Origin of the sequence: Corticicoccus populi (assembly GCF_042686195.1) — a bacterium.
Taxonomy (GTDB): domain Bacteria; phylum Bacillota; class Bacilli; order Staphylococcales; family Salinicoccaceae; genus Corticicoccus; species Corticicoccus populi.
On the sequence record NZ_JBHUOQ010000001.1, the window covers coordinates 1382402 to 1497744 of the forward strand.

The window sequence follows — 115343 nt, forward strand, 5'->3', positions numbered from 1 at the left end:
GTCATACACCTGATTCATGATTCATCTCTTGTATTTGCTATCGGTGTTGTCGATATTATGGGACTTGCCAATATTATCGGCGCGGAATCCTACGGCCTGTACCAGCTCGAAGTATTTTTAGCAGTTGCATTGATATACTGGGTGATTTCAATGATTTCCGAGCAAATTATAAAATACCTTGAAAACAGACGAAGCAAATCGATTTCTTATCATCAGAATACAGTTAATGAGGAGGCAAATTAATGGAGCTTTCTTTAATATTCGAAAGTCTTATACAAACTCTCAATGCTGTACCCGGAACATTATTAATGGCTGTGATTATTTTATTCTCTTCATTAATTCTCGGTGCTGTCATTGTATATATCCAGAGCCTGCACATCCCGGTCATTCACCAGATTCTGATTACACTGAAATCATTCATCCGAGGAACGCCGAATGTTGTTTTACTGTTTATTATGTACTATTCATTTCCTTTTGCCGCGGCATGGGTCCTATCTTTTATCAATATTGATATTAACCCGTATCAGATGAGCCCTGTCATCATCGTGATTATTACGTTTACAGTCTGTTATTCAGTATTTCAGTCTGAAATACTCCGCGGGGCGCTGAAGTCCCTTGATTATCATCAGGTGGAGGCGGCGCATTCACTTGGGTACGATACGTTTCAGACATTAAGAAAGGTCATTATTCCCCAGGTACTCAGAGAAGCACTGCCTGATATCGTCAACACACTCCTGTTAATCGTTAAGGCACTGTCCCTTGCCTTCCTGGTTACCGTAGTAGACATTTTTGCACAGGCAAGACTGACCGGCGCAGAGAATTTCAGCTATCTGGAATCCTTTTTCGCTGCCGTTCTAATTTACTGGATTCTCGGCGGTTTAATTACCACATTTTCAAACAGGATCGAAAAAAAGCTGAACCGCGGTCAGTATTAAAATGAGAATATAATACTTTAAAGGCTGATGGCATTTAACCATCAGCCTTTTTGAGCCATTCCCGCTTCAACAATCCCATAAAATAGGCATTTTTATATTCACCATTAGTATAGAAATGTTCACGCAGCTCTCCTTCAATGACAAACCCTGCTTTTTCATAAATGTGTACCGCTTTTTTATTATCAGCATCTACATAAAGAAATACTTTGTGCAGATTTAAAGTTTCAAAGGCATACGTCACACCTTTTTTAAATGCCTCTTTTGCATATCCTCTGCCGCCGAATTCCGGTGCGATAATAATTTGTATCTCGCACTGCCTGTGAATATAATTAATTTCAACCAGCTCAACAATTCCCACAACCGTGCCCGCATCTTCAACAACAAAACGCCGTTCGGAATCGCTCAATATATGCTTTTCATACAACCGTTTCAACTCACCGAATGATTCATATGGTTCTTCAAACCAATACGACATAATTGAATAATCATTATTTAACTTATGGATAAATACAAGATCCTGTTCTTCGAGTGCCCTGATTTTCATAACTGCCTCCGTTTAACTGTTTCTATTTGAAATCAAAGTATTTCATTTTAATATTCAAATTCATTATATCAAATAAAATTCTTATTTCAGATGTTTTCACTTTCCCATAATAATGATTGCTTAGACACTCCTGATAAGGATAAACGCCCTTAGAGCATAATACACTCTAAGGGCGTTTGCTTAATTTATTTCAGTACCGGCCAGTAGGCTTTGTTCGCTTCGATTAAATCGTCCAGAATGTCTTTGGCAACTTTTGCACTCGGTACTGTTTTTGATAATGTCAGTGCCTGCCATAATTTCTGATATGATTTTTCTTCAAATGCTTCAACAACAAGTTTTTCCACACCGACCTGCTGTTCCATCAGACTCTTCTGGAACCTCGGTATTTCACCGACAACCAGTTTTTCAGGTCCTTTACTGCCGACAAGACATGGTACTTCAACCATTGCCGTCGGATCAAAGTTAACGATGGCACCGTTATTTTCAACAATCATCAGCATACGTTCTTTAGTGTTGAAGGCGATGGCTTTCGCGAGATCAACAATATATGATGCATGATCATCTGTTTCAAGTTTTGTATCTTCAGCAGTTCCTTTTTCAACAATAGACTGACACTCACCAAAGACAAACTTCTCACGGCCGTCCATTACTTCATTTGCACGTGTATATTCTTTATTGGCATGAGCCACTTCGTAGTCCGGGTACAGATAATATTTTAAATACGTGTTCGGAACCGTCTCAGGGTCAAGATGCTGGACATCTTTAGCTTTTTTAAATGTACTGTTCCAGCTTGCCTCTTCACCCGGAAGGTCATCACCGCCCATTGTATAGCCGTACCGGCTGACATGCTGAGTGACTTTATCGAGAATGCTGTTCCCGTTCTTATCACGGATATCTGTCCACCAGCCGAAATGATTCAAGCCGTAATAGTCCACTTCAAAATCTTTACGTGATTCAAGGCCCTGAGTCTTCGCAATAATTTCTTCAATCCCGATCGGCATATCGCAGATATTCAAAATGTTTGCATCCGGACGCAGCTTACGTGTTGCCTCAGCGACAATCGCTGCCGGATTTGAATAGTTTAACATCCAGGCATCCGGTGAATACTTCTCCATATAGTCGACCAGCTCAAGAACACCCGGGATTGAGCGCATTCCATATGCAATACCACCCGGTCCGCATGTCTCCTGACCAACCACACCGTGCTTCAATGGAATTTTCTCATCCTGCTCACGCATAGCATATTTACCGACACGAATATGCGCCATCACAAAATCAACATCAGTAAATGCCTCTTTTGGATCAGTGGTTGCAATGAGCTTAATTTCCGGTGCACGTTCTTTTAATAAAATTTCACATGCATCTGCAATCGTCTTCTGTCTTTCCCCGTCATTATCATAAAATTTAATTGTATCAATCGGGAATTCCTTCTGATAATCCAGCAGCATTAAAATAATTCCTGGTGTAAATGTGCTTCCGCCTCCGGAAATATTGATGTTAAACTTTTTCATAATAAAATCCTCCAGTTATATTTTATAATTTACTTTCAAAATATTCTCTGACCTGCGGTACGCTTAATCCGACAATCACCTGCATACTCTTACCGCTCTTTGCGATTCCGTGTGCCATTTGATTGTGTGTAAAATATGATGCATCCTCTACAAGTTCCGGATCATTAACTGTCACGCGCAGCCTTGTTGCACAGTTTGTGACGTCCTTAATATTTTCCTTACCGCCGAGACCTCTCAAATAGTACACAGCTTTTTCCTCAAATTCTGACTCAAAAGACTCTTCTTCAGTCGTATCTTCAGATGTATTTCCTGCTTTCGCAGCCTTGTAATCCGCCTTTGTATACAATTTATCCGAAGTACCGCTCTTTCTGCCTGGAAGCGGAATATCAAATTTGATAATGAGCCACCTGAACAGCACAAAGTAAATTGCCGAGAATATTAAACCGATAATAATTTCAGCGACATAGACCCCGCTGTGATTTCCAAATAAAGGAATCCAGTTTAAGGAGGCTGTTTCTATCAATCCTCCGCCCATCATTCCGACAACACCGAACATATTCATCACTGTGACCATTGTTGCCCCGAGTAATGCGTGCAGTGCAAACAAATATGGCGCGATAAACAGGAATGTAAATTCAAGCGGTTCAGTAATTCCTGCAAAAATAGCTGTTAATGTTACAGGCAGTACAAGTGCGAGTACTTTCTTTCTATTTTCTTTAGGCGTTGCATAGTACATCGCAAGTGCAATCCCAAGACTGCCGAACATCTTAATGTTTCCATGCAGAAGGAAACCGTAAGGATAAAGTTCATTGAGCGGCTCCGTTGAACCTGAGAACTCTGTTAAGTTCGAAATCCAGTGTACCCTGAGTCCTTCACTTACTGCTGCAGGACCGAACTCAAATGGAATATTCACAAAGTGATGCAGCCCTGTCGGTATTAATATACGTTCAAGGAAATGATACAGCCAGACACCAAAGTAGCCTGCACTTGTCATAATTCCTTGAAGAGATCCTATCGCCTGCTGAACATACGGCCATATAAATGCCACTAAAAACGCAATCGGAATCATTAAGAAAAATCCAATGATGACAACAAACGAAAGTCCCTGGAATATTCCGAGCATCTCAGGCAGTTTCGTACTATAGAATCGGTTGTGTATCCAGACAACAATACTTGAAATCACAATTGCCCCGATGACATTGGTATCAAGCGTCGCAATTCCTGCGATTTCCTTCACACCTGTTAAATTTTCCACACCTTGCGATAAATCAACACCGAATGCATCCGGCCACAAGGTTAAAATCGCATTGATATAGTTATTAAAAACCAGATAAATGACCATTGCCGCAAGCGTTGCATGTGCAGCTGCTTTTTTCGCCAGTGAAATCGGCAGACCAACAACGAACAACAGCTCCATATGGTCAAAAATTGTCCAGCCACCGCTTTCAATCAGCGTCCATATACTGCTCCACATCGTCCCCTCAGCAGCAATACTTCCCATGATTACTTCATTATTAAACAATGTTGCGAGTCCAAGTATGATTCCGAAAAATGCAAACAGCAGCACTGGAACAATCATTGCACTCCCAAATCTTTTAATAGCATCCATCAGCAATCCCCCTTTAAATGTTTGTATATCCAACATACAGTAAGCGCTTGCATGATGTAAGGTGTTTGACGGATTTAGAAATGAGATAGTAAACTTGGGTTATATTTTCATAAGACGGAAATATTTTCATAAGGAGAGAATGTTCATGATATTAGATAAGCTCGTCAACCAATACTACAAGGAATTAAGTGAAAATGACCTTCATATTATAAAAATGATACATACACATATCAGTGACATGAAGAAAATGAAAATACAGGAGCTCGCTTCCCTGTCACACACTTCTGTTTCTTCTATCCATAGATTATGCAGAAAATTAGGATTTGACGGCTACAGCGAATTAAAAGCCTATATCAAGATTAATAAGGAGAACAATGACAATGTTCAGGATTTAATGGAGATCTTAAACCGTGATATCCAGCAGACATTCAACCATTTAAAACATCTCGATTTTGACAATCTCAATCAATTAATTGACCAGGCACCCTATATTTACATATACGGGACCGGCGCCGCCCAGGTTGAAGTCGCAAGTGATGTACAGCGCTTATTTCTCGCAATTTATAAAAAATCAATGCTTTTAAAAAATGAACTCGAGCTCGAGCGTGCCATCGAACAGATACATGATAATGAGCTGCTTATCATTATTTCTTTATCAGGTGAAACCAGAAATTTTGAAGAGATGATTCGTTTAATTAAAACGCGAAATGTAAAATATATCAGTGTGACCACATTACGTGACAATGTTCTCGCACAGCATGCCATGTTTAATTTATATGTCAACACGACGCCCTTCACATTATATAACGGCGTCGAAAATTCAAGTTTTCTTCCCTATCATATGGTTTTCGACGTCATCATCCGAAAATACAGCTTATGGAAAGAAGAGATTAAAGCATTAGAATGATTTTTTGAATAAAACCCCATTGAATGATAATTCTTCACTTCACTAACCTTAAGGCGTATAATCCCTGATATAACATCTGTGAAAGGAACATACTGATGGAATATTTCTTACAACTTGAGCCCTGGCAGCAGGCACTGGCCGCAACTATTATTACGTGGACGACAACAGGCCTTGGTGCTGCTTTTGTATTTTTAACAAAAGAAGTGAATGAACGATTTTTAAATACAATGCTCGGCTTTGCAGGCGGTGTAATGATTGCAGCGAGTTTCTGGTCGCTGTTGTCCCCTGCCATTGAAGCAAGTGCCGATCATCCTGTCGGTGAATGGTTCCCGCCGGCAGTGGGTTTTCTACTCGGTGCACTTTTTATTTATGGATTTGATAAATTAATTCCGCATGCCCACAGAAACTCAAAGAGAAGTGAAGGATGGAATCCGGACCGCCATAGACGCAGCACTCTGTTGGTCTTTTCATTAACCCTTCATAACATTCCGGAAGGACTCGCAGTCGGTATTGCCTTCGGTGCTGCCGTTCACGGAGATGCAGTAATTGCTGCCAGTGCAGCAACACTGGCGCTTGGTATTGCCATTCAAAATATCCCGGAAGGTACAGCCGTCTCCATGCCGCTACGCGGTGATGGAATGTCCCGGACCAAAAGCTTCTTCTGGGGATGGATGTCCGGAATTGTGGAACCTATCGCTGCAGTGGTGGGTGTCTTGACTGTTGCATATATGGAACCCGTTCTGCCTTATGCCCTCAGCCTTGCAGCAGGTGCGATGATATTTGTTGTCGTTGAAGAAGTCATCCCAAGCACTCAGAAAAACGGCCATTCGGATATCGCTGTTTTCAGCTTGATGTTTGGTTTTGTATTAATGATGATTCTGGACGTCGCACTCGGTTAACATATAAAGCCTCCTTTTTTAATGAAGGAGGCTTATTTTATAAAAAGGTGTGATAAATATGAGAACAGATTTCGATTACTGGCAGACGTATCCGCTTGAAACAATCATATCTTTATTTGACACTCTTGATATTCAATGGGGTATCGGCGGCGGTGTCGCACTTGATTTATACTATGGCTTCAAGACAAGGAATCATGAAGATATTGATATCATTATTTTCGTAAAAGATGCAGCTGAAGTGATACATCTTTTACAGGATTTCAGCTTATTTAAAGCAGAAAACGGTATCCTCACTCCGTACACATACGAGGATAAAATGGATGATTCATTCAGCATCTGGGTCAGCGAGGAAGAAGATTCTCCTTTTGTCTTTGAAATACTGCTCATTAGTACCCGGGAGGACTTTTGGATTTACAAAAGGAATTCTGACATTAGAGGATCGACTGATGAATTGTTTTTATTGAATGAATCAAATATTCCTTATATTAAGCCTGAAATTCAATTGCTTTATAAAATGGACGGTTCCCATATACGGGATAAGGATATTATTGATTTTGAAAAATTTGTCCCGCTTCTTGGCGCGGACGAAAAAATATGGCTCAAAAAACAGCTGACGGTGCAGGGAAATACGTATATGGAGCATAAATTACTGAAATGAGGTAAACGATGAGATGGACACCTTACCCAAACAATTTATAGAAAATCATATTGGAACTGTCATGGATATTGTGCTTTTAGAACAACAGGGCTGCACTTCAACAGTATATAAAATATCCGCTTTACACGGCACTTACATTTTAAAAAGTGCTGAGCCTGAAATTTTTCGTGAGTTGCTGGAAAATGAAGCGGAGGTCTTGAAGAAATTAAATGAACAGACGGATATTCCCGTTCCACGGTTTCACGGCTTTACGCGGACCGATAGTAAAAGCCATCTGCTGATGTCTTATGAAGAAGGTGTGACTCTGACCGAGGCATTGGCAGAGGCAGATTCACAAGGTGTCAAAAACGACTTAATCGAAAGCTTCAGCACACTGCTTCACCGGCTTCATACCGCTGATACCAGTATTCTTAAAATATCTTCCCGGGGAAAATGGCTTGATATCCAATTGAAAAAAGCCGCAGAGTATCTGCAGGCTGGTAACACTGACGGGAATCAGGATTTATTAGATGACCTGAGGAATAAAAAACCGCATGACATTAAAAGTACAGTAATCCACGGTGACTGCACTACTGATAATGTGCTTGTTAAAAATAATCAGGTCTATTTGTTTATCGACGCCGGCGGTATGACATACGGTGATCCAAGATATGATATCGCGCTTGCTGTCAGTGAATTTTTGAATCATCAAGACGAACTGTCGTCATTTTACAGAGGCTATCAGCGTTATAAAATTGATGCGTCTGAATTTAAATACTTTGACAGCCTGTATGAGTTTTTCTGAATAAATACAGAATCACACTCTTACAGGCTTAACGTCATAATATACTGCTGCTTTTTAAATCCATGCTTTTCATAGTAATCCACTGTCGGGCTACCGTACACCACTTTTACATCCACACGCTTCACACCGTATTCTTTAAATATCGTCATCGCTGCCCCGGTCAGCTCATCTCCAATCCCTTCGCCTCTGTACTGATCATCAACAAACAGATAGCTGATTGCTCCGGATGTTTTATTAATATCCGCTTTAATGAAACCCTGAGTCACACCGCCCTCTTCAGCAGTAAAAATCACTGCTCTGCCGTTTTCGACATCCTCTTCAAACATCTCTATTGTCTGAGCCGGACTATCCATCGGGTACATGCCGTTGAAATGTTCTGAGACACTGTTATGATATTCTGCGAGCGCTTCAATATATTGCCAGAGTTCCTTGATTTCATTTTTAGTCATTTTCTTTATTACCATTTTCTCACCCCCGATACCTTTGTCGTGTATAAAAAGGCCTTTAACCGATTAAGTTAAAGACCTGCTGAACAGCTGACAATTTAATCTCATTGTTACTATACCCTGAAATAAGAAAAAGTGATCAACTATTTTCATTTCATACGTATTTTATTCTGCTTCCACAGAAGTAACGAATCACATTTTATATCCTGCCGCGCTTAAATATATATTTCTTAAACCATAATGATGACTTATCGTAAATATACATCGCTGTCAGAACGTAGAATAATGCGAAAAATGCACCGCCTAATACATCTGTTAAATAATGCGCACCAAAATATAATCTGGAATATAAAACAGCCATCCATATGAGAACAGTGATTGTATACGCCGCGTATTTCAAAAACTGATGTTTAATATGCGGAATCAGTACCAGTATGATGATTAAAAATAATAAAGCACTGGCAATAGAGTGACCGCTTGGGTATGAAAATCCATCGTCGACAGCAAGGTGTCCGGAGGGACGGCTTCTCTCAATCGTATTTTTCAATAGTACACCAATCAGACCGCCGGTTGAGACAACAGCAAGCACCCAGAAGGACAATAATGTATACCTTTTAATCATCAGGACCGCTGCAAGTATAATCGTGATGACAACAATCGACATCGACTCACCCAGCAGTGTAAAAAATGACATCATATCATTAAAAAAACCACCGTCAAAATCAAGTCCCGGCGTCCCGTAAACACTGCGGAACTGATCATTAATATCCCCTTCCATGTTTTCAAGGGGAACACTGAACGACTGAACTGTAAAAGTAATCAGCCCGAATACAACCAGTGATATAAACAACACCACAATATGACTTTTCTTAATATTAATCACACTATTTTCTCTCATAAATCTGCCACCTAAATTGCTAAAAATTAATTCAGTATCACGTAGATTTTAAACTCTAATACAGTAAAAATCCACCCTGAAAAAGAACCTTCAACCATCATAACTTAAAATAATAAAAATTAAATTACTGAAGCCTTAAAATTTGATGAGGAATTTTTATGAGGGTTAAATATTTATAAAATAATAGGGTAGAAATACTTAATGATGGAGAAAAGTAGATTAAATACAGGATGTATTTTGCAAATAGTATAAAACACTTTATGATGGATTTAATATAATTTTCAGAGGAGGACAATATGAAAAAAATAAATATATCAAAATCTAGAGAAGAAAATAACGAGTTCTCCAATTTTTTAAAAACTCAAATCAGATCTTTTAATGATTATCACTCTATCCATCACAAACAATCAAGAGATAAAAAATCTATTGCGTATTTAAGTTATATAGTTAAAGATTCACAAGAACATTGGTTAGGTGGATTAGCTGGTGCAGTTTACTGGAACTGGTTTGAAATTGAAGATTTCTGGTTGAATGAAAATATTAGAGGACAGGGATTGGGTAAGAGAATATTACAAAATGCTGAGAAAGATGCAAAAGAAATAGGCGCAACTAAAGTATTACTTACTACCTTTGATTTTCAAGGAAAATTATTTTATGAAGCACATCATTATAAAATTGTTGGTGAAGTAAGTGATTATCCACCTGGTAAATCATATTACACAATGGTTAAACATCTATAATCTACATTAAAACATAAATATACCACCCGCGATATTCGGGTGGTATAAGTTTATAGTTAAATTAATTCAACATTTATATACACAATTTTAAAACCTTTTGGATGATAAAAGAATACGTTTAATTTTTAAAAATCTAGACAACCAGCTGCATGGACTCCCTATACTGAAAAGCCACTGGCACTTTAACAAACTCTACCGTATCATTATGATTCTTTGTCACTACTTCTTCTATCTCTTCAATAGAGACCTTAAAAAACTCCTTACGATGATTCATCTTATTCACTTCTCTACTTCTAAAATGTTGATGGAGCGTACTCTCTAATTTCGGAGCATCATCACTGAAAATCATTGCATGTACATCAAATTCAAATGGCACAGATGCATCCCCCAATTCTTTCACTCTATCCATAGGCTCCAATCTGCGTGTCACTCCAATTTTATAAATGTCTTCTCCAAATGAACCGATATTGGAAATAATATATACATAACCCGCTCTTGTATTTGCAGCCCTATTCTCAACATCTTTCTTATCTTCTTCTAAATGTTTTAATTTTCCTTCAAGCTCTTTTATTTTTTCTAAGTACAGTTCTTTTTCAATATCTACATTAGATTTATTTAAATACTTCATAAGCTTAGTTATTTCTCTATTAAAGTGTTTTTCTTCTTTTTCAATAATTTTCATCTCTTTATCTATTTCTCTTTGGACCTTTTGCTCTTCCAGTAATTGTTCTCTTGCTGCTTTCTGTAATTCTTTTTCTTCTTGTACTTTCACTGCATATTTATATACAAGATTTAATCTTTTTAATTTTAACTTAAGAAGACTCATGGATAACTGTACACTATCCACTTTATAAATTCTATTAAGTGTCTCGAAAGCTCTAACTACTCTATTTTTGTATGTATCAAGATTATTCGCAGTTACATTAGAAAGATAATAATCACATTCTGTATTAAATGAACGAATGATTTGTTTCTTTTGGTCATTGATTTCTTTTTTACTCATTTCATGATTGCGTTCAATAATAACAGCACCGTCATTTAAAAGTTCCTTTTCTTGTAAAGTTAATAATGAAAGCTCATCTTTAATTTTAACAGAAGTTATATGATCAGTATTTTCTACCATCACATCTTTAAATTCTAATTTCAAATTAGCATCTAATAGATTATTATTAATTTCTTGAAGTTCTTTTTCTTTATTCTTTATCGAGTCTTTAATCTTCTCTACATATTGTTCATATTCATCCTTCGTTTTAGATAATTCTCTCATTTTTTCTTCTTCATAATTATTTAGTCTAGCTGTTAATCTATCATTTTCAGTTATTAATAATTGTTTTTTATCAACTAATCTATTGATTGATTCTTTGACATCATGTAATCTCTCGAAATTAGCTAAATATTTTTTATCAATAGTCCTTGTCTGTATTAAGATATAGATGACTAAGCATAATGAGATAAACACAAATAAGGGATGAAAAGCATTCAATAACAGTAATCCTGCTAAAGACCAAATCAGCGATTGTTTAGTAAGATTACTCTTTTTCTTACTGGTAGTAATTATTTTTATACTTTCTTTATCTAATATACTTTCGAATTTTTGACATTCTTTTGAATTGCTTATTGATACAGAGTCTAAATCATCAATAAGATATTTAGTGGTTGATAACGATTTAAATTTTTTAACCTCTATAACATTCATTAAACTGAATTCATTTACAATCCGATAACTATAACTCTCTTCTTTCTTTTTCTTGATAACATTATAGATTATTACATTTAACTTCGAATCAATTATTAAAAAATCTGATTTAGATAATTGAATTAGAGTGTTCCCTTCATGCAACAGTTTATTAATAACAAAAACTTTCTCATCGACCATCGTAATCCCCCTTTGTTTATTAATTAAATTATACAACTACTTTACAAATTTTGTTATAAATATTTTAATTTCCTAACTTTAAAGTAACATACCAATAGACAAAACAAATTTATACCATTCATAGTTATAAATCACATCCCCTTAATATAAATAATGTAAATTAGAATAATTTGTATATAATGAAACTTAAAACTAATATTCCGTAATTGTTAACTATTACCATTACTGATATATTTAATAAGCATTTATTACCTTTGGGAGGAATTACATATGAGATTAAAGAAATATATTTTAACAGCTGGCTTCTCATCTCTTCTTCTACTGTCTGCCTGCAGCGGTAATGAAGAAAATTCTGCTGATTCATCTGAAGAAGCGGATAATCGTATAAATGAATTACAAGATGACCTGGCAGCAGCAGAAAGTGAAAATGAACAGCTGCAGGAAGAGATTTCTCAGCTCGAAGAACAACTTGAAGCTCAGGAAATCAACCAAACTGAAAATGATGATTCGGAGTCAACGAACGAGACGTCTGATATTCAAGCAGGGAGCAGAAGTGAACCTCTTGCTTTAGGTGAAACTGGTACAATCGAAATCAGAACATATGCAGATGATGAAGACATGACTGAAATCACCGGTCTTGCAGAAATTACTGTTGATAACGTGATTCGTGGAGATGAAGCCGTGTCAATATTAACAGGAGAATATTCAGAACCTGAAGAACCAGCAGAGGGGATGGAATGGGTTGTATTCGATGCACAGTTCATTTTGACTGAGCTGTCTGATGATGATGAAGTCATTAGCTTCTCAGATGATTTTGAAATTGTGACTGAAGATGGTTCAACAGTTGAAAAAGTATATACTTCATTCGATGATGACTTCTTCATTCAAGATGTATACTCTGGAGGATCTGCTGAAGGTAAAATAGCAGTACAGGCACCTGCAGGTGAATCATTTATTATCAAGTATGATGATTATATGGGTGCAAAGGCATTTTATCAGGTAGATTAAAATACCTTTACCCGTTATTTTGATGAACTCTTTTACAGCTTTACATAGGAAGTTCATTAGAAAAATTACTCAATGATTAAAAAGAAATCCCGGAACCTCGATAATATCAAGGTTCTGGGATTTTTATATGAAGACGGCGGGAGTTATACTCTCCTGTTATTAATGATTTACGAATGTTATCAGAATCTTACAATCCAAGGATTTAAGCAACCCTATTACTCTATGCATGTAGATGTGACAGAAGAACCAGTTGAAATTGAGGGTGTAGAAGTCACAATTGATAATGCATACTTCACGGATGAAAGTGCTGAATTTGCTGAAGTAGATGCGGTGAAAAAGTAATATTCAATGTTACACCACAGTAATGAAAAAATCATACTATATAACTGTCATGAGCTTTAAGAATATGGTAGAGTATCGTATTCCTTTACATCGTCCAAATACATTTTAATCCTTTTAGTTAAATCTTCTTGAGACGAAGCTGTTATGTCTTTATCGATCCACTGATTATTTTCAAATATACTAATTTTAAATTCAGTTTTATGAAAATTAATTCCCACAAACATATCATTAATATCATGTTGCAGCATAACATTAAGGTACTCACCTTCTACAATTCTTTCATAAGAAATCTGCATATTATTTTCCTTTGCGAACTTCTCCATGCTGTTAATATTCATATATATTTCCATATTTATCTCCTCATTCGTCTATACTCAAACTTGTTTATAATATAAGATAATCCGTATCTCTTAAATTGTAAAGTATTTATACACAATTTAATAAAATATATCATCTTTTGGGACAAGTAATGACGTAAGGTTATATATAATAACTATCCGATTCGTTGGATAAATAAAATCATATCCAACGCAACTCTTACCAGCCTCCCATACATTAAAAATACTATGTTAAAAAAAGAAACCCCGGAAACCTCAATACATCAAGGTTTCCGGGGTTTTTATATGGAGACGGCGGGAGTTGAACCCGCGTCCAGAGACTTTGATACGTCCCTTTCTACGTGCGTAGTCCGAGTTTTCAGTTTCGCATGACTGATGGTACTGAACTAACCTCATATCATGCTAGTCTTATTTAGCTCTTCTGTTAATTCTTAAGACTGCAGATTTAACAGTGTATCCTGCTTAGGGTTGGATCATCGTCATGGGCCACAGGAGAGCTCATGGGATGATGCAGGCGCCTATTAGGCAGCTACTGCGAAATTGTTTTGTTTGCCAGTTATTATAAACTGAGTATCGTTGATGACGAAGTCGAAACCTCCGGCACGCTTAAAACGCTCAAACAGCCCCTGTCGAATCCGGAACGTCCCCGGATTTAAAAGGCCGGCATATTTGCCGATTAGTCATTATAATAACAAATTAAAACAGTATTTTCAAGTATGAAGCAGACGGGTTCAACTCCCGCCGTTTCCATACTAGTACTGCTGATTCTTCATCGCACGATCCGCTTCACGTTTCATCTGCTTGCGTTTCAACGTTTCACGTTTATCATACTTTTTCTTACCTTTCGCCATACCGAGAAGAACTTTACACATCCCGTTTTTAATATACAGCTTTAATGGTATCAATGCGTTGCCGGTCTCCTGTATATAGCCGGTCAACTTATCAATTTCTTTCCTGTGCAATAAAAGCTTCCGCGTTCTGAGGGGATCATGGTTGAAACGGTTCCCCTCTTCATACGGTGCAATATGCATATTATAAACATACATTTCTCCACGGTAGACACGGGCATAGGAATCTTTCAGATTCGCTGATCCTCGTCTGATGGACTTTATTTCTGTTCCGCTTAAGACGATGCCCGCTTCAATAGTATCTTCGATTGTATAATCATGGCTTGCTTTACGATTCTGTGCAAGCGGCTTATTATGATTTTTCTTCATATCGTCCTACTTCTTTCCTTTGCGTTTTTTTGCCACTGATTTATAAAAAGGCTTCTTGTTCTTCTTTCCTTTACTGTCCTGTTTCTTATGCTTCTTATCTATATCCTTATCTTTTTTCTTTGTCTTCTGCCCTGCCTTGATTTCAACAGGTCTTGAGCGCCGTTCGCGTCTCACACGTTCAGGCATACCGACAACTTGAAAATCGATTAGTCTTTCCTCGATATTTACATCTGTAACAGTCACTTCTACAGGGTCGCCGATTCTAAACACTTTCCCTGTACGTTCACCGATTAATGCCATGTGTCTTTCATGATACTGATAATGGTCATCTGTCATATTCGACACATGCACAAGTCCTTCAATCGTATTCGGAAGTTCTACAAACATACCGAAGTTCATCACACCTGAAATGACACCTTCAAATGTCTCACCAACATATTTCTGCATGTACTGTGCTTTTTTCAAGTCATCAGTATCACGCTCTGCATCCTGTGCACGACGTTCTCTGCCGGAAGTATGTTCAGCCATCTCAGGCAGTACCTTCTCAATTTTATCGAGAGTCTTCTGATCCGTTTTACCTTCAATTAAGTACTTACGGATTAAACGGTGGACAATTAAATCCGGATAACGTCTGATCGGCGATGTGAAATGCGTATAAAATTCCGTTGATAATCCGAAATGTCCGAGACTTTCATCGGCATAACGCGCCTGCTGCATTGAACGGAGCATCAGTGTGGAAATCACCATCTCTTCCGGACGACCTTCCACTTCCTCAATAATATCCTGCAGCGCACGGGGATGAATATCATTACCCTTGCCTTTTACGACAATACCAAAGTTAGTGATAAAGTCAAAGAATTTTCTCAGCTTTTCTTCTTTCGGATCTTCGTGTACACGGTATAAAAACGGTACATCCATCCAGTGGAAATTTTCTGCGACTGTTTCATTTGCCGCGAGCATGAATTCTTCAATTAACTTCTCACCTGTGCCTCTTGTACGAAGAACCACTTCTTCCGGTGAACCGTCGGGACCGACGAGTACTTTTGCTTCATTAAAGTCAAAATCAATCGCTCCGCGTCTTTCACGCTTTGTCCGTAAGATTTCAGCAAGTTTCACAGCATCCTGAATCATCGGATAAACATCTGAATATTCTTCTATCAGTGCCTGCTCCTCATCTTCAACCATTTTGTTGACCGCATCATATGTCATTCTCCGGTCTGAGTGAATCACACTCTGGAAAATATTATGGCTCACAACAGAACCATTTTGATCAATTTCCATCTGACAGCTCATCGTCAGACGGTCCACGTGCGGATTCAACGAACAGATACCGTTTGATAATCTGTGCGGAATCATTGGTATGACACGGTCTACAAGATACACACTTGTAGCACGTTCATAAGCTTCCTGATCCATTGCGGAATTTTCTTCAATGTAATAGCTGACATCTGCGATACTGACTGTCAGCATATAATTACCGTTTTTAAGACGCTTCACCGCAACCGCATCATCCAGATCCTTCGCATCAGCACCGTCAATTGTGATTGTAAGTTCATCACGAAGGTCTTTCCGTTCCTTTATTTCAGCCGGTTCTATTTCATCAGGCACTTTTTCAGCCTGGTCAAGCACTTCCTGCGGAAAATCGATATTGATGCCGTGCTGATGAATAATCGACAGAATATCCACACCCGGATCATTTTTATGTCCGAGGATTTGAATGACATGTCCTTCAGGACTTTCTCCGCCGGCACCGTCCGGGAATTTTGTGATTTCAACCAGGACTTTATGACCGCTGACTGCACCTAAATTCTGCTTTTTCGGAATAAAAATATCACTTGTCATTTTTTTAGAATCCGGTAATACAAAACCGTATCCGCCGTTGTCTATATACTCTCCGACAATACGCGTGACACCGCGTGTCAGAATGCTCGTAATTGAGCCCTCCTGATTGTCGCCTTTAGTTTCATTCAGTACTTCTGCAAGTACTGTATCTCCCTCATACGCGCCGTTAATTTCTGTAGGCGGTATAAAAATGTCTTCAAGCTCGGAATTTTCAGGACGCAGGAAACCGAATCCACGCTTATGCATAGATAATGTCCCTTTAACCAGATTGGATTCCGATACTTTCATATACTTGTCTTTTTTTGTCCGGTAAACAATACCTGAATCTTCAAGAGACACCATCACTTTCACCATTTCCTTAAAATCGTCGGAATTATGGGAATCTGTGGCTTCTTTAAACTCATTTATTGTCATCGGTTTATAATCATCTTCATTGATAATCTCTAATATACGTTCCCTCAAACTACTCATGGGAATTCCTCCTGTAAAACGTCTTAATCGTCTTTATGTTCCATAATAAAACGATAAAGATCGTCAAATAATTCTTTTTTATCATTATCAATCGTTAATACATGCCCGGAATTTTCGTACCATTTAATGCTTTTTTCATCATCTTCAGTACTGATATTTTCATAAATCACATTTGCCGATTCTGTATTAATCACTTCATCTTTTAATCCCTGGGCGGTAAATGAAGGTACAAAAACATTTTCAAGGATGTCTCTGCTTTTTGAAATAGCAACATTTAAATCTTCCAAAAAGTCATCACTGTCAGATACAGAGCGTTCTATCTCCCTTGAAATTGTTTCTTCATCCTTATCTTCAAATCTTTCTTTAAATGTACGGGCATATACCACATAGTTTTCCATTAATGTATCTTTTTCTTTGATGAACATCGGGCTGCATATAGTAGAAAGGCCGAACAATTCCCGGTCTACGGAAAGTCTCAATGCAAATGTCCCGCCGAGCGACACACCTGCTGCGAATATTTTATCGTAACCTTTCCTTTTCAAAGTATCATACGCATCCAAAACCTGTGAATACCAGATATGGGGTGAGGACTTCAGAATATTCTCCGGCTGCTCGGCGTGTCCTTCATAATTAAATGAATATGAAGTCACACCCTTTTTCTGAAGATATCTTCCCAGCTGGCGTACATCAGATGTATTTCCGGTAAAGCCGTGCAGAAGCAGTACGGCAAATTCGGATTCTTCTTCAAAATAAAATGATTCAGGCAGCTTCACCTTCATAAATTATACCCTTCTTTCACAGTTCTTATACTAATTGTACGTTAATTTCTACACAAAAAAAAGAAAACCCTGTTCGTGTGAGGGTTTTCTCATTAGTATCTGAATATCTACGATATTTTATCCTAAATATGTCAAAAGCAACATGATTAAAAAGAACAATAGAGCCAATACAACAGTTGCTCTATGTAAAATTAAATCCATGCCACGCGCCTTTTGTTTGCCAAATAATTGCTCTGCACCGCCACTAATCGCACCTGATAGGCCGGCGCTTTTACCTGACTGTAGCAATACCACTGCAATTAAAGAAATACAAACGATAATTAAGAGTACTATGAGAACTGTTTGCATGTGGTAAATCCCTCCGATTAATAATAACAATAAAAATTCTAACACTTATATCGGGTGAATGCAAGAAAGTTCGGCAAGTGTAATGATACTGTAATGGTGAAATAACGACAGCGTTTCTATGTACTGTTTTTTTAATTCAGCATAATATGTGTGCTGTTTTCTCCTTGGAAAGTTTCTCCTGTTCCATTTTATGATTTCATCACACCATTTTTGAATTTCTTCATTTTGACATTTGACAGCAGAATAGATATTTTAATTTAAAACAGGTGACCCTATTTGAGAATAAAATCATTAAAACTACAACAGCTTGAAATATTAAATGTCCGGACTAAGCTCGGAGATGAGGAGAACCGGGAGTTAAAATACTTATCCGCAGGATTCCAAGGGGAGATTGACTTTGATAATATCCTGGAGTCTTTTATTCATGATAAAAACTGTATTCACATTAAAGATTATAGATTTAATACACGACTGAACCTGCACAGCTTTAGAGAAGGTGGCTCAGAAGTCCAGATTGACAGCCTGCTTATTTCAGGGAACCGTATTTATACTTTTGAAATAAAAAACTACAGCCGGGATTTAATATTCGGGGCGGACGACTGGCACTATCTCAATCATGATGTATTCAAATCCCCGATGACTCAAGTATCGAGGCAGAACCATGAACTGAAATTACTGCTGCAGAAAGCACCCCGGAATGCAGAAATTTTCAGCAGCATTGTTTTTATTAACCCAAACCAGACTATTTACAACCTTCCGCATGATAAAAATATTCTGGTTAGAAGTAATCTAAAGAAGTTTCTTACACATCATGTACAATCGAATACGTTTGATCTTCAGCCATTAATGCATCATCTGGAACGTCATCAGACAGCTGCTTCTATATACGACAGCAAAGTTCGGATTGATTTTGACTCATTGAAACCCGGCGTCTACTGCCAGGACTGCTCTCAGCCACTGATCAGGAGCAGTCAATATCATTATTCCTGTGTTACATGCCGGAATTCTGTAGATACACTTTCTGCAGCCCGGCGTCTGACAGAGGAAATGAAAATATTAAATCCGGATTGGCCTGTTACTGCCCATTTGATTTCACATTTGAGCGGCGGTCAGATATCCGCTTCATATCTCCGCAAAATGAGACGTTCCGGACAGCTCCAATTTTAATTGCCGGTGTGTGGATACGGGTTGTCGGTACAGATTTCATAATTCAAAGGAGTCTGTGCCGTCTCAGCGACACAGGTCGTAAAATTTAAGGAATCTGTGCCGTCACGGGAGTGAGAACGCGACAGATTGTCGGATTCCCGGCAGGCTGTAGCGTTCTCCCTTTAAATATGACACAGCTTTACGTAATTCAGGTAATCTGTAGCGTCCAGCGACATAGATCGCAAAATTTAAGGAATCTGTGCCGTCTCAGGAGTGAAAATGCGACAGATTGTTAGATTCTCGGCAGGCTGTGGCGTTCTCACCTTAAATATGACACAGCTTTACGTAATTCAGGTAATCTGTAGCACCCAGCGACACAGATTGCAAAATTTAAGACATCTGTGCCGTCTCAGGGGTGAAAATGCGACAGATTGTTAGATTCTCGGCAGTCTGTAGCACCCAACCACACATCCCCCCATCAGACTTCACAACATAATAAGGACAAAAAACTCCACCGGCATCTGCCGGTGGAGTCATTAACCAAAATATCAAATTAACCCAGGTTGTAGAATGAATCTAAACCTTCGTATTTTGCTGTTTCATATAATTCATCTTCGATGCGAAGCAGCTGGTTGTATTTAGCTACACGGTCAGTACGTGAAGGTGCACCAGTTTTGATTTGACCGGCATTCACAGCAACTGCAATGTCAGCGATTGTTGTATCTTCAGTTTCACCGGAACGGTGTGAGATTACTGCAGTGTATCCTGCACGTTTCGCCATTTCAATTGCTTCGAAAGTCTCAGTCAAAGTACCGATTTGGTTTACTTTGATCAAGATAGAGTTTCCGACGCCTTCTTCAATACCACGTGATAATTTCTCAGTATTTGTAACGAATAAGTCATCTCCAACGAGCTGTACGCGGCTGCCGATTTTTTCAGTCAGCAGTTTGTGACCTTCCCAGTCGTTTTCATCCAGACCGTCTTCGATTGAAATAATCGGGTATTTCTCAGTCATTTCTGCATACCATTCAACCATTTCAGCTGATGAGTAAGTTTTACCTTCACCTTTAAGTTCATAGTTGCCTGTTTCAGCATTATAGAACTCACTTGAAGCAGCGTCCATTGCAAGACGGATTTCTTCACCAGGCTTGTAACCTGCTTTTTCAATCGCTTCAATAATTGTTGATAATGCTTCTTCATTGGATCCGAGGTTAGGTGCAAATCCACCTTCATCACCGACACCAGTGTTGTAACCTTTAGAATTTAATACTTTTTTCAGGTTATGGAAGATTTCTGCGCCCATGCGGAGTGCTTCTTTAAATGATTCAGCACCTACAGGCATAATCATGAATTCCTGAATATCTACGTTGTTGTCCGCATGCTCTCCGCCGTTGATGATGTTCATCATCGGTACAGGCAGCTGAACAGCATTGAATCCGCCTAAATATTTATAAAGCGGCTGACCAAGGAAGTCTGAAGCTGCTTTCGCAACAGCCATTGATACACCAAGGATTGCGTTAGCACCGAGTTTACCTTTGTTGTCAGTACCGTCTAAAGCAATCATCATTTTATCGATGGACACCTGCTCCAGCACACTGAAATCACCGTCAACTAATTCAGGAGCAATGATTTCATTTACATTTTTAACCGCTTTTTCGACACCTTTACCAAGGTAACGAGTTTCATCGCCGTCACGTAATTCTACTGCTTCATATTCTCCAGTAGATGCACCGGATGGTACCAAAGCACGTCCAAACGCACCACTTTCTGTTAATACCTCTACTTCGATTGTCGGATTCCCGCGGGAATCAAGTACTTCACGTGCGTATACATCTGTAATTAATGGCATAGCATAGTCTCCTTTAATATCATTTCTTTTATTATCTGTAATAATGGATTACATTTCAACTGTTATTATTAATCAGTCACTTTCAATATCAAGTCAAACGGAATAAAGTGCTCTGCCGCTTTCGCATTACTCCTCTATTAAACTTTGACCTGTCATTTCCTCAGGCTGATCAACATCCATTAAATCAAGCAGTGTTGGTGATAAATCTGCGAGTCTGCCGCCGCTTCTGACGGAAACACCTTCTTTTGTGATAATCACAGGTACCGGATTCGTCGTATGCGCAGTCATCGGTTCACCTTCAACTGTCGTTACTTCATCCGAGTTACCGTGGTCAGCGGTAATAATAGCATAGCCGCCCTGATTGATGATTTCATCAACAATCGGACCCAGACATGCATCCACCGCTTCAATTGCTTTCACTGTCGGCTCTAATTTACCGCTGTGACCAACCATATCCGGATTCGCAAAGTTTAAAAGAACCAAATCCAAATCACCTTTTGATAATTCTTCAAGGCAGCGGTCACGAACTTCATATGCACTCATCTCAGGCTGAAGGTCATATGTTGCCACCTTAGGAGAATCTACAAGCACACGACGCTCTCCGTCGAATTCTTCATGGCGCCCGCCGCTCATGAAATAAGTGACATGCGGATATTTTTCAGTCTCGGCAATACGCAGCTGTTTTTTCCCTGCATCGGATACCACTTCACCAATTGTATTCACGATATCATTTTTTTCAAACACAACATCTGAGACAACGTCATCACTGTATTTAGTAAATGTAACGAATTTCAGATTATCGTATTTACGGTCCATTTCAAAGCCCATGAATTCCTGGTTGGTATACACTTCTGACAGCTGTGCTGCACGGTCGGGACGGAAATTATAGAAAATCACTGCATCGTCACTGTGAACACCGCTGTCCTGTTTTACTTCATAACCTTTCACAACAAACGGCACAACAAATTCGTCATAAACGCCTTCGCCGTAACTCTCTTTCACACCTTCATATGCACTGTTAAAAACAGGGCCGCGCGCATTTGAAATTGCCTGATAAGCAAGTTCCTCACGCTCCCAGCGCTTGTCGCGGTCCATTGCATAATAACGGCCGGATACTGTCGCAAAATGACCAATTCCGATTTCTTCAAACTGGCGTTCAGTTTCTTCAATGAACTTCAATGCGGAATCCTGTGCCACATCACGACCGTCAAGAAATGCATGGACATAAACATCATTTAATCCTTTTTCTTTCGCCATCTTTAAAATTGCGAATAAGTGATTATAGTGCGAATGAACACCGCCGTCACTTAAAAGTCCCATCACATGCAGGTTGCTTCCTTCATTCAGCACATGATCCATCGTATCAAGCAGCACCTGGTTATCAAAGAAGTCGCCGTCTTCGATGGACTTATTGATACGCGTCAGACTCTGATAAACGATTCTGCCGGCACCGATATTCAAGTGGCCGACCTCGGAGTTACCCATCTGACCTTCAGGAAGACCGACATCCAGGCCGCATGCTGAAAGTTCATTATGCGGATACTTTTCAAAGAAGCGGTCAAAGTTCGGCTTATTTGCTTGTTTGACTGCGTTACCTTTCACTTCATCACGGTTCGCAAAACCGTCAAGAATAAACAGACCTACTGGTTTAGTCATTATTTTGCACCTTCCAACAATTCAAGGAATGAATCAGCTTCAAGTGAAGCACCACCGACTAATGCACCGTCAATGTGTGCCTCAGACATATACTCCTTAATGTTCGCCGGTTTTACTGAACCGCCGTACTGAATACGAATCGCCTCAGCCGTTTCTTCATCATATAAAGCTTCAACCTTTTTACGTACAACACCGCACATTTCATTAGCATCTTCTTTTGTAGCTGATTTACCTGTACCGATTGCCCAGATTGGCTCATAAGCAATAACAGATTTCTTCACATCATCACTTGATAAACCTTCAAGTGCCTTTTCTACCTGACTTTCAACACGGGAAGCAGCAATACCTGATTCACGTTCTTCATCAGATTCACCGACGCAGATAATCGGTACAATACCTGTATTTAAAATAGCGTGCGCTTTTTTATTCACAGTTTCATCAGTCTCATTGAATAATTCACGGCGTTCAGAGTGTCCGATGATGATGTAGTCAACACCTAAATCATCCAGCATATCTACAGAAACTTCACCTGTAAATGCGCCGCTTGCTTCGTAGTGTGCATTCTCTGCTCCAATACCGACTTCAAGATCTTTCGCTTTAGCCACAAGTGAAGGGAGATGAATGAACGGTGCACACACCGCACTTTCAACCTCACTTTTCGCCGGTAAATTTTTAAGTGCATCAATAAATGCTTCGCCTTCAGAAATCGTCTTGTTCATTTTCCAGTTTCCTGCAATAAATGGTGTTCTCACGATGATTCCTCCTAAATTTGATATCATACTTTTATATTATTTATCGTTAATTGCCTGAAGTCCAGGAAGTACTTTACCTTCCAGATATTCAAGGCTTGCGCCGCCGCCAGTTGAAATATGTGAGAAGTCATCCGCATAACCGAGGTCCATCGCAGCAGCAGCTGAGTCACCGCCGCCGATAATTGTCACTGCGTCCTCAAGTGATGCGATTGCTTTACATACTCCAATTGTACCTTTTGCAAAGTTTTCAAATTCAAATACACCCATCGGTCCGTTCCATACGACTGTTTTCGCACCTTCAAGCTGTTCTTTAAAACGCTCCACTGTTTTCGGTCCCGCATCAAGACTCATCTTATCCGCAGGAATTTCATCAATGGATACTACTTCATAATCAGCGTTTTTATCGAATTCACTGACTACTACACCGTCAACCGGAAGAACAATTTTATCTCCCGCTTTTTCAAGCAGTGATTTCGCTAAATCGATTTTATCTTCTTCAAGAAGTGATGTACCGATTTCTTTTCCCTGTGCTTTAAGGAATGTGTATGCCATACCGCCGCCGATTAACACTTTGTCTGCTTTTTCAAGAAGGTTTTCAATCACACCGATTTTATCCGATACTTTAGCACCGCCGAGAATCGCCACAAACGGTCTCTTCGGCTCATCTACAGCACCACCGATAAAATCAATTTCCTTCTTCATTAAAAAGCCTGAAACTGTTTCGATATTTGAAGCAATACCAACATTTGACGCATGTTCACGGTGTGCAGTACCAAATGCATCGTTTACAAATACATCACCGAGCGATGCCCAGTATTTACCGAGGTCTGCATCATTTTTAGATTCTTTCTTACCGTCCAGATCTTCAAAACGTGTATTTTCAAATAAAAGAATTTCACCATCTTCAAGGTTCTGAACAGCAGATTCCAATCCCTCGCCGCGTGTTTCCGGAACGAAGAGCACGGGTTTCTTCAGGTATTCGGATAATTTTACTGCGACAGGCTCAAGGCTCTTGTCTTTTTTATCCTCTTCTGTTTTCACTTTCCCGAGGTGGGAGAATAAAATCACTCTGCCGCCCTCATTCAGCACATATTCTATCGTCGGAAGTGCCTGCACAATACGGTTGTCATTCGTAATTTCACCATCTGCCATCGGAACGTTTAAGTCCGCTCTTAAAAGTACTTTTTTACCTTTTAAATCAATATCCTGAACAGTCTTCTTCATGACCTGCCTCCTAAAATCATTGATGGTTTCATTATACCCTTAATCTAAAAAACTTAAAAATAAAAACGGGCGGCAGCACCACCCGTTTTCACTTATATATTACTTAGTTGCAAGGTGGTTAAGTGTTCTAACGAGCTGTGCAGTATAAGACATTTCGTTATCGTACCATGCAACGGCTCTTACTAATTGTTTACCGTCTACGTCAAGAACGCGTGTTTGAGTTGCATCAAATAATGAACCTTCTTTAATACCGATAACATCAGAAGATACGATTTCATCTTCAGTATAACCGAATGAAGGGTTTGTTGCTTTTTTCATTGCTGCGTTCACTTCGTCAACTGTTACATCTTTAGAAAGTGAAACAGTCACTTCAGTTAATGAACCAGTTGGAACCGGTACACGCTGAGCGCCGCCGTCAAGTTTACCGTCAAGTTCAGGAAGAACAAGTCCGATTGCTTTCGCTGCGCCAGTTGAGTTAGGAATAATGTTCTGAGCTGCAGCACGCGCACGGCGGTAGTCACCTTTTGAATGCGGTGCATCCAGTGTATTCTGGTCACCAGTGTATGCGTGAATTGTAGTCATTAAACCTTTTTCAAGACCGAATTCTTTGTTTAATACGTTAACTACAGGTGCAAGACAGTTTGTTGTACATGAAGCACCTGATACGATTTTTTCTGATCCATCAAGAACATCTTCGTTTACACCGTAAACAACAGTTTTAAGATCACCTTTTGCCGGTGCAGAGATTAATACTTTTTTCGCGCCTGCATCGATATGTTTCTGAGCGCCTTCTTCACTTACGAAGAATCCAGTACATTCTAAAACAACATCAATGTCGAGGTCTCCCCAAGGAAGTTCTTCAGGCTTAGGATTGTTGAATGATTTTACTTCTTTGCCGTTGATTTTAAAGCCGCCGTCGATTTGTTCGATGTCGCCTTCAAAACGACCTTGAGTTGTATCATATTTGAATAAGTGTGCAAGGAAAGCATCGTCAGTTAAATCGTTTACTGCAACAACTTCGATACCGTCATAATTTTGAATTTCTCTCGCTGCTAATCTACCAATACGTCCAAAACCATTAATTGCTACTTTTACTACCATAATATATGGCCTCCTCAAAATTTTATATACTTTCAAGTAAATATTTTGCTATTGCCTCATCGATGAAAAGTACTGTGTTCTTGGGTGCTAAATTCATGTATGCTTTGACTGCTTCCTGCTTCGTTGAACCGCCTGCAACTGCGAAAATACGCTTCTTAGATGCCAAATCCTCCAGCTGGATGCCGATGGTTTTCATTTTGTGAACAATATTTCCCTGTGCATCAAAATAATATCCAAATGCTTCACCCACTGCATGATTCTTCTCTAATTTTTGAACTACTGCCGAATCTACATGGCGTCTGTGTGCCATAGTAAATGCGTCCCCGATACCATGAATAACGAAGGCGGATGCCTGGTTCAGTTCCGTTACTTCTTTTACCGAGGGCTCGGACTTTAATGACTCGAGTGCCACATCACCTACACTATCCGGTGCGTATAACATACGATGCTCTCCACCCGTAGCGTGAGCGAGTCTGCTGACAATAGAATTGGATTGATATGATACTTCTTCACCGAGTCCGCCGCGTGCCGGGACAAACATCAATCCCTTATGCACCGGTTTCAAAAACTCACTGACCGAAGCCATTGTCGATCCGCCGGCAACAGAAACTACTGCTCCATCAAACAATTCATCCATGAATCGTTCCGCCATCAGCCGGGACAAGCCCTGCTGTATCTCGGAGGATTCATCAGCATCACCACGAATCACATAAAAATCATGCAGATCATAGTGTGCCTTCAATTCATTCGCCAAGTCTATACGGCGATCGAGTACCGGCATAAACGGTTCGAGTTCTGAAATTACATTCTGTCCCTCACCTGTTAATGAAATACCCTTTTGATCAACGTGTATCAACTTAAGACTTTGAAGATTGTCGACTTCCTTTCGCAATATTCTCTCTGTCATATTCAATTGTTTCGCAATTGTACGCCTACCAATAGGTTGATGTTTTTCAATCTGTTTCAGAATGTCAAACCGCTTCAGCAGCTCCGTAATAATTTCAGGAGCAATACGCTTTTGCACATTGACGAGATTCTGCCACATTCAATCATCACACCTTTCAATATGGTGAGACCTTTTTCGTCCCACAAGGGACAAAAATTATTACACTCTTAATATAACATAAATAAATAATAATGCAATTATTTACGTTACTCATTTTGTTAATTACCCGTCTCACTGCGAATGTAATCATAAACCTGCACAAAATCTATGACACCTTCCTGAACCACTTCACCCTCGTGCATCAGGACAGGAATACGCAGCATATATTTTTCCTGAAGCACATCATCTTCATCAATATTAAACTGTCTTAAATTTAAATTGACGTTCCTCAGCTCCTGCAGTGCGAGATTAATCTGCAGCAGCCCCTCACTGCATAAGGCACAGTTGTCACGTGTATAATAATCCATCGTTATTTCCATTAATTGTTTACAACCTTTTTCTTTTGAGAATTTTATTTTTCGCTGTTTGAAGTACACTGTGTGACATTTCAGCGAAGATAATACCAAACGCGATTGCCATAGCAATCAATGCCGCTTCAAAACCAAATTCAAATGCACGCATATAGTCCGACAGCACAATATGACGCATAGATTCATATGCACGTCCCCCCGGCACTAAAGGAATAATTCCACAGGTAATAAAGGTTAAAATCGGCACCCTCAGTATGCGTGCATTATAAATAGAAACAACCGTTAAACCGACCGCACCGAAAAACGTCGCCAATACTGAATCTACTTCGAACTGTGACAGAGTAAAGTAAATCACCCAGCCGACCGCACCCGCAAGACCGCAGTGAAGGAGCACACGTCTCGGTGCATTAAATAGAATACCGAAACTGAACGATGCAAAAAAGCTCAATATAAATTGAAATATGTACGTCATTTTATGTCCTCCTTCATATTAAATCACCATGAATACTAAGCCGACCCCGGCACCGATTGCTGCCGACGTAAGCGCCGCTTCCGCACCTTTCATAGTTCCGGCAAGAAGATGACCCCGAATCATTTCCCGTACTGCATTCGTAATCAATACCCCCGGCACGAGCGGCATCACACTCGAAATAATAATTGTATCGAGATTCACACCGAAGCCGAGACTGACATATATATATGAAACAATTGAAATCACAAGCGCCGCAAAAAACTCAGTAAAAAACTTAACACGGGTATACCTGAGGAGACCTTCCATCACAAATACCCCCGCTGCACCGCCGATCACTGCAGCCGGCAGATCACTCAAGTGACCGTTAAATAATAATAAAAACAATAATCCTACTAAACCGCCGGCGGCAACCATCAGCCAAAACGGAAATACTAACGTGTCATGAATTGTTTCGACTTCATCGAGCGCTTTTTTTAAAGGCATACCACCCGCAATCTTTCTCGACAGCGTGTTGATATTCTCCACTTTCTCCAAATGATTTCCACGGTAATCAATACGTACAGTCTGTGTCAGAGAGTACTCATTCATTGAAAAAATAATTACTGTCGGCGTAACAAACACCTGAGGATCCGTAATACCGTACTTCTTTGAAATCCGCATCATCGTATCCTCAATACGATACGTCTCCGCCCCGCTTTCAAGCATCATTTTCCCGCAGTTTACCGCGAGATAAAATACATCACGCACGTAACCTTCCTTCAGACTCTCATCCGGGGTCTCCAGCACTTCCAGTTCACTTGTTGTCATTTACTTCACCACCCATTCAATTGATATTAGACCAAATTACTATGTATCCTTTTAAAGAGTATCATATCATTCCCAAGGACTCATTATTAATATTTCATACTCGTCATCTTTTTAAGGACTTTATTATATTATTATGTACAAAAAAATCTCCATGCTGCCTGAATGACAGCTGGAGATTCTTTGAGCGCCCACAAATGGAATTTAAACACTGGTATAAAAGGACTCATACTATATATATGTGTCAGGTAGTTTAATAAAAGGGAATTCACTTTATTTTGATAAGTTATTCGTAATACTTATCATATAAACTATTGAACTGTACTTTCATTAAAGTAATGGTATGGGAATCCTCATGAACAATGTCCACTATGTCTGAACTAATTTTAATAATCATACTATCATTATAAAAATATAATAGATTACTATATCCCCCTTTAGATATATGGAGAATATAATTGATTATATCATTCTCTTTACAGTTCTTTATTTGATGAAAGTTCAATATTTCGTTGTTTTCTTCTTCGTCTTGTATTGATATAATTTCAAATTCTTTAGTTTGAAAAAAATCATTAACGGTACTCGTATCCAGCCTGTATTTCTCTCCAAATTCCTCTACATTATCCAAGTAAATTAAATTTAAATCACCGCTTGAGATATTCAATAAACTAAAAATATTATTTAGAATATTATGTTCTACATAATTAATATCAAATCTTATCCTCTTATCCTTTGATACCAGGAAATATGGGGTTCCTCTACTTGTAGTTATACTCAAATTCAAGTTAGTAAATAATTGAGTCATTTAGTCTCCTATTCTCTTCATATTAATATCATATATTCAACTGTCTTTATTCATTAGACAACAACAGATCAATTTTGTTCAACTGAATAATGGCTGTCGTCTTGCTGTATCTTTGTGTTTATTTTTCATGACATCGATGGGCAAGAATAAAATGAATCATCAAAAATCCAAAAATTTTTCACTATAAAATAAGTACGTTTACTTTATTTTGATAAGTTATTCGTAATACTTATCATATAGACCATTGAACTGTACTTTCATTAAAGTAATAGTATTGGAATCCTCATGAACAATATCCATTATGTCTGGACCAACTTTAATAATCATGTTATCACTATAAAAATATAATAGGTTACTATACCCTCCCTTAGATATATGGAGAATATAATTGATTATATCATTTTCTTTACAGTTCTTTATTTGATGAAAGTTCAATATTTTGTTGTTTTCTTCTTCGTCTTTTATTGATATAATTTCAAATTCATTAGTTTGAAAAAAATCATTAACAGTACTTGTATCTTCCCTATATTTCTTACCAAATCTCTCCACATCATCCAAGTAAATTAAATTTAAATCACCGCTTGAGATATTCAATAAACTAAAAATATTATTTAGAATATTATGATTTACATAATTAATATCAAATCTTATCCTATTATCCTTTGATACCAGGAAATATGGGGTTCCTCTACTTGCAGTTATACTCAAGTTCAAGTTAGTAAATAATTTAGTCATTTAGTCTCCTATCCTTTTCATATTAATATCATATGTTCTACTTCTTGTTTTTTGGCTTTATTTGTTGCAAGTGTACCATCTATTTTAAGAAAAAAATAAAAAACCCTTTCATACAAAAAGGTTTTCTAATATCTTCTTTAAAATTCATTTTAAAGGACTCCCACAAAGGGAATGCTAATATACTATTTAAGCACTGTCATAAAGGCGTTTGTAAACGAATATGTGCCAGTGGCGTGCCACACATTCAATTTTAGATAAATATTTATTTTAATGAATTCAAAAGAATAAATAATTTAAGAAACTAAAAAGACATCTCATTGAGCATCTTTAATTTCCATCTCTATTTGATTGATCATCCTTTTGAACATATTAAAATTTTCTTCTACCGAAATATCGTTTAATTTGAGTTTAGCTAAATCAAATGGGTTACTATCAATGTTCATTAAATCTTTACGTAAACTTACATTTATCAAAACGATATACGCTAACAATTTTGTATTGTATTCCTTTAATTCGATTTCAGTCAAACTTTCTTCTTTATTATAATTATGTTGTTGGAAATCAGCTAATAAGCTTGTTGTTTTACCTTTACCATAAATCCAAGTTTTCATGATTAATTTACCCAGTCCATATACATCAGGTGATACTTTCATAATACTAGTACCGTCTTCTAAATCAACTGTATTTTTGCTATCTCCGGGTTTCAAAATCAAATATTTAGGCATCTCTTTTTTAGCATCATCTGCTATCACCTTCATTTTTAATTCTGTTTGTTGAAATAAGTCTGTCCAATCTTGTATTAAACCGACAAGCTCATCCTTACTAACCTCTTGATAATAATCATCAATTTTTAACTCTTTAGTATTCGCATGCTTGTACTTTTCAATGCCCTTCTGGGCACCCTTATAAGTTATCCACAATAAGATTAAAGGTATTATAAAATACTGTACTAAGGGTAGTAATAAATATTGACTAAATGGCATTTCTACAAACAGATTCACTTTAGCCCAAAATCCTGTTCCTTTCTCCATTAAGTTATCCTCCATTTTGCAGATAATAAAATAATTATAACAAAAAAGACCAGCCGTGATAGGCTGGTTTTACAAAAGTGTGTTACCTAAAAAGATAGCTAAGTAGCTATCGACTCATTTATAATCTCTGTAGTAATCTCTGTATTTCTACCTATTTTATAGGCTTTGTCCCAAGCTGTGCCTTCTTTATGAGTTATGTCTACCATATCCCAAGCATTTAATTGTGCATACTCTGTAACCACACTATCAACTATATCCATTACATTTAAACCTTCATCAGATAACATAATCTTAGCTACAGTCGGTGAAATTGCTTTATTTTGAATTTGAATAAGAGAATCATCGTCATCTTCATTTTTAAGTACTTTTTTGTTTTTATAATACTTTTTAAAAACTTCCAATGTAACTGGACCATAATCAAAAGCTACTATTTTATTTGAATATAGGGTTTTATTTGTCTTAATAAAAAATCTTTCAAACGCTATATATAAAATTTTTTGTAACTTTAAGTGTGTCATCGGCTTTAAAGACAAAATATAATTAGCTATATCAAACGCTTCTAATTGCTTTCCACTAATTTTAGTCAATTCAATAAACTTTTCAGTATCATCTATAAAAATAATATCACTAAAAAAACTATCTTTAGTTTTTATAGAATCCATATCTTCACCATCATTCGAAACTAGGTGGTTAGAGAACTTATGTTCTATGTTCAAATCTGATAATTGTCTTTTCACTGCTTGTATTTCTTCTAAATCAGAGGGGCTTGTAACTAATTTTCTCCATCCTATTCTTTCAAGGTTAGAGGATGGTTGTGAGACTAACATAAATAATTTATACATATACATTCACCTCTCTACTATTTCAATAATATCATCTGTTGCGAAGTTTTTCCATTCTAAATAACCTAACTTATGTTCTTTATGTGAGTCCAAATTGGTTTGAATATGATTTTCACCCCATATTTGCAATTCCCACGGAAAATATGAATTATTAATTCCATCAAAATAAATATGTACAGCATTATATTCATTTTTACAAGCATTATAATATTTTAATCTATTATTATTGCTATCTTTAGTTCCTATAATTCTCATTAAATCATCTTTTAAAATTTCATAATCAGTGATTTCATCAATGTAAATTCTAAACCCTAATAAATCGTTCAAACATTTATTAGTTGCTAACCTACCAACCTCATCTTTACCAAATCTATAATGAAATATTTTAGAAACTATTGAATCTTTGTTCTTTTCCCTAATATGTTCAATAGAAATATTTTGTTCTAATAACTTCATTAATAATTCAAACGTATAGTATTCACTTATTTCATCTATATATTCTAATATGTAACTTAAAAAATCTATTTTTATTTCTACATTATTATCTTCCATACTACCATGTAAAAAATGCCTTATTTGTTTATTCTTTAGACTAGGTGTATTATTTTGTGATTGAAAGAATTTTTTAGTAAATAAAATGTGCTCACTTGAAATAAATTCCACCAACTTTATAATTTTAGAATAATCTTTATTCACTAATCTTTTATGAGACATTGTTTCATACCCTATCTTATGTAATCTAAATCTAATATTACAAGGAAATTTAAGGAAATTCAATACTAATTTACTTCTCACAAAAAAACCATCCACATAGGACGGCTTTAATTTATTGCCATAAAAATCATTAGAAGTTTATATTACAATGATATAGTAAATATATCTTAGTCTAATAAAAAGTCTAGTAATTCATCTGACAACGTATATATAAGTGGTTTTGCTTTTACTTTAACAAGCTTGTTATCTATAGGGGATAGAGCATTCAATACCTTTCTTCTTTCACAGTTAAGTACCTCTGCTAAATTATTAACAGTGATTCTCGATTCCTGAGGTTGAAATATAGCACTTTGAGATAAAATAAATAACGCTTGATTTCCAAAATCTTTAAGATTCAAACGATCTATATTTTGTGATATCCTGTCTATCTTTTGTATATTTTCCTCTAGAATAGTGATAACTTGCTCTTGCCCTTCTTGAATCATTTCGAGCATATCCTTAACAAAAAAAGTTAACTCTCCTTTATTTAAGGGATTAGAAGCTTGAGTAAAAGCTTTATAATATTTATTTTTGTGTCTATTTACAATATAAGAAAATGTTACTGCTGAAAATTTATCCAATTTCTTAGATAATGATTTGCATACGATGTACCTTCCCATCCTACCATTTCCATCATAAAATGGGTGTATATATTCAAACAAATAATGTGCAAACATTAATTTATATAAATATGGCATCTTCTCATTGTTAACAAAGGTTATCATTTGACCTAACATAGAAATAATTCTCGCTTCTGACATAACTCCTTTATGGATTTCTATACCACTGCTATCAACACTTACTGAATCTTTTCTAAAAATATCTCCATCAAGTTTATCTTCTTCTTTGATTTCAGGATCAACTAGTTCATCATATATAGCTCTTATATCTTCAACTTTATTTATTTCACCTTCTTGTTCTAAGAAATAATAAAGTTTCGTCAAACCTATAAATCTTTTTCCGGCTATAGTATTTTGATCAAATTTCTGATGTTTAATGTCTTCCAAAACATCAGAAATTTCTTTTTTAGTACTTCTAACATTTTCTACTTCATTAGTGCTTTGTATCTCATTGATAAGTAATTTAGAATAGAAATCATCTTGTGAAACCGTTGGTAATTGGTTCTTCAATAGAGTTATCTTGTTACTATTCTCAATTATTTCTTCATTTATCTCTGCTAAATCGGGGATATTAACTAAAAATAAAGGTACAGTTTCTTTTGCAAATACACCTTTCTTTATCGGCGTTACATGTATATCCGTTTTATATGCACTTAATTGGCTCCATCTATTGAGATACTCTTTCTCATGATTATCGCTATCAATATGAAATAATTTATCTAATGGATAATATTTATTCATCAGGACCACCTCTTTATTACCTAATAATTATTTTTGGTAATAATTAATTTAGTCTTTCCATTATATATTACTTTTAATTAAACACAAGTATGTTATTTCAAAAAAGACTTATTTACATCCACGTTTTTAATCTTCTTAACCTCTCTATATAGTGTAGCCCTCGGTACACCAGTCATATCCACAATATCTTTAACACTTAAGCCATTATTCTCTCTATCGTTAAATAAGCTTACTGCTCGGCTTATTTTCTCTTTAGGTTGTGATGGTCTCCCCAGATGTTTCCCTTGCTTCTTGGCACGCTCACGCCCTTCAGAAGTACGCTGTATAATTAGATCACGTTCAAACTGTGCAAAGCTGCCTAGCATATTAAAAATTAATGCATTCATTGGTGAATTGTTACCCGTTTCAAATGTTAAGTTATCCTGTATGAAACATACGGAGACACCTTTTCCATTGAGTGCACTGACAATCTTGTTTAAATCCATGATAGAGCGTGCTAGACGGTCTATTTTTGTGATATAAACTTTATCTCCTGAACGTGTGTGTTTAATCATAGCTTCAAGCTGTAAGCGTTGTGCGGTACTTGTACCAGTTACTTTTTCTTGATAGATATTATCCATATCCACATTATTATCCTGTAACTGCTGTATTTGGCTGTCTAATGATTGCCCTGTAGTAGATACCCTCGCATATCCAATATTCATATGTATCACCCTTTATATTACGTCTAAAAGTCTTATATCTTTGATACATTTAATTATAGACTAACTTTGATACATTGCAAAGGGATGAAAATAGATATTTATATGTGCTTTAAATAAGTGTCTCAAACTTAATTTTGAGACCTATCTGTTATATTCTTATATGTGCCATTGTATTGCAAACTATTTAAATATATAATAAATGATAGCCAGGTTGATTGTAATCGAGATTCGAAAGCCCTTGAGCTTTCTATGCCACCTCACATTATGTAGGGTGGTTTTTATATAAAATTATACGGTGGGAAAAGGATGGCTAATAAAATAAAAAATATGGTTGATAAACTAGTAAAAAATGGTCAACTTGAAAAAGGACTTCACAAAATAAATGATGCTTATAAGAAAAAGAGCGGAAAAGATTATTCTGAATATATTAATCAAGGGATAGATAAATTAAAGAAAAGAAACGGTTCATCTTGATTATGGATTACTAATTATAAGTTGTTGCTCTAACTCTCTTAACTCTTTAATAGTCATTTCGTCAGTTTCCTTATCTTCACATGTGGATGACCTATGTCGGTACTACCGGCACCATTTATATCCTAACGTAGCAAATGGTTGCTTTAGATAGACCTAACTCGGTGAATCAGCGACCTCCTCATACATAGATATTAAAAGTAACTGTGTTCATATTAGGGGCGGTAAGACTGACAACGCTAAAAGAGATATCAATATACCAACTAAAGACATTGAACACATTAGATTAGTATTAAACCAGCATCCTACAAAAATTCAGGGTGATATATTCAAGCTGTCACATAATGCAGTAACCAAACAATTAAACAAAGCTTTAACATACTGTGAAATAAATAAAGATATCACGCCCCACGCTCTAAGGCATACACATTGCTCTGTTTTGCTCGGTGATGGGGTAAAGTGTCAATTATGTATCTAAACGTCTGGGGCATGCTTCTATTGCAATTACACAACAAGTATACGCCCACTTATTAGAAGAACAGTTTGAAGCGGAAGATAAACATACAATAGACTTGCTTAATTCCATTTAAGTGGGTCTATTTTTTGTCGATATGTGCCAGTGATGTGCCACAGAATTAAATGAAATACATTGCAACAAAAATAAAAACCCTTTTATATCAAGGGTTACAGGTAATACATTCTATTAAAATATCTAAAAAACGCCCACAAAGGGAATCGAACCCCTATCTCAAGAACCGGAATCTTACGTGTTATCCATTACACCATGTGGGCATATATATGAGTCTCAAACAAAATCATTATACCAACATTTCACTGAGATGAAAAGTACCAAAAATACAACGTTTATCTTTTGACCTTATTTGACTAATGTGATATAACTAAATTATCAACTTGATAAAAGAAATACAGGAGGGTCATTATATGAATTTAATACCTACAGTAATTGAACAGACAAACCGCGGTGAACGTGCTTATGATATTTACAGCAGACTGTTAAAAGACCGCATTATTATGATTGGCAGTGCTATTGACGACAATGTCGCAAATTCAGTAGTCAGCCAGCTTCTATTTTTACAGGCTCAGGACTCAGAAAAAGATATTTATCTATATATCAATTCTCCGGGCGGCAGTGTAACAGCTGGAATGGCGATTTATGATACAATCCAGCACATCAAACCGGATGTACAGACAATCTGTCTCGGTATGGCGGCTTCAATGGGATCATTCCTTCTTGCAGCTGGTGCTAAAGGCAAACGTTTTGCACTTCCTAATGCTGAAGTAATGATTCATCAGCCACTCGGCGGTGCTCAGGGTCAGGCAACTGAAATTGAAATTGCTGCGAAACATATCCTGAAAACTCGTGAGAAACTCAATCAAATTTTAGCGGACCGTACAGGACAGCCGCTTGAAAAAATCGAAAGAGATACTGACCGTGATAACTTCATGTCAGCTGACGAAGCAAAAGAATACGGCTTAATTGACGGTGTTATGGATCCTGAAAAAGCTTAATTAATTTATCAAAGCGTCATCCCTTATTCATTTATGGGATGATGCTTTTTATTGTATAATGATAATACTACAATTCAGAGCGGAGGCAGTGGAATGAATATATTAGTATTGGGCGGTACGGGTCTTATCGGCAGCAGGCTTGTTAATGCATTGGCCGGGGAGGAATATCATATTTACGTTCTGACGCGCGGGAAAAAAACTTCTTCAGATCCATTTATCCACTACGTGCAGTATTCCCCGGACGATATTACTGACACATCATGGCACAGTGAAATACCGGATGACATTGAAATCATTTATAATCTTGCAGGGGCAACGTTAAATCAAAAATGGACGGATTCCGCGAAAGAAGATATTTTAAATTCACGCATTAATGTAATGAAAGTACTTGAGCGCTTTGTGGAAGAAAACAGTCCGCCAAAAGTACTTGTCAATGCCAGTGCCATCGGGTACTATCCGGTGAGTGAGCATGTTGAATATGATGAGGCGGATGTTTTCACTCCGAATGATTTCCTTCAGAAAGTTGTACATGTATGGGAAAATCATGCGGCCCGTTTTGAATCTTACGGCATCAGAGTAGTCCGCGGACGTATCGGTCTTGTTCTGTCTAAAGACGGCGGTGCACTCCCTCTGATGGAAAAACCATATAAACTCGGTGTAGGCGGTCCGATAGGCAGCGGCAGACAATGGTACAGCTGGATTCATATCGATGACCTGGTCAATGCATTTTTATATACCGGCGCCGACAAAACAATCAGCGGACCTGTCAATTTCACAGCACCGGCGCCTTTAAGACAGAAGCAGTTCAGCAGTTATCTGAGTGCTGCATTAAAACGCCCGGATAAATTCCACACCCCAAAATTTATGCTGAATAAAGTGCTCGGTGAGCGTGCGGTTCTCGTCGTTAAAGGACAGAAAGTCATGCCGAATGTTCTTCTTGAACATCACTTTAAGTACCTGTATCCGACACTTGACCTGGCACTTGAAAATATTTACGAAAAATAGAGCGAAGGGTCTGATTTCAGTCAGACCCTTCGCTTTAATATTACTTCAATTTAACTTCTTCACCGTTTCTAATCTGGTCGGCAATCTGGTCAAGTTTTCTCAGACGGTGATTCACACCTGACTTCGATATAACACCCGTTGATACCATCTCACCGAGTTCTTTCAATGATACCTCCTGATGTTCTACACGGAGACGTGCCACTTCACGGAGACGGTCGGGCAGTTCTGAAATGCCGACTTCATCATCTATAAACTGAATATTCTCCACCTGCCGCATCGCAGCACCGATGGTTTTATTCAAATTGGCTGTCTCACAGTTTACGAGACGATTTACGGAGTTACGCATATCTCTGACGATACGGACATCCTCAAACTTCAAAAGTGCCTGATATCCGCCGATTAAACTTAGAAATTCAGCGATTTTTTCGGCACCTTTCAAATATGTGATATATCCACGCTTACGCTCAATGTACTTCGCATTCAGCTCATAACCGTTCATCAGCTCGGTCAATGCGATTGCATGGTCTTCATACAGTGAGGAAATCTCGAGATGGTACGCAGATGTTTCCGGATTATTTACAGATCCGCCTGCTAAAAAGGCACCTCGTAAATAACTGCGGATACAGCAGTCTTTCTCTCTGATCTCATCACCGATTTCATTGGTAATAAAACCGGACTGCATAATATTTAAGTCTTTCAGTACAACTGCCGCTTCATCTTTAATACGGCATATATACACATTATTCTTTTTTAATTTCATTTTCTTACGGACTAAAAGCTCCACTTCAACACCGTATACCTGCTTGATTAACGAAAACATCCGTCTCGCGATCGCAGCATTTTCGGTCTGGACGTTAATAATCCATTCACCTTCAAAAAAGCTTAATGCACCGTTCATCTTAATCAGCGCAGACAGCTCACTTTTCTTACAACATGTATCCACTTCGACACGTGTCAATTCATTTTTCATATCAGAAGCAAATGACATGCAATCACACCCTTAACTATTCTTCATTCGTCCGATACTGCAGTGTACTGATTTCATCCAGTGCAATATCATATATCATTTCCGCTAAAATATCGTTATTATGACGGACCGCACCCTCACGGTCGATACTGACAATATCTTTATGGGTCAGCACTTTCACACCGATATCGTTCAGCCGCGCTCTGTCACTTTCAACGACCGTCATGCTGTTTTTTTCATAGTAGTCCGAAATATGAACATTGATATCTTCTTCATTTAAGATAATAAAGTCCATCACCGACTGACCGATATGATCATTAATCGCTTCCAGATGATCTGCAGCACTGTAGCCGATGGTCTCGCCCATCTGAGTCATAATATTTGAAACATACACTTTTGTTCCTTTGGAATTGATAATCGCTTCCTTCATGCCGTGAGGGATGACATTCGGAATAATTGAAGTATATAAACTTCCCGGTCCGAAGACGATGATGTCCGCTTCTTCCATTGCTTCAACAGCTTTAGGCGTGGCATCTGTATCTTTCGGCAGCAGATATATTTCTTCAATCTTCCTTCCGACTTCAGGTATATAGCTTTCACCGACAATGATTGAATCATCATCCATTCTCGCTGCAAGTTTCGGACTGATGTTGGTTGACGGGATAACCGTACCCTTAACATTCAATATCGCACTGAGTTCCTCTACAGCCATCGCGAAATCACCTGTAATGTCATACATCGCGGCAATCATTAAGTTGCCGAGAGAATGACCGCTGATTTCATCCTTTTTAAAACGATATTTAAACAGCATCTCAAGCTGTGACTCGACATCCGATAAAGAAGTCATCACATTCCGGATGTCTCCCGGTGCCGGCATATCAATCTGATCCCTGATCAGACCAGTAGAACCGCCGTCATCAGCGACCGATACGATGGCTGATATATCAACGGGATACCGTCTTAAGCCCCTTGCCAGTACGCTTAATCCGGTGCCCCCGCCGACCAGTGTTATTTTAATTTTTTCCATTAACGATGCCCTCAATTGCCGCATCTCTGTGTATCGCCGAAATATTAAAATCAAAATGATCCTGCAGATCGTCGGCAAGGCGTTTCGTAAGTGCCACTGAACGGTGCTGACCGCCGGTACATCCTATTGCAACCACAAGCTGTGATTTACCTTCCTTCAAATATTGAGGAATCAAATATCTCACCAAATCAAATAATTTAGTGTAGAAAATATTAGTTTCTTTCCAGCTCATCACATAATCATACACCGGCTGATCCATCCCGGTATACGGCTTTAATTCGGGCACATAATGCGGATTTGGTAAAAAGCGCACATCAAACATCATATCCGCATCAATCGGTACACCGTGCTTAAAACCAAAGCTCATAATACTCACATTAAAGCCAGCCTGTTCGTCACCTGAACATTTCTCAAACATTTCTTTACGCAGCGATTTGGGATCGAGTTCCGTTGTCTCTATAATGAAATTCGCCCGTCGCTTCAATTCTTCTAAAATTTCACGTTCCTGCTCAATGGCTTTTAAGACGTTCATCTCGTTATCAAGCGGGTGCGCACGTCTGGTTTCTTTATATCTGCTGACAAGACGATTGTCTGTAGCATCTAAAAACACAATCCGGAGTGCAATATTTTCATTAGCCTCAATTTTATCCAATTCAGCTACCAGTGTGTCAAAGAACTGTTTACCGCGTAAATCTATTCCTAATCCGACATAATCCATCTTTCCGTCAGTCGTTTCCATTAATTCTGCGATTTTCGGCAGCAGCACCGGTGGAAGATTATCTATACAGAAATAATTCATGTCTTCCAATGCTTCAATCGCTACTGATTTACCTGCACCGCTCATGCCAGTTAAAATGATAAGTTGTTTCACTGTTCACACGCCCCGCCTATACTTAGTCTTTAGTTAACTTTACACCAATTGAGTCATTTTAAAAAGTACATACTGATATTTAATAGTACAATCCATTCATCTTTTTTTCAATTTTACGGCTCACAGAAATCATCCGCTGATTTCAGTTTATTTTATCCGGGGCATCACTTGAATCGTTATTCTTATCCTTCGTAGTTATGGGCCTGGTATTGATTCGTTCAAACACCTGCATGGACGTCTCCTGATCACGAAACAAAAAAGCATACACCATTGAGTGTGTATCAACACCTCAACCATGCATGCTTTCTTCAATAATTTTTATTCTTCTTCATCAAATACCGGCATACCGAGAACTTCTTCATTAAATCGTTCCGGAATCAGTATTTTCCGCATCAACCCATCAACATCACCGTAGTCTTTTTCTTTAGTGACATAAATTTCATATCCCCGCCGTTCATAAATATCTTTCAGCCAAGGATGGAATTTTAGTGATGTTCCAAGTGTGACTGCCGGAGCCTTCAATGTATCTCTCAGCACCGTTTCTTCAACATAAGTCAAAAGCTTATCGCCGAGGCCCTGCCCTTTGTACTCCGACTTAGTCGCAAACCACCATACAAAAGGATAACCTGATACAGAAATTTCGTCATCCCACGGGAATCTGATGGTAATGGTGGATACAATCTCACCGTTCTTTTCCAGAACATATGCTGTAGACTCTGAAATATTTTTCTGTACATCTTCCAGTTCAACATTGACTGACGGCCACTCAATTCCGAGATCCTTAAGCGGTTTAAATGCTGTTTTCATTAATTTTAAAAATTCTTCTGCGTCTTCAAGTGTCGCCACTCTGATAATATCTTCTGACATTCTGCCACTCCGTTCTGATGTTCTTAAAATTCATTTCCTACTTCTATACTTTTTATCTCTCTTTTATCTTTAACAGCTGAATACACCTGTGCAAACAGTGCAGAGAGCAGTATATAAATAAGCGTTCCTATAATATAAACCGTCTCGAGATCAGATATCAACAAATACGTTTGGTAACCGAGAACCACGAGCGCAGTACCTGCAATAATATTCAGCTTTGTCTGCGAAAGTTTAAATGGCGAACGGGCATATAGTTCCGGTTCCTTTGCCGGCAGTCTGACTAGAGCAAGGACAGGAAACATGAATATAAATAAAGATAACCCTGTACCAAGCTGTGCAACGACTGTCAGTGATACACCTGTCAATATCGGAACTGCACCGACAAGGTAAAAAATAATAAGCAGATAGTGCGGTGTGCCGTACTTTTGATTGACCGTTGCGAGTTTTTTCGGAAGCAGTCCGTCTTCTGCTGCTGCATAGAAGCTCTTTGTAATCCAGGTGAATGTGGAATTCAAAGTTGTTGCCAGAGCAAACATCGCACCGCACACGATAAAGAATACAAACAAGGGCTGCGGAAGAATTTCATTTGCTACAGCTGTCAGCGGCTGGCCGGCCACTTCTGCAATCGGCAGTACACCCACCGCAATTGTTGCAACAAATGCATAAATGATACCGACACCGACTGTTGCGACAATCATCACAAGCGGAATGTCATGCTTCGGATTTTTCATCTCCCCGCCGAGTTCTGCAATCACCTGGGCACCGCCGGTTGCGAATGATACCAATCCGACAGCAGTAAAGAAACCTGCAAGTCCGTCCGGCGCCATCTGTGCTGCGTTAAATACAGTAAAGTCGACATTCGGCATACCGTAAAAAATAAACATTAACAGTGCTGCGATTAATAGTATGACCATGACTTTATTAACCTGCGCCGATAATTTCACCCCGAGCAGATTAACGATAAACAAGGCGGTAAGGAGCAGAAATGCGACCGGCATAATCGGAACTCCCGGAACGATACCCTGTATGTATTCCGCAAATGATATCGCATAAATCGCAAGTGTCACTTGAGCGAGTAAAAACATTGGGAGCCAGAACATGCCTGTCTTGGCAGATAACAGTCTGCTTGTATAACGGTACAGACCGCCTGTAGACGGCATGGATGCACCTAATATTGCGATTGGCAGAATTGTAACCACTGTCAACAGTGACGAAATAATAAATGCCGGTGTCACACCGCTCCCCGTCATCATAATCGCAATACCGGTCAGTGACATGACGCCGGCACCAATAACCTGCCCGGCCGCAATCACCAGTACATCCCAAAAACCAAGCACACGTTTCAACTTATTTTCTTCCATCTCATCACTCACCTTTCTAATTCATACCTTTTAAATAGGATTAATGATGAGTATATGCTCTGCACTGTTCCGTGTCAATCATTTTATTTAAATATCGATTACCGTTTATGCGGATACAAAAAATCCGGGACACCATTCAGGTGCCCCGGACCGGGTTATATCATTTATTCTTCGTCTTCCAGGCGCTCAAGGTAATGTTGTGCATTCTGTGCTGCGATACTGCCGTCTCCTGTTGCTGTAACGATCTGACGGAGTGTTTTATTGCGCACATCACCTGCAGCAAAAATCCCCGGAATTTTTGTTTCCATTTCTTCATTGGCTTCAACATAACCAAGTTCATTTAAGATACCCAGATCTTCAAACGGCTTAGTCAAAGGCTTCATACCGATGTATACAAAGACACCATCGGCATTAAAGTCATACGCATCGCCTGTTTTTTTATCAAGCAGTGTCACGCCTTCTACTTTATTTTCACCATTAATGGACTGAAGCTCTGTATCCCAGATAAAGTTAATCTTGTCATTTTTAAATGCTCTGTCCTGAAGGATTTTCTGCGCACGAAGCTCATCTCTTCTGTGGACAATGGTCACTTTGGATGCGAATTTTGTCAGGAAGACACCTTCTTCAACCGCAGAGTCACCACCGCCGATGACTACAAGTTCACGCTCTTTAAAGAACGCACCGTCACATACTGCACAGTAGCTGACACCGCGTCCGCCGAGTGCTTCTTCACCCGGCACGCCGATTTTTTTATATTCTGCACCGGTCGCGATAATGATTGCTTTCGTTTTAATATCTTCAGAACCGGTCTTTAATACTTTAATACCGTCTTCTACTTCGATGGATTTAATATCCGCATACTTGTATTCTGCACCGAATTTCTGTGCATGTTCAAACATTTTGGATGACAATTCCGGTCCGGTCACAAAATCAAAGCCGGGGAAATTCTCAACTTCTTCTGTATTCGCCATCTGTCCGCCCGGCACACCGCGTTCAAGCATCACTGTCTTTAAGTTGGCACGTGATGCATAAACAGCAGCAGTCATTCCGGCCGGTCCTGCGCCAATAATTACTACGTCATATATTGTTTCTTCAGTCATTGTTAAACTCCTTAGTATTAATTTTCATGTCTTCACATTATATATTTTCATTACTTTTTTTACATTAATTCTGCTCAATCATGCCGATTGCCTTATTCAGCTTATAGTTTGTCACTTCAAATTCCCGGCACAAACCGGACTTTGTAAACTTCCGTCCCTTTTGGAATAAATACAAATTAGCAGCAACAAGTGCGCCGGTATCTTCAAAATCACCAATGCGTTCATATATATCGTGAAATGTATCAATCCACTGCAGCAGATCCTCATCAGAATTGTAGCCGCTCTCAGTCAGCGCCTCAAGTCCTGCATGCATTCTGCCGAGACGTACGAGTTTCAGCCCCTGGAATAAAAAGGTCACATATAATTTTTCGTAATCTTCCATCCCTTCAATCCGCGTCCAGATATTATGTCCGAGTATCGCCTCTTTCGGCTCGACTCTGTGAATTTTATATAATCCGAGAAGGCGTTCATGTGTATCATCACTATCTAAAAACTGATGTTCCAGCCGCTCAATTTCAACCATCGCATCATTTTTCACCCATGGACTGTGCTGGACATCGACTCTGTGGAACTGCTGCATTCTCTCCCAGAATAATTTTGATTCTTCCGGTTTTCCAGTATAAAAGCTCGCATGGCTTAACGCATGCAGCAGCTGGAAACTGACAAACTGCTGATTTTTATAGAGCGGCATTAACAGTTCATATGCCCGGTCATATTTTCTCAGGAAGCTGAGTACGAGTCCTACTTTAAAACGGTCATCATCATCAAGCGGCTGCACCACTTCAAGCTTCTTTAAATATCTCTGATACTTCTCCTCTTCACCAGTGTGGTAATAGAGAAGTGTCATATGGCTCAGTGCATGCATATCCGTCTTATTCTCTTTTAAAAGCTGCTCAAGTAATTCTCCCGCTTCATCAAATTGATTTAAGAATAAATAGGCCATCGCTTTTAAATTTCTGAATTCCCGCTCCTCCTGAATCTCAACAGGCATTGCAGATAAGAAATCAAGTGCTTCTTCGATTCTTGCATTCATAAATAAGTGCTGGAAGATATGGTGTCCGACAAAGCGTTCCGCTTCACTTTCCACTTCATTCTCATCTTCAACAGCCACGTCAAATAAACGCTCAAGTTCATCCTGATAATCATCTTCCGGATAATGTTTGACATACTCCATACCAAATAGGAATGCCTTGTTCGGATCATTCATAATGATATACAGCTGACTCAAAATATAATAAAATTCAGCATCGTAATGATGCTGAATGAAATGATTAATCAATATATGTTCAGCTTCAGCATGACGCCCGTTATCCGCAAGAAGATACACATATTGAGACAGATAGCTTAAATTACTGTTGTCTGTCTCAAAAGCTTTTTTAAAATGCTTCAGCGCCTCTTTTTTATTATTTTGTTCGACTTTTTTTAGTCCTTGATTAAAGTAAAATGAACCACTTTGTTGAAATGGAACAACTTTTCTGTCAGACATTCGATTTACTCCTCATAACAAGCGGATTACCATAACATAACGTATCATCCGGAATATCCTTCGACACGACACTCCCTGCACCGACCGTCACATTGCTGCCGATTGATACGCCGGGCAGTATCGTAACATTGGCACCAATCATTGTGTTTTCACCAATGTACACATCACCGATACGGTATTCATCCACTAAATATTCATGCGTCAATATTACCGTATTATAACCGATAATACTGTTGTTGCCAATATGAATATACTCCGGATACATTAAATCCGGCATTGCCTTATAGGCAAATGAAACATGATCTGAAAGATCCATCCCGAGAAATTTTTTATACAGTTTGTATTTAAGCCGTGTTGACGGACAGAAACGCCCGGTTTCAATGACAAGAAAATTTTTAGCAACTTTAAAAGGGGAGACTGTCTGATATAAATTCCACAGCGGATTCAAACCCTGCACCTTGTATTTAATCAATTTTCTCATCATTATTTCTTCTTCCTGCGTTTGTTACTCACGTGTTTTACAGGCTTCTTTTTATTCACACGACCATATACATAGTTGACACTGCCGTACTGCGGCAGATTCATTTTCATGGAACGGTACACCCAGATTAATACAGCGGCTGCGATCGTAATAATCGAAATCACCTGTGCCGCGCGCAGCATTTCACCAATCATCAGACTGTCTGTACGCATCCCTTCGATAAAGAAACGCCCCACAGAATAATAGATTAAATATAACAGTACCGTCTGTCCGATTTTCAGTTTCGGACGAATCAGGATGAGGACCACCACACCGATAATACTCCAGACAGACTCATATAAAAATGTCGGGTGATAGTAGGCACCATCAATATACATCTGATTAATAATGAATTCCGGCAGTCTTAAAGATTCAAGAAACTGACGGCTGACTTCACCGCCGTGAGCCTCCTGATTAATAAAGTTTCCCCACCGGCCGACTGCCTGTCCGAGCAGTATACTTGGTGCCGCTATATCTGCGACCTGGAAGAAACTGAGGTTTTTCTTTTTACAGTAAATGAGGCCTGCTAAAAATCCGCCGATTAAACCGCCGTGAATCGCCATACCGCCCTCATTCACCATAATAATACTTACAGGATTCGCTCCGTAGTAATCCCAGTTGAATACAACATAGTACAATCTTGCACCAATTAAAGAAAATAAAATAATGTAGAACATTAAATCCGTAAACATACCTTCCGGCATGTTGCGCTTGACCGCTTCTCTGTTGGCAAGCATATATCCGATGACCATGCCGAGGGCTATAATCACACCGTACCATCTGATATCCAGAGGGCCGAGGCTGACTGCGACAGGATCTATCGGCTGAATGTTAAAAATCATTATTCAGCCCTCCGTTTTTCTGAATCTGGTTATTCAGTCTGCCGTTAAATTCAAGTGCCGCATCATACCCCATATGCTGGAGACGGTAATTCATCGCAGCGACTTCAATGATTCCTGCGAGACTCCGCCCCGGACGGATTGGTATGGTCCGCTGCTCCACTTCGGAATTCAGTATTTTAACCATTTTATGTTCAAGACCGATTCTGTCATATGTTTTATTGGCATCCCAAAGTTCAAGATTAACGTTCAACATGACACGTTTCTCCTCAAGAATACATCCGGCGCCGAACAGCGTCATTACATTAATAATGCCGAGCCCCCGGATCTCAAGTAAGTTCCGGATGAGTTCCGGTGCAGATCCCATCAACACATTATTCGATACTTCTTTGATTTCAACATTATCATCCGCAACAAGTCTGTGTCCGTTTTTTACCAGCTCAAGCGCTGTCTCACTTTTACCGACACCACTCTCACCCGTAATCATGACACCAATTCCGTATACATCCACAAGGACACCATGTAAATTGGTTTCCGGTGCCAGTTCTTTTTCCAGGTAGCTTGACAGCTGGGAGAAGAAATTGGTTGTATTTGTTTCAGTCAGCAGCAATGGAATATTATTCTGGTTGCATGCTTCTATAAGTTCAAGCGGTGCGTGCAGATCCCGCGTCACAATAATACACGGTGTTTCTTTACGGCACAGCCGTTTCGAACGGTCCTCACGCTCTTCATCGACCAGCATTCTTTCAAAGAATGAGATTTCCGTCATACCTAAAATCTGAACCCGGTCCGACGAATAGTGGGAAAAATACCCTGCGATTTCCAGAGCCGGCCTTGAAATATCAATATTTTTAATCTGCTTTTCAAGACCTTTATTACCTGCAGCCACTTTAAGATTGAGTTTTTTTGCGATATTATTTACTGAAAGCATTTCTTCACCCCGACACTTCTAATTACTTCAACTATAATGAATGCATACATCAAATGCAATCATCTTAAATACAGTCCATAAAAAAAGACCGGCAGAGCCGGTCCTTATGTTATCTTCTGTGTAATGTGACACTGCCGAATTTTGTGCTGACTTCAAGGAATAATCCTTTTTCGTCTGTGTCATTGACAAGCATGACTTCTTTTAATCCGAAATCCTGCTGCTTCATCGCACGGACATCAATTTCCGGCGGATAATTAATCTGTCCCACCACTGTACTGAGACGGCCTTCGAGTTCACGCCCCTGCGGAACGCTGACGTTTACGCCGCCCATATTCGTGTTGATTGTCACATACTCCATGGATTTCGTCAGTGCGAGAGTGACCGATCCATTTGCCGATACAGTCACATCTTTCGCATTAAAGTTGTCTGTATTCACTGTCCCCACCATACTGACAATCTCAAGGTTGCCGTATGAACCGTTCTGCAGGTTAATATGCCCGCGGGACGTTCTGACAAAGGCATGATCCGATGATACACTGTCGAGTGTGACATCCCCGTTTAAAATATCTACGGTTAAATCTTTAAAGTCTCTGTCCTTAATGGAAATATTGCCGTTTGATCCGGAAATAATCAGACGTTTGATATCATTCGGATTCAGCTGCAGTTCAACATTTACTTTGACACTTCTTATATCCGAAACGATAATGAGTTCACCGTTTTTCACTTCACAGATAATATCTTTAAAGTAATTTTTCTTTTTATCCAGTTTTCTGTACATCGGGCTCACTTCAAACTTCGCTGTTGTCACACGCTCAGTCGGCACAATAACAATGTTGCCGTTTGTAATATCCAGAGACACATTGTTAAACTCCTGATCGATCGTTTCAATCAGTCTGTTTTTCGGCCCCTGTGAAAACATGGAATCAATATTTGAGTTTTTAACAGAATCAAATACTTTTTCAAATTTATCAAACGCCTGTGATGTCTGCTTCTGTCCTTCAAATCTGCTTTTAACATCACGATAGACACTGCTTGCTTTGTCGTTCAAATCCCGGTAGGTATCACCGGCTTTATCTTTATTCACATACTTATTGACTTCGCCCATAAACTGCTGGAACAAATCATTGACCTTTCCGCTCTCTTCACTGCGCTCTGCTTCAGGTTCTTCCTTGGTACCGGTTGTCTTGTCTTCATAGCTTCTGTTGTCGGCACTGTCTTTTTCGCCTAACGCTTCAATCAGACGCACCGCTTCTTCGGATGATATTTTCCCTTCATCAAGCATCTTCAGTATACGTTCTTTACTATCCATGGTTTACCTCCTCATGGTTTCTCGATAACCATTTTTTAAGATGATACCCTGTGTGGCTTGCCGGTTCATTCATGATATCTTCAATTGTACCATTGACGACAATTGTTCCGCCACCGGCACCCCCTTCAGGTCCTAAATCAATCACATGGTCGGCAACTTTAATCACATCCAGATTATGCTCAATAATAATCACTGTATCTCCGTTGTCCACGAGCCTTTGAATTACAGTAATCAGTTTCGCGATATCTTCTGAGTGCAGTCCTGTAGTCGGTTCATCAAGAATGTATAAAGACTTCCCGTTTGACCGTCGGTGCAGTTCAGAAGCCAGTTTCACACGCTGTGCTTCACCGCCGGACAATGTTGTTGCCGGCTGACCGAGTCTGACATAACCGAGTCCGACATCGAGGAGTGTTTTTATTTTACGCTTGATTTTAGGCAGGTTTTCAAAGAAATAATATGCTTCTTCCACCGTCATTGCTAAAATATCTGCGATACTTTTGTCTTTATACGTCACTTCGAGTGTTTCTCTGTTGTACCGTTTGCCGTCACAGACTTCACAGGGTACAAAGACATCCGGCAGAAAGTGCATTTCTATTTTAATAATACCGTCTCCTCTGCACGCTTCACAGCGGCCGCCCTTCACATTGAAGCTGAACCGTCCTTTACTGTATCCGCGGACCTTTGCTTCATTCGTCTGTGCAAACACATCTCTGATATCATCGAACACTCCTGTATATGTTGCCGGGTTACTTCTCGGTGTCCGGCCGATCGGCGACTGATCGATATCTATGATTTTCTCTATTTGATCTGCACCTTTGATACTGTCGTGTTCACCTGGCAGCTGCTTTGTTTTATACAGCTTTGAATGAATCCCTTTATATATAATTTCATTGACAAGGGTACTCTTTCCGGAGCCGGAAACACCTGTCACAACATTTAAAACAGACATCGGCACTTTAATATTAACGTCCTTCAGATTGTTCTGGCGGGCGCCTTTAACTTCAATCGCATGCTTCATATCCGGCTTACGATATTCTTCCGGCAGCGGTATTTGGCGCTTTCCGCTTAAATACTGGCCGGTAATGGAGTTTGGATCATTCATCACTTCTTCCGGTGTCCCTGAAGAAACCACTTCGCCGCCGTGCTCCCCGGCACCCGGACCGATATCGATTAAATAATCACTCGCAAGCATCGTATCCTCATCATGTTCCACAACAATCAGAGTATTGCCGAGTTCTCTCATGTCTTTTAACGTACTGATCAGACGGTCATTATCTCTCTGATGCAGTCCGATGGACGGCTCATCAAGAATATACAGGACACCGCTCAGTCTGGAACCGATTTGTGTCGCAAGTCTGATACGCTGCGCTTCACCGCCGGACAATGTCCCGCTTTTACGGTTCAATGTCAGATAATCGAGACCAACATTTCTTAAAAACGTCAGGCGCTCATTAATTTCTTTTAAAATCGGTGCCGCAATCACTTCATTTTGTCTGGACAGGTTTAAGTGCTCAAAGAATTCAAGCGCATTGTTCACCGCCTGATCCACCGCTTCACCAATATGGCGGCCGTCCACCTTCACAGATAACGCTTCTTCGTTCAGTCTGTAGCCGCTGCACGCGTGACACGTGGTCTCACGCATATATTTCGCCATTGCTTCACGCGTATATTCTGACGGACTTTCATTATATCTGCGTTCAATATTATTCATCACGCCTTCATACGGCGCTTCACGGCGGCGGGTCACACCGTTGTCCTGTTTAAAGACATACGTGATCAACTCGCCCTTTGAACCGTACAGAATAATATCCCGTTCCTTCTTTTTCAATGATTTAAACGGTACCGTCATATCTATATTGAAATACTCACATGTCTGTTTCAGCATCTGCGGATAATAGTTCGAGCTGACCGGCTCCCAGGCCGCAACTGCACCCTCTTCAAGAGATTTTGTTTCATCCGGCACGACAAGTTTTTCACTGACGGACATCTTCATGCCGAGGCCGTCACATTCACTGCACGCACCGAAAGGTGCGTTAAATGAAAACAGTCTCGGCTCCATTTCGGACACTGTAAACCCGCATTCAGGACACGCATAATGTTCCGAAAAATGAAGGTCTTCACCGTCAATGATATTGACCGTCACATTCCCTTCACCCTTTGTCAGTGCCACCTGCAGTGAATCACTGAGTCTTGATTCAATATTGTCTCTGACAACGAGCCTGTCAATGACGACATCGATATCATGCTTTTTATTTTTACTCAGTTCCGGAACTTCTTCAATGTCATACATTTCACCGTCAACCACTACTCTCGCAAAGCCTTCTTTCCCAAGCTGTTCGAGCAGTTTCACATGCTGACCCTTACGGCCGTGCACAATCGGGGACAATAGTTGAATCTTTGTACGCTCTTCTAAAGACATCACTTTATCCACCATTTCCTGGATAGTCTGTGAAGTAATTTCTATACCATGGTTCGGGCAGTACGGTGTTCCCGCTCTCGCATACAAGAGCCTCAGGTAATCATAAATCTCGGTAATCGTCGATACTGTCGACCGCGGGTTATTACTGGTTGTTTTCTGGTCAATGGCAATTGCCGGTGACAGTCCTTCGATTGAATCCACATCGGGCTTTTCCATCTGTCCGAGGAACTGTCTTGCATATGCACTAAGTGACTCCACATAACGTCTCTGGCCCTCGGCATATATTGTATCAAACGCAAGAGATGATTTTCCGGACCCTGACAAACCCGTCATTACAACCAGCTTGTCACGCGGGATATCTATATTCAAACCTTTTAAATTATGCTGTCTCGCACCTTTAATACTAATGTTCTTATTCTTCACTCAAATCACCCTTCTGCCTGCAGCTCAAAAAGTGCATCTCTTAATTCAGATGCTGTTTCGAAATCTAATTTCTTCGCAGCTTCCTTCATATCTTTTTCAAGCTGCGCAACTACTTTTTCTCTTTCTTTCTTCGTCAGTTTTTTGCGCTTTGCCGGCTTGTCTTTATCCGGCTTCACTTCAACTTCTGCACTGATGGCATCCCGGATATCTTTTTTAATTGTCACCGGTGTCACACCATGTTCCTCATTGTATGCCATCTGAATTTCTCTTCTACGCTGGGTTTCATCGAGAGCATAACACATCGAATCTGTGATTTTGTCAGCATACATAATGACATGCCCTTCACTGTTACGCGCTGCACGTCCAATAGTCTGTACAAGGGAACGGTTGGAGCGTAAAAATCCTTCTTTATCTGCATCAAGAATCGCCACAAGAGAGACTTCCGGTATATCTATACCCTCTCTCAATAAATTAATCCCGACAAGCACATCATATGTGCCGAGACGAAGTTCACGTATGATTTCAATACGTTCCAGTGTCTTTATCTCCGAATGCAGATACTGTACTTTCACACCTGCTTCTTTTAAATACGTCGTTAAATCTTCTGACATCTTCTTGGTTAAGGTCGTAATCAGTACACGTTCGTTCCGTTCGGAACGCTTAACGATTTCCTCCAGAAGGTCATCGATTTGATGTTCTGTCGGTCTGACATCAATAGTCGGATCAAGAAGACCTGTCGGTCGGATAATCTGTTCGACCATTTTTTCTGTATGTTCCAGTTCATACGGCCCCGGGGTTGCAGAAACATATAACAGCTGCTGCGCTTTCTTTTCAAACTCTTCAAATTGAAGCGGTCTGTTATCCAGTGCACTCGGCAGCCTGAACCCATGTTCGACAAGCACACTTTTACGTGCCTGGTCACCGTTGTACATTCCTCTGATCTGAGGGACCGTCACATGGGACTCATCAATCATAATCAGGAAGTCTTTGAAATAATCAAGCAGTGTGTACGGTGTCGACCCAGTCGGCCGCAGCGTTAAATGAACAGAATAGTTTTCAATGCCGGAGCAGAAACCCATCTCCCGCATCATTTCGAGGTCATAATTCGTACGCTGTTCGAGCCTCTGTGCCTCGAGCAGTTTATTTTCATTTCTTAAATGCTCAAGACGTTCTGCAAGTTCTTTTTCAATGCGTTCAATCGCTATTTTCATTTTTTCTTCACGCGTTACGAAGTGTGATGCCGGGAAAATCGCAAAATGTTCTCTTTCATGAAGCACTTCGCCTGTTAGATAGTTAATCTCACGGATTCTGTCGACTTCATCCCCAAAAAATTCAACCCGGATACACTGTTCATCGCGGGATGCCGGGAAAACTTCGACGATATCCCCGCGGACTCTGAAAGTACCGCGTCTAAAATCAATATCATTTCTTGTGTACTGTACATCCACAAGTTTTCTTAAAAATTCATTGCGGTCCATTTCCATGCCGACACGGACACTGACCACCATATCCTTGTATTCTTCAGGATTACCGAGACCGTAAATACAGCTGACAGACGCAATAATAATGACATCATCCCGTTCAAACAGCGCACTTGTCGCACTGTGCCGCAGCTTATCTATTTCATCATTAATCGAAGCATCTTTTTCAATAAATGTATCTGTATGCGGTACATATGCTTCCGGCTGGTAGTAATCATAATAACTGACAAAATACTCTACTCTGTTATTTGGAAAGAACTCCTTAAACTCACTGTATAACTGCCCTGCCAGAGTCTTATTGTGTGCAATGATTAACGTCGGTCTGCCGACCTCTTTAATCACCTGACTCATCGTAAATGTTTTACCTGTACCTGTTGCACCGAGCAGTGTCTGATGTCTCTGCCCCGAATTAATTTGAGAAGCAATCTCTTTAATCGCATTCGGTTGATCACCTGCCGGCTCAAACTTTGATACTAAATCAAATTCAGCCATGTACACGCCTCCCAATAATTATTAACATAATATATTCTATCAAAAAAAGAACAGAAATAACAAACATTTGTTCGGTTATCTCTATTCCTCTTTAACTTTATCAATTTCATAAATCTCAACCAGCATATAGCCGAGAACCAGTGACAGTGCATCTAAAAAAATAACCCATTCCGTATTATAAAACCCTCTGTATATCGAGACACCGAACAGGATAAATGTAAGAATCACTGCAACATACTTATTTCTTGTCAATCTGGCAAAAGCAACCACTGTAACAGCCGGAACCACCATGGCCATCATATACCAGTACAAATCCATCAATTAAATCTCCTCATTATTTAAAATAGATTTCGTAATATCCATCAGTTCCGTCTTTGGTATAAAGCGTTCTTTCAGCATATCCGTCAATATATTCTCAAGGAAATCCTGAACCGAAGCCATGTATGAATACTGTTTAATTGTAATTAAGGACATTTCATAAATTTCAAAGAATAAAGGTTCGGGATTACGCTTTTGAATTTCTCCGAAAGATTCATAAAGCAGGTCTATTTTGTCTGCGACCGCAAGTATCTTCCCCTCGACCGACTGATCTTTCCCTTCTTTTAATCTTCGCTTATATATTTCCTGGTACTCTTCGGGAAATTCCTCTTCGATAAATTTAACTGTCATGGACTCTTCCACTTCATGAAATAAAGAGCTCAGTTCATCTGTAGCATACTTTACCGGTGTTTTAATATCGCCTGTAAAAATCTCCGGGTAGTCATGGTTCAATGCCTTCTCATATAAATTCTTCCAGTTGACTTCCACACCGTTGTGTTCTTCCACCGTTCCTAAATACTGCGCGATTTTCGTCACTTTAAACGAATGTGCCGCGACGTTATGTTCCTGATATTTAAATTTACCCGGACAACGGATTAATTTTTCCAAATCATTTAAACTCTTAAAATACTGATGTACTCCCATCATGATGCCTCCTTCACATATTCAATATAACTGGTTAACTGCTCAGGTGTAATTTCCCCGATATATGCACGCACCACGTCTCCCTCACTGTTCAAAAAGAAAGTCGTCGGCATTAAGTTAATATGATACTGATCAATCGCTTCCGATTCATCACTGAACTCAAAAATCGGATACTCAACTTCATAGGTCTCTAAAAACCTGTCCCGGTTCTCAGCACTGTCACGCAGATTAATACCGACCACTTCCACCGGTGACTCTGACTGATCATTGTAATACTGATTTAAATCCGGCGTTTCTCTTTTACACGGCTCACACCATGATGCAAAAAAATTCACAACAGTGACTTCATTATTTTCAACAATGTCGGAAAATGAGCCGTTATTATTTATTACCCTGTCAAAGTCCTGTTCTAACAAATTTTCACCGACTGCGTGATGATTATCACGTCCTTCAGACTGCTTAACCGTTTCAATACTCTGTGCCCTGAACTCATCTTCAGAATAATTCATCACTGCATATACACTCACAGCAACGAGCAGGATAAAAGAAACCACCGCAAATATAATTATCGTCTTTCTTGTCTTCATAAATGATCAGCCTCATTTTATTATTTCAATCATTTTATCATATGACACAAAAATAAAAAGTGTCTAATTTATATCACTTTTTTATGAACAAAAAAACGGAAAGCCTTCCGGCCTCCCGCTTCTTTCATATCATATTCTAAATTAATATCTGTAATAACCGTCAATTGAACCAGACACATAGTTGACTGAACGTTCACCAACGTGCTCGGACGGGTTAAGTGCATCAACCATCTGACCGTTGCCGATGTAGATTCCAACGTGAGTTCCGCCGTTAAAGAATACTAAGTCACCAGGCTGTGGATCTGATACTTGAGTACCTGCTGCCTGTTGTCCGGCAGCTGTTCTTGGAATATCAATTCCTTTATGCTCTTTCATGAACTGCTGAGTCAGAGCTGAACAGTCGACTGCAGTCGCACTGTTTCCACCGTATACGTATGATTTACCGGATGCAACTGAATGTGCAGTTGATGCTGCACCGCTGTTGTTTGTTGAAACATCTGCATCTGCAGTCGGTGCAGGTGCCTGTGGTACTTCAACATCATTAGATTCTACAGTTTCTGTAGCTTCCTCAGTATTGTAGTCGTATGAAGCAGTGTCATCATATGTGAATGACTCTTCTGAAACTGTGTAGTCTGTATTTGATACAGTGTAATCTACATAATCCGCTGCTTCATAGCTCGGTCCTTCATAAGTATAACTCCATGTATTGTCATAAGTGTCTGCCTGCTGTGTATTCTCTCCTGAACCATATGCATTCGCTGAAACGCCCTGTGCTGTAATCCCGGAAAGTGCTGTTACTGTAGCAAGTGATACTAATGTCTTCTTCATAATAAAAAAATCCTCCTAAAATAATTAACTCCAAAAATCTATATGTGGTTCCCCTCGTGAGGTTTAAAAGTTATTTGTTTATCACTGCCAAGAACTATAACACATAAAAATCCCTCTGTGTGACATGTAACCCACTTGTAATATAAAAGAAATGAGCGAAATAAAAAACGACATATTTCACTTTAAAAATAAAAATATACGTAATATGTTTCAAGCTCTCAATCACTTGCAGTCACTGGTTTAACAGGGTTAATTACATATTTTCACATTATTTTAAGCAGGTTATTTTACAATTAAATTTCAGTATTTTTTCAGGCCTAAAAATAAAAACACCGGTTAAAATAACCGGTGCTTCCTATTCCTCAGTCTGTGAACTCAGCCACTCTACTATTGTATCCAAATCTTCCTGGTCTGTAATCAGACCGCCGCGCATCTGTCCTTTTCCGTTAACGATAATGGATTCTATCTCATCCGGTGTATAACGGTTTCCCACATCCTGAAGATTGGGTCCTGTGCCCCCTTCAAGTGCTCTGCCGTGACATCCCATACAGCTGTTGGCCTGATACAGTTCTTCACCGGGTGACAGATCTTCAGTTGAAGCACTGTCTTCTCCGGATCCGCACGCCCCGACAAGAAGAACTGATGACATCCCTGTAAACAACAGTAATTTCTTAAACATTTTAATCATTCCGCCTTCTACATTGTCATTCTCAAATATGCGTCGATGAAAGGAGATAGATCTCCGTTCATTACTTTATCTGTATTTCCGGTCTCATAATTTGTTCTGTGGTCCTTGACCATGGAATATGGATGGAATACATATGAACGAATCTGACTGCCCCATCCGATTTCTTTCTGTTCACCTTTAATCTCGTCAATCTCGGCCTGCTGTTCTTCAAGCTTCCTTTGATAGAGCTTGGATTTCAACATTTTCATTGCCTGTTCACGGTTTTTAATCTGGGAACGTTCATTTTGACACGTTACGACAATGCCTGTTTCATGGTGCGTAATACGAACCGCAGAATCGGTTGTATTAATATGCTGACCGCCGGCACCGCTCGCACGGTATGTGTCGATATTGATATCTTCAGGTTTAATCTCAATTTCGATCTCCGTATTATCAAACTGCGGTGTCACTTCACATGACACAAAAGAAGTATGTCTTCTTCCCGATGAATCAAACGGTGAAATTCTGACCAGACGATGTACGCCTTTTTCAGCCTTAAGCAGGCCGTAGGCGTTCACACCTTTAATAGAAAGCGTGACACTTTTAACCCCTGCTTCATCTCCTGCAAGGTAATCCAGCGTCTCAACTTTAAATCCTTCCGCTTCCGCATAACGCTGATACATTCTAAGAAGCATCTCAGCCCAGTCCTGACTCTCTGTACCGCCGGCACCCGGGTGGAGTTCCAAAATCGCACTCAAATGATCATGTTCGTCACTTAAAAGAATGTTCAGCTCAAACGTTTTAATCTTTTCATCTGTGTCCTTCACTTCTGTTTCAAGCATTTCTTTCATATCTTCATCAAAATCTTCTTTTAACAGTTCACGCGTCACTTCAATATCCTCAAGTGCCGCTTCAATTTCCCTGAATGCATCAACAATCTTCTTTAAATGGTTGTTCTTTCCGATAACATCCTGGGCTTTCTCCTGATCATTCCAAAAGCCAGGGTCTGCCATCTGTTCTTCATACTCTTCTATTTGAGTCTCTTTTTCCTCTAAGTCAAAGAGACCCCCTGAAATCGTTAATCTTTGCTGTCCGGTCTTCTACAAAATTCTTAATATCTGATAGTTCCATACCGCTTCACCTTATCTTCCATGACAATTTTTATATTTTTTACCTGAACCGCACGGGCACGGATCATTTCGCCCGACATCCACTGCTTTTTTTACAGGGGCTTTCTTTTTCACTTTTGCTTTACCGTCGCCTGTCTGCATTTCTTTTTTATCAATCACCTGTTTACGCTTCAGCTCTTCATCCGATCTGACTTCTGTCTTACAGATATATTTCGCTGTGTCCTCTTCAATTGACACGAGCATATCTTCAAACATCTGAAGTCCTTCATTCTGATATTCACGAAGCGGGTTAATCTGGCCGTAGGAACGCAGATGAATCCCTGTTCTAAGCTGTTCCATGCTGTCAATATGCTCCACCCATTTCTGGTCAATCGTACGGAGCATCATCATTCTTTCAAACAGGCGCATTTTTTCTTCTCCGAGCGTTTCTTCTTTAGCTTCAAGCACCTCTTTAATTTTATCCATAATGAGTGCTTCAAGTTCTTCAGGCTCTTTACCTTTTAAGTCATCTTCCCCAAGAACTGATTCAGTGAAATAAAGATCTTCCAGAGTTTTAACGAACTGCTCATAATCAATTGCTTCTATTTCATCAATACTGTAATAATTGACTGTCCGTTCAACAGATGCCTCAATCATTCCCATCATCTGGTCTGTGACATCATCGTTATCAATAATATCATTACGTTCTTTATAGATGATTTCACGCTGACGGCGGAGCACATCATCATACTGCAAGAGACGCTTACGTGCATCGAAGTTATTACCCTCCACACGCTTTTGTGATGATTCCACTGCACGGGAAATCATTTTGGACGTCAGCTCTTCGCCTGACATTCCAAGTCTGTTCATCGCACCCTGGATTCTTTCAGAGCCGAAACGCTTCATAAGATCATCTTCCAGTGACAGGTAGAATGTGCTGATACCGACATCCCCCTGACGCCCTGAACGACCGCGGAGCTGATCATCAATACGTCTCGATTCGTGACGCTCTGTACCGATAACCGCAAGACCGCCGATTTCTTTCACACCATCTCCGAGTTTAATATCCGTACCGCGCCCTGCCATATTCGTTGCGATTGTCACAGCACCTTTTTTACCGGCACTCAAAATGATTTCTGCTTCTCTCTCATGGTTCTTTGCGTTTAGTACATTATGGCGGATACCTTTACGTCTCAGCATCTCACTGATGTACTCACTCGTTTCAACTGCGACTGTACCAATTAACACCGGCTGGCCGTTTCTGTGGCGTTCCACAACTTCATTAATCACTGCATTAAACTTGTAGTCTTTCGCAGAATATATTTTATCTGTTCTGTCCTCACGGGCAATCGGCTTGTTCGTCGGGATTTGAGTGACTTTCATATTATAGATGTTTAAAAACTCTTCTTCTTCCGTTTTCGCAGTACCGGTCATACCTGACAGCTTTGTAAACTGACGGAAGAAGTTCTGAAATGTGATTGATGCCATCGTGCGGGATTCATTTTGAATTTCCACGCCTTCTTTCGCTTCAATCGCCTGATGAAGTCCATCCGAGAAACGGCGGCCCTTCATTTTACGGCCGGTGAACTGGTCGACAATCACAATCTTTTCTTCCTCAACCACATAATCCACATCGTTTTCCATCGAATGGTGGGCTTTAAGCGCCTGGTTAATATGATGCAGCAGATTTACATTCTTCACATCGTAAAGGTTCTCTACTTTAAACCACTGCTCTGCTTTTTCCATACCGCTTTCAGTCAGCTGAATGCCTTTAGTTTTCACGTCATACGTAAAATCAGTTTCATTCTCAAGCACCTTCACAAATGCATCTGCTTCCATATACTGAGTCTCAGAACGTTTCGCACGCCCTGAAATAATCAGCGGCGTTCTCGCTTCATCTATCAGAATGGAGTCAACTTCATCGACAATCGCATAGTTTAATTCCCGCAGCACACGGTCTTTTTTATAAGTCACCATGTTGTCTCTCAAATAATCAAAGCCGAGCTCATTATTTGTTGTATACGTAATGTCCTGACTGAACGCTTCTCTTTTTTCCTCACTGTTTTTTGCATTTAAGTTCAAGCCGACAGTAAGCCCGAGGAAATTATATAAAACGGACATCTCCTCCATCTGTGTCGCTGATAAATATTCATTGACAGTGATTACATGGACACCGCGTCCCGTAAGCGCGTTTAAATAAACCGGCATTGTCGCCGTCAGCGTTTTACCTTCACCGGTCTTCATTTCTGCAATATCACCTTTATGAAGAGCAGCCCCGCCCATAATTTGTACAGGGAACGGCTCCATACCGAGTACACGTCTTGATGCTTCACGCACCAGTGCGAATGCTTCCGGCAGTATCTGCTCTAAAATTTTCTCTTCTTTTTTTATATCTCCATCTGCTTCTTTTAACTTCGTTTTAAAAGATTCTGTTTTATCCCGAAATTCCTGATCACTTAATTTTGCGAAGTCATCTTTAAAATTTCCGACTTTATCCGCCTGCTTTTTCAAAGACTTGACTTCAAATCTATTTCCGTCAAACACCTTGCCCAAAACACCCATGGATTTTCTCTCCCTATTTGTTGCACTTTATTCTTTATACATCCCAATATTTTAACACTTTTTTCGTCAATTTTCATCAAATTAAAATATGTATGCTTTTCATAAAAATATCCCGGGCACACGCCCGGGAATAGAGATAAATATATTTAAATTATCAGCTGGTTTCAATTAAGCCGTATTTACCGTCTTTTCTTCTGTAAACAATACTTGTCCCTTCAGTCTCTCTGTCATTAAATACAAAGAAATCATGGCCGAGCATGTTCATCTGTAACACCGCTTCTTCTGAATCCATCGGTTTCAGCTGGAACTCTTTAGAACGAACAATCTCGATTCCGGAATCATCACCGTTTGTATCATTCTCTTCAAGTTCTTCCTGGGCAAGGGCTGCAAATAGTTCCGCTTCAGGATTCTTTTCTCTGAATTTACGGTTGATTTTTGTTTTATGTTTTCTAATTTGTCGTTCGAGCTTATCAATATTTAAGTCAACTGCTGCATATAGATCGTCGTGTCTTTCCTCTGCACGTAATGTTATGTCTTTCATCGGAATCGTTATTTCAACTTTTCCCATCTTATTATTGTAAGTCTTAACATTTACATGAGCATGAGTATTTGGAACATCATTAAAGTAACGTTCTAATTTCCCCACTTTCTCCTCTACGAAGTTTCGGATTGCGTCTGTTACCTCAATGTTTTCTCCACGAATTTCACATCTAATCATGATGATGCCCTCCTTCAAAATGCTATCCTTCTTACTTGATATTATACCAAACCATTACGCCTTTGAAAACGTTAACACATCTATAACAGACGGATTTCCAGTGTACAATGACACCGCGGCCTGATGAACAGTAATACCGGTCGTATAAATATCGTCAACAATCAGCACTTTCGAACCCTGAATGCTATCCGCATCAAACCCTTCTTTAAAACGAAAAGGATTGATGCGTTTTAGACGTTCAGTTTTTTTAAGTTCGGACTGCCGCTCTGTTTTCTCTGTCACCAGTATATCCTGATACTTGATTTTCAGAACATCCAAAACCATGGCTGTCTGATTAAATCCCCGTTCACGAAGCCGTCCGGCGGAAACAGGCACAGGTATAATAACATCATATTCCCTAAAGTTGTATTTTAAAAACATTGCTAAAACTTCGGCAAGCGCTGCATCCCCGACAAACTTATATCTGTGGAAAAGCATCTTGACCTCTTCATTGTAATCAAGCATACATGTGATTTTCCTGAGCGGGGGATATATTGCTAAAGCCTGACAGTCTGGGCAGTCTGTCATACCCGGTTTCTTCAGATGATAACAGCGGGCACACCGCTCACCCGGCCGCCATTCTCCGAGTGACACTTCACAGCTTATGCAGAGCGGTTTTACTTTCTGGAATAAAGTAATCAAGTTGACCTCTTCAGTAATTTTCTCATGACAGTATAAACATCTCATACCGAAGTTTTTCCTCTATTAAACTGTCTGATGACCTTAATTGTCTTTCTGATATCACCTGTATGACAGGAGCTGAGAAAATATATATTTCCGACAGGGTCGGTAGTTTTTCTGCCCACACGTCCGCATATTTGAATCAGACTGTCACTTTTGAATTCATCCGCCTGAACAACAATCACATCAAGGCGGTTGAATGTTACACCACGCTCAAGAATGGTCGTCGTCAGCAGTACATCTGTATCATCCTGCCGCATCATCTCCACTTTTCCGTACCGCTCAGCATCAGCACTGTAAACAGACGCAGTATTTTCAAACGCTTTTTCAACTACAGGCGCAAGTTGTTTAAGCATCGAAATTCTCGGCACAAAAACAAGGACTCTCCTCTTATCTCCCTGGATTTTCCGGATTAAGTCAAATAACTTCACCGGTGTTTTTCTCTTTTCAAGGGCTTTATTAATATCCGTGTAAATCACATTGGGTACCGCAAGATCTTTTCCGTGATACCGCCGCGTAATGCTGACTACATTTTCACGTCCGACATAGCGGATCATCTTTTTCGTCGGTGTTGCGGTCATGATGACCACACTTCCCGACTTACTGAGTGCCCTGTCTATTGCATTTAACAGCTGGGGATTCCCCTGAAGCGGAAAGGCATCATATTCATCCACAATAATTACATCAAAATGATCAATGTAATTATACAGCTGATGGGCTGTACATACCGTGAAAGAATGAGTATATTCCACCTTCACTCCGGAATACATCAAATCAATTTCACTGTTTTTAAAGGCCGCCGTCAGACGAAGATGAATCTCCTTCACCACATCGATTCTCGGCGATACAAACGCCACACGCTTCCCGCTGTTTCTCGCATACTTAATCGCTTCAAATGTAATTTCAGTTTTTCCTGCACCGGTGACTGCATACAATAAAATATGTGTGCCTTGTTTCACTGCCTCAACAATTCTTTTAGACGCAGACTGCTGCACCTCGCTTAAACTGAAATCCAAATGATAGCTGCATGCTTCTTTCGTTCTCTTTGAATCAATCATCATCAGGGGCCGGGCACTGTCCGAACGACCGAGATTGATACAGTTCAGGCAGTACGTGACCCGTTTGTTCAGATATGTGTCCAAAAAAGTGTGAAATAAACTTCTGTCGCGGTTACTGCACCTGAAACAGTGCATTTTCTGAGCATCCACACCTGACGGTTTATACTGTATATTTCCGTTTGATTTCAGTATCATTTTTTCTCCTCAAAAAAAGACGCAGCCAAATAAAGGCTGCGTCTTTAATATTTTATTCTGCTGTATCGATATCATAAGTCGTATATCCGATACCGAGCGCCCCTTCCCCGAGGTGGGTCGCAATTACCGGTCCGAAATAACTCTGCCTGAACAGAACATCCGGGAACTTTTCTTCCAAATGTTTCTGCCATTCCGCCGCTCTTTCCGGTGCATTACTGTGAATGACTACAGCGGTAATTTTTTTACCTTTGTGCTTCTCAAATACTGTCTCTAAGTCGGCTTCTACTTTTCTAACCGCCTTTTTCATTGTGCGTATCTTTTCGTAAGGCACAATTTTACCATCTTCAAATGTTAACACCGGCTTCACCTTTAACATGCTGCCGATTAAGGCCTGGGCATTCGTTAAACGGCCGCCTTTTTGGAGATTATTCAATGTATCAACGATGAAAAAGGCATCGGTATGTTCTTTTTTCTTCATTTCATTCACATCAGTAAGGATATCTTCAAGCGGCTTTTTATCTTTATTCTGTGCTGCATAGAGCGCCATAAAGCCCTGCACATAACAGGCAATTTCAGTGTCTATGACATGAAGGTTAATTCCTTCCACACTTTCTCCCGCAGAAACAGCACTTTGATATGTTCCGCTGATTCCTGCTGATAAATGAAAACTGATTACATCCGTATATCCTTCTCTTCTAAGAGATTCAAGCAGCAGGATATAATCTCCAATTGACGGCTGACTCGTTCCCGGAAGCGAATCAGATTCATTCATCCGCTTAAAAAATTCTTCAGTTGAAATATCTATCCCTTCCCTGTAGGACGATTCTCCAAAGACAATGTTTAACGGTATTGTATAAATATCATTCTTTTTTAACAATGCCTCGGGCAGATATGCTGTTGAATCCACTACTATCGCTATCTTCATAAATGATCCTCCATTTGTACATTCACACTCTTTTCCAGTGTACTACAATCCACTCCGCTCCGTCTATTGTGTTACTATAGTTTCATAAAGAGGTGACATCATGGAACAGAAATATATGAACCACAATAATGATACAGTTGAAATAGAAATTAACCGTTCCCGGTTTATCAGCCACATCGAACGAACAGAAACTGAAAAAGAAGCAAAAGCATTTATCAGCAGAATTAAAAAAGAACACAGCAGTGCAAATCATAACTGCAGTGCATACATCGTCGGGAAAAGTGCATTGATACAAAAGGCGGATGATGACGGCGAACCGACCGGTACAGCAGGTGTTCCGATACTTGAAGTTCTGAAGCGGGAGGAACTGTACAATGTAACCGTTGTTGTCACACGCTATTTCGGAGGCATTAAACTTGGTGCAGGCGGGCTGATTCGTGCATATTCATCTTCAGCAAGTGCTGCTGTCAAAGAAGCGGGAAAAGTATTCGAAATTGATATGCATCCGGTCACTGTCACTTTGGACTACACTTTTACCAGCAAGTTCGAACACTATTTGAACACAGCGGATATTACCGCTCAAAATATCGACTACACAGATAAAGTTACTTACCATCTGCTTGTGAAGACTGAAGACATTGATGCGTTAAAGTCAGTACTTCAGGAAACAACAAAAAACACTTTCAACTTTATACAGGATGATCCCGTACAGGCAGAAAGTGTTTTAAAATCATGATATTATTTTATGCACAATTCGTTTAAAGAAGTTAAGAATCGGCTTTTTATTATCACCGAGCAGGTTTGTGGACTCTACTATAATCATCGTTGTTAAAATCAGAAGTATCGTAATAATGACTGCACCCGGCACCGTTGACAAGTACAGAATAATACTCCCCGCTGAGTAAAGAACAGCGATAAAGTATATCAGCACCACACTCTCAAGATGGGTGTATCCCATATTCTGAAGCCGGTGGTGAATATGATTCCGGTCTGCTTTCACCATCGACACATTATTTCTGTAGCGCCGGAGCATCGCAAACATCATGTCAATAAACGGTACCGCTAAAATGATAATCGGGAAAAATAATGATATCAGTGTAATATTTTTAAAGCCCATCAGTGAAACCACACTGATGATATAACCGAGCATCATTGCACCATTGTCACCGAGAAATATTTTTGCCGGGTGGAAATTATACACCAGAAAGCCTGAACAGGCACCGATCATAATAACGCAGATCATCATAACAAAAATATTATCCTGTAGAATCGTAATGAAACCGATACTCGCGAGTGCAATAATCGAAACACCTGTTGCAAGACCGTCAAGGCCGTCAATAATGTTGATGGCATTAATAATCGCAACCATCCACAAGACAGTAATCGGAATAGAAAATATACCGAATTCTATTTCGATGCCGAACGGCGTAATACTGTCTATGACAATACCGTATGATATTGGAATTGCTATAGTAATCAGCTGTCCGACAAATTTTATTGTCGGTTTTAAATCAAATTTATCATCAATAATACCAATCAGACATATAATAATTCCGCCGATAATCAGCGGCTTATACTCTACTTCAATCGGTCTTGAAATTAAAAGCACAGTAATAAACGTGATCAATATTGCCGCTCCGCCTAAATGAGGAATCGGTTTTTTATTGACACGTCTGAAATTTGGATAGTCCACGAAACCGTAACGTTTCGATATCCATATGAAAAGGGGCATTATAATAACCGCTATTAAAAACGATATCAAGAGCAAGAATAAAGTATACATACCATCACCAAGAAATTTATTGTCAATATAATATATCACATTCCATATATATAATCGAACACTAGTTGTAAAACCATTCATTTATTATTTGTTTTCCACATATTTCATTGTATAATTATTATAATATACTAAAGGAGTATTTTAATCATGCGAAATTCTGAAAAAAGAGGCAGATCCACTGCATTTAAAGTTTTAATTACAATCTTTCTTGTATTACTTCTCGTATTTGTCGGTCTTGCAGTCTACGTATACTTACAATTAAAAGGCACAGCGGATTCAATGTACGATGATGACTTCGAAGATTCACAGTCCCAGCTGAGAGACACTGATGTACAGATTAATGAAGGCGACCCGATTTCTGTTGTTTTATTCGGTACCGATGATGACGAAGCACGTAACGAGGTTCAAATGGGGCAGCGTTCCGATACGATGATGGTCGTGACACTCAACCCGAATACCGGTGAAGGAAAAATGGTCAGTATCCCGCGTGATACCCGCGCTGAAATTGTTGATCAGGGTACTGTTGAAAAAATCAACCATGCCTATGCATACGGCGGGCCTGTCGGTGCCAAAAATACGGTAGAAAACTTCCTTGATGTCCCGATTGATTACTTTGTTTCAATTAATATGGATGGTTTTGAAACTATCGTTGATGAACTCGGCGGTGTCACTGTGACAAGTAATGATACATTTGAACAATCCGGTTATACTTTCAATCACGGACAGACTTATGAAATGGACGGCGAAGAAGCACTCGCATTTGCACGCGCAAGAAAAGGTGTCGGTTCAGGCGGCGACGGCGGACGCCAGCAGCGCCAGCAGCTGCTCGTACAGGCAATTGCAAAGGAAATGATCAGCCTGCAGACTGTAACAAACTTCAACTCCATACTTGATGTTTTAGGTGATAATATCCGTACAAACATTCAATTTAATGAAATGAACACTTTAAGAAGTGAATATCAGGATGCAGCAACAAATATCGATCGACTGCTCTTGGAAGGCTACGATGAACGTTCTGCTGAAGATAATTTATACTACTTCTATCCGGACGATGCATCATACGAAGAAGTGAAAAGTGAGCTGCAGAACAACTTAGAGATTGCTGAATAGGAAGGAATGAGGTTATGCTAATTGATTTTGTGCTGAACATATCTTTAACAATCACCGGTATATACCTCTTTCATAGAATCCATTATATAGAGGACCGCCGGATGGTTGACTCAGATGTGTTTCAGACACTTCTGATGACGACCCTGGCGGTTCTTTTACTGCTGGTGCCGATTGAAATCAGAGGTGTGGAGTTCAGCTTGTTTTTTGTACCGCTTCTCCTGGTAAGAAGCAGACTTTTATTCAAAATGGGTGCCGCTGTTGCTGTCTACTTGTTTTATCATTTAATCCTCGGCTATGAATGGCAGATTTATGTGATATTCAGTGTACTCTATCTGGTGACTATGACAATACTGCCGTTTATACGAGTGATGCGGACGAGAGTCATGTTGATTTTAAACGTCGTCTTCAGTGCACTTCTTCTCCTCGGCGTGCATCTTTTTGTTCATGAATTGACCATCGCCCAAACCATAACATTTTTGTTAATGAGTATGATTGTAATGGCTGTTTCCAATATGACTTATGAAGATATTAATTCGATTACAAAACTGATGAAGCGTTATGAAGAAGACACTTATAAGGATCATCTCACCCAGCTCGGCAACATACGGTCACTGGATACTTTCGTCGATGATTTAAATGAGCATGCAGAAACTCTCAGTGTCCTACTGATTGATATCGACAATTTCAAAGTCATCAATGATGAACATACCTACCTTGCGGGAGATGCCCTGATTAAGCAGGTTGCCCACCTTCTTGAAAATCATGTTCCGACAGGTGGAAGGCTGTTCCGTAATAATGGCGAAGAGTTTTCAATTATCATTCCGGATATTTCGCTTGATAAAACAGTGCGTCTTGGTGAAGCGGTCCGATTAAGTGTTGAAAAAGCCAAGTTCCATATCGACGATGTCTCACAGGAAACCGTTCAGCTCACGGTTTCGATAGGTGTCGGCTTTAAAGGATCTGATAAAACACTCGGCAGACTGTTTAAAGATGCTGATGATATGCTCCACGCAGCAAAAAAAATGGGACAGAACCAGGTCATGTTCTATCCCGTCATAAAAAAATAAGGATTCCCTCGGGGAATCCTTATTTTTTTAATCTTCTACTGCTGCTAGTTTCGACAATGTAATATTCTGATGTGAGTCATTCCATTTTACTTTACCGTTCTCTATATAGAATGCCTGAGGCGATTCGTGTTTAATATCGAACACCTCACTGATATAATCAGATAAATCACGGTGATCCTGAACAATTAAATAATAACCATCTATATCTCTTTCATAGTGATATTTTTGAAATTCCTCAAATGCTTCTCCGGATATCGGGCATGTATTTGAATGTTTCATAAAATAAAACAGCTCTTTTTCCTTAAGAAGCTTCTGAAATGATTCGATGGATGTAATTTTAGTTAACATTTTATCACCCTTTTTCTGAACTTAATATAATTTATCATTAAATGCCTAATTTCGCAAATCACGTTTATCTCTGTGTTATAATGACAAAGATTGGAGGTATATTTAATGAATAAGCAAATTAAACGCTGGAGTCTGATTGACACCATTAATCTTGCCCTTTTAATTGTTGTCGTTCTGTTCTTCATTGATTTTGAAAATAACGCAGTCCTGACATGGATTCTGCTCGCTGTTTTTCTGTTCTGGCTGATTACAGTAGCACTCAGAAATGTCTTCATTTCAAAAATTGAAAAAGATCCGAATCACCCGCTGCATGAAACACAGGTGAAGGGCCGGAAAAAAATTTAAAGAGCCGCTTAACCGCCGCTCTTTAAATTTTCCAGGCTGTCATCATATTCCTGATTTAATTTTTCATAAGTTTCTTTCATCGGCAGGATATTCTGCAGCTGCGTTTCCTGAAGCACATTATTATAAAGAATCGTCTGTTTCCGTTCTTCATAATATTGTTTAAAACCGTAATACATATCAAGCGTAATACTTCTGACCCTGACTGACCCTTGAGATTCCAGGAACATTTCATTCAATGTATTGATATGTTCATCAATTAAAGGAAGCAGCACTTCATCGATATGGTCCCTTTTTTCTTCAAGAGAAGCATCACTCTGAAGTATCTGCGACTGCTGCTCGAGCTCTGTTGTATTTTCATTCACCTGATCAATAATATGATCAATTTCTTCCTGCTCCTGATCACCTGCAGCATTCTCTATAACTTCATTCCGTTCTTCCTGATTGGACATAAACGACTGACTCAACTCGACTAACTGCGCACTCGATACCAGTGAATTCTGATACGTTGTTAAATATTCATGCAGTGCCTCTGTAAAATCAATTTTCACATCCACATTCTCTTTAAAGGTGCCAAACACTTGGTTTAATTCTTCATTATCCACCTTCACATCGGATAAACTGCTCTCAAGATCTTCTATCTCCGGTAAAATTTCATTCTCCAACTGCTCAATACGGGGATCTAAATCTTCTGCCTCTAAAGTATTATCCATATCATTTATCGATTCCTGCAGTGCTTCAAGATCCAGACTGTCAATTTGTGTCTGAATTGTACTGTCAAGCTCGTGTATATCTTCCATTTCCTGTTCGTAACTTTCAATTTCACCTGCTAAATCATTATTGCAGCCAAACAGCATTATACATACTGCCGCAAGCAGGAAGGCGTTTATTTTACTTCTCAAATCGCCACGTCCTTTTTAATAGGGAGATTAAATTTCTAGTAAGAATATATCACACATCAATTTTTCCAACAAACAGAGGGTTCCTGTTTCAATATATTGAAGAGTACTTTATACTAGTATAATAGAATTAATTGTGAAAGGAAAATTGAAGTGAACATAAAACAAACAGTAACTGATTTAAACCATTTACTTAATCACTCAACTATTAAAACTAATGAACCTCTAAATAAATATACTTACACTGAAACAGGCGGACCTGCAGATCTTTACATCACAGTCCATGACATTGATGATGCTGCTGCCGTAATAAAATACTGTCATGAAAACCACGTTCCCGTCACTTATCTCGGGAACGGCTCCAACATTATTATCCGTGACGGCGGAATTAGAGGTGTTGTATTGAATGTACTTGAACTCAATACAATGTCTGAGGAAAACAACATCATTTCAGCAGGCAGCGGCTGCCCTATTATTGATGTATCACGCTATGCGAAAGAACTGTCTTTAACAGGTCTCGAATTCGCATGCGGTATCCCGGGCTCTGTCGGCGGAGCGATTTATATGAATGCCGGGGCATACGGCGGAGAAGTCAAAGACTGCCTATTGGACGTTACAGTAATTGATACTTCCGGAAACATATTCACATTGACCACCGACGAACTTGAACTTGACTACCGTAAGAGCGCCATTCAGGAAAATGATTATGTCGTCGTCGAAGCAAGATTTAAAATGGAACACGGCAGTATAGAAGAAATCACTGCCATGATGGATGATTTAACCAACCGCCGTGAGTCAAAGCAGCCGTTGGAATATCCTTCATGCGGCAGTGTCTTCCAGCGCCCGCCCGGAAATTTTGCCGGAAAATTGATTCAGGATGCCGGGCTTCAGGGCTACCGGGTCGGCGGTGTTGAAGTTTCAAAAAAGCATGCCGGCTTTATGGTAAATGTTGACCGGGGTACAGCAAGTGATTATGAAACACTCATTTCACATGTACAGGATGTGATATTTGAGAAATTTAATGTTCATCTGAACCGGGAAGTCCGTATTATCGGCGAATCCTTATAAGATATCTTTTATACTCAAACAGTGTAATAAAAAACGCAGAAATTCTTATTCAGAATTTCTGCGTTTTTTAAACTTCCGCTCTGTTTAATATGTACTAAAGCCTGTATTCGAGGACTGATATCCATCAAAAAACCCATCCGTGTACGGATGGGTTCATTTTTATATTATCAATCACATTTACTCGGCCGCATTATCAACAGCTGTTTGAATTTCATCAAGCTGTGACATTGCAGTACCGTAACCGCCGGCATTTAAATACCATGTTGTCGGGTTCAGTTCTGTAATATTGCCATTACTCACTGCATCTACGTTCGCAGTGACATCATTCTCAAGAATACTTGTGGAAGTCGCATCTCCCTCACTGACAGCAGCACCGCGGTCCATCACAAGAATCATACCAGGGTTCGTTTCAGCGATGAATTCGAAGCTGATCTGATTTCCGTGGTTGCTTGTTTCTTCTTCGCCTTCACCTTCCTGCTCACCTGCTGATGTGAATCCAAGTTCTTCATATAAGAAACCGTAACGTCCGCCCGGACCGTGGAATGAAATATCCCCGCCGTTTGTCTGGATAAACAGCATTGTTTCATCAAGTCCCTGAACGTTTGAAGATACTTCTTCAAGTTTATTATCCATTTCATCTACTAATTCCTGTGCCTTATCTTCTACATCAAACAACTCTCCAAGAAAAAGTGTATTTGCTTTAACATCTTCGAAATAGTTGTTACTGTCTGCTGACACATTGATAATTGCTGCGTTCGGTGCTGCACTTTCCAGTTCGCCGATGATTTCGGAATTTGACTGGCGTCCGTGAAGCATAATCACTTCAGGCTGAATTTCAGCAATCGCTTCATAATCGGGCTCAAACAGTCCGCCTAAATTTTGATACTGATCAGATTCAAACACTTCGAGTTCGTCTGACAGTGTGCTGTTATTCTCACCTTTAGGAAGTCCTGCGATACTTTCTTCAATACCGAGTGCCGGGAAAGTCGTTGCTACACCGAGATCAAAAATAACGACGTTCTCAGGGTTTTTAGGCAGCTCAATTGTTTCATCCACTTCTGTCTCATCGCCGTCTTCACCACGCGGCGGTCCGATAGTAAATTGATTATGATAGCTTACTGTTTCTTCATCACCCTCTGCTCCGCTGTCAGCCTCTTCTTCGTTGTTACCGCATGCAGCTGTTATCAGCATCAATGATGCTGCCATTAATAAGTATAATTTTTTAAAATTCATGCCACTACCTCTTTCTGATATGTTTGTTTCCGGTCCTGCCTGATTTACTGCATCATGAAAGTTTCTCCAGAATACACGTACATCACGCAGGCCGGATAATTTTATATTTTTTCCTGTTCCTCAACAAAATCATCAACCGTTGCACCTTCATGATTGTCAAAATACACACAAATCTGATGCCCCATGATGCACTCAATATTAATATCCATCTCATAAATATCTTCAAGAATATCTTTTCTGATGACTTCATTTTTGGTACCGCTGACTGCAATTTCACCGTCTTTTAAAGCGACGATATTATCAGAGTAGCAGGACGCAAAATTAATGTCGTGAATCACGATAATGATTGTTTTATTTCTTTCTCTGACGAGCCTTCTGAGAATCTGCATAATCTGAACAGAATGCTTCATATCCAGATTATTCAATGGCTCATCAAGAAAAATATACTCTGTGTCCTGGGCAATTGTCATCGCAATATATGCCCGTTGTCTCTGACCGCCTGACAATGCGTCTATGTGACGATCTTCAAATTCCTCAAGCTCCATATAGGCAATTGCCTCATCCACAATTTTATGGTCTTTCTTTTTCAACCGTCCTTTTGTATATGGATAGCGGCCGAAGTTGACAAGTTCTCTTACTGTAATCTTCAAATCCAGATGATTGGATTGTTTTAATATAGAGATTTTCTTTGCCAGTGCGTTATCAGGCTGTGTAAAGATATTTTCACCTTCTAATAAAACATCTCCGTTATCTCTGTCCAAAAGACGGGTCACCATAGAAAGTACAGTACTTTTACCTGCACCGTTCGGCCCGATTAAAGATGTGATTTTCCCTTTGGCAATTTCAAGAGATACATCATTCACCACTTTTTTACTGCCGTAGGACTTCGTAATTCCTTTTACACTAATCATGCCCTGTTCCTCCTTAACATTAAGTAGATAAAGTAGATACCGCCGACTAAGTTGATAATGACACTTAATTCTATATTATTATTAAAAACAAACTGAACAACCATCTGTCCGGTTATAAGTGTAATAATGCTCACAAATATTGTGCCGAGTATCAAATAAAAATGCTTATACGTCTGAAACAATTCATGTGCAATATTTGCAACAAGCAGTCCGAGAAACATAATCGGACCGACAAGCGCAGTAGATGCCGATACCAGCACCGCAATAATAATGAGTAGAATTGATACTTTCCGGTCATAATTTACACCGAGATTTAAAGCGCCGTCACGGCCGAGCGCCATGACATCAAGTGATGAGTAGTCCATAAAAATAATAATCAGCATAATACCGATAATCACCGCTGTGATTACAAGAAGATTTTCATTGATTGAATTAAATGAACCGAATAAAGCACTCTGCAGTATTGAGAAATCCTCAGGGCTGATTAAGATCTGCATGAAGGTTGATAAGTTACCAAACAAAGTACCGAGGACAATACCAATCAGAAGAAGTATAAAAACATTATTATTTGTAAATTTGAATAAATATTTAAATACCACGACGGTGAACAGCACAAGAATTCCCATACTGAGGAAATAATTATACTGGCTGTTCAAGAGCAGCGGTGAGCTGACACCTGCTACAAACAAAATCGTTGTCTGTATAAATACATAGACAGAATCGAGCCCCATAATTGAAGGCGTTAAAATTCTATTCTTTACGATCGTCTGGAATATAACCGTCGATACCGCAATCGCCACACCGACAATAATAATTCCGGATACACGTTTTATCCTCGATGGAATCTGATAGAAATAAATATCCGGATTTAAATCGTAGAGGAGATAGAATGCAATTGCACCGGCACTTAAAACGGCAAGCAGAATCAGCATTTTATTTTTTGTCATCTTAAGCATGCTTTACCCTCCTGAAAATCATGATCAGAAAGATAATACTGCCGATTGTCGCAATCATCAGACCCACCGACAACTCATAGGGATAAATGATGACACGGCCGAGCACATCACATATCATCACAAATAATGCACCGAGAACGGCTGTCAGATAAATTGTACTTCGCAGATGGTCACCTCTGAATATTGAAACAATATTCGGCACAATCAAACCGAGGAACGGCAGCATGCCGACTGTAACCACAACGAGCGCTGTGACGGATGCTGTAAGAAATAAACCGATATTCACTACTTTTCTGTAGTTTAATCCCAAATTCTTTGAGAAATCCTCTCCCATACCTGCAACAGTAAACTGATGCGCATAAAAGAGTGCGATGATAAAAAGCGGTACACTTATGTATAAAATCTCATAACGTCCTGAAATAAGTGTTGAAAAGTTTCCGTGCATCCATCCGCTGATTGCCTGCAGCGTATTTGTTCTTAAAGCGATAAATGTTGAAATACTTGCGACAACACCACCGAGCATCAATCCGATTAACGGGACAAATACGATATCTTTAAACTTTATTCTGTTAATAATCTGCATAAAAAGAAATGTTCCGGCAATTGCAAGTGCTGTAGCAAAGGCAAGCCTTCCCATAAGAGTCACTGCCGGGAAGAGCACAATTCCAATTAAAACACCAAGCTGTGCCCATTCTGTTGTTCCTGCTGTTGTCGGGGAAACAAATTTATTACGCGTCAGCTGCTGCATAATCAGACCACATACACTGAGTGATGCTCCTGCAATAATGATGGATATTGTCCTCGGCAGACGGCTTGACAGAAGAATATTTTGTTGATGTTCCGTTAAATTAAATATATCTCTTAATTCCAGCTGTGTAACGCCGACAAACATGGAAATAACAGACATAATAATAAGGCCGGTTAAAAGTATGTCCAGCCTGAAAAGCTTCCTTGCCATTTTTCACAACCTAACTGATGTTCACCACATTGACAATGATAATGATTATCATTCATCGTACATATTCCATTATACCTTCTGCACAAGGTTTTTCAACCTGATTCAAAGAAAAAACACATGAAAATCATAGAAAAAGCGGTGCCCCAGGGCACCGCTTCAATCTCATTGATAATATTAAATTTTGACAATGATACGCCCTCTGACTGTTCCTGTCAGTATTTTTTTCAATGCATCCGGCACGTCATCCATCACTATCTCTTCTGTAATTTCAGCAAATTTTTCAGGTTTCAAATCCGATGCAAGACGTTCCCACACCATCTTTCTTTCCTCCATAGGGCAGTACACGGAATCAATTCCAAGCAGATTTACACTGCGCAGTATAAACGGAAACACAGTAGTCGGCACGCTTCCGCCGGCGGTCAATCCTGAAACTGCAACACTTCCCATATATTTAATCTGGCCGAGCAGTGCAGCAAGCGGCTCTCCGCCGACAGGATCCACTGCCGCCGCCCACTTCTCTTTATCCAGTGCCTTAACTTTTCCGTTGTAAACTGCTTCTCTTGAAATGATTCTTTCTGCACCGAGCATTTTTAAATAATCATGTTCAGACTGTTTACCTGTCGACGCTGCCACTTTATATCCCAAACCGCTGAGCATTGTTACAGCAAGGCTTCCGACACCGCCTGTTGCACCGGTGACTAACACTTCCCCGTCTTCTTTTCTTAAACCGTTTTTCTCTAAACGACTTATGGACAATGCTGCTGTAAAACCTGCGGTCCCGATAATCATGCTCTCTTTTAATGTTAACCCTTCAGGAAGAGGGACAATCCAGTCCGCCGGGATAGACGCATATTCACTGAATCCGCCGAAATGGGATACACCAATTTCATAGCTTGTCGCAATGACCGCATCTCCTGCCTTAAACCTCTCATCACCAGACTCCACCACCGTACCTGCAAGGTCAATCCCTGGTATAAAAGGATATTGATTCACAATTTTCCCGTCCGCACTTGCTGCGAGCCCGTCTTTATAGTTTACACCTGTATATTCTACTTTAATCAGTACATCACTTTTCGGCAGCGTCTCCCTGTCAATCTCTTTGACGGATGACTGCACAGAATCTCCTGTCTGTTCCACAATGACTGCTTTAAAACGTTTGTTCATTAATACCGCTCCTCTTCTGATTATTGATTCTTTCATCAATTTTAAAACACCCCTTCAAAAGACATCACTTATCTGTTGATGTTTCGAAGGGGTGTTTATTCACCGGAGAATTAACTGATAATGATTGTCTCTCCGGTCGGTTTTTTTTCTTCTCCCGTCAGTATATCGAGAATCACACTGATTGCTTTCGGGTTGGAACGTTCAAATTTTTCTTCATCCTGCTTCACATTCGGCCGGTAGCTGAGCGCGTATACATCCACATCTTCTTTACTCATTTCAATTGCTGTGGAATGTGTCAACGCTTCAATTGCACCTGTTGCGGTATAATATAAATTCCGTTCATATACATCTTCAAAAGACGGTTCAATTACGTTGATAATTTTTGCATCCGCTTCATCTTTAAGAAGCGGACGTAATGTCCGTGTTCCAAGATAAGTTCCCCACACATGCTCATACATGACTTCATTAAATTCTTCGAATGAAACTTCATAAATTGAGCGGTTCTCTGTGAAAATTGAATGGACTAATATAATACCTGACAAGCTGTCATAATCGTTTTGAATTTCTTCCAATACATTCAGCCAGTCAATTTCTTTTGAGGGCTGAAGCAGAACCACATTATGATTACCTTCCGTCGTTTCTTCAAGTTCTTTTAGAAGAGTATCAAGCTCTACATGGTCCAGACCTGAAAGAATTAAATTCGCACCTTCTTCAGCCAGTGTTTTTGCTAAATCTCGACCAAGCAATGACGTGGCATTCGCTACGGTATAGGTTTTTCCTTTTAACTTCATGGTAACCTCCCGGAATTCTACTTAATAACTTGATTATACTAGAGTATAGTACATGAAACACTCTAATAATGAATCATGTAGTTATTCTATTCTACAACAACATTCTCTTCCGGCATAGTATGAAGTTGAAATGCATCTACATGGGAAATGACTCTGAATTCCCCTTCAGATTCAAATGTGTATTCTATTGTGTAAAGACCATCCGCGCTGTGCTCCGCCTCAATCATATCCAGACTGTCTTCACCGGATAAAACCTCAAACATTACATGGTCGGCATCCTCCACATTTTCATCGTTTGATGTGACATGGGCAGTCAATTCCACAGTCTCTCCTTTAGAAACTGTTTCTAAAGGGACAGATAATTCAACATCCAATGATCTGACTTCATCTTCACTCGGTGCATCATGATTACTTTCACCATGTCCCTCATGAGTATCTTCTGAATTACTGCATGCCGAAAGCAGTAATACGCTGAACAATGCTGTTAAAACAATTTTTTTATTCACCTTTGTAATCTCCTTCACACAAGTCTCACGAATATCATACCACGCTTTCTGATACAAATCGTGACCTGTAATGTGAAGATTATGAATGAAAATCGACAAATTCTTTTAATACAGAACAGCTGTATTTATTCTAAAATTCCTGATACTCTCTTGGATCCTGGTCATCAATTCTGCCGTCTTCAACTGTTTCAGCATCTATTTTTTTCATGTCATCTCCGGAAATTTCAAAGTTGAATATATCCAGATTGCCGCGCTGTCTGGAGCCGTTTGATGAGCGTGGAATTGTAACCACACCATGCTGATAGTGCCATCTTAAAACGAGCTGACCGATATTCACACTGTATTTTTCAGCAAGTTCATCAATCACTTTGGAGTCTTTTAAATATCTAAGACGACCTAACGGACTCCACGCCATGGTCACAATATTATTCTCATCATGATACTTTCTCATCTCTCTCTGATTGAATTTCGGGTGCAGTTCAATCTGATTTAATACCGGCTTCACACCAGTTTCACTGATGAGTCTGTCAATGTGTTCAGGCATAAAATTACTGACTCCGATGGATTTAATCCATCCATTCTTCTGCGCATCTATCAGTGCACGCCAGGCTTCTACATACTGGTCTTCTTTAGGATTCGGCCAGTGGATAATATATAAATCAAAATACTCGAGATCAGCCCGGTACAGTGATTCCTGAATGGCTTCCATCGCATCTTCATATCCGTGATATCTGCCCGGAAGTTTTGACTGTACAAAGAATTCACTCCGCTTAAGACCGCTTTGTTTAATGGCGCGTCCAACGGTACCTTCATTCTCATAATTATAGGCAGTATCAATAAAACGATAACCGTTTCTGACAGCCTCACTGATTTTAAGTGCACCGGAATTGCCTTTTAACGATACTGTTCCAAAACCAATAACCGGCAACTCATTTCCATCATTTAATTCTACATACGGCAGTGCCATCTGTAATCCTCTCCTCATTAAAAATTATCTTCTACTATTCTACCCGGATTTAAAATTTTTAATCAAAAAAAGTAACAAGAAATTGAATTCTTGTTACTCTTAATTTATTTATTCAAATTTAAAATCATCGTCCTGAAGTGCTTCAACGTTCAACGCAATAACGTAGCCATCGCCCTTCACACTAAAGAAATCATGGTTTTTAGTCGTTGTGTCCAGTGCATTTTCAATAATCGGATTAAAGCTTTTCTCTTCAAAATATGGCTCATATCCAAGGTTCGCAAGAGCTTTGTTGGCATTGTACTGTACATAGTTCAGCACGTCCTCTGTTAATCCGAGTTTATCATACAGACCTTTAGTATACTCTGCTTCATTTGCATATAAATCTTTAAGCATTTCATACATTTCACGCTCTGCACGTGCCTGATCTTCAGATGACAGCTCAGCTTTTAAAGTCTGCGCATCAAGACCTGTAAATACACCGTGAATAGATTCATCAAGAAGAATCTTTCTGATGATTTCACCACTTGTTGTCATACGTCCCTGTCCGGCCAGATACAGCGGATAGTAGAATCCTGAATAGAACAAGAATGATTCCAGAAATACAGAAGCAACACGTGCCATGTACTGATCATAAACACTTGCTTCTTTCGCAAATAATTTATGATAGCGGCTGACAATTTTATCAGACTTATACTTTAAATGTTCATTTTCAAGCACCCAGTCATCCAGCAGTTCGTTTGTTTCTTTAGAAGGCAGGAGTGTTGAAAATATATGTGAATATGACTTTGCGTGAATCTGTTCCATCATTCCCATAAAAGAATACACAGCTTTTTTACGCAGGTCCTTAGTGTGCAGCATAATCAGCGGCATCCCGTCATCTGCCTGATGCGTATCGAGACCTGTTAATCCTGCAAGAACTTTTTTGAATGTTTCTTTTTCATCATCTGATAAAGTTGACCATGAACTTAAGTCCTTGGATACTTTAAACTCAGACTCCACCCACATCTGTGAGATATTTTGACGCCAAAACACATTGGTCATGTCATCTTCTTTATTCCAATTTACTGCTATCATAACCTGACTCCTTTTACTTGATTAAACTGAACAGCTTGTACATTCTTCAACACTAAGCAGTTTATTCCTAGTGTAATATAATGATTTTAACCCTTTATGGTGTGCATAAATATATAATCTTGAAAGTGCTCTTGTAGAAATATCTGAATTTACATATAGAATCGTGCTGATTCCCTGATCAATATGTTCCTGAATTGTCGCAATCATGTCAATCAGTCTCATCTGATCTACATTAAATGCACTCTTGTAGAACCACATATTCTCTCTTGACAGGAAAGGCATCGGATAGAATGTTTCAGAATTGCCGTATGTTCTGCGTTCAATCATATCCACAATCGGCATTACTGAACTTGTTGCATTCTGTACATATGAGATACTCTGCGTTGGTGCAATCGCAAGGCGGTATGCATGATATAAGCCATTCTCCTGTACTAAATCACGAAGTTCTGCCCAGTCCTCTTTAGTCGGCACATGGATATCTTTAAACAATGCTTTTACTTTGTCTGACTTCGGCAGATAATCATTATTCAAATACTTCTCAAAGTATTCACCCGTTGCATAATCTGATTTCTCAAAATCTTTAAAAGTAGCACTTCGTTCTTTAGCGATTAATGCTGACTTTTCAAGAGAATAATAATTCAGAAGCATAAAGAATACATTCGCAAAATCACGTGCTTCTTCAGATTCATAAGCAATTTTATTTTTAGCTAAATAGCCGTGAAGATTCATCGCTCCGAGACCGACTGAGTGCAGCTCGTCGTTTGCTTTACGCACGCCCGGTGCGTTGGCGATTGCTGTATCATCACTGACCACTGTCAATGCTTCAATGCCTTCATGTACAGATTCTCTGACTTTCCCTGAATCCATCACATTCGCAATATTTAATGATCCGAGGTTACATGAAATATCACGTTTGATCTCATCATCAATACCATAGTCATTAATCACTGATGTTTCCTGAAGCTGGAAGATTTCAGTACATAAGTTACTGATTTTAATCTGACCCAGTTCCTTCAATGGGTGAACTTTGTTGGCATTATCTTTAAACATAATATATGGATAACCGGACTGAAGCTGTGTCTGAGCAATAGTATTCAGCATTTCACGGGCATCCAGTTTACGTTTTTTGACTTTATCATTCGCAACCAGCTGATCATACATTTCATCGAGGTTCATATCATCCAGTGTCTGACCGTATTCACGCTCTACAGTATGCGGTGCAAACAGATAGAACGGTTCGTCATTTTTTGCAAGATCAAAGAATTTAGACGGTACAACAAGTCCTGTAGAGATAGTCGCAAGACGAAGGTCTTCATCCGCATTCACTTTCTTTGTATCCAGAAATTCCGGCAGATCATAATGGAAAATATTCAGATAGACTGCACCTGCACCCGGACGCTGGCCGAGCTGGTCTGCATAGCTGAAGCCGCCTTCCAGTGCCTTTGCGACAGGAAGAACACCTTTAGCTACACCCTCAATGCCTTTAATCGCTTCACCGCGTGCACGGAGTTTTGATAAGTTAATCGCCACACCGCCGCCGATTTTACTCAGCTGTTTTGCTGTAGAATCGATATAGTTAATAGAATTTAAACTGTCATCCACTTCCAGAAGGAAACATGATACCATTTCTCCGCGGCGTGAACGTCCGGCATTTAAAAATGTCGGTGTTGCCGGCTGGTAACGCTGTTCAATCATGGAGAGTACTAAACGCTTCGCACGGTCAACATCACCTTTTGATAAATAAAGGCTGACAATAACCACGTGCTGCTTGTAATCTTCCAGGTACTGCTTCTTATCATTTGTTTTTAAAGAATAGTCTTTAAAAAACTTACTTGCAGCCATATAACTCTTGAATGCAAATGGGACAGCGTTCGCATATTCAACAACTTCCATTGCACTTTCATCACTGTATTCTTTGAATAAGTCATAGTAGAAGTTTTCGTCTACTAAATAGTGAAGACGTTCGAGTTCGGAATCAAAATGAATGGTTTTATCATAAATCTCTTCCATGAACACATCCAGTGCTTCCAAATCTTTATGCAACTGATAAAAACCAGTTTCATCACGTTTTGTAACCTCATTATTTAACTCAATGTGATTGTACTTTTTCTCGTCTAGTACTTTCATAAAAATTCCCTACCTTTTCCATGAATTCCTGTCGCTCACTCTGACTGCCGTGAAGTTCAAACTTCATCAGCAGCGGAACATTATATTCATCACGTATATACTCGCCGGACCGGGCAAAGTTCTGTCCCCAGTTCCGGTTTCCGCTGGATGCAACGGCGAGAAGTTTATCGTGGTTGTTCTCCAAAAAAATCTTAACAGTATCAGGCACCTGGCCGAAACCATATGTGCTCGTGACTAAAATAAACGGTTCTGATATATCAGCACTTTTATTTCCTTCTGTAATCTCGTATAATTCAAATTGTTCCTTAATACCTGTCCCTGATAAAAACCTTCTAATATTTCCGGTCATGGAGTAGAATGCAATCTTCATGCTATCCATCTTCCTTCCTTATCAATACTAACATAAAAACAAAATAAAAACGAACGTACGTTCGATTTTAGCCAAGGGTTTATTTACACAAATATTAACTGATACCAATAGAGCACACACTATATATTGTGTTTGTAAAACTTACGGGGCACAACATATATGTATTACTTACTCTATATTGCCATATCACTCTTTATTAATCAATGCCAAAGCATTCGCGTTTTTTTAATTTCATTGTGAATTTTTTATTCAAAACAATGCCGAAGTCACGGTATATATATGTTATACTGAGTCACATATTTCTCAGAAAAAAATTTAATAAAATTTTTTATTTTATTTTTTTGAAATTTAATATTTCCAGATTAAGAAAGTATTGGAGTATCACTTATGAATAATACAACAAAAGGTATCATTGCCTTAATAATCTCTTCACTCGGTTTCAGTATTATGGCATTTTGTGTTAAATACAGCGGAGACCTTCCAACGGTCCAAAAGACATTTTTCCGGAACTTCATCGCAATGCTGATTGCCTTGTTCCTTGTTATCCGCCATAAAGAAAAGCTGTTCGGAAAAAAAGAGAATCAGGGACTTCTTATGCTCCGGTCCGTTCTTGGCCTTATAGGTGTTCTTCTGAACTTCTTTACTATAGACCGTATGGTACTGAGCGATGCTGATATCCTGAACAAATTAAGCCCTTTCTTCACAATTCTTTTATGTGCTTATTTCTTAAAAGAATACGTCCATAAATTCCAGCTCTGGTCTATTATTATCGCCTTTATCGGCGCAATATTTATTATTAAGCCGTCTCTTTCAAGTGATACATTGTATGCACTGATCGGCGTACTCGGCGCCTTGTGTGCAGCAGGTGCCTATACAGTGCTCAGAGTACTCGGCTCCCGTGAAAAATATTATACAGTCGTTTTCTATTTCTCAGGTTTTTCTTCTCTAGTACTGCTGCCGTTTTTTATCTGGTATTATGAGCCGATGACAATGAACCAATTCCTTATTCTGATATGCTCGGGTATTGCTGCTGCCGCCGGTCAGTTCGGGCTGACCATCGCCTACAGCTACGCACCTGCAAAAGAGATATCCATCTTCTTTTATTCAACGATTCTCTTTACGGCACTATTCAGTATTATTGTATTCAATGAGATACCGGACATCCTGTCATTAACCGGCTATGTAATTATATTCGGTGCAAGCTACTACATGTTCATGAAAAACCGTCCGCCTAAACGGACAGCATAACTACAGAGCCGCCTTAACGGGCGGCTTTTTTACTTGAGTATTTTTTCAATATTTCCAGAAAGTAAGGACAGTAATGCTTTAGTTTATAATTTCCGACACCCTGTATTTGAACCATATCCTGTTTCGTCTGCGGCATTTTTTTTGCGAATTCCCTTAAAGTCACATCTTTAAAAATATCTTCTTTCTCCAGCTGATGCTGATCTGCGAGTGAATCCCTCATATCGATCAGTTTGTTATAAACCCTTTCGTTCGGTGAAGCATCAGTTGATATGTCGACTTTCTCTTTAAAGTCGGAGCGGAAAGGTACTGAATACAGCATCTCAGTATTATTCATCACGGATTCACCTGCCTCTGCTGCTTCAAGTCCTTCATTTGTGGAATGAAGATAACCGCGCAGAATCAATTCATCCAGCACATGATTCACTTCTGCTGTACGGTATGACTGCATCACACCGAATGACGGCAGTGCATCCATGTGATGACGTTTAATCAATTCACTGGTTTCCCCGCGGAGAATTTGTATCGCCCCCGTTTTCGACAGCCTGTATGATGCACTCTTCACAAGCCCCATCACCCTCTTTGCCTCATCTGTCATATCATATGTGCGCTCCAGGTCGAGACAGTTTGAGCATCTGCCGCATTCTCTGACATATTCATCCGGATTGAAATATTTGATAATAAAACTGCTCAGACATTTACTTGTACGGTTATACTGAATCATCTTGTCGAGCTTTCCCCGCATGAAATCTTTATATGCATCACCGGCATTGGAACGGTCTATAAAAAATTGATGAAGGTTTACATCCCGCTGGCTCGACAGTAAAATACATTCACTCACACCGCCGTCACGTCCTGCCCGTCCGATTTCCTGATAGTAGCTCTCAATATCGCCAGGCATATTGTAATGTATAATATAACGGATATTCGACTTATCGATTCCCATACCGAATGCGTTGGTTGCGACGACAACTTTGCTTTTATCTTCTACAAATAAATGCTGGTTTTCATCTCTCTCTTTTTTTGGCAGTCCGCCGTGGTAAATGACACTTTCAATATTATTATTTTCAAGAAGCATGGAAATTTTCTCAACTTCCGCACGCGTTGCTGCATAAATAATTCCGGACTCCTGCAGTCTCTTTTGTACATAGGAAACAATAAACTGATCCCTCTGGTATGTTTTATCAACCTTAAGGTGCAGATTATCCCTCTTGATACTTGAAGTCACTACATGTTCATCAGATATACTCAAAAGCTCCTGAATATTCTTCTGTACTTCATTTGTTGCGGTTGCTGTCAGCGCGGCAAATGTTGTGCCCGGCAGCAGTTTTTTTATACGGGGGATGACTTCCTGATAGCTCGGTCTGAAATCATGTCCCCATTTTGAGATACAGTGTGCTTCATCAAATGCAACAAGCGGAATGTTGAGCGTCCTTAATGCTTCACAGAACTCAGGTGTGTTAAACCGCTCAGGCGCCACATACAGAAGCTTGTACTGCCCGTCACGTGCGTTTTTCATCACAGTATTAATTTCTTTCTGTTTCAATGTAGAATTTAAAAACGCAGCCTCAATCCCCCGTTTATTTAATGATTCCACCTGGTCTTTCATCAATGAAATCAATGGAGAAATGACCAGAGTCATTCCCTCAAGTTCGAGCGCCGGAACCTGGAAACATATTGACTTCCCTGAACCTGTAGGGAGTACACCAAGCGTGTTTTCACCATGAATCACAGATTCTATTATCTCTCTTTGCTTCGGTCTGAATGATTCATATCCAAAATACTGTTTAAGCAGTTTCTCCATAACTGTCATCCCCAACGTCCTGTAACTAAATTCATCGTTTTATTTCTGATATATTATTATACATGATTCTATTATCAATTTGTATTTCAGAATTCAAATTTCCTACAAATTAAGAATGAAATAAAAAAACCGGGACACTCAGGTCCCGGAACACTGTATATTACATTTTTTCTTTCACTAATTCTTTTGATAATTTATAGTTAATCGCTTTAAAGAGGCTCAGCACCCACATATGATGTGCATATAGGTTTGCATGTGCATCATCACAGTCAATCACTTTGAATTTGACTTTTGAACCGCTTCTCTTTTGAGCGAGTTTATGCATGTGATACTGGGGAATCGTACCGACATGCATTGCTGATGTGGATTGATTAAAATCATTGAGCGCCACTACCGGCTTATTCCCGGCAATATAAACGCCGCCCTTTATTCCCGGGTGGATAATATCATTTTCAGGCGCATCCAGTTCCGCACCTTCCAGATACAGTGCCACCCTGTTCTTTTCTTTAATCACTGTATATTCTGTATCCTCTATTTTAGCATAGAATTCTTCCGGAATATCAGGACGTCTGACAATGTGGAACAAATCAGATATGTACACCTCAACCAGTGCATATACATCAACACCCCACTTCACCACGCTGTCACGTTTCAATACATTAAACAGTTCCTGATGCTGATCCGTATACTCACGGCACATGACCACCTCGTCACCGGAACCGAGAATATTCGAATGATTGGACTCCACCTTAATACCGCCTGCCACTGCAAGATAAATACGGTTCCCTCTCGGAGAGTCGCCGAACTCCAGCACATCTCCTCTGTTAAAGAGGTAAATGCGGTTGGCATGGATATCCTTACCACCGCTTTTTCCGGTAAAATCAGCACCTGAGTAGGCAATAATCGTTGGTTCTGTAAACTTAATTGTCGCAGGCTGAACAGTCATTTCAATAGTCGGTGCCGATATATCATTGCCTACAAGTGTATTCGCAAGCTGATGCGCCAGCCGGTCACATGCACCGTTGTACTCATTATTTGTTGAAGATTCCTCTTTATCCAGTGTCTGCAGGATAGTCAAGAGACCTGTCTCCTGAATGATTAAACTCATTGTGCGAACCCCTCTTCTTCTAAAAATCCACGCACTTCATTTATGACAATACCGCTCGGTTCAATCGTATTATGGGCTTCCATAACAGATATTGGTTCATATAAAAATGTCACTGTATTTTCTGTCATTAAAATATCCTGTAAGTATTTATGATTTTTTGATTCATAGAATGATTTCTTAACACTTTCCTGCTGCTCGTTTGAAATTGTTTCGGACTGCTGATATGTAATGGAGCAATCTCCATTCGCAAAGATCATTCACGATACCTCCTTTAAATGTTAGTCATTATAAAATAAACCTAATTCATCTGCAACAAAGCCGGTAATATTGGACACAATAAAATATACGATAATAATTGCTGCGATTACACCGATAAATCCCATTGCAACACCAATAATTTTCAATTCATTCTCAATTAGATAAGTCACCACAAAATGTGTAAATAAAACAATACCAATTACGAGCAGTATTAATAAGAATGTAATCATGGTTTCACCTCAAAATTCCCAATTCAATTTGCCTCAGACGGATATGCCGGACCTGAAGCTTTATCATCACGTTGTTTTATTTGTTCTAACACTGTTTCCAGAACCGGATACGCCTAAAATCTATACTGCAGTTTAAACACATTACAGTACTAAGCAGTCAGTCCCATTATCATTATAATATAAAACAAAATTGAAATCATTGTTCGTTATTTTAATACTCCCAATTTGAAATATTATACGCCTTATGATTCATATAAAGCAAATTTGTATAAAATTCTAATCGGTATTCGAATTTTCTATAGTTTAGCATACCACGTCTTATTTTGCATTTAAGTCCGCAGACGGATGAAACGCTTTGTTTATTCATGTATAATAGGAGATATTCATTTTTCGATTTCCGAAATAAATTCTCTCTATGTTAAAGAAGGTTAGATAGTTATGAAAAAACAACAATCACGCATATGGACTAAAGATTTCACCATGATAGTGATTGCCAACCTGTTTATATTTCTGGCATTTCAAATGTCGATTCCGACACTGCCGCTTTATGTCCGTGAAATTGGTGCAAGTGAGCGGTTCATCGGACTTGTCGTTGGTATATTTACGTTTTCCGCCCTCCTCGTACGGCCGAAAGCAGGACAGTGGATTGATTCCAAAGGCCGTGCCCCGGTATTTTTAATCGGTTTAATCATTTTGACGCTGTCTACATATTCTCTTGCCGTCAGCTTTACGATACTCATACTTCTCGTTGTGCGGGTCGTGCAGGGTGTCGGATGGGGATTATCCAATACTGCTTCCGGTACAGTCGCCTCTGACCTCGTACCGAGAGACCGGCGCGGTGAAGGTCTTGGATACTTTGGTCTGAGCGGTAATATCGCACTCGCTATCGGACCTGCTCTCGGCCTTTTTCTCGTTGATTACATTTCATTCCAATGGCTGTTTGTGATATGCGGCATTCTTACTATGTTTGCGCTGCTTCTGGCACTGACTGTGAAATATCCGAAACTCGAAGTACACAGCGATGATGACGAAAAGTATGAAGTGGCGCCGCCTCGTTTTGATTTTGTAGAAAAAAAGGCACTTCCGGCCAGTACACTGTTATTGTTCATTACACTCGCATTCGGGGGTATTGCGACATTTCTGCCGGCGTTTACTTTCGAGCGTGGATTTGAGTCACATTATATCCAGATATATTTTGTTATTTATGCATTCGCACTCCTTATCACACGCCTGTTCGCGGGTCAGCTGTACGACCGTAAAGGTCTGACCATTGTTTTCGTGCCGGGCGCTGTATCCATCATTATAGCGATGATCCTTCTCGCTCAGTTGTGGAACCCCGCCATGCTTTTTACAGCTGCAGTCCTTTACGGTCTCGGTTTCGGCTCTATTCAGCCGGCACTGCAGGCATGGGCTGTCAACAGTGCACCGAATAACAGGAGAGGTATGGCAAATGCGACATATTTCTCAGCATTTGACTTAGGCGTCGGGTGCGGTGCCATCCTATTTGGTTTCGTGGCAGAAGTCTTTCCTTACAGTATGATTTACTACTTAAGTGCAGCAAGTGTTACTGTCGCTCTTATTCTGTTTATTATTATGCGCAGCAGAAATAAACAATCTGCATAAAATTTTCTTAAAATTAATGATTGAACCTGAATACTTCCGGGTATATTAAAATCAGGATAAATAATGATTGTATTTATTTTATTCAAATATTAAATATACAGGAGGAAATAATTATGGGTTGGATTATCGCATTAATCGTCGGTGGATTAATCGGCTGGGCTGCTGGTGCCATTCTTGGTAAAAATGTACCATTCGGTATTATCGGCAATATCATTGCAGGTTTGATTGGTTCATCAATTGGTAACGCACTCGGTATCAATATCGGCCCGTCACCCGGCGGAGTAAACATTATCGGTGCATTGGTCGGTGCGATTGTACTCATTTTAATTGTTTCATTTATTATGAGAGCAGTCGGCGGAAGTAAAAATTAATTTATTTCCTGTTTCTTTATAAATATAAAAAGAGGACCTCAGAGGTCCTCTTTTTATATTGTATTACTTACTGCTGACTTTTCTTATCTTCAATCAGCCAGCGGTCTTTCTTCTCAAGCTCAGCAGTTCTCTCTTCTCTTTCCGCCTTGATTTTATCAAGTTCCATCTGCATCTGCTTATTTTCAAGAAGATAGTTTTCCTGCTTAATTAATTCTATTTCGTGCTCCTTATCCAGCTGACGGAGCTTATTTCTGTCATCTGTTTGATTATAATGGCGCCGGAGTGCATAGATAGGGATAGATAAACTCATCACAACTGCAAAGAGACCGATAATGCTGTCTATGTCCATTTAATCACCACCATCTTCTTTTTTACTTTCCTCAATCAGCCAGCGCTTATTATTTTCAGATTCAATTTTCTTTTTCTCCCGGCTCTCTCTATCAGATTTGATCTTATCAAGTTCCAGCCGCATCTGTTCATTTTCAAGAAGAAAATTCTCCTGCTTTAACTCTTCAAGTCTGATTTCCTGTTTAACCTGTTTCAGTTTAATATTTTCATCACTCTGATTATATCCCCTGTACATTGCATACAAAGGAATACTTGCGATACCCAGGGTACCGACAAGCACGACTGCAAAAACAAATTCAAACACACCCATTATGTTTCTCCTTCGTTATGTTTATTTTCATTTTATCATAAAAATAAACAGGCGCCTAAATCCTTAGACGCCTGTTGCTGTTATTCTTCAGAAGCTTCTGAAATCGCAATATTATAATCTTTAATTAAAGCAACCTGCTTGATGGAATGACTCTCTGCTTCAAGTACAATCCATTTATCTTCTTCTGTATTAATATAATCATCTTTTTCGATATCTGTATTAATACTCTGCATCCACCCGCCGATTGTATCGATGTCCTCACTGTTTTCAAATTCAATACCGAACTGGTCAGTGATATCATCGAGCAGGACCCGTCCGTTGATGTGATATATATTATCTTCCACTTTCACAACATCCGGCTCTTCATTCTCATCAAATTCATCGCGGATTTCACCAACAATTTCTTCAAGAATATCTTCCATCGTTACCATACCGGCAGTTCCGCCGTATTCATCAATAATCAATGCAATATGCACACGTTCACGCTGCATTTTAACCAGTGCATCACTGATTCTTGATACTTCAGTAATCAACGGCAGTTCATGAATGAATTCTTCAGGTGTTGCTTCATCATCGGATACATGCATTGTCAAATACTCTCTGACATTGATGAAACCGATAATCTGATCTTTATCACCTGTACTGTCTGTTACAGGATATCTTGTATAGTTATGCTCTTTTACAGTTTCCAGAACATCGTCAATATTGACAGGCTCCGTCAGAGTAATCATCTGTGTTCTCGGAACCATGATATCTTTCGCAAGTCTTTCATCAAATGAAAAAATATTTTGCATGTAAGCAAGTTCTGTCTGGTTAATTTCACCACTCTGGTAACTGTTAGTCATAATGACTTTAATCTCTTCCTCAGAATGTGCCTGTTCAGTCGGCATTGTTTTGAAGCCGACAGCGCGAAGCAGAAAACGTGATGTTCCATTCATCGACCAGATTAAAGGTTTCATGACAACGCCGAAGAAGTATAAAGGTCCGGAAAAAGTCATTGCCATTTTTTCTGCATACTGAATGGCTACTGTTTTCGGCGCGAGCTCTCCGACTACAACGTGGATAAACGTTACAATTAAGAACGCAAAACCGATCAGCAGCGGTGTCATCAGTTCATCAGGTACTCCAACCGCTTCAAAAACAGGGTGTAAAATCACTTCAAAAGTAGATTCACCAATCCACCCGAGTCCAAGGGCAGTGACAGTAATACCAAGCTGACAGGCAGATAAGTAATAATCAAGCTCCCCTGTCATCTTCTTAACTCGTTCAGCCTTCTTATTGCCTTCTTCAATTAAATTATCCAGTCTCGACTGTCTTGCCTTTACAAAAGAGAATTCCGATCCCACAAAAAGCATGGTAAGCAGAATTAATAATATAAATAATAATAAATTTAGTAGTGTTGATATGTCCAATATGTTCCCTAAAAGGGATTCACCTCCGGTAATTTGTGACCACTATTTGTTCCTTGTGCATTTAAAACCAACTCAACAACATCTGTTAACACCGCATCCTGCAAACCAGCTTTCAAATACGCCTTCCCAATGGTAGTCACCTCCAACACTCTAAAATAATTAAGAATATTTTATCATATATTACAGTCCATTATCCATGATAATGATATTAAAAATAAAATATTATCCATTAATTCGAAATAAATGCTTATCCTTGTTCAAAACAAAAGACTCTTAAGGAATATCCAAAGAGTCTCTCATTAAACAAAATTTATAATTACTTCCCTTTAATAAAGCCGAATCCAATTGTGCCGTACCCGACATGAACGCCCGCAACCGGCACCAGCGGCTCGCATTCAAGCTTAAGGTGTGGAATATGTTCTTCAATCTTTGTTTTCCACTCATTAATCAGATTTTCTTTTCCGGCATAAACAATGGACAATGTTTTGACAGCATCATTTTTCACATGTGCTTCAAGACTCTTCAACACACTCGTAGCCATTTTCTTTTTGGTCCGGACCTTTTCCCCGATTACAATTTTACCATCATCAAATTTTAATTTAATCTGAACCTGAAGCAGTGTCGCGAGCATTGTCTGTGAAGCGGAGACTCTGCCGCTTTTCCGCATTTGGGAAAAACTGTGCGGCAGTAAAAACAATTGTCCGTTCTCACTGATTTCATTGATATTTTTCTCAACAGTTTCAATCGTTTCACCGTTATTCCGGGATTCAACTGCGGACACTATCATCTGTCTCATTGGATAACTGCCGAGCCTCGAATCAATAACAACAGCCGGCTTATTAATTTCTTTGGATGCACTTAATGAATTCTGGTATGTTCCAGTCAGTTCACTCGATGCATGGACCGCAAGTACTCCGTCATAATTCTCATCCGCTTCAATATCTTTGTACACATCGATGAACTCTCCCTGAGATGGCTGTGAAGTTTTAGCGCCTTCGCCGCTCTCTTTAAGAAGTTCGTATATCTCTTCGGTTTTTATATCCACGCCGTCTCTATAAGGGGTACCATCAATAATAACCGTCATCGGCAGCACTTTAATATCATGTTCTTTTATAAATGATTCCGACAGGCCTGCTGCAGAATCTGTTACGATTGCAAATTTTTTCATTATTATTATTCAACTCCCATAGCAATTACACACAGTGTAGCACGGAGACGTTTTTTTTACTATAAATTGTCGGCGGACCGGGCCAGCGCCTGATACGTACGACCTCTTTTCTGCAGTAATTCTTCATAAGATCCACTTTCAACAATGTGACCTTCTTCCACAAAATGAATATAATCAAATCGTGCCAGACGGGTTAAGTCATGCGTGCTGACAACCACTGTTTTTCTCATAAAAATACTGTCCCATACCTTTTCCCTGAGCTGTTCATTCAGGCTTGCTGTCGGTTCATCGAGCAGCCACCAGTCTTTACCTTCAAGAATCATACGGACCAGGTGCAGCCTTTTTCTCTCACCGCCGGACAAGTGGCCTGTATAATCAATGATTTCATCCGGTGAAAGGTACTCCATCTCTACATACTCGAGTGCATTGTCTACTGTCTGATCGGCCTGGTTGAAACGCCCGAACATTGTTACATTGTCACGGACACTCGCATTATAAAAATCGAGATGCTGAGGCATCACACCAGATGATGTAATACCGGTCATCTGATTCAAAATTGTTGTTTTACCTGAACCGCTGCTTCCGATAAGTGCATGTTTTTCACCCTGATTTACCGTAAGATTAATATTATTTACAGCATCCTTCTTTGTACCAGGGTATTTATAATTCACATTCTTCAGAACAATCCGGTTCTGAACCGCATTCTTTTCAGGCAGTTCTTTTTCAGCAGTAATATCCTTAACAGCACCTGAAACACTTTTATAGTTGGTTCTTGGAAGAATGACAGGATTCGCAATATCAAAGAATCCAATCAGTAAAAGAAGAATCATCGGGACAAGGAGGCCTTCCTCCCCGCTGATTAATAAAATGACCGCAATGATACCTGCAGCCTGTACCAGTCCGGAAAAGAATAACAATAGTGACTCCACTCCGGATTTTTTAATGCGGTCATTTTGAATATCTTCAAGTGCTTCATTCACTGACTGCTGTGATTTATGAACGTTTTTTGTAACAAATAAATCAATGTAGTTATGAATATGATGATAGATTTTCAAATATGCAGAAGACTCATGATGCAGCGCATCCTGATTAATATGATACAAAAGTTTTTCAAAAAGTTTCGGCAGTATATATAAACTGCACACAGAAACAATCAACATTACGATAGACAACGGAACACTCACAATCACAGAAAGCACTGTTAATAAAAGTGCAACAAGTACCGCGGTAACATACGGGTAAATAATACGGATGTAATAGTCTTCAATCTGCTCAAAATATTGATTCAGCATTTGAACAAACCGTACACTGTGTGTGCTCGTATCTGTTTGAATTGTATCTTTAAAATACTTCAGTCTCAGTCTCCCGATCATCTGAAACGTTGCATCATGCGACAGGAGGCGCTCAAAATACTTAAATGCGCCTTTAATCATACCAAACATTTTAATCACTGCAATAATCAAAATAATAATAAAAACAGGCGGTTCAAAGAAACTCAGACTGATCATATAACCACTCAGACCGAATATTGAAATACCGACCAGACTGCCGGTAAAACCAAGAATAATGCTGTAGAGAATATGTTTACGTTCTGTTTTTAAATAATTCATCTGCTGCACCTCACTAAAGACTGATTCTGAAGTTCATAATGTGCATCTGCAATATTCAGCATTTTTTTCCGGTGGACGACGGCAATCACTGCACTTCTTGTTTTCAGCTCTTTCAAATAAGCAAGTACCAGTTCCTCTGTTTCAGCATCCAGAAACTCAGTCGGTTCATCCATTAAAATGAGCGGCGGCGAGTGCATAAGTACCCGCGCAAGCTTCAGTCTGACGATTTCTCCGCCTGAAAGCGGAATGTTATGATTGACGATTTCAGTGTGAATACCCGCATCCAGATTTTGAATGCTTCTCAGCATATTCAGCTTCTCTAATATATTTTCCACTTCCTGCTCTGTATAGATACCGCCGGAAACATACTCATAAATTGTTGTATCTGAAAAATACACCTGGTCTGATATATAACCGATATTTTCATCACCTACATACACTGTACCGGCAGACGGTTCATGAAGCCCGAGGACAGACCTGAGCAGTGTACTTTTCCCTAGACCGGACGGACCTGTAACTGCTGTGAGACCTGTTTTATCAAATGACAGGTTAATATCTTTAAGCAGTGTCCTGCTGCCGATTTTTATACTGACGTTTTCAAACGCTGCCGCACTTTCTGTTCTGCCGCGGTAGTCAGTATTTTTTTCTTCTTTGTTAATCCACTCCTCTGCTTTTTTATAATGTCCTTCTGCAAGTCTGCCGTTATGGAATTCAACACCCATTACTTTAAGTGCATTATAAAATTCTGGTGCTAAAAGCAGTGTAAAGAAAGCAGCATAAAATGATATATTCTCAAATACAATAATCTGCAGACCGATTTCCAGTGCAACCAGTCCGATCCCGAGAATAGTAATGAATTCAAGCATCAATGATGACTGAAATGCGTATTTCAATACTGCCATGGTGTTTTTTACAAACGACACATTATCTTCTTCAAGCCTGTTAATCACATTTTTTTCCGACTGTGTATACTTAACGGTATCTTTACCACGGACTAAATTCAGAAATAAAGTACCCATATTATCAAAATCATCCGCAAGTTTCGCAGATTCATCCCTTGTTTTCAAGCCGACCAATACGTAATACAAAGGTACGAACGGTGCCGTAAACAATAAAATTAATGCCGCATTCAAATGGACGAAAGACAATGCAGCAATAATTACAATAAGTTTAAACATCGTATCAATAACTGCCGGGATGAATGTCGCTTCGTAACTCCGGTATTTTTCTATATGCACAAATACCGCATTCATCAGTGATTCAGATTTTTTATTCGTCTCATCATCAATTTTACCGACAACATCCTCACTCATTTTTCGTATACGGCCATGTGCAGTTTTTGATGTGTAGTACTTATATAATGCCTTTAAAGTGATGAACATGATAAAGAAAACCATCATCCACATTATTAAGGACTGCTGGACGTTTCCATCTCCAACAACAATCTCTGACAGCAGCAGAGACAGGTAATGACCGAATGCAGTATAGCAGATGATAGTTACAGCACTGATTAAAGCGAAAACAACAATATATTTCCCGGGAAATCTTAGTTTCATATTCTTTCCTTTCCAGAGAGAAAAAACGCGAAGAGTCCTTCACGTTTTAACCACCAATATAACTCATATTTATTTTCCTGCGCGCATTCCGTCTCTCCTCGGATATTTCCGTACGAATTTCCGAGTAACGGTCATCACGCTCTGCCCATACACCGGACAGTATTTTTTTCAACTGACTGTCATCAATTGTATCATCTCGTAAACGCTGACGCACATCAAAACCATCCACCGCAAACAGACAGCCGTAAAATTTACCGTCGGATGATAACCGTGCCCGGGTGCAGGTTGAACAGAAACTTTCGGAAACGCTGGTAATGAAACCAAGATATGAATCGCTGTCTTTATGCCGGTAGACTTTTGCCACTTCCCCGTAATATTCAGGATCAAGTGGTTCAAGGTCAAACTCCCCGGAAAGCATTTCAAGAATTTCTTTTTTTGAAACCACTTTATCAAAATTCCATCCATTATCATTACCGACATCCATAAATTCTATAAACCGAAGCGTAACGCCTTCCATCTCTTTAAAAAAACGGGCCATCGGTAAAATCTCATGATCATTCAATCCTTTTTGGACCACCATGTTTACTTTGACTTTAAAACCAACCTCTAATGCATACTGAATCTGCTCAATAATACGGGATGTCCCGATACCCCGGTCATTAATTCTGCCGAACAACTCATCATCCAGTGCATCCAGGCTGATATTCAGTCTTCTGAGCCCTGCATCGTAAAGCTTCTGCCCGTGCTTTTTCAAAAGCAGACCGTTTGTCGTGAGTCCGATATCCTCAATTCCCTCTATCCTGTTTAAACGGCGGATCAGTTGATGCAAATCTTTACGCAGCAGGGGTTCACCGCCTGTGATCCGGAGTTTTTTCACACCCATTTCTGCATAGATTTTAGACACACGTTCAATCTCTTCAAAACTAAGCAGCTGTTCCCGCTTCAAAAATTCAAAGTCATCGCCAAATATCTCTTTCGGCATACAGTACGTACACCTGAAATTACACTTATCTGTTACTGAAATACGCAGATCCCGAATCGGCCGTCCGAACTTATCTTTCACCGCTTCAGTCATCATACACCTCCGTCTATATCAGATTTATAGTTAATATTACGAAAGATATCAGTCTTCAATTGATACTTTCCGATATTCACTTCTGTCACATTCATATTGTCAAATAACGCACGCATACTCAACCTGCCCGCATCTATCTGTTGTTTTAACCGGTCTGTCAAATCCCGTCCCTGATAGACCCCGACAAGCGGATGCTGTCTTCTGTCTTCTGCTGAAATGATAATACGGTCTGGTGTTTTCTCCGCCTGTTCAAGTAAAATATGAATCCACTCCTTTGTAACAAACGGTGTGTCACACGATACAACAATCAGACGGTCTTTCGGATAGGACCTGCTCACCGAGTACAGTCCGCCGACAGGGCCGCAGTTTTCAAAAGCATCTACCACAGTTTTTAAATGAAATGCGTCCTTTAGACGTTCATTCGTACTCACCACAATGTCATCACACACGCCTGTACTGTCGAGCATCTCTGATACATGTGTGTACATTACCTTATTATCCACCTTATACAGACTTTTATCCTCACCGAAACGTGTGGATTCACCACCCGCCATAATCACACCGATTGTTTTCATCCACCGCTCACAGGCGGTATTAATGCAATCTCATCCGAATCCGACACTTGGTAGTCATCCCTGACAAATGATTCATTACTCGCCACCTGAAACACTTCTCCATCAAGCTCAGGATATTCCTCATAGATGTATGACTTCAGCATTTCAACACTGATTTCCCGGTCTATATCAAGCGACACCCTGCTGCTGCCGACCTTCTCTTTCAATCCCGCAAAAAGTAATATTTCCATGATTAACTCTCCTCTAAAGCCGAATGATATTTCCTCGAATCACCGATCCATTCTTCACCATCCGACCAGACTTCTTTTTTCCAAATAGGTACAATCTCTTTTAAACGCTCAACTGCATACTCATTCGCACGGTAGCTTTCTGTCCTGTGCGGTGCACTTGTCACAATGACTACTGCAATATCGGATATACTGAGATGCCCGGTCCGGTGCCCGATTGCCGTGATGACTCCCGGAAAGCGCTCTGAAATTTCATCACCAATCTGTGCAAGCATTTTTTCCGCCATCGGCACGTAGGCTTCATATTCAAGATACACCGTCTGTGTTCCTTTCGTCCATTCACGCACATGACCTGTAAACGTACATACAGCCCCCTGGTGTTCATTCAAAACCATCCGATGATATTTATTAATATCCAGCTCTTTTTCTGTCACTTCAAAACGCTTCATCAATTTCACTCCAATGTATAAACCATTCCATTAACTTATCTTCATCATAACGCAGATCAAATGTCATTAATACCGACTTAAGACTTAAAAACTCCACCGGCACAGCACCGTCCGTAAACGAATACTCCAAATATATCTTGGGATAATCCAAAGCCTTATAGCCCTCTATTAAAATAAAATCCACTTCTCCTCTAAGTCTGTCCAGCTGATGATTCAAATCCGGCTCTTTTTTAATTACAGTCATTGATGTATCTGTTGTATTTAAAATCGTCACATCAGACCCTGATTCAATAAATTTCCCTGTATCAGTGCTGTCGGAATAAACGGCCTGTCCATTATGATGATGCTTAATCACTGCTGTCCGGTATCCTGATGATTTCAATCGTTTGACCATTTTGTTAATCACCGTTGTTTTCCCGGTATTTTTATAGCCCGTCACCTGAAGAATTTTCATTTGTCAGGCACCCGGAATGTATCCGTGCCGCTGGTCATATCTGTCATCATCACTTTCACTTTGTCGCCCTGTTTAAATCCACGTGTTCCGCCGGGAAGAACGATGACACCGTTACTTTTTGCGATGGAGGTCACTGCATTCGACTTGTTGAATCCGGACGGTTTCACAAGAAGACCTTCTTCTGTAAACTTGACTTCCGCGCGGATAAAACGTGTGAATGGATTCGGCTTTGTAAAATTTTCATCCAGTACTGCATTGATAAACGGTGCATATACATTTCTGCTGTTCATCATAGATAAAAATGCCGGGCGGCAGAATAATTCAAAACCGGAATAGCAGGCGGACGGATTACCGCTTAAACCAAACAGTAAAGTATCTCCGTAAGCACTGACTGTCGTTACACTTCCCGGCCGCATAGCGACTTTGTTGAATAACACTTCGGCACCGAGTGCTTCATATATTTTCGGCAGGAGATCATAATCACCGACAGAAACGCCCCCGGTTGTAATCACTGCATCAACTGCTTCAATCATTTCTCTTACCCTTTTTAAAATCGTGTTAAAATCGTCACTTTCCAAATGGTAATGTCTGCCCTCTATATTCATGCGGCCGAGCTGTGCGAGCACCATCGGTGTATTGGAATTTCTGATTTTCCCTCTTTCCAGTGTGTCACCTGCATCGAGCAGCTCGCTTCCTGTAGACAACACCCCGACTACCGGCTTTTTATAGACTTTTACATACTCGTAACCAAACGTCGCGAGTGTTGCTGTGACACCCGGGTTTATCAGCGTGCCTTCCGGCACAATCACATCACCTTTCAGGCACTCTTCACCCTGAAATGCGATATTCTCACCCTTAGTAAATGTCTTCCTGACTGTAAAACCTTCCTCTGTTTCCTTTGACTGTTCAAACATCACGACAGTATCTGCACTCTTTGGCACCTCTGCACCTGTCATAATTCTGAAGGCTTCATTCTTCTTTAATATATAGTCACTGGACGCACCCGCCGGCACTTCTTCCACCACCTTGAATTCAATCCGGCAATCCCCGGATGCCCCTTCAGTATCAGACGCCCGGACAGCAAAGCCGTCCATCGCTGATTTGGTAAATACCGGCACATCGTTCGTTGCAGTCAAGTCTTCTGCAAGCACCCTGCCGCCGCTGTTTAAATAATATACCGTTTCAGGCGGAAGTACCCTCACTTTTTCCATCACCCGGTGAACCGCTTCCAAAACCTGAATAGGTTTTCTGTTTAACGTCATTATTCTCCCTACTTTCAAAACGTTTTCTCTGTTATACTCATTGTACTTGAAAAGGAGTTGAGAATGGTGGAATTTACACACTTTAATCATCAGGGACGCGCTAAAATGGTGGATGTTTCAGACAAGGAAATCACTGCACGGACTGCCGCTGCCGGGTGCAGCCTCGAGGTCACAAAAGAAATTTATGATGCAGTTACCGGAAAGAAAATCAAAAAAGGAGATGTTTTCTCCGTTGCACAGGTGGCAGGGATTATGGCTGCAAAAAATACCCATCAGACGATTCCGATGTGCCATCCGCTGCCATTGTCCGGTATCGATATCCGTTTTGAGTGGGATACAGAGCAGGATTATCTTTTGAATATCACTGCTGAAGTAAAAACAACCGGACGTACAGGGGTTGAAATGGAGGCACTCACTGCAGTAAGCGCTGCTGCACTGACTGTTTATGATATGTGTAAAGCGATTGATAAAGGAATGGTGATTAAAGAAACCAGACTGTTATCAAAAACAGGCGGAAAATCCGGTGATTACCAAAGGTAACTCAAGGGGTTTACCGCCTGCACACTGCATCACTTATTTAATTCATACACCAAGTGGTTCAACTCAGGAATCACCAGTTCCTCCATTGCGAGCTTCACTGCGCCGGTTGACCCCGGCAGTGAGATGATGACTTTATTACCATACGTGCCCGCCGCCGCACGTGACAATATACTTCTTGACCCGATATCCTCTGTGTAGCTGAGCATTCTGAAAATCTCGCCGAACCCCTCGATTTTTTTATCAAATAAAGGCTCAAGTGCTTCAAGGGTAACATCTCTTCTGGCAATCCCCGTTCCGCCGGTGGTGATTACTGCATCTATATCACTGTTTAAAAGCTGCTGTACCGATTCTTTAATCTTCGAAATATCATCTGTCACAATAATATAATTTTCATCTGCAACGACTGCGTTAATCTCTGTTAAATACTTTTTGACAAGCTGACCGCCCTTATCTGTCTCTCTCGTCCGTGTATCACTCACCGTCACTACCGCGGTACGAATGTCTCTGTCAATCCGGTCAATTATACTCATCCTTTACCCCCTCATCCAAAAATCTGATTAATGACTGTTCTGCTCTTATTCATATCCGACGTTCCGTGAATTAAAAATCTGCCGTCATGAAAGTTAACGAGCCGGTATTCTTCAAACCGAAACTCGATAAAGTAAGGCGTCTCCCTAAAATGAATGCCCCGCTCGAAAAGGCGTGCAGTGACTGCTTTCTTATCCAGTTTTTCATCAATATACTGGACCGTATCCCTGCCGCACAGTTTCATCGTGCTTCCGGCATCTTCACTGAGTGCCGGATAGGATGCGTGTGATGAACATGCCGGGCAGTCAGGGTCTTTCATAACGTCTATCTTGAATTTCATATGATCCATATCCCAGAGATTTCCGACCCTCATATAGTACGGTGCCTGAAATTGTCCCGTCATTATTTTTAAAGCCGTTGTAACCTGTTCCGACACCGCTGCCTGGACCGCCGGAGCAATAATTCCTGCCGTGTCACATGTCAGTGCGGTTTGAGGCAGAACCGGCACAAGGCAACGGTAACACGGTGTTTCCCCAGGTACGAAGCCGCAGCTCGTATATGATGCTTCCACGCAGGCGGCATACACCCACGGAATGCCAAGCTTAAAAGCTGTATCATTAATCAAAAGACGTGTGTCAAAATTATCTGTACCGTCCAGGATGATATCGGCCGCTCCGGCAAGCGGTTCAATAAGCGCCGCATCACAGTGTGCAATATGTACCTCCACTTCCAGATCACTCCGAATATCCGCGAGTCTTTTTTCTGCCGCAATCACTTTCGGGATTTTCTCTGCCGCATCGCTTTCACTGTATAAATTCTGACGCTGCAGATTCGACGGCTCAACATAATCCCGGTCAACCAGTATCAGTTTTTTCACCCCTGCTCTTGCCAGCATTTCACTGGACGAAGAACCGAGTGCACCAGCTCCGACAATCAGCACTGTACTTTCCTCTATCCGCCGCTGTCCGTCTGTACCTATGTTATTGTATCGTTCCTGCCTCGAATATCTGTTCATTTTAACCCACTCACCATAGTATTTTCTCAAGCTTACTATATTCACAAACTTAAAGTAAGTCCGGACGCTTATGTTACTGTTATTTTAAATTGTTAAGTACGTGTAAAGATTTGATGTTCTCCTTCTGCACTGTGTTAAAATAGTATCGATTACATGTTTGTTATTAAGTGAGGGGAGCCTTATTATGCAAAAAATTCTCGTTGTAGATGATGAACCTTCAATTGTTACACTGCTGAAATTTAATATTGAACAGGCGGGCTTTGAAGTCATCACTGCAGATAACGGCAGAGCCGGCCTCGATACTGCACTTTCACAATCTCCGGATTTAATCGTTCTTGATTTGATGCTTCCTGAAATGGACGGCATGGATGTATGCCGTACGCTTCGTCAGGAAAAGGTCAACACACCAATTTTGATGCTAACTGCTAAAGACGATGAATTTGATAAAGTGCTTGGCCTTGAACTCGGTGCTGATGATTATTTAACAAAACCTTTCAGTCCGAGAGAAGTCGTTGCCCGGATAAAAGCCATCTTAAGACGGTCCGGCGCTGAAGATCCGGTTACAGATGAACAGACGATTAAAATTAAAGATTTAGTCATTCATCTGGACCGCTATGATGTTTACTTTAAGGAGAATCTTTTATTTTTAACACCTAAGGAATTTGAACTTCTGCTGTATCTTGCCAACAATAAAGGACGGGTGCTCAGCAGGGACCAGCTCCTCGACCGTGTGTGGGATTTCCAGTATGACGGTGATACAAGAATCGTTGATGTCCATATCAGTCATCTGCGGGAAAAAATTGAAGAAGATACCCGTAAACCAAAGTACATTAAAACCGTACGCGGCTTCGGCTACAAGCTTGAGGTTCCTCAGTCATGAAACGATTATGGCTGAGGATTTCAGTATCTTTTTCCCTGCTGACCCTCTCTTTACTGATTATTTTATGGTTCATTATTGCGTCTGTCAGTAAAACCACATATACAGATACAATCAGAGAGCATTTAGTTGAAAATGCGGTCCTTTTTTCAGAGATGATTTCAACGTCAAATTTACTCACCCAGCCTGACGAACTCGATGCGTTGCTTACCAGAGCAGAAGAAGACATCAATATGCGCATCACTGTAATCAGTCCGGAAGGCAGTGTCATTGCAGATTCTGAAAATAATCCGGGATCAATGACAGATCACATAGACCGTCCGGAAATCAATGAAGCTCTTGAAGGCGCGGATGTTGCTGAATCAATCAGGAACAGTGAAACCGGCGGGATCAACATGATGTATATCGCTGTACCTGTTTATGATGCCGATGATAATATTACCGGAATTGTACGTACATCATATTCACTCGAGCTCATATCTGATACTACACAGTATTTATGGCAGGGCCTTGCAGCAGTTCTTGGGATTGTATTAATCATCTCAATCATCGTTGCCGTATTTCTTGCGCGGAGTATTACTAAACCTATAAGTGAAGTGGTAAAAGCTACCGGTGAGCTTCGCGAGAAAAATTACAGCCACCGTATCCACGGCGAATATAAAGGAGAGATGGATACTCTGGCACAGTCTGTCAACGCACTTGCAGCAAGTCTGCAGACGCAGTTGAAAATCATACGGGAAAACGAACAGCAGCTAAACAGCATACTGGATAACCTGGTCAGCGGCGTAATGCTTGTAAACGCCCAAGGTACCGTCGAAATGATTAATCCGTCAATGGAGCGGTTTCTTTCAAGACACAGGGACAACATACTAAACAAGCATTTTAATGAATATGGAGAAAATATCGGCCTCTCGGCTTTAATTCATACAGTCTTTGAAGAAAATGAAAAAGTAAATGCTGAAATCACTTCATATTATCCAAATGAACAAAAATTTGATGCACATATCAGCCCATACTACAAAGACAGCTGGCAGCAGGGCGGTGTCATTATTGTCCTCCACGATATTACAGAAATCAGGCACCTTGAACAGATTAGAAGTGATTTTGTCGCCAATGTATCCCACGAATTAAAAACACCGGTCACTTCTGTCAAAGGGTTTGCAGAAACGTTACTCAGCGATGATGTTACAGATAAAGACACCGAACGGCAGTTTTTACAAATTATACTCGACGAAAGTGAGCGGCTCGACAGACTGATACAAGATCTTCTTCATTTGTCCAAAATCGAAAAAAATACACTGCCTTTAAATATTGAACAGATAGAAATCAGACAGTTTATCAAAGAGATTGTCCAGACTCTGTCCACATCGGTGAAAAAGAAAAATATACAGCTTACACTGCCTTCTACAGAAAAAGAGACTTTTCTTGAGGGGGACAAGGACCGTTTGAATCAGATTATTATTAATCTCGTTTCAAATGCCGTTAATTATTCTTATGATTACGGTTTTGTAGAAATCAAAGTGAAGGCAAAAAATAATAACATCTATATTTCTGTTTCAGATAACGGTGTCGGCATTCCCGAGGAAAGTCTTTCCCGTATTTTCGAACGCTTTTACAGAGTCGACAAAGCCCGTTCCAGACATTCCGGCGGCACAGGACTCGGGCTTGCGATTGTCAAACATCTTGTTGAATCACATCACGGCCGTATCAAAGTCGAAAGTATTGAAAATAAAGGAACAACCATGACAGTCATTCTACCGAGACAAATGCACCCGTAATAAAAATATCCGTAGTATAACAATAAAGAATTAACACAGTTTAATGAAAGTTCCTGAAGGGTATTATATAATTATGATAATAGGTTGGAGGTCATCATCATGAATAGTAAACTAAAATTTATCGTAAATGTCTTACCTGTCGTGTTAGTCCCTTTATTTCTCGGCAGAAAGAAAATAAAAGAGCATCCGGATATTGAAAAACTCAGTGATGCTTCAAAATCTGCTTATACAACTGTCAAAGATAAAAGCATTGACACTGCAGGCACGATAAAAGATAAAAGCGTCTCAGCTTACGAAACAAGCAGACACACTTATGATGTCGTGAGCGACAAAGTTTCCGAAACAAAACAAAGTATTCAGGAAAAAAGAGAAGCGAGAAAACAATTAAAAGAAGAAAAAAGAAAAAATCAGCTGAAAGAAGAAAATTCACTCAGCTTAACCGACATTCCAAAAATGATGAAGTCACACACTTCACTTTCAAATGAAGAAAAAATGCGCGGTATGCTGGTGAGTGATAAAGTACTGCATACCTCACCTCTTTTATTAGAAGCCGGTCACAAAGAGATTAACTCTAATCATCCGGCAATTTATGATTATGATAAAGATATTTCATCTGAGGATACTTCGTTTGATGAGGAACAACTTGCTTTAACTGTACAAAGTTTTGATGATACACTGAACAAGGAAGAAAATAACCATGCAGAAGAGGAGAAAGACATGACACACATTAACAACGTTCAGGACGAATATTTTAACAGAGTGAAGGATCACGAAAAAAATATCGAGGCGTTTAACAACAGCCATCTTTTCCTGAGACACCGTGAATCTCTTGCACCTAACTTAAAGACTGAAGATGAAAGTACTGTTCTGGAGCACTCCGCGCTGTTTCAAAGGCATCGTGAGCAGGCAGAATCCCACATTGAAAAAATGGGAAGAAGAACTTCAATTGACAGCAATATGAAGCGTTCCAAACATCAAAAAAAATTAGACAGCAAACTGAAGAAAGCACGTTAAAATTTGGAACCTGCAACAGGAGTGACGACTATGAACATTAAATCTATGACTGTATACTGCGGGGCTGCTTACGGGGTGAATCCCGCATATGAAAAAGCGGCTTATGAATTTGGCCGATCCCTCGCAGAAAAAGAAATCAAACTTGTTTACGGCGGCGGTGCACTCGGTTTGATGGGCAGTATCGCAAACGGTGTACTTGAAAACGGCGGTGAAGTCACGGGCGTGATGCCGAGATTTCTAACTGAAAGAGAAGCCGCACATCCTGGAGTTGAGGACATGCGCATCGTGGAAACAATGCATGAACGTAAGACACTCCTTGAGGGTCTCGGGGACGCAATTGTTGCCCTTCCCGGCGGTGCCGGAACGCTTGAAGAACTTTTTGAAGTGTTTACATGGGGGCAGATTGGTCTTCATAAAAAACCAATAGGAATATTGAACACTGAAAATTTCTATGATGATTTAATCAACATGTTTCATAAACTTGTAGACAGCGGCTTTCTTGAAGAACGCTACATGTCGCAGATATTCGTTGACAATTCTCTTGATGATTTACTGCAGCAGTTTAACTCTCACGTACCTGCAAGCGTCCGAACTTATAAAGATCTAGTAAAAAGACACCGTTCATAATTTGAAACGGTGTCCTTTTTTCAGCTCTATTTTATATACAACCTGTCGTTTTAGAGAATGTCCGTCCTCTATCAGAGGATGATTAAATACATCCACTTCATCCATACCAATTTTTTTCATAATATTGATAGAGGGAAAATTCCTTTTTGAAGCATAGGCATACACTTCTTTGATATCTGTATTCCGTTGAATAAATTTCAACACACCTACAGCAGCTTCAGTCGCAAACCCCTGGTTCCAATGCTTTTTCATAAAACGCCAGCCGATTTCAATACACGGGAGAAACTCGAGATTAAAATCACCGTCCTCTTCTAAAACCTGGACACCCGTAAAACCGATGAATTCACCGGTATCACGCCGCTCCACTGCAAACAAACCAAAGCCCCTGTCTTCAATATCTTTTTGAGCATCAAAAATAAACTGTCTCGACACTTCAACCGGGACAGTATCCGGGAAATAACGGCGGACATCCGGATCCATATTCATAGATATAAAGACTGGAATATCACTGTTCTTCCAGTCTCTTAAAATCAGACGCTTTGTTTTAATGTATTTCATATTCAGCCTCAACCAATTCTTCTTATTATTCATAAAACTGTTCAAAATTCAGCGTAGACTATTTTGGATGACTCATACGATGATAGCTGATTAACTGCACTTTAAACGCTTCTTTTTCAAAGTGATAATCACTCAATTGTTGTTTTTTTTCTGTTGTTGCCACGACATCCACATAATCCGTAACATGTGATAATTGAAATTTGATGTTAAAATACTCTGTATTATTTTCAAGGTCCGGTTTGTAACCGATAATCCTTTTAACTTGTCCTGTAACATCCTCAAGTTTTGAACCGACAATGGATTCAATCTCTTTTCCGAGTTCATCCAGTTGAAATGTTTCTCCTTCAATCATGCCAAATTTTCTCTCAAACACAACGCATCCATCCTCACCTGAAATTTTTCTTATCTATTTTACTTTAACTGCCCTCATCAGAATTTTCTTCATTTTCCTCTGAATCTGTTTCTTCTGCTTCCTGATTATCTTCTTCAGAAGTATCTTCCTCCGGCCTTAAAGCATTAAGTTCCTGTTCTTTCGACTCTATGTTCTGATCCAGTGTATCATTCTCACTGCGAATGGACTGAATTTCACTTTCCAGTGCACTGATATCTTTATTCACCTGTTCTAAGTCTTTACTGGCCTGTGATTCTTCACTACAGCCCGCAAGTGCGAGGAGTAACGCCCCGATAATTAACTTTCTCAAGTGATTCTCCCCTTTATCAAATAGATTAAAATAATTATATCATTCCTTAAGTATTTAAGTAAGTTATCCACTGGTAAACAACGGGAGAAAATCAAAAAAACCGGAAATCAAATTGATTTCCGGTTTTAAATATTAATTACTGATTAATTGTTACATCATGCAGCTGATAAATACCTAGAGCATCCACTTCAAAGTTTTCAACTTCGTTACGAACACCTGTCAGTTCATCCTGATGGTGAATATTAATCTGTGGTTCAAGTTCAGCTAATAAAGTCTGAAGCTCAGAGTAAATTGCCAAACGCTCGTCCGGGTCAGTTTCCTGACGGCCCGCTTCAAGTAATTCATCTACTTGATCATCACTTAGGAATGAACGGTTACCCGGGTCACCATGCATGGATGAATGGAATAATGAGTACAGACCATAATCCGCATCGCCTGTTACAGTAGACCAGCCAAGTACATACATGTCATGTTCTCCTGCTGCAGTTTCTTCCAAATATGCACCCCATTCACGCTGCTGCACATCAACATCAATGTTAATTTCCTGAAGTGCTTCCTGCAGGAAGATTGCTGTGTCAACACGTTCCGGGCTGTCATTTGTTAAGATTTCAAGTGAGAATCCGTCTTCATGTCCAGCTTCCGCCATCAATTCTTTTGCACGATCAAGATCATACTCGATACCTTCTGCATTCTCATCATAACCGAACACATCCGGCGCTAAAGGACCGCGTGCCGGTGCACCTACACCGTTATAAATCCCTTCAATGATTGCTTCACGGTCAGTCGCATAAGAAATTGCCTGACGTACTAATGGATCATTTAATGGTTCTTTTTCAGTGTTAAATCCTACATAAGATAATGAGAGTAACGGCTGCTGATTCAAATAAGTTTCCGGATGTGAATCTACACGGTCAACATTATTTGTTTCTGTCTTACCTACAATATGAGAAGAACCAGATTCCAGTTCCGCCAAACGTGCACCTGTTTCAGGAACAACTTTAAATGTTACAGTATTGAGTTCTGCCGGATCACCATGGTAATCTTCATAGCGTTCAAGTACAACCTGGCTCCCTGCATCTCTGGACTGCAGTGCAAAGAAACCTGTACCTACAGCATTATCTGCAATATAGTTCCCGACTTCATTAGCAAATCCGTCTCCAACTTCAACTTCTCCGGATTCTTCACGCTGTGCAACATATTCCTCAGCAGTCATGTCTTCCCCTGCTGCATCAAGCGCTGCTTGTAAATCTGCATTGATAACCTCTTCACTAATCATACCGCCGGCATCATGTGAAAGGTGTGCAAGTAAAGGTGCGAATGGATATTCAGTTGTAATTTCAACTGTATGATCATCAATCACTTCTACATTTTCAACCATTTCATATAAAAACATACGCGGTGATGCGACATTAGGATCAACAATGCGGTCAAGATTCGCCTTAACCACTTCTGCATTAAATTCACTGCCGTCATGGAAAGTTACGCCTTCAGCAAGTGTGAATCTCCATGTATTTTCATCAACCTCTTCCCACTCAGTTGCAAGTCCGGGCTGGACTTCCATATTTTCATCCAGAGTAGTCAGTGTTTCATAAATGTTACTACGTACATTACTTGACGGTACATCGTTACTTCCGTGAGGATCAAGACTTACGATATCACTCATTTCTGAAATAACTAAATCACCGCTGCCTGCTCCCTCTGCACCATCACCGCCGCTTGCTGCTTCATCAACATTACTGTCGTCTGCACAAGCTGCAAGTGCCAATGTAAGAACAGAAATCATTGCAAACATAAGCAATAACCTGAAATTCTTCATTCTAAATAGCCCCCTAAAAATTTTGATTAAATAAAATTTAATCTCTATTTTAAATATACAGGAGTAATAATCCGTTTTCAACTACACTTTTTTACATTACTGGAATCGACAAATAAAAAACGATTAAGGGATTTCTCCCTTAATCGTTTCAAATTTTACATGACAGTTTTTAATTTAACCCAGCCTCTTTAAGGTGGAAGATATTATAGCTGTCGATACCTACATTTGTTAAATTATCAGTGTATGCATTCAAGTTTTCAGAATGTCTGACAAAAATTGCAGGTGCTTCATCAACAAGCACTTCCTGAGCCTGTTTATAGATTTCTTCTCGTGCAGCATCGTCAGATTCACGTTTACCTTCATCCAGTAATGCATCTAACTCATCATTTTGGAAGAATGAACGGTTACCGTCACTGCCTAAATAGTCAGAGTGGAATAATGGGGAAATACCATTATCCGGGTCACCTGTTGAGTTGGACCAGCCGAGGATGTACATATCATGTTCACCTTGACCTGTTGCTTCTAAATACGCACCCCACTCAACTTGTTCAACACTAACATTGATATTAAGTTCTGCCAGTGCTTCCTGCAGGAATACTGCCATATCTACACGTTCAGCATTGTCATCGTTCACCATCAATGTCACGTCGAAACCGTCTGCATAACCCGCTTCTTCAAGAAGTTCTCTTGCTGTGTCCATGTTAAAGTCCAGACCTTCAAGGTTTTCATCATAACCGAGCACTCCCGGTGCAAGCGGCGCTACTGCCGGTACACCTGAGTTATTGTATACCCCTGAAAGAACAGCTTCTTTATCAAAAGCATGTGTGATTGCCTGACGAACACGCTTGTCATTGAATGGTTCTTTGGATGTATTGAAACCGATATAGTCAATAGACACTGACTCTGTTCTCTCAAGTGTTACATCCGGCATGTTTTCTACACGCTCAATGTTTGCAGACTGTACAGCAGCAATAAACTGTGATGATCCTGTTTCAAGTTCTGCAATACGTGCACCTGTTTCAGATACTACTTTAAATTCTGCGCTGTCGAGGTTCGCTGCACCATCCCAATAATCCGGATAGTTCGCTAAAGTTGTCTGCGCACCAGGGCTTCTTGATTCAAACTGCATATAACCTGTACCAACAGGCTCACTTTCAACTAATGAACCCACATCTCCGGCAATTGCGTTTGCAATTTCGTCATGCGCATCGCCACCCTCTGCTCTTGATTCATAATACTCATCCAATGTCATATCCTGACCTGCTGCATCGAGTGCATTCTGATAGTCTGCATCGATAAGCTCTTTACTGATCATTTTACCTGCGCCGTGTGTTAAGTGGCCGAGTAACGGTGAAAATGGATATTCTGTTACTAATTCAACTGTATACTCATCTACAACATTTACTTCCGTCACCATTTCAAGAAGGAATGCACGCGGTGACGCTTTTGCAGGGTCCAATAATCTTTCAACATTCGCTTTAACAACTTCAGCATTAAACTCTGTTCCATCATGGAACATTACGCCCTGACGAAGATTAAATCTCCATGTTGTGTCATCGACCTGCTCCCAGTCTTCTGCAAGTTTCCCGTAAATCTCCAGATTTTCATCCTGAGCAACAAGACCTTCATAAAGAACATCTCGAACCTGCTCGGAAGGCACGTCATTACTGCCGTGCGGATCCATTGAAACTGCGTCACTCGGCAGTGCAATAACTAAATCACCGCCTGCCGGAGCCTCTCCATTTTCGCCGCCGGCTTCCCCTTCCGGATTAACGTCACTGTCGTTTGAACATGCAACCAGCATGATTACAACAACGAACATTAAGTACTTCCATAACCCCTTCATAGCTTATCCCCCTATTAATTCATAATAAATAATCAAAGTATTTATTTTTGATTATAGTTAGAATAAACTATAATCTCTTTTCTTTCAATACTAAATTTTCAGATAATGACAAAAATATATGATTTATTTATTTCATATTCTGATATTATTTAAAAAGAAAACTCTTAATGCCTAGTATTTAAATCTAAGCATTAAGAGCTGCTGTTAATTCAGAGTTACGCCTCTGAAGTCCGGCTTATTGTAAGTGTTGATATAAAGTCCTTCAACATCTTCAGACCTGTATGCATTCAGGCTTTCTGCCTGTCTGATATAAACCATCGGTGCTTCTTCTTCTAAAATCGCCTGCACTTCATGGTAAATTTCCGTCCGTTCATCCTCATCTGTTGTTTCTCTGCCTTCCTGAAGCAGCTGATCGACTTCTTCATTGTCAAAGAATGTTCTGTTACCGCCGTTACCCTGCATAGATGAGTGGTACAAACCCCATAGTGACTGATCCGGGTCACCGGTTGCGTTCGGATGTCCCTGGATAAAGATATCATGATTGCCCTGACCGGCCGCTTCCAAAAATGCAGCCCACTCCAGCTGTTCCACGGAGGCATCAATATTGATCTGCTGCAGTGCCTCCTGCAGATATACTGCAGTATTTACACGCTGCTCTGCATCATTCGTCAAAATAGAGATTTCAAAACCATCTTCATAACCTGCTTCTGCCATGAGTTCCTGTGCTCTTTCAATGTCATATTCATAACCTTCGAGACTTTCATCATGTCCCAGCAGTTCCGGTGTCACAACCCCTGTAGGTACTCTGCCGGTACCACTGTAAACGCCGTTAAGAAGTTCTTCTCTGTCCACCACGTGGGAAATCGCCTGTCTGACACGCTTATCATCAAGTGGTTCTTTCTGGGTATTAAATCCGATATACTCTACTGCAATATTGTAAAGTGTATACGGTTCGGTTTCAGGATGATCTTCTATACGCCCTAAATCACTGCCGTCAAACCCTAATATCATATGGGAGTTTCCTGTCTCAAGATCAGCTATTCTTGAAGCTGTCTCAGTAATGATTTTAAATGTCACTGTATCCAGTGCCATTGGTTCTCCCCAGTACTCATCAAAACGTTCAAGTACTGTATTCTCCCCAGGAGACCTTGAAGAGAATTTCGCATAGTTAGTCCCGACCGGTTTTACTTCAACCACTTCTCCGATATGGCCTGCGATATCATCTGCTACAGCCTCATATTCCTCGCCGCCTTCATCTCTTAATTCATAGTATTCTTCAGCGGTCATATCATGTCCTGAACTTTGAAGGGCATTTTCATAATCTTCATCAATCACTTCTTTACTGATCATACCGCCGCCGTCATGCGTTAAGTGATTTAACATTGGTGCAAATGGATACTCTGTAACAATCTCTACAGTATGCTCATCCACCACATTCACTTCGGCAATCATTTCAAAAATATTAAGCCGCGGTGAAGCGACAGCAGAATCAATGACACGCTCAAGATTCGCTTTTACAACATCTGCATTGAATTCACTGCCGTCATGAAATGTAACATCGTCCCTCAAATTAAATCTCCACGTTAAATCGTCCACCTGCTCATAATCTTCTGCAAGAAGCGGAACAATTTCCACGTTTTCATCCTGGGTAACAAGTCCTTCATATATTGTGTTTCTTACTTGATCCGAATAAAGATCGTTATTGCCGTGCGGGTCAAGTGACACAACGTCAGTGCCTGTAGAAACTACAAAGTCACCGCCGCTCCCGCTTTCTTCACTATCTCCCTCTGCTGCTTCATCTACATTACTGTCATCCGTACATGCTGCAAGAATACTGATTACACTGACCAGTAACAGCCATTTAAAATACCGCTTCACCAAATGATTACCACCTTTTCTAAATCATAGCCAAAAACTATGTCATTAAAGCATATTCTATCACTATGATTTGAATCAGTGCAACAGTTTTTTAATATTCTGTCATTAATTAATCGTAACGTTTCTGAAATCCGGATTTACATGGGCGTCGAACTCAATGCCTTCCACTGAATTTTGAATTCCCTGATAACCCATCCCGTCCCTGAAATGAATGGCAGGTATCTCCTCATTTAAAATTTCCTGGGCTTCTTCGTACAACACAGTACGCCTGCTGTCATCTGATTCCTGTCTTGCCTCTTCAAGCAGACTGTCAACTCCTTCATTTTCAAAGAATGTCCGGTTGCCCTGAGTGCCATGCATAGATGAGTGGTACAACGGCCACAGACTCTGATCAGGGTCTGCTGTAGGATTCGGCCATCCCATTACAAACATGTCGTGTTCCCCGCTGTCGGCATGGGACAGGAACGTACCCCATTCAAGCTGTTCCACTGACAAATCTATATTAATTTCACTGAGGACCTCCTGCAGATAGACACCTAAATCTACACGCTGCTGCATTTCATTCGTCACAAAAGATAACTCGAAACCATCTTCATATCCTGCTTCCGCCATTAATTCCTTTGCACGTTCTACATTATAGTCATAAGTATAAATGTCATCATTGTAACCTTGAATCTGTTCATTCATAAAACCATTAATTACATTTCCATTTCCGCTGTAAACACCATCTATTATCTCTTCCTTATTAAATAAGTAGGCAATCGCCTGCCTTACACGCTTATCATTTAGCGGCTCTTTCTGAGTGTTAAAGCCGACATGCTCTGTAAACAGCTGTTCCCGATTTTCAATATAAATGTCAGGATTATTTTCAAGACGTTCAAGCTGACTTTCCTCACTGAATCCAATCATATGAGATTCCCCGGCCTCAAGGTCCGCAAGAAGTATTCCTGCTTCAGGAATCACTTTAAAGGTCACAGTATCTACAGTCGCCGGTCCTTCCCTGTAATCTTCAAAACGTGACAGCGTTGTATACTCCCCCTGCTCACGATCACTGAACTGCAGATAGTTCGTGCCGATTGCTTCCTGTTCAATTAAATCACCGGTTGACTCACTGAGTGCCTCAGCCGCTTCCTGATATTCACTGCTGTCTTCTGCTCTCTCTTCATAATACGCTTCAAGCGTCATGTCAAGACCCGCCTCATCAATCGCATTTTGATAATCCCGGTCAATTAAATCTTTACTGATCATGCCGCCTGCACCATGCGTTAAGTAATTCAGCAGTGGTGTAAAAGGATATTCAGTAACGATTTCAATTTTGTGCTCATCGAGAACATTCACCGCTTCAATCATTTCATAAATGTTTGCTCTTGGAGATGCAACAGCCGGGTCAATTACACGCTCAAGATTCGCCTTTACTGTTTCCGCATTAAAATCTGTCCCATCATGGAAAGTCACATTTTCGTCTAATGTAAATTCCCATGTTAAATCATCTATCTGCTCCCAGTCTGTAGCAAGAAGCGGTTCAGTCTCAAGATTATCTCCCTGCTTCACAAGACCTTCATATATATTTGACCGTACTCTGTTCGAGTACGCATCGTTACTGCCGTGGGGGTCCAGTGATACTGCATCATCGGCATAGGAAACGACTATGTCATTTCCTTGCTCCAGAGACCCTGAAACATCATCTTCTACCTCACTGTCACTTGTACATGCTGCAAGAATATGTATCACCATTACCAGGACTGCCGCATTCAAAATTTTATTCATCAAATATCCTCCAATCATTAAAGCATAGTAAATAACTATGTTATTATTCCATACTATAAAGGTATGATTTTAATCAGTCAACACCTTTAAAAAGATTTCTTTCAATTCCGATATTTGACAATTAAAATTTATTTCTGTAATTTCAAAAAAATAAGGTGCAATTTAACCATTTATATTGTTATATTTAACTCATGAAGGTATCATATTTAAATAGCATCATTCTGTACAGACTACAAATATGCAGAGATTTCAATTAAGGGGGGCTATAAAATGACAAGCACTACAGATGCTCAAGTCTCACAAGTTAAACGCGAGAATCCACGTGTAAAAAGTTTTAAAGACTTTTATAAACGGCTGCGTAAAAACAAATCTGCTCTTGCAGGCTTTTACGTTCTTGTATTTTTATTCTTCGTGTCAATTTTCGGAGCGCTTGATGCAAACTATGGGTTTACAGGGGTCAGTTCGAATGCAACAAATCTTACATCAAAACTACAGGGACCATCAGCAGAATTCTGGTTTGGTACCGACCATTTAGGACGGGATATTTTCTTTAGAATTCTTCACGGTATGTACATCACACTTGGTGTCGGCTTTGCTGCAACATTTCTTGCAGCAATTGTTGGAGTTCCGCTCGGGGTACTCTCCGGGTATTACGGGGGCTGGCTTGACACAATTATTATGCGTATCATGGACGTACTTTTAGCATTCCCGGGTATTTTACTTGCACTTGCAATAGTAAGTGTACTCGGCGGCAGCACAATCAATGTAACAATCGCAATTGCAATTGGTGCTGTACCACAATTTGCGCGTATTGTCCGAGGGTCAACATTGACTACAAAAAAACTTGAATATATCGATGCCATACGGGCACTTGGAGCAAAGGACGGGAAAATCATTTTCCAGCATGTACTTCCAAACATCATGTCTCCAATCATTGTTAATACAACTTTACTTATCGCAACGGCCATTCTTTCAGCAGCAGGTCTTTCATTCCTCGGACTCGGTGTACAACCGCCGACACCTGAATGGGGCGCGATGCTGAATGACGGCAGAAACTATATTTATCAAGCAGGCCATATTACACTTTTCCCAGGTATGATGATTGTTATTGTCGTACTGGCATTTAATTTATTCGGGGACGGATTAAGAGATGCACTTGATCCAAAACAAAAGAAATAGGAGGGGATATCATGACTACATTTATTATCCGACGAATTATACAGACAATTCCTGTCTTGCTCGGAGTTACTGTACTAGTGTTCAGTCTGATGCACCTCACGCCAGGTAACCCTGCAGTCATTATGGCTGGTGAAAGTGCACCGGAAGCTACTGTTCGTGCAATAGAAGCAAGACTGGGTTTAAATGACCCGTTATACGTTCAATACTGGAATTTCTTATCCAGTGC

Annotated in this window: 118 protein-coding genes, 1 tRNA gene and 1 other RNA gene (2 of these 120 running past the window's edge); 28 read left to right on the top strand and 92 right to left on the bottom strand. The window is 39.9% G+C overall.

From position 1 onward, the window contains the following. Nucleotides 1-243, top strand: the 3' end of a protein-coding gene (locus tag ACFSX4_RS06905; RefSeq protein ID WP_377772898.1) for an amino acid ABC transporter permease. It extends 471 nt beyond the left edge of the window; 243 of the gene's 714 nt are visible here — the last part of the coding sequence; its start codon lies off the left edge, out of view; its stop codon occupies nucleotides 241-243. Beyond that, the gene (locus tag ACFSX4_RS06910; RefSeq protein ID WP_377772900.1) at nucleotides 243-935 is read left to right on the top strand and encodes an amino acid ABC transporter permease; all 693 of its coding nucleotides are present in this window, start codon (nucleotides 243-245) and stop codon (nucleotides 933-935) included. Before ACFSX4_RS06905 ends, ACFSX4_RS06910 begins: the two co-directional genes overlap by 1 nt. A gap of 34 nt (nucleotides 936-969) precedes the next feature. Here the strand turns inward: ACFSX4_RS06910 and speG are convergent, their stop codons facing one another. The 3 genes from speG to ACFSX4_RS06925 all read right to left on the bottom strand — a co-directional run bounded on the left by speG (nucleotide 970) and on the right by ACFSX4_RS06925 (nucleotide 4599). Continuing rightward, entirely contained in the window at nucleotides 970-1479 is a 510-nt protein-coding gene (gene speG, locus ACFSX4_RS06915; protein WP_377772902.1) for a spermidine N1-acetyltransferase, read from the bottom strand. Nucleotides 1480-1664: 185 nt separating this feature from the next. Continuing rightward, complete coding sequence (locus tag ACFSX4_RS06920) at nucleotides 1665-2990, bottom strand: 6-phospho-alpha-glucosidase (protein WP_377772904.1); 1326 nt, start codon at nucleotides 2988-2990, stop codon at nucleotides 1665-1667. Nucleotides 2991-3012: 22 nt separating this feature from the next. After that, nucleotides 3013-4599 (bottom strand): alpha-glucoside-specific PTS transporter subunit IIBC, encoded by a 1587-nt coding sequence (locus ACFSX4_RS06925; protein WP_377772906.1) that lies wholly within the window; start codon nucleotides 4597-4599, stop codon nucleotides 3013-3015. Nucleotides 4600-4744: 145 nt separating this feature from the next. On the opposite strand from ACFSX4_RS06925, the gene ACFSX4_RS06930 reads away from it, so the two are divergent. From ACFSX4_RS06930 to ACFSX4_RS06945, 4 genes are all read left to right on the top strand, one after another. After that, nucleotides 4745-5506 carry a MurR/RpiR family transcriptional regulator gene (locus ACFSX4_RS06930; RefSeq protein ID WP_377772907.1) on the top strand — a complete coding sequence of 254 codons (762 nt, stop codon included), beginning with the start codon at nucleotides 4745-4747 and terminating at the stop codon, nucleotides 5504-5506. A gap of 92 nt (nucleotides 5507-5598) precedes the next feature. Next, the gene (locus tag ACFSX4_RS06935) at nucleotides 5599-6405 is read left to right on the top strand and encodes a ZIP family metal transporter (RefSeq protein WP_377773469.1); all 807 of its coding nucleotides are present in this window, start codon (nucleotides 5599-5601) and stop codon (nucleotides 6403-6405) included. 58 nt (nucleotides 6406-6463) lie between these two features. Then, entirely contained in the window at nucleotides 6464-7063 is a 600-nt protein-coding gene (locus ACFSX4_RS06940) for a nucleotidyltransferase domain-containing protein (RefSeq protein ID WP_377772908.1), read from the top strand. 13 nt (nucleotides 7064-7076) lie between these two features. Further along, nucleotides 7077-7847, top strand: coding sequence for a phosphotransferase (locus ACFSX4_RS06945; RefSeq protein WP_377772910.1), 771 nt, complete (start codon nucleotides 7077-7079; stop codon nucleotides 7845-7847). 20 nt (nucleotides 7848-7867) lie between these two features. Here ACFSX4_RS06945 and ACFSX4_RS06950 read toward each other — a convergent pair whose 3' ends face one another. After that, a complete protein-coding gene (locus ACFSX4_RS06950; RefSeq protein WP_377772912.1) occupies nucleotides 7868-8311 on the bottom strand; it encodes a GNAT family N-acetyltransferase in 444 nt (147 codons plus the stop codon). A 181-nt stretch (nucleotides 8312-8492) separates the two neighbouring features. Further along, complete coding sequence (locus ACFSX4_RS06955) at nucleotides 8493-9191, bottom strand: phosphatase PAP2 family protein (protein ID WP_377772914.1); 699 nt, start codon at nucleotides 9189-9191, stop codon at nucleotides 8493-8495. A 296-nt stretch (nucleotides 9192-9487) separates the two neighbouring features. On the opposite strand from ACFSX4_RS06955, the gene ACFSX4_RS06960 reads away from it, so the two are divergent. Then, the gene (locus ACFSX4_RS06960; RefSeq protein WP_377772916.1) at nucleotides 9488-9931 is read left to right on the top strand and encodes a GNAT family N-acetyltransferase; all 444 of its coding nucleotides are present in this window, start codon (nucleotides 9488-9490) and stop codon (nucleotides 9929-9931) included. 133 nt (nucleotides 9932-10064) lie between these two features. On the opposite strand, the gene ACFSX4_RS06965 is transcribed toward ACFSX4_RS06960, so the two are convergent. Beyond that, on the bottom strand, nucleotides 10065-11807 hold the full coding sequence (locus tag ACFSX4_RS06965) for a DUF4041 domain-containing protein (RefSeq protein ID WP_377772918.1): 1743 nt from the start codon (nucleotides 11805-11807) through the stop codon (nucleotides 10065-10067). Nucleotides 11808-12077: 270 nt separating this feature from the next. Between ACFSX4_RS06965 and ACFSX4_RS06970 the strand changes: the two genes are divergently transcribed. Both ACFSX4_RS06970 and ACFSX4_RS06975 read left to right on the top strand, forming a co-directional pair. Then, entirely contained in the window at nucleotides 12078-12815 is a 738-nt protein-coding gene (locus ACFSX4_RS06970; RefSeq protein ID WP_377772920.1) for a bZIP transcription factor, read from the top strand. Between the two features lie 72 nt (nucleotides 12816-12887). Further along, nucleotides 12888-13157 (top strand): hypothetical protein, encoded by a 270-nt coding sequence (locus ACFSX4_RS06975; RefSeq protein ID WP_377772922.1) that lies wholly within the window; start codon nucleotides 12888-12890, stop codon nucleotides 13155-13157. 56 nt (nucleotides 13158-13213) lie between these two features. Here the strand turns inward: ACFSX4_RS06975 and ACFSX4_RS06980 are convergent, their stop codons facing one another. From ACFSX4_RS06980 to secG, 6 genes are all read right to left on the bottom strand, one after another. Beyond that, entirely contained in the window at nucleotides 13214-13507 is a 294-nt protein-coding gene (locus tag ACFSX4_RS06980; protein ID WP_377772924.1) for a hypothetical protein, read from the bottom strand. A gap of 271 nt (nucleotides 13508-13778) precedes the next feature. Then, nucleotides 13779-14143: a transfer-messenger RNA gene (gene ssrA, locus ACFSX4_RS06985) on the bottom strand. 104 nt (nucleotides 14144-14247) lie between these two features. Further along, the gene (gene smpB, locus ACFSX4_RS06990) at nucleotides 14248-14712 is read right to left on the bottom strand and encodes an SsrA-binding protein SmpB (protein ID WP_377772926.1); all 465 of its coding nucleotides are present in this window, start codon (nucleotides 14710-14712) and stop codon (nucleotides 14248-14250) included. A 6-nt stretch (nucleotides 14713-14718) separates the two neighbouring features. Further along, complete coding sequence (rnr, locus tag ACFSX4_RS06995; RefSeq protein ID WP_377772928.1) at nucleotides 14719-17025, bottom strand: ribonuclease R; 2307 nt, start codon at nucleotides 17023-17025, stop codon at nucleotides 14719-14721. 23 nt (nucleotides 17026-17048) lie between these two features. Beyond that, nucleotides 17049-17804 carry an alpha/beta hydrolase gene (locus tag ACFSX4_RS07000; protein WP_377772930.1) on the bottom strand — a complete coding sequence of 252 codons (756 nt, stop codon included), beginning with the start codon at nucleotides 17802-17804 and terminating at the stop codon, nucleotides 17049-17051. Between the two features lie 117 nt (nucleotides 17805-17921). Then, nucleotides 17922-18152 (bottom strand): preprotein translocase subunit SecG, encoded by a 231-nt coding sequence (gene secG, locus ACFSX4_RS07005; protein WP_377772932.1) that lies wholly within the window; start codon nucleotides 18150-18152, stop codon nucleotides 17922-17924. 276 nt (nucleotides 18153-18428) lie between these two features. On the opposite strand from secG, the gene ACFSX4_RS07010 reads away from it, so the two are divergent. Next, nucleotides 18429-19319, top strand: a complete 891-nt coding sequence (locus ACFSX4_RS07010) for a nuclease-related domain-containing protein (RefSeq protein WP_377772934.1) — start codon at nucleotides 18429-18431, stop codon at nucleotides 19317-19319. Nucleotides 19320-19851: 532 nt separating this feature from the next. Here ACFSX4_RS07010 and eno read toward each other — a convergent pair. The 16 genes from eno to ACFSX4_RS07090 form a co-directional block, all read right to left on the bottom strand. Further along, nucleotides 19852-21147 (bottom strand): phosphopyruvate hydratase, encoded by a 1296-nt coding sequence (gene eno / locus ACFSX4_RS07015; protein ID WP_377772936.1) that lies wholly within the window; start codon nucleotides 21145-21147, stop codon nucleotides 19852-19854. A gap of 126 nt (nucleotides 21148-21273) precedes the next feature. Further along, nucleotides 21274-22803 carry a 2,3-bisphosphoglycerate-independent phosphoglycerate mutase gene (gene gpmI / locus ACFSX4_RS07020; RefSeq protein ID WP_377772938.1) on the bottom strand — a complete coding sequence of 510 codons (1530 nt, stop codon included), beginning with the start codon at nucleotides 22801-22803 and terminating at the stop codon, nucleotides 21274-21276. Continuing rightward, on the bottom strand, nucleotides 22803-23555 hold the full coding sequence (gene tpiA, locus ACFSX4_RS07025; RefSeq protein ID WP_377772940.1) for a triose-phosphate isomerase: 753 nt from the start codon (nucleotides 23553-23555) through the stop codon (nucleotides 22803-22805). Before tpiA ends, gpmI begins: the two co-directional genes overlap by 1 nt. A 36-nt stretch (nucleotides 23556-23591) precedes the next feature. Further along, nucleotides 23592-24779 carry a phosphoglycerate kinase gene (locus ACFSX4_RS07030; RefSeq protein ID WP_377772942.1) on the bottom strand — a complete coding sequence of 396 codons (1188 nt, stop codon included), beginning with the start codon at nucleotides 24777-24779 and terminating at the stop codon, nucleotides 23592-23594. Nucleotides 24780-24878: 99 nt separating this feature from the next. Then, nucleotides 24879-25880: a type I glyceraldehyde-3-phosphate dehydrogenase gene (gap, locus tag ACFSX4_RS07035; RefSeq protein ID WP_377772944.1), complete on the bottom strand. Its 1002-nt coding sequence runs from the start codon at nucleotides 25878-25880 to the stop codon at nucleotides 24879-24881. Between the two features lie 22 nt (nucleotides 25881-25902). Then, nucleotides 25903-26925, bottom strand: a complete 1023-nt coding sequence (locus tag ACFSX4_RS07040; protein WP_377772946.1) for a sugar-binding transcriptional regulator — start codon at nucleotides 26923-26925, stop codon at nucleotides 25903-25905. Nucleotides 26926-27044: 119 nt separating this feature from the next. Further along, a complete protein-coding gene (locus ACFSX4_RS07045; RefSeq protein WP_377772948.1) occupies nucleotides 27045-27305 on the bottom strand; it encodes a glutaredoxin family protein in 261 nt (86 codons plus the stop codon). A gap of 7 nt (nucleotides 27306-27312) precedes the next feature. Beyond that, entirely contained in the window at nucleotides 27313-27768 is a 456-nt protein-coding gene (locus tag ACFSX4_RS07050) for a threonine/serine exporter family protein (protein ID WP_377772950.1), read from the bottom strand. A gap of 18 nt (nucleotides 27769-27786) precedes the next feature. Next, nucleotides 27787-28575 carry a threonine/serine exporter family protein gene (locus tag ACFSX4_RS07055; RefSeq protein ID WP_377772952.1) on the bottom strand — a complete coding sequence of 263 codons (789 nt, stop codon included), beginning with the start codon at nucleotides 28573-28575 and terminating at the stop codon, nucleotides 27787-27789. Between the two features lie 283 nt (nucleotides 28576-28858). Then, nucleotides 28859-29377 carry a hypothetical protein gene (locus ACFSX4_RS07060; RefSeq protein ID WP_377772954.1) on the bottom strand — a complete coding sequence of 173 codons (519 nt, stop codon included), beginning with the start codon at nucleotides 29375-29377 and terminating at the stop codon, nucleotides 28859-28861. A 216-nt stretch (nucleotides 29378-29593) separates the two neighbouring features. Next, nucleotides 29594-30112: a hypothetical protein gene (locus ACFSX4_RS07065; protein WP_377772956.1), complete on the bottom strand. Its 519-nt coding sequence runs from the start codon at nucleotides 30110-30112 to the stop codon at nucleotides 29594-29596. A 314-nt stretch (nucleotides 30113-30426) separates the two neighbouring features. Further along, nucleotides 30427-31143, bottom strand: coding sequence for a hypothetical protein (locus ACFSX4_RS07070; RefSeq protein WP_377772958.1), 717 nt, complete (start codon nucleotides 31141-31143; stop codon nucleotides 30427-30429). Nucleotides 31144-31241: 98 nt separating this feature from the next. Further along, a complete protein-coding gene (locus ACFSX4_RS07075) occupies nucleotides 31242-31985 on the bottom strand; it encodes a Panacea domain-containing protein (RefSeq protein ID WP_377772960.1) in 744 nt (247 codons plus the stop codon). 6 nt (nucleotides 31986-31991) lie between these two features. Further along, nucleotides 31992-32780, bottom strand: coding sequence for a hypothetical protein (locus tag ACFSX4_RS07080; protein ID WP_377772962.1), 789 nt, complete (start codon nucleotides 32778-32780; stop codon nucleotides 31992-31994). Between the two features lie 86 nt (nucleotides 32781-32866). Then, nucleotides 32867-34099 carry a Fic family protein gene (locus ACFSX4_RS07085; RefSeq protein WP_377772964.1) on the bottom strand — a complete coding sequence of 411 codons (1233 nt, stop codon included), beginning with the start codon at nucleotides 34097-34099 and terminating at the stop codon, nucleotides 32867-32869. 92 nt (nucleotides 34100-34191) lie between these two features. Next, on the bottom strand, nucleotides 34192-34803 hold the full coding sequence (locus ACFSX4_RS07090; RefSeq protein WP_377772966.1) for a recombinase family protein: 612 nt from the start codon (nucleotides 34801-34803) through the stop codon (nucleotides 34192-34194). A gap of 306 nt (nucleotides 34804-35109) precedes the next feature. Here ACFSX4_RS07090 and ACFSX4_RS07095 point away from each other — a divergent pair, with 306 nt between their 5' ends. Further along, nucleotides 35110-35277, top strand: a complete 168-nt coding sequence (locus ACFSX4_RS07095) for a hypothetical protein (RefSeq protein ID WP_377772968.1) — start codon at nucleotides 35110-35112, stop codon at nucleotides 35275-35277. A 717-nt stretch (nucleotides 35278-35994) separates the two neighbouring features. Here ACFSX4_RS07095 and ACFSX4_RS07100 read toward each other — a convergent pair. Beyond that, nucleotides 35995-36066 (bottom strand) — tRNA-Arg (locus ACFSX4_RS07100). A 150-nt stretch (nucleotides 36067-36216) separates the two neighbouring features. On the opposite strand from ACFSX4_RS07100, the gene clpP reads away from it, so the two are divergent. Continuing rightward, nucleotides 36217-36804: an ATP-dependent Clp endopeptidase proteolytic subunit ClpP gene (gene clpP, locus ACFSX4_RS07105; protein WP_377772971.1), complete on the top strand. Its 588-nt coding sequence runs from the start codon at nucleotides 36217-36219 to the stop codon at nucleotides 36802-36804. Nucleotides 36805-36897: 93 nt separating this feature from the next. Beyond that, the gene (locus ACFSX4_RS07110; protein ID WP_377772973.1) at nucleotides 36898-37809 is read left to right on the top strand and encodes a TIGR01777 family oxidoreductase; all 912 of its coding nucleotides are present in this window, start codon (nucleotides 36898-36900) and stop codon (nucleotides 37807-37809) included. A gap of 40 nt (nucleotides 37810-37849) precedes the next feature. On the opposite strand, the gene whiA is transcribed toward ACFSX4_RS07110, so the two are convergent. The 24 genes from whiA to ACFSX4_RS07230 form a co-directional block, all read right to left on the bottom strand. After that, complete coding sequence (gene whiA / locus ACFSX4_RS07115; RefSeq protein WP_377772975.1) at nucleotides 37850-38797, bottom strand: DNA-binding protein WhiA; 948 nt, start codon at nucleotides 38795-38797, stop codon at nucleotides 37850-37852. Nucleotides 38798-38813: 16 nt separating this feature from the next. Further along, nucleotides 38814-39803 (bottom strand): gluconeogenesis factor YvcK family protein, encoded by a 990-nt coding sequence (locus tag ACFSX4_RS07120; protein WP_377772977.1) that lies wholly within the window; start codon nucleotides 39801-39803, stop codon nucleotides 38814-38816. Then, entirely contained in the window at nucleotides 39790-40674 is an 885-nt protein-coding gene (rapZ, locus tag ACFSX4_RS07125; protein ID WP_377772979.1) for an RNase adapter RapZ, read from the bottom strand. The genes ACFSX4_RS07120 and rapZ overlap by 14 nt, the downstream gene beginning before the upstream one ends. A 318-nt stretch (nucleotides 40675-40992) precedes the next feature. Beyond that, nucleotides 40993-41541 (bottom strand): GNAT family N-acetyltransferase, encoded by a 549-nt coding sequence (locus ACFSX4_RS07130; protein WP_377772981.1) that lies wholly within the window; start codon nucleotides 41539-41541, stop codon nucleotides 40993-40995. Nucleotides 41542-41564: 23 nt separating this feature from the next. Continuing rightward, on the bottom strand, nucleotides 41565-42902 hold the full coding sequence (locus ACFSX4_RS07135; protein ID WP_377772983.1) for an APC family permease: 1338 nt from the start codon (nucleotides 42900-42902) through the stop codon (nucleotides 41565-41567). Between the two features lie 164 nt (nucleotides 42903-43066). Further along, nucleotides 43067-44002 (bottom strand): thioredoxin-disulfide reductase, encoded by a 936-nt coding sequence (gene trxB, locus ACFSX4_RS07140; RefSeq protein ID WP_377772985.1) that lies wholly within the window; start codon nucleotides 44000-44002, stop codon nucleotides 43067-43069. Nucleotides 44003-44066: 64 nt separating this feature from the next. After that, complete coding sequence (locus ACFSX4_RS07145; RefSeq protein ID WP_377772987.1) at nucleotides 44067-45488, bottom strand: tetratricopeptide repeat protein; 1422 nt, start codon at nucleotides 45486-45488, stop codon at nucleotides 44067-44069. Then, on the bottom strand, nucleotides 45481-45969 hold the full coding sequence (locus tag ACFSX4_RS07150; RefSeq protein ID WP_377772989.1) for an acyltransferase: 489 nt from the start codon (nucleotides 45967-45969) through the stop codon (nucleotides 45481-45483). The genes ACFSX4_RS07145 and ACFSX4_RS07150 overlap by 8 nt, the downstream gene beginning before the upstream one ends. 2 nt (nucleotides 45970-45971) lie before the next feature. Further along, nucleotides 45972-46850, bottom strand: a complete 879-nt coding sequence (gene lgt / locus ACFSX4_RS07155) for a prolipoprotein diacylglyceryl transferase (protein WP_377772991.1) — start codon at nucleotides 46848-46850, stop codon at nucleotides 45972-45974. Then, nucleotides 46840-47778 carry an HPr(Ser) kinase/phosphatase gene (gene hprK / locus ACFSX4_RS07160; RefSeq protein ID WP_377772993.1) on the bottom strand — a complete coding sequence of 313 codons (939 nt, stop codon included), beginning with the start codon at nucleotides 47776-47778 and terminating at the stop codon, nucleotides 46840-46842. Before hprK ends, lgt begins: the two co-directional genes overlap by 11 nt. 109 nt (nucleotides 47779-47887) lie before the next feature. Next, nucleotides 47888-49087 (bottom strand): DUF4097 family beta strand repeat-containing protein, encoded by a 1200-nt coding sequence (locus ACFSX4_RS07165; RefSeq protein ID WP_377772995.1) that lies wholly within the window; start codon nucleotides 49085-49087, stop codon nucleotides 47888-47890. Then, nucleotides 49080-51929 carry an excinuclease ABC subunit UvrA gene (uvrA, locus tag ACFSX4_RS07170; RefSeq protein WP_377772997.1) on the bottom strand — a complete coding sequence of 950 codons (2850 nt, stop codon included), beginning with the start codon at nucleotides 51927-51929 and terminating at the stop codon, nucleotides 49080-49082. Before uvrA ends, ACFSX4_RS07165 begins: the two co-directional genes overlap by 8 nt. Nucleotides 51930-51934: 5 nt before the next feature. Then, nucleotides 51935-53902 carry an excinuclease ABC subunit UvrB gene (gene uvrB, locus ACFSX4_RS07175; protein WP_377772999.1) on the bottom strand — a complete coding sequence of 656 codons (1968 nt, stop codon included), beginning with the start codon at nucleotides 53900-53902 and terminating at the stop codon, nucleotides 51935-51937. A gap of 81 nt (nucleotides 53903-53983) precedes the next feature. Beyond that, nucleotides 53984-54220 carry a DUF2198 family protein gene (locus ACFSX4_RS07180; protein WP_377773001.1) on the bottom strand — a complete coding sequence of 79 codons (237 nt, stop codon included), beginning with the start codon at nucleotides 54218-54220 and terminating at the stop codon, nucleotides 53984-53986. Between the two features lie 3 nt (nucleotides 54221-54223). Further along, the gene (locus tag ACFSX4_RS07185; protein ID WP_377773003.1) at nucleotides 54224-54865 is read right to left on the bottom strand and encodes a YfbR-like 5'-deoxynucleotidase; all 642 of its coding nucleotides are present in this window, start codon (nucleotides 54863-54865) and stop codon (nucleotides 54224-54226) included. Continuing rightward, complete coding sequence (locus tag ACFSX4_RS07190; protein WP_377773005.1) at nucleotides 54865-55452, bottom strand: TlpA family protein disulfide reductase; 588 nt, start codon at nucleotides 55450-55452, stop codon at nucleotides 54865-54867. Before ACFSX4_RS07190 ends, ACFSX4_RS07185 begins: the two co-directional genes overlap by 1 nt. Nucleotides 55453-55593: 141 nt before the next feature. Next, on the bottom strand, nucleotides 55594-56280 hold the full coding sequence (locus ACFSX4_RS07195) for a C40 family peptidase (protein ID WP_377773007.1): 687 nt from the start codon (nucleotides 56278-56280) through the stop codon (nucleotides 55594-55596). Nucleotides 56281-56635: 355 nt separating this feature from the next. After that, complete coding sequence (locus ACFSX4_RS07200) at nucleotides 56636-56959, bottom strand: c-type cytochrome (RefSeq protein ID WP_377773009.1); 324 nt, start codon at nucleotides 56957-56959, stop codon at nucleotides 56636-56638. Nucleotides 56960-56976: 17 nt separating this feature from the next. Further along, nucleotides 56977-58078, bottom strand: a protein-coding gene (gene prfB / locus ACFSX4_RS07205; protein ID WP_377773011.1) for a peptide chain release factor 2 whose coding sequence is annotated in 2 segments (ribosomal slippage) — nucleotides 56977-58005 and nucleotides 58007-58078 — 1101 coding nt in all. Because the reading frame shifts where the segments join, the coding sequence is not laid out codon by codon here. A gap of 11 nt (nucleotides 58079-58089) precedes the next feature. Continuing rightward, on the bottom strand, nucleotides 58090-60618 hold the full coding sequence (gene secA, locus ACFSX4_RS07210) for a preprotein translocase subunit SecA (protein WP_377773013.1): 2529 nt from the start codon (nucleotides 60616-60618) through the stop codon (nucleotides 58090-58092). A 154-nt stretch (nucleotides 60619-60772) separates the two neighbouring features. Next, nucleotides 60773-61336, bottom strand: a complete 564-nt coding sequence (gene hpf, locus ACFSX4_RS07215) for a ribosome hibernation-promoting factor, HPF/YfiA family (protein ID WP_377773015.1) — start codon at nucleotides 61334-61336, stop codon at nucleotides 60773-60775. Nucleotides 61337-61390: 54 nt separating this feature from the next. Beyond that, nucleotides 61391-62017, bottom strand: coding sequence for a ComF family protein (locus ACFSX4_RS07220; RefSeq protein WP_377773017.1), 627 nt, complete (start codon nucleotides 62015-62017; stop codon nucleotides 61391-61393). 41 nt (nucleotides 62018-62058) lie between these two features. Then, nucleotides 62059-63309 carry a DEAD/DEAH box helicase family protein gene (locus ACFSX4_RS07225; protein WP_377773019.1) on the bottom strand — a complete coding sequence of 417 codons (1251 nt, stop codon included), beginning with the start codon at nucleotides 63307-63309 and terminating at the stop codon, nucleotides 62059-62061. A 52-nt stretch (nucleotides 63310-63361) separates the two neighbouring features. After that, nucleotides 63362-64234, bottom strand: a complete 873-nt coding sequence (locus tag ACFSX4_RS07230; RefSeq protein WP_377773021.1) for a DegV family protein — start codon at nucleotides 64232-64234, stop codon at nucleotides 63362-63364. Between the two features lie 100 nt (nucleotides 64235-64334). On the opposite strand from ACFSX4_RS07230, the gene ACFSX4_RS07235 reads away from it, so the two are divergent. Beyond that, entirely contained in the window at nucleotides 64335-64970 is a 636-nt protein-coding gene (locus ACFSX4_RS07235) for a YigZ family protein (RefSeq protein ID WP_377773023.1), read from the top strand. Here the strand turns inward: ACFSX4_RS07235 and ACFSX4_RS07240 are convergent. Continuing rightward, complete coding sequence (locus tag ACFSX4_RS07240) at nucleotides 64965-66017, bottom strand: glycosyltransferase family 4 protein (RefSeq protein ID WP_377773025.1); 1053 nt, start codon at nucleotides 66015-66017, stop codon at nucleotides 64965-64967. The two genes, ACFSX4_RS07235 and ACFSX4_RS07240, sit on opposite strands and share 6 nt — an antisense overlap. A gap of 147 nt (nucleotides 66018-66164) precedes the next feature. Between ACFSX4_RS07240 and ACFSX4_RS07245 the strand changes: the two genes are divergently transcribed. Next, nucleotides 66165-67127, top strand: a complete 963-nt coding sequence (locus tag ACFSX4_RS07245) for an LCP family glycopolymer transferase (protein ID WP_377773027.1) — start codon at nucleotides 66165-66167, stop codon at nucleotides 67125-67127. Nucleotides 67128-67141: 14 nt separating this feature from the next. Continuing rightward, nucleotides 67142-68194 (top strand): GGDEF domain-containing protein GdpS, encoded by a 1053-nt coding sequence (gene gdpS, locus ACFSX4_RS07250; RefSeq protein ID WP_449257578.1) that lies wholly within the window; start codon nucleotides 67142-67144, stop codon nucleotides 68192-68194. 27 nt (nucleotides 68195-68221) lie between these two features. Here gdpS and ytxJ read toward each other — a convergent pair whose 3' ends face one another. Then, nucleotides 68222-68542: a bacillithiol system redox-active protein YtxJ gene (gene ytxJ / locus ACFSX4_RS07255; RefSeq protein ID WP_377773031.1), complete on the bottom strand. Its 321-nt coding sequence runs from the start codon at nucleotides 68540-68542 to the stop codon at nucleotides 68222-68224. A gap of 105 nt (nucleotides 68543-68647) precedes the next feature. Here ytxJ and ACFSX4_RS07260 point away from each other — a divergent pair, with 105 nt between their 5' ends. Beyond that, entirely contained in the window at nucleotides 68648-68887 is a 240-nt protein-coding gene (locus ACFSX4_RS07260; RefSeq protein ID WP_377773033.1) for a hypothetical protein, read from the top strand. Between the two features lie 8 nt (nucleotides 68888-68895). Here ACFSX4_RS07260 and ACFSX4_RS07265 read toward each other — a convergent pair whose 3' ends face one another. Further along, nucleotides 68896-69786 carry an EMYY motif lipoprotein gene (locus ACFSX4_RS07265; RefSeq protein WP_377773035.1) on the bottom strand — a complete coding sequence of 297 codons (891 nt, stop codon included), beginning with the start codon at nucleotides 69784-69786 and terminating at the stop codon, nucleotides 68896-68898. Nucleotides 69787-69936: 150 nt separating this feature from the next. Here ACFSX4_RS07265 and murB point away from each other — a divergent pair, with 150 nt between their 5' ends. Beyond that, nucleotides 69937-70851: a UDP-N-acetylmuramate dehydrogenase gene (murB, locus tag ACFSX4_RS07270; protein WP_377773037.1), complete on the top strand. Its 915-nt coding sequence runs from the start codon at nucleotides 69937-69939 to the stop codon at nucleotides 70849-70851. 177 nt (nucleotides 70852-71028) lie between these two features. Here murB and ACFSX4_RS07275 read toward each other — a convergent pair whose 3' ends face one another. The 11 genes from ACFSX4_RS07275 to nrdI all read right to left on the bottom strand — a co-directional run bounded on the left by ACFSX4_RS07275 (nucleotide 71029) and on the right by nrdI (nucleotide 81908). Continuing rightward, on the bottom strand, nucleotides 71029-72084 hold the full coding sequence (locus tag ACFSX4_RS07275) for a siderophore ABC transporter substrate-binding protein (RefSeq protein ID WP_377773039.1): 1056 nt from the start codon (nucleotides 72082-72084) through the stop codon (nucleotides 71029-71031). A 101-nt stretch (nucleotides 72085-72185) separates the two neighbouring features. After that, nucleotides 72186-72995, bottom strand: a complete 810-nt coding sequence (locus ACFSX4_RS07280; protein ID WP_377773041.1) for an iron ABC transporter ATP-binding protein — start codon at nucleotides 72993-72995, stop codon at nucleotides 72186-72188. Beyond that, complete coding sequence (locus tag ACFSX4_RS07285; RefSeq protein ID WP_377773043.1) at nucleotides 72992-73951, bottom strand: iron chelate uptake ABC transporter family permease subunit; 960 nt, start codon at nucleotides 73949-73951, stop codon at nucleotides 72992-72994. Before ACFSX4_RS07285 ends, ACFSX4_RS07280 begins: the two co-directional genes overlap by 4 nt. Further along, a complete protein-coding gene (locus ACFSX4_RS07290) occupies nucleotides 73944-74909 on the bottom strand; it encodes an ABC transporter permease (protein WP_377773045.1) in 966 nt (321 codons plus the stop codon). Before ACFSX4_RS07290 ends, ACFSX4_RS07285 begins: the two co-directional genes overlap by 8 nt. A 174-nt stretch (nucleotides 74910-75083) precedes the next feature. Then, nucleotides 75084-76073, bottom strand: coding sequence for an acrylyl-CoA reductase family protein (locus ACFSX4_RS07295; RefSeq protein ID WP_377773047.1), 990 nt, complete (start codon nucleotides 76071-76073; stop codon nucleotides 75084-75086). Between the two features lie 110 nt (nucleotides 76074-76183). Beyond that, complete coding sequence (locus tag ACFSX4_RS07300) at nucleotides 76184-76864, bottom strand: SDR family oxidoreductase (RefSeq protein ID WP_377773049.1); 681 nt, start codon at nucleotides 76862-76864, stop codon at nucleotides 76184-76186. An 86-nt stretch (nucleotides 76865-76950) separates the two neighbouring features. Continuing rightward, the gene (locus tag ACFSX4_RS07305; RefSeq protein WP_377773051.1) at nucleotides 76951-77370 is read right to left on the bottom strand and encodes a FixH family protein; all 420 of its coding nucleotides are present in this window, start codon (nucleotides 77368-77370) and stop codon (nucleotides 76951-76953) included. A 130-nt stretch (nucleotides 77371-77500) separates the two neighbouring features. Continuing rightward, nucleotides 77501-78337 (bottom strand): aldo/keto reductase, encoded by an 837-nt coding sequence (locus tag ACFSX4_RS07310; RefSeq protein WP_377773053.1) that lies wholly within the window; start codon nucleotides 78335-78337, stop codon nucleotides 77501-77503. Between the two features lie 108 nt (nucleotides 78338-78445). Next, entirely contained in the window at nucleotides 78446-79411 is a 966-nt protein-coding gene (gene nrdF / locus ACFSX4_RS07315; RefSeq protein ID WP_377773055.1) for a class 1b ribonucleoside-diphosphate reductase subunit beta, read from the bottom strand. Between the two features lie 21 nt (nucleotides 79412-79432). Next, entirely contained in the window at nucleotides 79433-81538 is a 2106-nt protein-coding gene (gene nrdE, locus ACFSX4_RS07320; RefSeq protein ID WP_377773057.1) for a class 1b ribonucleoside-diphosphate reductase subunit alpha, read from the bottom strand. Next, nucleotides 81501-81908 carry a class Ib ribonucleoside-diphosphate reductase assembly flavoprotein NrdI gene (gene nrdI / locus ACFSX4_RS07325; protein ID WP_377773471.1) on the bottom strand — a complete coding sequence of 136 codons (408 nt, stop codon included), beginning with the start codon at nucleotides 81906-81908 and terminating at the stop codon, nucleotides 81501-81503. The genes nrdE and nrdI overlap by 38 nt, the downstream gene beginning before the upstream one ends. A gap of 387 nt (nucleotides 81909-82295) precedes the next feature. Here nrdI and ACFSX4_RS07330 point away from each other — a divergent pair, with 387 nt between their 5' ends. Continuing rightward, a complete protein-coding gene (locus tag ACFSX4_RS07330) occupies nucleotides 82296-83156 on the top strand; it encodes a DMT family transporter (RefSeq protein WP_377773059.1) in 861 nt (286 codons plus the stop codon). Nucleotides 83157-83169: 13 nt separating this feature from the next. Here the strand turns inward: ACFSX4_RS07330 and recQ are convergent, their stop codons facing one another. From recQ to ACFSX4_RS07350, 4 genes are all read right to left on the bottom strand, one after another. Then, nucleotides 83170-84957, bottom strand: coding sequence for a DNA helicase RecQ (recQ, locus tag ACFSX4_RS07335; RefSeq protein ID WP_377773061.1), 1788 nt, complete (start codon nucleotides 84955-84957; stop codon nucleotides 83170-83172). Nucleotides 84958-85117: 160 nt separating this feature from the next. Next, nucleotides 85118-86065, bottom strand: a complete 948-nt coding sequence (locus tag ACFSX4_RS07340) for a hypothetical protein (protein ID WP_377773063.1) — start codon at nucleotides 86063-86065, stop codon at nucleotides 85118-85120. Then, the gene (locus ACFSX4_RS07345) at nucleotides 86062-86322 is read right to left on the bottom strand and encodes a hypothetical protein (protein WP_377773065.1); all 261 of its coding nucleotides are present in this window, start codon (nucleotides 86320-86322) and stop codon (nucleotides 86062-86064) included. The genes ACFSX4_RS07340 and ACFSX4_RS07345 overlap by 4 nt, the downstream gene beginning before the upstream one ends. A 21-nt stretch (nucleotides 86323-86343) precedes the next feature. Continuing rightward, complete coding sequence (locus tag ACFSX4_RS07350; RefSeq protein WP_377773067.1) at nucleotides 86344-86553, bottom strand: hypothetical protein; 210 nt, start codon at nucleotides 86551-86553, stop codon at nucleotides 86344-86346. Nucleotides 86554-86991: 438 nt separating this feature from the next. Here ACFSX4_RS07350 and ACFSX4_RS07355 point away from each other — a divergent pair, with 438 nt between their 5' ends. After that, nucleotides 86992-88176: an MFS transporter gene (locus ACFSX4_RS07355; protein ID WP_377773069.1), complete on the top strand. Its 1185-nt coding sequence runs from the start codon at nucleotides 86992-86994 to the stop codon at nucleotides 88174-88176. Between the two features lie 113 nt (nucleotides 88177-88289). Continuing rightward, nucleotides 88290-88547 (top strand): GlsB/YeaQ/YmgE family stress response membrane protein, encoded by a 258-nt coding sequence (locus ACFSX4_RS07360; RefSeq protein ID WP_377773071.1) that lies wholly within the window; start codon nucleotides 88290-88292, stop codon nucleotides 88545-88547. Between the two features lie 67 nt (nucleotides 88548-88614). Here the strand turns inward: ACFSX4_RS07360 and ACFSX4_RS07365 are convergent, their stop codons facing one another. The 12 genes from ACFSX4_RS07365 to ACFSX4_RS07420 all read right to left on the bottom strand — a co-directional run bounded on the left by ACFSX4_RS07365 (nucleotide 88615) and on the right by ACFSX4_RS07420 (nucleotide 98993). Then, nucleotides 88615-88896, bottom strand: a complete 282-nt coding sequence (locus ACFSX4_RS07365) for a hypothetical protein (RefSeq protein WP_377773073.1) — start codon at nucleotides 88894-88896, stop codon at nucleotides 88615-88617. After that, nucleotides 88897-89205: a hypothetical protein gene (locus ACFSX4_RS07370; RefSeq protein ID WP_377773075.1), complete on the bottom strand. Its 309-nt coding sequence runs from the start codon at nucleotides 89203-89205 to the stop codon at nucleotides 88897-88899. A gap of 80 nt (nucleotides 89206-89285) precedes the next feature. Next, complete coding sequence (locus tag ACFSX4_RS07375) at nucleotides 89286-90617, bottom strand: hemolysin family protein (protein ID WP_377773077.1); 1332 nt, start codon at nucleotides 90615-90617, stop codon at nucleotides 89286-89288. Nucleotides 90618-90933: 316 nt separating this feature from the next. Further along, entirely contained in the window at nucleotides 90934-91785 is an 852-nt protein-coding gene (locus ACFSX4_RS07380; RefSeq protein ID WP_377773079.1) for a DegV family protein, read from the bottom strand. 59 nt (nucleotides 91786-91844) lie between these two features. Continuing rightward, complete coding sequence (locus ACFSX4_RS07385; protein WP_377773081.1) at nucleotides 91845-93395, bottom strand: ATP-binding cassette domain-containing protein; 1551 nt, start codon at nucleotides 93393-93395, stop codon at nucleotides 91845-91847. Continuing rightward, nucleotides 93392-94951, bottom strand: a complete 1560-nt coding sequence (locus ACFSX4_RS07390; protein ID WP_377773083.1) for an ATP-binding cassette domain-containing protein — start codon at nucleotides 94949-94951, stop codon at nucleotides 93392-93394. The genes ACFSX4_RS07385 and ACFSX4_RS07390 overlap by 4 nt, the downstream gene beginning before the upstream one ends. Before the next feature lie 46 nt (nucleotides 94952-94997). Further along, on the bottom strand, nucleotides 94998-96026 hold the full coding sequence (gene moaA, locus ACFSX4_RS07395) for a GTP 3',8-cyclase MoaA (RefSeq protein WP_377773085.1): 1029 nt from the start codon (nucleotides 96024-96026) through the stop codon (nucleotides 94998-95000). After that, the gene (gene mobA, locus ACFSX4_RS07400; RefSeq protein WP_377773087.1) at nucleotides 96026-96601 is read right to left on the bottom strand and encodes a molybdenum cofactor guanylyltransferase; all 576 of its coding nucleotides are present in this window, start codon (nucleotides 96599-96601) and stop codon (nucleotides 96026-96028) included. The genes moaA and mobA overlap by 1 nt, the downstream gene beginning before the upstream one ends. After that, nucleotides 96598-96831, bottom strand: coding sequence for a molybdopterin converting factor subunit 1 (gene moaD / locus ACFSX4_RS07405; RefSeq protein ID WP_377773089.1), 234 nt, complete (start codon nucleotides 96829-96831; stop codon nucleotides 96598-96600). The genes mobA and moaD overlap by 4 nt, the downstream gene beginning before the upstream one ends. A 2-nt stretch (nucleotides 96832-96833) precedes the next feature. After that, the gene (locus tag ACFSX4_RS07410) at nucleotides 96834-97277 is read right to left on the bottom strand and encodes a molybdenum cofactor biosynthesis protein MoaE (protein WP_377773091.1); all 444 of its coding nucleotides are present in this window, start codon (nucleotides 97275-97277) and stop codon (nucleotides 96834-96836) included. Continuing rightward, complete coding sequence (gene mobB, locus ACFSX4_RS07415; protein ID WP_377773093.1) at nucleotides 97264-97731, bottom strand: molybdopterin-guanine dinucleotide biosynthesis protein B; 468 nt, start codon at nucleotides 97729-97731, stop codon at nucleotides 97264-97266. The genes ACFSX4_RS07410 and mobB overlap by 14 nt, the downstream gene beginning before the upstream one ends. Continuing rightward, nucleotides 97728-98993 carry a molybdopterin molybdotransferase MoeA gene (locus ACFSX4_RS07420; protein ID WP_377773095.1) on the bottom strand — a complete coding sequence of 422 codons (1266 nt, stop codon included), beginning with the start codon at nucleotides 98991-98993 and terminating at the stop codon, nucleotides 97728-97730. Before ACFSX4_RS07420 ends, mobB begins: the two co-directional genes overlap by 4 nt. Before the next feature lie 63 nt (nucleotides 98994-99056). On the opposite strand from ACFSX4_RS07420, the gene moaC reads away from it, so the two are divergent. Then, nucleotides 99057-99533 (top strand): cyclic pyranopterin monophosphate synthase MoaC, encoded by a 477-nt coding sequence (moaC, locus tag ACFSX4_RS07425; protein ID WP_377773097.1) that lies wholly within the window; start codon nucleotides 99057-99059, stop codon nucleotides 99531-99533. A gap of 29 nt (nucleotides 99534-99562) precedes the next feature. Here moaC and ACFSX4_RS07430 read toward each other — a convergent pair whose 3' ends face one another. Further along, nucleotides 99563-100063 carry a MogA/MoaB family molybdenum cofactor biosynthesis protein gene (locus ACFSX4_RS07430; RefSeq protein ID WP_377773099.1) on the bottom strand — a complete coding sequence of 167 codons (501 nt, stop codon included), beginning with the start codon at nucleotides 100061-100063 and terminating at the stop codon, nucleotides 99563-99565. 11 nt (nucleotides 100064-100074) lie between these two features. Then, nucleotides 100075-101076, bottom strand: coding sequence for a ThiF family adenylyltransferase (locus tag ACFSX4_RS07435; RefSeq protein WP_377773101.1), 1002 nt, complete (start codon nucleotides 101074-101076; stop codon nucleotides 100075-100077). Between the two features lie 184 nt (nucleotides 101077-101260). On the opposite strand from ACFSX4_RS07435, the gene ACFSX4_RS07440 reads away from it, so the two are divergent. From ACFSX4_RS07440 to ACFSX4_RS07455, 4 genes are all read left to right on the top strand, one after another. Beyond that, a complete protein-coding gene (locus ACFSX4_RS07440) occupies nucleotides 101261-101956 on the top strand; it encodes a response regulator transcription factor (RefSeq protein WP_377773103.1) in 696 nt (231 codons plus the stop codon). Next, on the top strand, nucleotides 101953-103731 hold the full coding sequence (gene pnpS, locus ACFSX4_RS07445; protein WP_377773105.1) for a two-component system histidine kinase PnpS: 1779 nt from the start codon (nucleotides 101953-101955) through the stop codon (nucleotides 103729-103731). Before ACFSX4_RS07440 ends, pnpS begins: the two co-directional genes overlap by 4 nt. A gap of 99 nt (nucleotides 103732-103830) precedes the next feature. Then, on the top strand, nucleotides 103831-104745 hold the full coding sequence (locus ACFSX4_RS07450) for a hypothetical protein (RefSeq protein ID WP_377773107.1): 915 nt from the start codon (nucleotides 103831-103833) through the stop codon (nucleotides 104743-104745). 30 nt (nucleotides 104746-104775) lie between these two features. Further along, entirely contained in the window at nucleotides 104776-105372 is a 597-nt protein-coding gene (locus ACFSX4_RS07455; RefSeq protein ID WP_377773109.1) for an LOG family protein, read from the top strand. Here ACFSX4_RS07455 and ACFSX4_RS07460 read toward each other — a convergent pair. The 7 genes from ACFSX4_RS07460 to ACFSX4_RS07490 all read right to left on the bottom strand — a co-directional run bounded on the left by ACFSX4_RS07460 (nucleotide 105367) and on the right by ACFSX4_RS07490 (nucleotide 113938). Next, nucleotides 105367-105930: a GNAT family N-acetyltransferase gene (locus ACFSX4_RS07460; RefSeq protein ID WP_377773111.1), complete on the bottom strand. Its 564-nt coding sequence runs from the start codon at nucleotides 105928-105930 to the stop codon at nucleotides 105367-105369. The two genes, ACFSX4_RS07455 and ACFSX4_RS07460, sit on opposite strands and share 6 nt — an antisense overlap. A 58-nt stretch (nucleotides 105931-105988) precedes the next feature. Continuing rightward, a complete protein-coding gene (locus tag ACFSX4_RS07465) occupies nucleotides 105989-106303 on the bottom strand; it encodes a hypothetical protein (protein ID WP_377773113.1) in 315 nt (104 codons plus the stop codon). A gap of 43 nt (nucleotides 106304-106346) precedes the next feature. Continuing rightward, a complete protein-coding gene (locus ACFSX4_RS07470) occupies nucleotides 106347-106631 on the bottom strand; it encodes a hypothetical protein (RefSeq protein ID WP_377773115.1) in 285 nt (94 codons plus the stop codon). 136 nt (nucleotides 106632-106767) lie between these two features. Beyond that, complete coding sequence (locus ACFSX4_RS07475; RefSeq protein ID WP_377773117.1) at nucleotides 106768-108447, bottom strand: glutathione ABC transporter substrate-binding protein; 1680 nt, start codon at nucleotides 108445-108447, stop codon at nucleotides 106768-106770. A gap of 169 nt (nucleotides 108448-108616) precedes the next feature. Further along, entirely contained in the window at nucleotides 108617-110293 is a 1677-nt protein-coding gene (locus tag ACFSX4_RS07480; RefSeq protein WP_377773119.1) for a glutathione ABC transporter substrate-binding protein, read from the bottom strand. A gap of 204 nt (nucleotides 110294-110497) precedes the next feature. After that, nucleotides 110498-112171, bottom strand: a complete 1674-nt coding sequence (locus ACFSX4_RS07485; protein ID WP_377773121.1) for a glutathione ABC transporter substrate-binding protein — start codon at nucleotides 112169-112171, stop codon at nucleotides 110498-110500. 105 nt (nucleotides 112172-112276) lie between these two features. Continuing rightward, complete coding sequence (locus ACFSX4_RS07490) at nucleotides 112277-113938, bottom strand: ABC transporter substrate-binding protein (protein ID WP_377773123.1); 1662 nt, start codon at nucleotides 113936-113938, stop codon at nucleotides 112277-112279. A 270-nt stretch (nucleotides 113939-114208) separates the two neighbouring features. Here ACFSX4_RS07490 and ACFSX4_RS07495 point away from each other — a divergent pair, with 270 nt between their 5' ends. Both ACFSX4_RS07495 and ACFSX4_RS07500 read left to right on the top strand, forming a co-directional pair. Then, the gene (locus ACFSX4_RS07495) at nucleotides 114209-115117 is read left to right on the top strand and encodes an ABC transporter permease (protein WP_377773125.1); all 909 of its coding nucleotides are present in this window, start codon (nucleotides 114209-114211) and stop codon (nucleotides 115115-115117) included. 11 nt (nucleotides 115118-115128) lie between these two features. Further along, on the top strand, nucleotides 115129-115343 hold the beginning of the coding sequence (locus ACFSX4_RS07500; RefSeq protein ID WP_377773127.1) for an ABC transporter permease. The gene runs 706 nt beyond the window's last position; only the first 215 of its 921 coding nucleotides appear in the window; it begins with the start codon at nucleotides 115129-115131; its stop codon lies off the right edge, out of view.

Bases quoted from the DNA above. Each gene is read 5' to 3' on its own strand.
- ACFSX4_RS06910 (WP_377772900.1), top strand. From the start codon at position 243: ATGGAGCTTTCTTTAATATTCGAAAGTCTTATACAAACTCTCAATGCT.
- speG (WP_377772902.1), bottom strand. From the start codon at position 1,479: ATGAAAATCAGGGCACTCGAAGAACAGGATCTTGTATTTATCCATAAG.
- ACFSX4_RS06920 (WP_377772904.1), bottom strand. From the start codon at position 2,990: ATGAAAAAGTTTAACATCAATATTTCCGGAGGCGGAAGCACATTTACA.
- ACFSX4_RS06925 (WP_377772906.1), bottom strand. From the start codon at position 4,599: ATGGATGCTATTAAAAGATTTGGGAGTGCAATGATTGTTCCAGTGCTG.
- ACFSX4_RS06930 (WP_377772907.1), top strand. From the start codon at position 4,745: ATGATATTAGATAAGCTCGTCAACCAATACTACAAGGAATTAAGTGAA.
- ACFSX4_RS06940 (WP_377772908.1), top strand. From the start codon at position 6,464: ATGAGAACAGATTTCGATTACTGGCAGACGTATCCGCTTGAAACAATC.
- ACFSX4_RS06945 (WP_377772910.1), top strand. From the start codon at position 7,077: ATGGACACCTTACCCAAACAATTTATAGAAAATCATATTGGAACTGTC.
- ACFSX4_RS06950 (WP_377772912.1), bottom strand. From the start codon at position 8,311: ATGGTAATAAAGAAAATGACTAAAAATGAAATCAAGGAACTCTGGCAA.
- ACFSX4_RS06955 (WP_377772914.1), bottom strand. From the start codon at position 9,191: ATGAGAGAAAATAGTGTGATTAATATTAAGAAAAGTCATATTGTGGTG.
- ACFSX4_RS06960 (WP_377772916.1), top strand. From the start codon at position 9,488: ATGAAAAAAATAAATATATCAAAATCTAGAGAAGAAAATAACGAGTTC.
- ACFSX4_RS06965 (WP_377772918.1), bottom strand. From the start codon at position 11,807: ATGGTCGATGAGAAAGTTTTTGTTATTAATAAACTGTTGCATGAAGGG.
- ACFSX4_RS06970 (WP_377772920.1), top strand. From the start codon at position 12,078: ATGAGATTAAAGAAATATATTTTAACAGCTGGCTTCTCATCTCTTCTT.
- ACFSX4_RS06975 (WP_377772922.1), top strand. From the start codon at position 12,888: ATGATTAAAAAGAAATCCCGGAACCTCGATAATATCAAGGTTCTGGGA.
- ACFSX4_RS06980 (WP_377772924.1), bottom strand. From the start codon at position 13,507: ATGGAAATATATATGAATATTAACAGCATGGAGAAGTTCGCAAAGGAA.
- smpB (WP_377772926.1), bottom strand. From the start codon at position 14,712: ATGAAGAAAAATCATAATAAGCCGCTTGCACAGAATCGTAAAGCAAGC.
- rnr (WP_377772928.1), bottom strand. From the start codon at position 17,025: ATGAGTAGTTTGAGGGAACGTATATTAGAGATTATCAATGAAGATGAT.
- ACFSX4_RS07000 (WP_377772930.1), bottom strand. From the start codon at position 17,804: ATGAAGGTGAAGCTGCCTGAATCATTTTATTTTGAAGAAGAATCCGAA.
- secG (WP_377772932.1), bottom strand. From the start codon at position 18,152: ATGCAAACAGTTCTCATAGTACTCTTAATTATCGTTTGTATTTCTTTA.
- eno (WP_377772936.1), bottom strand. From the start codon at position 21,147: ATGCCATTAATTACAGATGTATACGCACGTGAAGTACTTGATTCCCGC.
- gpmI (WP_377772938.1), bottom strand. From the start codon at position 22,803: ATGACTAAACCAGTAGGTCTGTTTATTCTTGACGGTTTTGCGAACCGT.
- ACFSX4_RS07030 (WP_377772942.1), bottom strand. From the start codon at position 24,779: ATGAAGAAGACTGTTCAGGATATTGATTTAAAAGGTAAAAAAGTACTT.
- gap (WP_377772944.1), bottom strand. From the start codon at position 25,880: ATGGTAGTAAAAGTAGCAATTAATGGTTTTGGACGTATTGGTAGATTA.
- ACFSX4_RS07040 (WP_377772946.1), bottom strand. From the start codon at position 26,925: ATGTGGCAGAATCTCGTCAATGTGCAAAAGCGTATTGCTCCTGAAATT.
- ACFSX4_RS07045 (WP_377772948.1), bottom strand. From the start codon at position 27,305: ATGGAAATAACGATGGATTATTATACACGTGACAACTGTGCCTTATGC.
- ACFSX4_RS07050 (WP_377772950.1), bottom strand. From the start codon at position 27,768: ATGACGTACATATTTCAATTTATATTGAGCTTTTTTGCATCGTTCAGT.
- ACFSX4_RS07055 (WP_377772952.1), bottom strand. From the start codon at position 28,575: ATGACAACAAGTGAACTGGAAGTGCTGGAGACCCCGGATGAGAGTCTG.
- ACFSX4_RS07060 (WP_377772954.1), bottom strand. From the start codon at position 29,377: ATGACTCAATTATTTACTAACTTGAATTTGAGTATAACTACAAGTAGA.
- ACFSX4_RS07065 (WP_377772956.1), bottom strand. From the start codon at position 30,112: ATGACTAAATTATTTACTAACTTGAACTTGAGTATAACTGCAAGTAGA.
- ACFSX4_RS07070 (WP_377772958.1), bottom strand. From the start codon at position 31,143: ATGGAGAAAGGAACAGGATTTTGGGCTAAAGTGAATCTGTTTGTAGAA.
- ACFSX4_RS07075 (WP_377772960.1), bottom strand. From the start codon at position 31,985: ATGTATAAATTATTTATGTTAGTCTCACAACCATCCTCTAACCTTGAA.
- ACFSX4_RS07085 (WP_377772964.1), bottom strand. From the start codon at position 34,099: ATGAATAAATATTATCCATTAGATAAATTATTTCATATTGATAGCGAT.
- ACFSX4_RS07090 (WP_377772966.1), bottom strand. From the start codon at position 34,803: ATGAATATTGGATATGCGAGGGTATCTACTACAGGGCAATCATTAGAC.
- ACFSX4_RS07095 (WP_377772968.1), top strand. From the start codon at position 35,110: ATGGCTAATAAAATAAAAAATATGGTTGATAAACTAGTAAAAAATGGT.
- clpP (WP_377772971.1), top strand. From the start codon at position 36,217: ATGAATTTAATACCTACAGTAATTGAACAGACAAACCGCGGTGAACGT.
- ACFSX4_RS07110 (WP_377772973.1), top strand. From the start codon at position 36,898: ATGAATATATTAGTATTGGGCGGTACGGGTCTTATCGGCAGCAGGCTT.
- whiA (WP_377772975.1), bottom strand. From the start codon at position 38,797: ATGTCATTTGCTTCTGATATGAAAAATGAATTGACACGTGTCGAAGTG.
- ACFSX4_RS07120 (WP_377772977.1), bottom strand. From the start codon at position 39,803: ATGGAAAAAATTAAAATAACACTGGTCGGCGGGGGCACCGGATTAAGC.
- ACFSX4_RS07130 (WP_377772981.1), bottom strand. From the start codon at position 41,541: ATGTCAGAAGATATTATCAGAGTGGCGACACTTGAAGACGCAGAAGAA.
- ACFSX4_RS07135 (WP_377772983.1), bottom strand. From the start codon at position 42,902: ATGGAAGAAAATAAGTTGAAACGTGTGCTTGGTTTTTGGGATGTACTG.
- trxB (WP_377772985.1), bottom strand. From the start codon at position 44,002: ATGACTGAAGAAACAATATATGACGTAGTAATTATTGGCGCAGGACCG.
- ACFSX4_RS07145 (WP_377772987.1), bottom strand. From the start codon at position 45,488: ATGTCTGACAGAAAAGTTGTTCCATTTCAACAAAGTGGTTCATTTTAC.
- ACFSX4_RS07150 (WP_377772989.1), bottom strand. From the start codon at position 45,969: ATGAGAAAATTGATTAAATACAAGGTGCAGGGTTTGAATCCGCTGTGG.
- lgt (WP_377772991.1), bottom strand. From the start codon at position 46,850: ATGATTTTTAACATTCAGCCGATAGATCCTGTCGCAGTCAGCCTCGGC.
- hprK (WP_377772993.1), bottom strand. From the start codon at position 47,778: ATGCTTTCAGTAAATAATATCGCAAAAAAACTCAATCTTAAAGTGGCT.
- ACFSX4_RS07165 (WP_377772995.1), bottom strand. From the start codon at position 49,087: ATGGATAGTAAAGAACGTATACTGAAGATGCTTGATGAAGGGAAAATA.
- uvrB (WP_377772999.1), bottom strand. From the start codon at position 53,902: ATGGCTGAATTTGATTTAGTATCAAAGTTTGAGCCGGCAGGTGATCAA.
- ACFSX4_RS07180 (WP_377773001.1), bottom strand. From the start codon at position 54,220: ATGGATTTGTACTGGTATATGATGGCCATGGTGGTTCCGGCTGTTACA.
- ACFSX4_RS07185 (WP_377773003.1), bottom strand. From the start codon at position 54,865: ATGGGAGTACATCAGTATTTTAAGAGTTTAAATGATTTGGAAAAATTA.
- ACFSX4_RS07190 (WP_377773005.1), bottom strand. From the start codon at position 55,452: ATGAAGACAAGAAAGACGATAATTATATTTGCGGTGGTTTCTTTTATC.
- ACFSX4_RS07195 (WP_377773007.1), bottom strand. From the start codon at position 56,280: ATGAAGAAGACATTAGTATCACTTGCTACAGTAACAGCACTTTCCGGG.
- ACFSX4_RS07200 (WP_377773009.1), bottom strand. From the start codon at position 56,959: ATGTTTAAGAAATTACTGTTGTTTACAGGGATGTCATCAGTTCTTCTT.
- secA (WP_377773013.1), bottom strand. From the start codon at position 60,618: ATGGGTGTTTTGGGCAAGGTGTTTGACGGAAATAGATTTGAAGTCAAG.
- hpf (WP_377773015.1), bottom strand. From the start codon at position 61,336: ATGATTAGATGTGAAATTCGTGGAGAAAACATTGAGGTAACAGACGCA.
- ACFSX4_RS07225 (WP_377773019.1), bottom strand. From the start codon at position 63,309: ATGATACTGAAATCAAACGGAAATATACAGTATAAACCGTCAGGTGTG.
- ACFSX4_RS07230 (WP_377773021.1), bottom strand. From the start codon at position 64,234: ATGAAGATAGCGATAGTAGTGGATTCAACAGCATATCTGCCCGAGGCA.
- ACFSX4_RS07235 (WP_377773023.1), top strand. From the start codon at position 64,335: ATGGAACAGAAATATATGAACCACAATAATGATACAGTTGAAATAGAA.
- ACFSX4_RS07240 (WP_377773025.1), bottom strand. From the start codon at position 66,017: ATGTATACTTTATTCTTGCTCTTGATATCGTTTTTAATAGCGGTTATT.
- ACFSX4_RS07245 (WP_377773027.1), top strand. From the start codon at position 66,165: ATGCGAAATTCTGAAAAAAGAGGCAGATCCACTGCATTTAAAGTTTTA.
- gdpS (WP_449257578.1), top strand. From the start codon at position 67,142: ATGCTAATTGATTTTGTGCTGAACATATCTTTAACAATCACCGGTATA.
- ytxJ (WP_377773031.1), bottom strand. From the start codon at position 68,542: ATGTTAACTAAAATTACATCCATCGAATCATTTCAGAAGCTTCTTAAG.
- ACFSX4_RS07260 (WP_377773033.1), top strand. From the start codon at position 68,648: ATGAATAAGCAAATTAAACGCTGGAGTCTGATTGACACCATTAATCTT.
- ACFSX4_RS07275 (WP_377773039.1), bottom strand. From the start codon at position 72,084: ATGAATTTTAAAAAATTATACTTATTAATGGCAGCATCATTGATGCTG.
- ACFSX4_RS07280 (WP_377773041.1), bottom strand. From the start codon at position 72,995: ATGATTAGTGTAAAAGGAATTACGAAGTCCTACGGCAGTAAAAAAGTG.
- ACFSX4_RS07285 (WP_377773043.1), bottom strand. From the start codon at position 73,951: ATGCTTAAGATGACAAAAAATAAAATGCTGATTCTGCTTGCCGTTTTA.
- ACFSX4_RS07290 (WP_377773045.1), bottom strand. From the start codon at position 74,909: ATGGCAAGGAAGCTTTTCAGGCTGGACATACTTTTAACCGGCCTTATT.
- ACFSX4_RS07295 (WP_377773047.1), bottom strand. From the start codon at position 76,073: ATGAACAAACGTTTTAAAGCAGTCATTGTGGAACAGACAGGAGATTCT.
- ACFSX4_RS07300 (WP_377773049.1), bottom strand. From the start codon at position 76,864: ATGAAGTTAAAAGGAAAAACCTATACCGTAGCGAATGCCACGTCATTG.
- ACFSX4_RS07310 (WP_377773053.1), bottom strand. From the start codon at position 78,337: ATGGCACTGCCGTATGTAGAATTAAATGATGGAAATGAGTTGCCGGTT.
- nrdF (WP_377773055.1), bottom strand. From the start codon at position 79,411: ATGATAGCAGTAAATTGGAATAAAGAAGATGACATGACCAATGTGTTT.
- nrdE (WP_377773057.1), bottom strand. From the start codon at position 81,538: ATGAAAGTACTAGACGAGAAAAAGTACAATCACATTGAGTTAAATAAT.
- nrdI (WP_377773471.1), bottom strand. From the start codon at position 81,908: ATGAAGATTGCATTCTACTCCATGACCGGAAATATTAGAAGGTTTTTA.
- ACFSX4_RS07330 (WP_377773059.1), top strand. From the start codon at position 82,296: ATGAATAATACAACAAAAGGTATCATTGCCTTAATAATCTCTTCACTC.
- recQ (WP_377773061.1), bottom strand. From the start codon at position 84,957: ATGGAGAAACTGCTTAAACAGTATTTTGGATATGAATCATTCAGACCG.
- ACFSX4_RS07340 (WP_377773063.1), bottom strand. From the start codon at position 86,065: ATGAGTTTAATCATTCAGGAGACAGGTCTCTTGACTATCCTGCAGACA.
- ACFSX4_RS07345 (WP_377773065.1), bottom strand. From the start codon at position 86,322: ATGATCTTTGCGAATGGAGATTGCTCCATTACATATCAGCAGTCCGAA.
- ACFSX4_RS07350 (WP_377773067.1), bottom strand. From the start codon at position 86,553: ATGATTACATTCTTATTAATACTGCTCGTAATTGGTATTGTTTTATTT.
- ACFSX4_RS07355 (WP_377773069.1), top strand. From the start codon at position 86,992: ATGAAAAAACAACAATCACGCATATGGACTAAAGATTTCACCATGATA.
- ACFSX4_RS07360 (WP_377773071.1), top strand. From the start codon at position 88,290: ATGGGTTGGATTATCGCATTAATCGTCGGTGGATTAATCGGCTGGGCT.
- ACFSX4_RS07365 (WP_377773073.1), bottom strand. From the start codon at position 88,896: ATGGACATAGACAGCATTATCGGTCTCTTTGCAGTTGTGATGAGTTTA.
- ACFSX4_RS07370 (WP_377773075.1), bottom strand. From the start codon at position 89,205: ATGGGTGTGTTTGAATTTGTTTTTGCAGTCGTGCTTGTCGGTACCCTG.
- ACFSX4_RS07380 (WP_377773079.1), bottom strand. From the start codon at position 91,785: ATGAAAAAATTTGCAATCGTAACAGATTCTGCAGCAGGCCTGTCGGAA.
- ACFSX4_RS07385 (WP_377773081.1), bottom strand. From the start codon at position 93,395: ATGAATTATTTAAAAACAGAACGTAAACATATTCTCTACAGCATTATT.
- ACFSX4_RS07390 (WP_377773083.1), bottom strand. From the start codon at position 94,951: ATGAAACTAAGATTTCCCGGGAAATATATTGTTGTTTTCGCTTTAATC.
- moaA (WP_377773085.1), bottom strand. From the start codon at position 96,026: ATGACTGAAGCGGTGAAAGATAAGTTCGGACGGCCGATTCGGGATCTG.
- mobA (WP_377773087.1), bottom strand. From the start codon at position 96,601: ATGAAAACAATCGGTGTGATTATGGCGGGTGGTGAATCCACACGTTTC.
- moaD (WP_377773089.1), bottom strand. From the start codon at position 96,831: ATGGAAATATTACTTTTTGCGGGATTGAAAGAGAAGGTCGGCAGCAGC.
- ACFSX4_RS07410 (WP_377773091.1), bottom strand. From the start codon at position 97,277: ATGAAGCGTTTTGAAGTGACAGAAAAAGAGCTGGATATTAATAAATAT.
- mobB (WP_377773093.1), bottom strand. From the start codon at position 97,731: ATGAAAATTCTTCAGGTGACGGGCTATAAAAATACCGGGAAAACAACG.
- ACFSX4_RS07420 (WP_377773095.1), bottom strand. From the start codon at position 98,993: ATGACGTTAAACAGAAAACCTATTCAGGTTTTGGAAGCGGTTCACCGG.
- moaC (WP_377773097.1), top strand. From the start codon at position 99,057: ATGGTGGAATTTACACACTTTAATCATCAGGGACGCGCTAAAATGGTG.
- ACFSX4_RS07430 (WP_377773099.1), bottom strand. From the start codon at position 100,063: ATGAGTATAATTGACCGGATTGACAGAGACATTCGTACCGCGGTAGTG.
- ACFSX4_RS07435 (WP_377773101.1), bottom strand. From the start codon at position 101,076: ATGAACAGATATTCGAGGCAGGAACGATACAATAACATAGGTACAGAC.
- ACFSX4_RS07440 (WP_377773103.1), top strand. From the start codon at position 101,261: ATGCAAAAAATTCTCGTTGTAGATGATGAACCTTCAATTGTTACACTG.
- pnpS (WP_377773105.1), top strand. From the start codon at position 101,953: ATGAAACGATTATGGCTGAGGATTTCAGTATCTTTTTCCCTGCTGACC.
- ACFSX4_RS07450 (WP_377773107.1), top strand. From the start codon at position 103,831: ATGAATAGTAAACTAAAATTTATCGTAAATGTCTTACCTGTCGTGTTA.
- ACFSX4_RS07455 (WP_377773109.1), top strand. From the start codon at position 104,776: ATGAACATTAAATCTATGACTGTATACTGCGGGGCTGCTTACGGGGTG.
- ACFSX4_RS07460 (WP_377773111.1), bottom strand. From the start codon at position 105,930: ATGAAATACATTAAAACAAAGCGTCTGATTTTAAGAGACTGGAAGAAC.
- ACFSX4_RS07475 (WP_377773117.1), bottom strand. From the start codon at position 108,447: ATGAAGAATTTCAGGTTATTGCTTATGTTTGCAATGATTTCTGTTCTT.
- ACFSX4_RS07480 (WP_377773119.1), bottom strand. From the start codon at position 110,293: ATGAAGGGGTTATGGAAGTACTTAATGTTCGTTGTTGTAATCATGCTG.
- ACFSX4_RS07490 (WP_377773123.1), bottom strand. From the start codon at position 113,938: ATGAATAAAATTTTGAATGCGGCAGTCCTGGTAATGGTGATACATATT.
- ACFSX4_RS07495 (WP_377773125.1), top strand. From the start codon at position 114,209: ATGACAAGCACTACAGATGCTCAAGTCTCACAAGTTAAACGCGAGAAT.